The sequence below is a fragment of the Streptomyces malaysiensis subsp. samsunensis genome (assembly GCF_024519315.1).
In the GTDB taxonomy this organism is placed as follows: domain Bacteria; phylum Actinomycetota; class Actinomycetes; order Streptomycetales; family Streptomycetaceae; genus Streptomyces; species Streptomyces malaysiensis.
Genome location: NZ_JANIIC010000012.1, coordinates 1 through 114139, shown reverse-complemented (window position 1 = coordinate 114139; position 114139 = coordinate 1). Strand labels below are relative to the sequence as shown.

Below are 114139 nucleotides of genomic sequence, written 5' to 3'. Positions count from 1 at the left end.
CGGCCGCCTGCTCGGTGCCCGGGTCATCGCCTGCGCCTCCTCGGACGAACGCGCCCAGGCGGCCCGCGCCCAGGGGGCGGCGCAGGCCCTGTCCTACGGTGCGGGGGACATCAAGGAGCGGATCAAGGCCGCCACCGCGGGCCGCGGTGCCGATGTCGTCTTCGATCCGGTCGGCGGTGACGTCGCCGCCGCCGCGGTGCGGGCGGTGGCCTGGCGCGGCCGATACCTCGTCATCGGCTTCGCCGCCGGCGACATCCCGTCCGTCGGCCTGAACATCCCCCTCGTCAAGGGCGCCTCCGTGGTCGGTGTCTTCCTCGGCGAGTTCATCCGGCGCGAACGGGACGTGCACGAGAGGAACCTGGCGCAGATCTTCGCCTGGTCCCGGCGCGGCGAACTGCGCCCCCGCGTCCACGCGGTGACCCCCCTGGAGGAGGGCGCCGCCGCGCTCACCGCCCTGGCCGCCGGGCAGGCACGGGGGAAGATCCTCCTGCGGGCCGACGAACGGCCGGCGTAGCGAGATGGCCGCAGCCTTCCGGCGACGGCGCCACCGGACGACGACGGACCGGCGGGCACCGGACCTGGCCGTACTGATCACCTTGATGACGGGGACGCTGCTGGCTCCCCTGAACTCCTCGATGGTGGCCGTGGCGCTCGTCCCGGTGCGGCAGCACTTCGCCACCACACTGCCCTCCGTGACCTGGATGGTCACCGCGTTCTACCTGGCGGCCTGTGTCGCCCAGCCGATCATGGGGCGGATCGCCGACGTCTTCGGGCCGCGCCGGGTCTTCATCAGCGGCATGGCGCTGGCCGCCCTGGCGTCCGGTGCCGCTCCGTTCGCCCCAACCGTCGGCGCTCTGGTGGCCTGCCGGGCCGTGCAGGCCATCGGCGGAGCCGCCGCCTTCCCCTGCGCCATGGTGCTGCTCGCCCGGCGGGGCCGGGCGACGGGGCACGCACTGACCGGCATCGCCGCGGCGAACACGGTCAGTGGCGCCGTCGGACCCGTGCTCGGCGGGGCCCTGGTCGCGCTCGGCGGCTGGGGTGCGATCTTCTGGATCAACCTGCCGCTGACTGTCGGCGCGCTGGTCGCCGCCCTCCTCCTGTTCGAGCCGCCTCCCCGGCCCGAGCGCCTACGCGGCCGCCGATTGCTCCGTGGCCTCGACCCGCTCGGCATCGCCCTGTTCACCGCGGCGGCGGTCGGGCTGCTCGAGGTGATGCTGAACGTGTCCAGCGGCGCGTTCCTGCCGGGGCTGCTGCTCTTCGTGGCGGCGACGGCGCTGTTCACCATCTGGGAGGCCCGCACCTCCACCCCGTTCATCGACCTGTCCGCCCTTGCCGGAGCGGGCGGCCTGAGCGCGGTCTATCTCCTTTTCGTCCTGTTCAACCTCGCCTACTACGGCGCCTTCTACGGGCTGCCCCAGTGGTTCCAGGACGGCCGCCACTTCACGTCCGGCCAGGCCGGGCTGCTGATCCTGCCCATCGCGGCGACCGGCGCACTGGCGACCGTCCTGGCGCCGGCCCTGCTGCGCAGGCTCCGTCCGCCGTACGTACTCCTCGCCGGCGCACTGATGCTGATGGCCGGACTGGCCGGTGTCGCCGCGTTCGGCGCCGGCACTCCCGTGTGGCTGCTGGTCGCCGACGGTGTGCTGCTCGGCCTGCCCTACGGGCTGTGCAACCTCGGGTTGCAGCGGCTGATGTACGAACGGGCCCCGGCCCCATTCGCGGGCGTCGCGGGCGGCCTGTTCCAGTCCTGCCGCTATCTGGGCGCGATTCTGGCCGTCGGACTCGTCGGCTCGCTGCCCCCGCAGACCTCCGGCGGCCGGGGCGGCCTTACCGGCCTGGGCCTCGCGATGACCGTCGTCGCCACGGCGTTCTTCCTGGCCATGGCCGCCGACTTCGCGCGCCGCCGCGATTCCCGCCGCCGCGATTCTCGCCACCGTGGCGAGAAGATACCGTGGAACCCGGGCGCCCGGGCGAACCAGGGCTCCATGACCTCAGAGGCTGACCGTGGCTGACAACACCGAGCTCAACAAATCCGTGTCCCGCCGGGTGTTCTCGCTGCTGAACGCGTTCACGCTGCGGGAACCCGCGCTGCGCCTCGTCCAGCTCAGCCAGGCCACCGGGCTGCCCGTCTCCACGGTGCACCGGATGGCGGCCGAGCTGGTGGAGATCGGCGCCCTCGAGCGGGAGAGCGACGGCCGCTACCGCATCGGGCTGCGGCTGTGGGAGCTCGGCTCGCTGTGCCCCCAGCCCAACACGCTGCGCGAGGTGTCGCTGCCGTTCATGCACGACCTGTACGAGGCGACCTCGGAGAACGTACAGCTGGCCGTCCTCGACGGCGGGGAGGCCCTCTACATCGAGCGGGTGTGGGGCAGAAGCTCGGTGCCGGTCGCGTCCCGGGTCGGCGGCCGGCTGCCGCTGTACGCGACGGGTGTCGGCAAGGTCCTGCTCGGCTACGCTCCCGCGGATCTCCAGGAGACGGTGCTCCGTGCCGGTCTGCACCGTCACACCTCGCACACCGTCGTCATGCCCGGTGCCCTCATGCGCACACTGCGGGACGTCCGCGCCTCCGGCATCGCCCGCTGCGTCGAGGAGATGACGCTGGGCACGGTGTCCGTGGCGGCGCCGATCTTCGACAAGAACCGGCAGGTGGTCGCCGCGCTGTCGATCGTCATGCACTCCCGGGCGCGTTCCCTGGCGACCACCGAGCCGGCCCTGCGGGTGGCGGCGAGCTCCATCTCCCGGCAGCTCGCGAAGAACCACTACCAGGCCGGCGACGAGGTCCAGGTGTCACTGGCCGAGAAGCCTCCGCGCATTGGCTGAGCCCACCCGCTCCCGGTCGGCGGGAGTGATGGCCAGCCCGGCCAGGGTGGCCGCGGGTTCGGTGTCGGCCAGCTCGAAGGGGTAGTCGGTGCCCAGCAGCACCTGGCCGGCGCCGAAGTCCTCGATCAGCCGCTCCAGCAGACGCGGCGAGAATATGGCGCTGTCGACGTACAGCCGGCGCAGATACTCGCTGGGCGGCAGCGGCACCGTACGCGCGACGTCCTTGCGGCGCCAGCCCAGGTCCAGCCGGCCCTCCAGCGCCGGCAGGCAGCCGCCGCCGTGCGCGAGACACAGTGTGAGCGCGTGCCGTTCCAGCACCCCGCCGAAGACGAGCCGGCTGACCGCCAGCGCCGTCTCGGCGGGATAGCCCACCAGCTGCGGCAGCCAGTAGGAACCCAGCCGGGCGCCCCCGGACACGGCGTTGGGGTGCAGGAACACGAAGGTGCCCCGCTCGGCCAGGAACTCCCACAGCGGCTCATGAACCGGATCGTCCAGATCGCGGCCCGCACCGTACGAACCGATCGCGACACCCGCGCAGTTCAGTTCGTCCAGGCACCGCCGGGCCTCCGCCACCCCCTCGGGGATCCCCAGTGGCACCGTGCCGAGCGCGAGCAGCCGCCCCTCGCCCCGGCCGGCGAACGCGGCCAGTACCTCGTTCCCGCGGCCGACGACCTCCCGGACGAGCCCCGGGTCGGCGGCGCCGGAACAGGTGAAGAACGGCGGCAGCGACACCGCCTGGCGGTACACCCCCATCCGGTCCATGTCCGCGAGCCGGTGCGCCACGTCGTACTGCGAGCGGTGCAGGGGGATGGGCGTGCCCTCGGCCACTCCGGAGATCTCGGGCGAGAGCCGTACGACGTCACGGCCGACCTCGCTCATGTCCGCCAGCCCGTGGCCCGCCAGCCACGTCAGCAGGGGGGTGGGAGCCGCATGCGTGTGCACGTCGATCAGCCGGCCGGCGCCGGCACTCGCGGAGGTCATACGGCATCACCCGGACGGGCCGGCCTGTCCGACCACCATGCGCGCAGCGTACGGCGGTCGACCCGGCCCATGGCGTCGAGTGGCAGGGCCGCCACCGGCAGTACCTCGACCCGGGGCGCGCCCGCGGTGCGCAGGCAGTCCCCGATCCCGTCAGCGACGCCGGCCCGTACCGGCTCCGGCAGTGCGACGAGGACCCCGCCGCCCTCCGGCAGGGTCGTGACCGCGGTGGGTGCGACACCGGCTTCCGCGGCGAGCAGAGCCTCGAGATCCGCGGGGCAGACCAGCTCCCCGTCCCAGTCGAGGGTGTCCTGGATCCGGTTGAGGTAGTGGAGGTAGCCGTGCTCGTCGGTCCGGCACGCGTCGCCGGTGCGCAGCCAGCCGTCCCGGAACGGCCGCTCCGGCACCCGCACGCCCCCGTAACCCGCCATCACCGTCGGTCCCTTGACGCACACCTCGCCGGCCCGGCCCGGCGGGCACGGACGGCCGGCCCGGTCCTGCACCTGCACGGTCATCCCGGTCCAGGGCAGGCCCAGGGAGGTGCGGCGCTCCGGCAGCAGATGGTCGGCTGGTGCCAGGAACGCGATCGTCTTGGGCACTTCCACCTGACCGAAGACCCCGCACAGCACCTGCCCGAACAACGCATGCGACCGGTCGATCTCGTCCGGTGTGAGCACCGCACCGCTGTAGATCACCAGGCCGACACCGGACCAGTCGGCTCCGCCCGCCCCGGGGTGCGCGAGGATCGCGCGCAGCGCCGGCGGCATCGCCAGCAGGACGTTGGGCCGATGCGCGGCGGCGGTGTCCACAAAGCCCCCGGCGGAGAAGGTCTCCAGCATGATGAACGTGCCGCCCCGTATCAGCGTCGGCACCACCATATTGCCGAATCCGCCGGCCACTGGCTCCGCGCACAGGACCCTCGGCCGGGCCGGCCAGTCCGCCTGGGCCAGGTTCAGTAGGGCGACGCCGCACAGCGCCCCGCTGGACAGCAGCACACCCTTGGCCGTTCCGGTGGCGCCGGAGGTGTAGCCCAGCCGTACGATCGCGTCCGCCGGGGCGGCCGGACCGATCGGCCCGGCGGGCTGCTCCCGGAGCAGTGTCTGGATGCTGGTCCAGCCCTCCGCCGTACCGTCGTCGTCCGTACCGTCCGAGACGCGGACGACGTCCTTCCGCAGCGCGTCCCAGCCGGCGACCTCGGCCGTCCGCGAGGCGTCCACGACCACCAGCGCCGGACCGGCGGCGATCAGGCGTTCGCGGAGCGTGCCGGGGGGCAGGCCATTCAGGGGCAGGGTGACCGAGCGGAATCCGGCGATGTAGCAGGCCGCGGTCACCAGCCACTGCGTCGGCCGGTTCGCGGTGATCTGCGCGACGGTGTCGCCCGGCCGCAGTCCAGCCTGCTCAAGGGCCTGGCGAAGGCGGGCCACGGCGTCCCCGACCTGTGCGTAGGTCAGACGTTCCGCGCCGCATACGAGCGCTTCGCGGTCGCCGAACCGGCGCAGCGCGGTGATGATCGCGTCCCCGATCGAACCGACGCCCGTCGTGGCGCCTTGCGCGGTCACAGGCGCTCGTCCGGCATCACGGTTCCGCACTTCTCGCAGGTGCGGGCTTCGACACTGCCGAAGAAGCGCTCGTACGCGCCGGCGACCGGATCGAGCCGGTAGTCGTCTATGTGGACGCTCTCCTCGTGCAGGAAGGCGTCACAGCCCGGGCAGAACCAGCGGAAGCGGTCGAGTTCGCCGGGCCGCCGGAGCCGTTCGATCACCAGGACGAAGGCGTCCGGCGGAAAGCGTGGCGAGTGCGCCACCCCGGTCGGGGTGAAGATGGAGGAGCCCTCCGGGATGGCCGCGACGCCCTCCGAGCCGTCGGGGTTGCGGTAGTGGAGGTTCATCGCGCCGCGGATCATGAACATGACCTCGTCGCTCGGGTTGAGGTGGAACTCACTGCGGTACTCCCGCCCGCGCGCGATGAAGGCCAGCGACTCGCTGTGCTGCCACAGGACCCGCACGCGGCGTCCCGATTCGGCGAGGTCATCGGCGACCTCGCCGAGATCGGTGATCGGCATCTCGCTCGGTAGCATGATCGTCCTCTTTCTCATGTTGGTGGTCGCCTGTCCGTCAGCTCGCGGTGGCGGTCGAAGACGACGCCGCCGCCCACGACGGTCACGTCCGCGTTCAGGGCCGGCAGGGTCTCCGGGTCCGCGGCCAGCGGATCCCCGTCCAGGACCACGACGTCGGCCAGGCAGCCGACCCGCAGGGAGCCCTTGGTCCTCTCCTCACCGGTGTGGGCGGCACCCGACGCGGTGTACAGGCGCAACGCCTCTTCACGGCCGACGGCCTCACCGCCGCCGACCGTTCTGCCCCGCTCGTCCCGCCGGGTCGTCATCGTGTACAGGTTCTGGAACGGGTTCAGCTCATTGACGGGGTAGTCGGTACCGGCCGCCACCCGGTCGATGCCCAGGACATCGATCATGGACCGGAGAGGGACGGCCCCCTCGGCCCGGTGCGGGCCCATGCGCGCCGCGATGGCGTCGCGGTTCCTCCACAGGAACGGAGCCTGCGGGGCTACCACCACCCCGAGGTCCCGCGCCCGCTCCAGCTGGTCCGTCCGCATCAGGCTGGCGTGGATCAGGATGTCCGGGCCCGGCCCGGCCGCCCCGGCGGCCCGCGCCTCGGCGAAGACCTCCAGAACACGGTCGATCGCGGCGTCACCCACCACGTGCACGCCCACACGCCAGCCCCGGCGGTGGGCCCGCGACACGAGCATCGCCAGGCGGGCATGGTCGATCAGGAGGTCACCGGCGTACGCGCTGCCGGGCAGGTGCGGTTCCCGGGTGGCCGCCGTGCCCAGGGTCATGCCCCCGTCGAGCTGGAGCTTCACGCCGAGTTCGCGCACCCAGGTCCCGTCGCCGTACCGCCGCGGGCCGGACTCGATCAGGCTCTCCCACTCCGCTTCCGACACCGACGGGATCAGCTCGCCCGACGGGAGCACCATGGCGGCCACGCGCAGCGTCGACCGTCCCTCCTCGGCGAGACGCGCCAGCACGGCGACGTCCCGCGGGTGCGTCGCGCCGGCGACCACGGAGGTGATGCCCCAGCCGTTCAGCACCTTCATCGCGGCGAGCAGCTGCCCGGCCCGCTCCTGCTCGGTCCACTCCGGAACGACCCGGGCGACCAGGTTCTGGGCCTCCTCCCACAGGTATCCGGTCAGCGCTCCGGAGTCGGGATCCCGGCCCAGACGGCCACCGTCCGGGTCGGGTGTGCGCTCGTCGATCCCCGCCAGGCGCAGCGCGGCGCTGTTGACGCAGGAGCTGTGCGCCATCGGCAGATGGACTGGCCGTCCACCGCTGACGGCGTCGAGTTCCGCCAGGGTGGGGACGCGGCCCTCCGGCAGCTGGAGGACGGGGTTCCAGATCTGGCCGCGCACCCACGCGCCGGTGTCCAGCGACCGCGCCGTGTTCCGTACCCGCTCCAGGGCCTCGGCCATGGTGGTGACCCCGCGGAAGGAGACGGTGTCGCCGTCCATGCCGGCTTCCTCGAAGTGACAGTGCGCATCGACGAAGCCCGGTATGACGGTCCGACCGCCCAGCTCCAGTACACGCGTCGCCGGGCCCGCGGCGTCCAGGACCCGCCGCTCCTCCCCGACGGCCGCCACCTTGCCGCCGCGCAGCAGCAGCGCGGTGGCCGTCGAGCCCGTATGGTCCAGGGTCAGCACCCGGCCGCCGCGCAGCAGCAGGTCGTACGGGCCGGGGTCACCGGTGGTCATCCGGCTCACCCTTCTGTCACGGCGGCGACGCATTCGATCTCGACGAGCACCCCGTCACGGTGCGCGGCCGCGATCACCGTCGTACGCGCCGGGAAATGCGGCAGTCCTTCGAAGAAGCGGCGGTAGACGGCGTTGAAGGCCGGAAAGTACGCGCCGGAGCGCAGGTAGCAGTTGCACTTCAGGATGGTCTCCTTGCCGCCGCCCGCGGCCTCGACCACGGCGAGCAGGTTGCGCAGCGTCTGTTCCGCCTGCGCCTCGAAGTCCTCCGAAACGATGGTGCGGGTTTCCGGGTCGAGCGGGCCCGTGCCCGAGCAGTAGACGGTGGAGCCGTGGACGACTGCCTGCGACAGCGGAGCCTTGGTTCCGCTGGAGAAGCCGACTGTAGGGGCGCCATGGGTTGAAACGGAACGGATATTCATCGTTGTCCTCACCGGTAGATTCCTCACCCGTCGGACCGGGTCGATATTTCAGGCCGGGTCGATATTCATGACCACAGCCTTGGGTTCCGTGAAGAACTCGCGACTGTAGTTTCCGCCCTCCCGGCCGACACCGGAATTCTTGACGCCCCCGAACGGGGCACGCAGGTCACGGACGAAAAAGCAGTTCGCCCAGACGGTCCCGACGCGCAGCGCACGCGAAACCCGATGTGCCCGGGAAAGATCCGTGGTGAAAAGCATCGCATTCAGTCCGTAGGGCGTGTCATTCGCTGCCCGGACGGCGTCGTTCTCCTGGTCGAACGGGAGGATGACCACGGCCGGACCGAAGATTTCCTCCTGAGTGACACGGTCACGTTGACCCGCGCCCACTATCACCGTGGGACGCACCGTCCAGCCCGATCCCCGGCCGCCGGTGAGAATGCGGGCGCCCTCGCGGACGGCGAGGTCCAGATAACCCGTGACCTTGTCGAAGTGCTCCTCGGAGGCCAGTGGCCCGATCTGGGTGGCGTCGTCCTTCGGGTCGCCGATGACGAGTGCCTCGGCGGCGGCGCGGAAGCGGTCGATGAACTCCTGATAGATGTCCCGCTGGACGTACAGGCGACTGCCGGCGAGGCAGACCTGGCCATTGTTGGTGTAAATGGCCTTGATCGACCATGAGACGGCCTGGTCCAGATCCGCGTCCGCGAAGACGATGTTCGCGCCCTTGCCGCCCATCTCCAGGCTGAGGGGGGTCAGATTGCGGGCGGCGGCGGCCGAGATCGCGCGGCCGGTGCCCGACTCGCCGGTGAAGGTGATCCTGTCCACCGAGGACGACTCGGTGAGAGCCTGCCCCGCGGAGCCGGGCCCGTACCCGTGCACGACGTTGAGGACGCCCGGAGGCACGCCCGCCTCCAGCGCGAGGAGTGCCAGCCGCGTCGCCGACGCGGGGGTCTGCTCGGCCGGCTTCAGGACGACCGTGTTGCCCCAGGCGAGCGCGGGGGCGACCTTCCAGGTCTCCATCATGAGCGGGAAGTTCCAGGGGGCGATCGCCGCGACGACGCCGGCCGGGTCGTACTCGGTGTAGGCGTGGAACCCGGACGCCATGGGGAACTTCTCGGCGGCCGTGACGGTGGAGTAATCGGCGAAGAATCGGAAATTCTGTGCGGACCGCGGGATGTCGTGGCCGCGCGTTTCCGCGATCGGCTTTCCCATGTCGGTGGTGTCCATGAGCGCGAGGCTTTCGCCGTCGGCCTCGATGAGGTCGGCCAGGCGATGCAGGATTCCCGCTCTTTCAGCGTAACTCATCCTCGGCCACGGGCCGGTGTCGAACGCGGTCCGCGCGGCCGCTATCGCCCGGTCCGCGTCTGCGGCGGAGCCGAGAGCCACCGTCGCCCACGGCTTGCGTTCCCACGGGTCGATCGACTGAAAAGCGGCGCCGTCGACGGACGGCACCTCTTGACCGTCGATGATGTGGCCGAAAGACTCCACCTTGTCCTCCTGCGTCGGATTGCGTGAACGCACCAACCATCACCGGGCCGGGCCCGATTCTCAACGAAGCATTTCCGCTCATTGGAAACACCCACCCCGCCTTTCCGGGCCGCTGCGGAGCGATTACCGCTGGATGGAAAGGAACCCTTGCCGACTGGAGGGGAGTGGCGGAGGTTGAGCCCGACCTCGAACCCGGGAAGGCATCGTGAACGCAGAGGAACAGAGGAAGTACGCCCAGACGCTGCTCCGGGCCTACGCGGACCGCCTGGGCGTCCGGCCCGCCACGGCCGACGGGGCGGGGCTCACCGAGTCCGACGCCTACGCGGTCCAGCAACTCCAGGTGCGGCACTGGGAGCAGAGCGGGCACACGGTCCGGGGCTGGAGGATCGCCGAGTTCGCCGACGCGTCCGCCGACGGGAATCCGCCCGCCGACGGGAATCCGGCCCGGCTCGCGTACGGCCACCTGATGTCGCCGGTGTTCCACCCGGAGTCCAGGCCCATCGACGCCGGGGCCTTCGTGGAGCCCCGTGTCGCGCCCGCCATCGCGTTCGTGCTCGGGCAGCGGTTGAGTGGGCCGGGCCTGCACACCGCCGACGCGGCGTCCGCGATCGCCTACGCCCTGCCCGCCCTGGAACTCCTCGACTCCCGGCTGCGGGACGCGGCCGAGGCTCCGTTCGCCGACCTGATCGCCGACAACGCGGCCGTCGGCGGCGTCGTCCTCGGCTCGCGGCAGACCCGCCCGTACGACTTCCAGCCCCGTATGGAGGGCTGCGTTCTCCACCAGGGCGGGCGGCCGGTGGCGACCGGGGTCGGCGCGGCCGTCCACGGTTCGCCGTTCAACGCCGTCACCTGGCTGGCCAACACCCTCGGCGCCGCCGGAGTGGTCCTGCCGGCCGGCTCCGTCCTGCTGTCCGGGCCCCTCACCCCCGCCGTGCCGGTCGCCCACGGGCAGTCGGTCACCGCCGCCTTCACCCATCTCGGCAGCGTCACCGGGCACTTCGTCACCGGGCCCCTCGCCCACCCGCGGTAGACCGCCCGCGGATCCCTCACCCACCCGACCGATGGAGACGACAGACATGACGTGGACCGTGCCGATGGTGGCGCACACCCTCCTGGACGCGGAGAACCGGCGACAGGACCTCGGCCGCTTCACCGACGAGTGGGCCGAGCTGGATCTCGACGTGGCCTACCAGATCCAGGACGAGACCCTCGCCCGCCGGATCATGCGGGGCGAGCACATCATCGGTGTCAAACTCGGACTCACCTCCCGGGCGAAGCAGCAGCGCATGGGTGTCGACGCACCCCTGACCGCCTGGCTGACGGACGCCATGGCGCTGGGCAGCGGTGCCCCGGTCCCACTCGATTCCCTCATCCACCCGCGGGTGGAACCTGAGATCGTCTTTGTGCTGGGCAGGCCGCTGGCCGGGCCGGGAGTCACCGCCACCAGCGCACTGGCTGCGGTGGCGGCCGTGCACGCGGGCATCGAGGTCATCGACAGCAGATACCGGGACTTCCGGTTCCGGCTGGCCGACGTGGTGGCCGACAACGCCTCGTCCGGACGCGTCGTCGCCGGAAGCGTGGCGCTGCCGCCGCAGGGGCTGGACCTCGCGCTGGAGCCGTGCGTGCTGCACGTCAACGGAGAGGTCGTGCACACCGCCACCGGCGCGGCGGTGCAGGGACATCCGGCGGAGGCTCTCGCCCTGGCCGCCAACACACTGGCCGGACGCGGCATCACCATGGAGGAGGGCTGGTGCGTGTACACGGGCGGCCTCACCGACGCGGTGCCCCTGGCGGCCGGCGACCAGATCGTGGCGGAGTTCGGGCATTTGGGGTCGGTTACCGTCACCGGCGAATGACCCGGCCCCGGCCGACCGGAAACCGGCCGCCGGGCCGCGGCAGTATGCGGCCCGGCGTACCCGTACGCGGCGGGCGAACCGCGCCCGCCGCCGCACCGTACGCGTCTCTCATCTGCCGCGCACCGCCGACGACCATGCCGACCAGTGCTCGTGGAACGCGTCGGCGCGGACCGCGTCGAGCTGATGGGCGATCTCCGCTCGCAGCGCTGATGCGAAGTCCGTCCTCAGACCGTCCCGGACGAGCCGCTTCGTCGCGGCGGCGACCGCCGGCTCGGCGGCGGCGAACACCTCGGCCTTCGCCAGGGCGTGGGCGAGCGGATCGGCGGCGGTCTCGGTCAGCAGCCCGTGGCTCAGTGCCTCCTCGCTGTATACCTTGCGGCCGCTCAGCAGGATGTCGAGCGCGGCTGACGCCCCTACCGTACGGGCCAGCAGCCAGGAGACCCCGAAGTCGGGCACCAGGGCCATCTTGATGAACGGCGCCGCGAACACCGTATGTGCGCCGCCCACTCGGATATCGCAGGCAAGGGCCAGGGCGAGGCCCGCCCCGACGGCGGGCCCTTCGACAGCTGCCAGGGTGATCTTCGCGGAACCCACCAGCTGAGCCGTGGACTCGAACTCCCGGGCCATCCGGTCGGCCGCCTGCGACGGCGACTCGCCCCGCATGTCCCCGATGACCGCGAGGTCGCCACCCGCGCAGAAGGAACCGCCGCGGCCCGACAGCACGATGACCCGCACCTCGTCGTTGCGGTTGAGATGTCGCAGCACGCCGGGCAGGCCGTCCAGAAGGCCGCGGTCCAGGGCGTTCCGCCGGTGTGGACGGGCGAACTCCACCAGGGCGACACCGGGCCCGGGCGACGACACGACCAGGCCGGAGATCTCCGGGAGGTCACCCGCGTACGCGTCGGATGAGGAGTCTCTTTCGCTCATGTTCATGCCGGTCACCCTGGCGCACCCCGGACGGGCTGCCTACGACCGCTTCTCGCCCAGTGGAAAGCCCGTATGGCGCCGTGACGGAACGCGCCGGATGCTCTGAGCGAGAAGCACGACAGTGGAGGGCAGATGAACGATTCCGAGACCGGTCACCCGCTCGCGCAACAGCTGCTGGGCAAGACCGCCATCGTCACCGGCGCCGCGTCCGGCATCGGAAGGGAGACAGCGCTGCTGTTCTCCGCCCGTGGCGCACGGGTCCTCGCCGTCGACCTGGCCGCGGACGGCCTGGAGTCCCTGGCCGCGCAGGCCGCGGAGCAGGGCGTCCCGCTCGTCACCCACGTCCAGGACCTGCGCGTCGAACACGCCGCCCAGCAGGTGTTCGACGTCTGCCATAGCCGGTTCGGCGTGCCCGACGTACTCGCCAACATCGCGGGCAGGGGAGGGGACAAGTCGGCCGACGCCACCACCGACGAGGACTTCGACTTCTTCGTCTCGGTGAATCTGACGACGACGTTCCGCATGGCCCGGCAGGCCGTCCTGCACTTCGGCGAGGGTGGAGGGTCGGTCATCAACACCTCCTCGACGTTCGCGGTCGTCGGGGTCGGCGGATCGGCCCCGTACTCGGCGGCGAAGGGTGCTGTCAGCAGCCTGACGAGGCAGATGGCGGCCGACTACGGCCCCCGGAACATCCGCGTCAACGCCGTCGCGCCCGGCTTGATCGAGACCCCGGCCACGGCGCCGAAAATCCGGGCCGGGCAGTTCGACGACATGGTGACGAAGTCCCGTCCCCTCCCCAGGGTGGGGCGGCCACGGGACGTCGCGGGCGTCTTCGCCTTCCTGGCATCCGACGACTCGTCGTTCATCACCGGGGTGACGCTGCCGGTCTGCGGAGGCTGGAGCACCACCCGCTACCGCGCCTGATGCCGTACGGGCGCGGCGCCGCCCGCAGGCGTCACGGCTCCTGGCAGCGCCGCGCACCGACTGCCGACGGTCATCCGGCGCCCCTCGCCGTCCCGCCGGGGCCGCCGGTGTCAGCGCAGCGCCCGGGAGTGGACCGCGCGCCGGGGCGTCGTCGTGGCCACCGGCTCCCGCCCGCGCGCCCTACCGGGCCTGACGCCGGACGGACGTCGGATCCCCGGCCGGGCTCTTTCCGGCGCTGGCGGGAGCCACACCGACGAGGTCGTCGCCTATGCGAAGGGCCTGGGCAAGCCGATCGACCGGTTGAACATCACCCATCAGTGACGGAAATCGGGCGCCGCCGCGGAGGCTCCGAAGCCTATAGCCCGACCTGCCGTGGGCTATACGCTTTACAAGGGGGATCGGGCTTCTGGAGCGGAGAATGGGACGCGGGAGTCACTTCTCGGGGTCGTCCAGCTCGGTGACGTCGCTCGACGCCGAAGAGCGGATGTCCGTCGAGACGCTACAGCGAGCGGTGGGTGAGCTCGGGGCGACGATGGGATCCGTACTGTTCCCGGTCGATGACGAACAGTCGCTGGCCAACGCCGTCGTCGTGGGCGATCCGCTGTCGATCTACGCGGTGACTGATCAGCACCCTGCGAACGACGACAGATACGCTGGAGCCGTTGCTTACCGCACCGGCCGTCAGTGTGTGCGCGTTCGGGAGGAGTCGCCCAGCGGTCTCCTCCCGGCCATGCCGTTCCCGTACGCGATCGTCGCTACACCATTGATCGCCGCCGGCGGGCGGTCACTCGGAGTCATGCTTCTCGTCTGGGCCGACCCGGTCGAGTGGGGGGAGGTCCCTGCGACGGTGCGGGACCGCTGTAGGAGCCTGGCAGACGGACTGGCCCTCGGCCTGGAGCGGCAGGGCGGCGAGTCCCGGACAAAGCGCTATTCGTCGGCACCGAGATTCATTTTGCCTGCCCTGCCGAGACCGGAGCGGCCGGCGGAGTCCCTGAGTCTGTCTCTGGTGTACCAGATCGGCTGGCTCGCCACCCAGCTCACCGAGGCTTTGCAGCTCCAGGACATTCTTGATGCGGCGATCCAACGAATCATGAAGCCCTTCGGGGCTCGGTGCCTGGCCGTCTCGGTCATCGACGCAGGGCGATCGCGACTGCTTGGTTACAGCGGATGCGGCGCTGTACTCGCCGAGCGGCTTACCACGGCCTCAGCGGGCACTCTGGAAGAGGAGACGGACATGGGCGAGCCGTCGCCCGTCGACCGGCCTCTTTTCTTCCATGACGCGGCGGGGAGCGAATCAGTCTCGGCATACTGTCTGCTGCCTCTGATCATCGGCGGCCATAACACCGGTACCCTCGCCCTCGGCTTCGGCCGGCAACGCGACTTCCGGGCGGATGAGCGCGCCGCCCTCGTAAGGATGGCGCAGCTCCTCGCCCCATCCATCGGGCGAGTCCGCCAGGTCGAGGCGGAACGCCGGCTGGCCCAGGAACTTCAGCAGGGCCTCCTGCCCCCGGCTCTCCCGCAGCACGCCGAAGTGGATATCGCCACCCGATACGCCACGCGGACATTCGGAACCGCCGTTGGCGGCGACTGGTACGACGTGCTCAACCTGCCCGACGGTGCCATCGGCCTGATCATTGGCGATGTCGAAGGGCATACACCCCGCGCGGCAGCGACCATGGGGCAGGTGCGCACCGCGATCCGGGCCTACGCTGCCGAAGGGCACCGCCCCGCGGAGGTACTGACACGTATCAACCGGCTACTCGCAGAACTCGGCATCGACCTGCTGACCACCTGCTGCTGCGTTTGGCTGGACCCCGAGGCTGAGACCGCCGAGATGTCCACCGCCGGCCATCCAACGCCCATGCTCCGCCACCCTGGCCATCACTTCACGGAAACCGAACTTCCCCGGGAAATACCGCTGGGCGTCCAGCCTGACACCGTCTACAGCTCCACACGGCTCCCGCTGCCGGAGGGAACTACCCTGGTCCTCTACACCGACGGACTTCTCCAGTCCCACTCGGTGCGGCTCGAGGACGGCATCGCCGCACTGCACAAGCGCCTGGAGACACTTGACGTCGGCCTGAGCCTGGAGGCACTGGCAGACAGGCTGCTTGAAATCGTCGGCACCGACGAACAGCGGGACGACGATGCCGCACTGCTGATCGCACAGTTTCTGGGCATGCCTGCGGGCCGCCGCCAGCGAGTGGGGCGAATGTTCGTCCACCGCCATGATCTGCACGCTGTCCGAGACGTCCGCAGATTCCTGCGTGAGCAGGCCCGGCTTTGGGACTGGGAAGCCGTCTCGTCCGATCTCGAACTCGCCGTCACCGAACTGGTCACCAACGCGCTCGTGCACGCCGACAGCGCGGTCGAGGTCCGGCTGCGCGAGTACCTTGATCGGCTGCGCATAGACGTACGCGACTCCGACCCGCGACCTCCCGTGCCCGCACCCGTGCTGGCCTCGGGAGAGGCCGACACCGAATCAGAACATGGCCGGGGGCTGCTCATCGTCGATGCGCTGGCATCGTCCTGGGGCAACGCACCCAGCGGGCGGGGCAAATCCGTCTGGTTCGAGCTGAGCAAGCCCCAACTGGCGGAGCACTCGAAGCGGTGACTCCATTCCGACCCTGCCGTGGTTCTGAAGCGAGCAGTACGACCTGAAGTTGCAGATCGCGGGCGTCGTGCCGGCAGATGCCACAGCAAATCTGCGGCGTGATCGCCCGTTAGAAGGGGGCTCCGGTGGAGCTCGCCGACAGAGTGATCCCCGATCCGGGGCCGGGTGAGGGCGTGGTCGCGGTGGCCGCCTGCGGGGTGTGTCACACCGATCTGACCGACCGGGGGTGGCGGGATCGACGACGCGTTCCCCTTCCTGCTCGGGCACGAGGCCGCAGGCATCGTCGAGGCCGTGGGCGGGGGAGTGGACTCGGTGAAGCCCGGCGACTTCGTCGTCCTGAACCGGCAGGCGGTTTCTGGTCGGTGCCGTGCGTGCGTACGTGGCCGTGCGAAAGTTGATCTTGTTCGTTGATGATCACGTCTTGTGGGACGTGAGGATCTGACGAACGGCCAGTGGACCCGGCGTGAGCCGCTGCTGCCGCGGGGCATCGAGCCGGGCCGTCCGCAGGTGTGGACGCGGCGGCATGCAGCTCCAGGCCGGGGCCGACGCGAAGGGCCTGATCACCTGGGAGGTGAACGACGACTTCACGGTCTGCCGTGCCCACCAGCACGCCGCTGGGGCGGCGAAAAGGGGAACCTTCGGAAGGAACGCCGTTGCTCGCCTCGCCCGCGCCAGCGGATCCTCCGGCCCGTCCAGGCTCGCATTCCGGGACGGCACAGCGGCCCGTGCGGATCGTGATCGCGCACTCATCAGGGAGCGTCGCGAGCACGTAGCGTTGCTCTCCGCTTGACCGCTTCAAAGCACGGGGACGGGTGAAGGCGGCTTTCCGATGGCCTTGTGAACTCATCGAACGAGCCGTTACAACGTCGTCGTTTTCCCCGCCTTCGTCCAAGGGGCGGCGCCGCACGTCGGCGAGGATTGGGTGCGAATGCAGGACACAAGGACGAACTGCGGACCTTACCCAGAGCCTCCACCATTCGCGATGATGGGCGCGCTGCTGCCCGGGCGTTGGGATGTACGCATCGACCGCTTCGACACCGGCGTCTTGCCAGGACGGGCGGGAGCGGCGATTACCGACACGGACCGTTCGATCAATATGTCCTCGGGTTGGGTGCGGGCCACCGTCCACGACGCGGGACCCGTAGCGCGCCCGCCCTCCCTGGCGTGGGCCCTCGTTGACCACCTGAGTGTCCATCGCGGCCCGCACGCGCGCTTGGACGTGCTGCCGCTCCGACTCGCTGATGCCCTCGAGGACGCTGATCAGCATCTTGTGTGAAGGGTCGCGGGGATCGATCCCCGCCCAGTTCGGGCACCCATAGGTGCACCCCGTATGCGGCGAACTTCGGTGCGATCAGGGAGAACCGGTTCCCGAACCAACAGCGCGTCCCGTCGCCGACGACGGGGGCATTCCAACCATGGGCAGGGTCCTTGAGTGAAGCCAACAGCCGTGCCGCCTCCGATGCCGCCGCCGCATCGAGGGAGTTCGCGGTGATGCGCGCGCCGAGCGCTTGGTGAGGTCCAGGGGCCAATTCCTAGCGAGGTCGCTGGACCCCATCCATGACCGCCTGCGCCAGCTTGGCAGGCAAGTCCGGCTCAAGCTGTTCGTTCAATACCAAGACCCGCCAGTGAATCGGAGCGACGAGTAGCTCGATGATGAATCGAGGATCCGTGTTCCGGGTTGCTTCTCCGCGATCAATGGCCTGTTCCACAACCTTGGCCGCTGAGGCGATGCGGTCGCGCCAAATCTTGGTTTGCATCTCTGTGACCGCCGGGTCCTTGGCGGGCCATGACAGCAGTTGCGCGACGGCCAGCCGGGCGCAGGTCAGGGCCTGTTTCCGGGCGGAGGTGACTTCAGCAGCCCCTTAGATTAGTTAGACGGCGCACCAGCGTGGTGGTGGCGCTTGGGTCCAGCACGGCAGCCACTCGGGCGACCCGCAGCGCGACCGGGCCACAGCGGTAGAGCGAACTGAGGTACGCCAGCCGGAACGCGCGGCCCGCCTCGAAAGCGCTCTCTCCGTTGGCCCGGGCCTCCCGCACATCGCTGATCAGTCCACGGCTGAGACTCAGATTGCCCCCGGTCGTTTTATACAACCCCGCGAGCACATCCTCGGCGAGGCCCGGGCCGAAGGCGGCGCGAGCCAGCTCCGCCGATTGCTCCGGTCCGAATGGACGCAGCGCGATCTCGTGGTGGTACGGCAGGCTGAGCAGCTCCGCCTTGAATCGTGACTGCGTAGGGGTGAGGCTGCGCAACTCGGTGAAGATCATGGATATCCGGGCCGGACGGACCCGGCGGGCTAAATGCAGCAGACAGTTCAAAGAGGCGGTGTCGGCGTGATGCACATCGTCGACGCCGATCAGCACCGGCCGGTGCACGGCAAGCGCCAGCAGGGCACGGGTGAGATCCCTGCGCAGTCGGTTCTCGGCCCTCAGCGACAGCTGCCCGCCCTGGGCTATCCGATCAGCCAGCCCCGGCGCCCGATGCGCGAGCGCCGGGTCGTCGATGAGCTGCCCGATCATGACGTACGGCATAGCCCGCTCTTCGGGCGCGCAGACCGCGCGCAGAATGATGGCCTCAGCCTTCGCGGCAGCCGCGTCAAGCAGTTCTGTCTTGCCGCAGGCGATTGGGCCGGTGACGGTGACCACGACGCCCTGGCCGCTGCTTGCTTGTTCCAGAGACCTCTGTAGAGTGCCGAGTTCGTCCTCGCGTGCGACGAGTTCGTATCCTTCACGGCAGGTACCGCTATACACAGCACCTGCCCACCGTCATCGCCTGAGCCCCCATCGTCTCCGTGGCGCGTTGGGGCCACCGGCCCGTCGTGGAGAACGGCGGCTGAGACGTCGTTGCCGTAGAACGACTCCGCCCGCGTGCGGACGGTGTCCGGCAGAGGATGTGGGTTGCCCATTCGGGCACCCGATGCGGCCGCGGCCGGTGCCCCGCCAGCCCGTTCCCGCGGTCCCGCTCCTTGGCGTTGTCCTGCACACGCACGAGCGCTCCCCTCAACGGTGGATACATGTCGGTACGGTACTCTTTCGCCGACACGTCCGGACTGGGTAGATCACCAGTGTCCTGCGCCGGTAGTCCGTCGTTAGCTCTTGTGGCCCGATGGCGGATGACCGTCTGCCAGGGCGATCCGGGCCAGGGTGGAGCGTTGCCGCTCGGTAGGGTGGGCATAGGGTCTGGTCAGCCCTGATACCTGTTACGCGAAGGTCCGCCGAGGGCATTCCCGGTCACCGTGTGGGCGATGAGAGGGCTGGCGTGGCCGTGGTCCCAGCATTGATGTACCGGATCATCCACAGCCACCCGGTTCCCTCTGCCACGAACCGCGTGCTCATCACTCATACTGGTCGCATGTCTGCCATGCCGACTGCTGAGCCGTCACCGTCCGCTGCCGAGGTGCTGCGGCAGCGCTACGTACGAAGGCTTCCCGGCGCGCTCGGCGAGCTGGCCGGGCCGGCGCGTGGCTCCGTCCAGCTGCCGCTGCATGTGGCGTGGTCGGGCCTGACGCGGTTCGATCTGGACCGGCCGCGGTCGCGGATGAGCATGTACCGCACGGTGCTGGCCGAAGGGCAGCACGATGACCTGATCGCCCTGCTGAACCGGGACCTCCTGGTCAGCCAGTGGCCTGTCCTGCGCACGTTGATCAGCCGCGCCATCCGCGACGTGTGGGAAGAGGCTTTCCCCGAGCTGGCTTCGGCTCGTCCGGCAGCCGCGGCGTGAACCTCAGCGATCTCCACCGTCGGCTCCTCTCCGACGTCCTGGCCATCGGCAGCCCGTACCCCCTGGTCATCACCGGCGGGTACGCCGTCCAGGCCCATGGCTTGGTCGACCGGCTCAGCCAGGACCTCGACGTCGCCACGGAGAACCCCGCACCCATGGCGGAGATCATCCGGGCCCTCACCGCCGGGCTGACGGAGCGCGGCTGGCAGGTGACAGAGGTGGGCGTGGACCCGCTTTCGGGCCGCCTCATGGTCACCGATGCCGCCACTGGTGAGCAGTGCGAGGTCGACATCCTCAAGGAGGCGTTCTGGCGCCCTCCCACCGCCACCGAGTACGGCCCCGTCCTCGCACTGGACGACGTCATCGGCACGAAGGTGCGCGCGCTGGCCGACCGCGGCGCCGTGCGTGACCTCATCGACGTCCACGCCGCCTCCCGCCTCCACACCACCGCCGACCTGGAAACGCTCGGCCGCCGTCACGCCCGCGACGAGTTCTGCCTCGAGGATCTCCAGGCCCGTCTGGCGGGTGCGGACTGGTACGAGGACGAGGAATTCACCGCCTATGGTCTTACAGTCACGGAGACGGCCACCTTGCGGGCCTGGGCCGGAGATTGGGCCGATGATCTGGCCAGGCGCCTGCATGAAGAGGCCGTGGACGACTGACCAGCGGCTGTCTGCCCGAGGCGTCCGCGGAATCGTCGCGTACAGCGGGCCTGTGCCCAGGACACGCCTCACCGCCCGCGGCCCGGCGCGGGGTGAGGGCGGGAGGGCCACCTGAGGACCTCGCCTGCGTAGAGGGCGTATACGGCGGCCGCCCGGAACAGTTCCAGCTCGTTGCCGCCCGGTGCGGCGGTGACCTGGTAGGGCCAGCCGGGGATGGTCCGGCAAACCCCGTCGCGGCGGCACGGGCGGTAGCAGTGCAGCCGGTGTCGCTGCGGCCGCTGCGTCAGGAGGTCCACCACATCCCGCCCGCGGCCGCGGGCGGGGTCCGCGCGCCGAGGGCGATGTTCGCCGACGTCGACCTCGGAATCTATGCGCGTCCCGAGGTCGGGGGAGGTGTCCTCGTCGGTGGAACGGAGCCGGAGTGCGATCCGGCCGGCCCGTGTCCGCCCGGGTCACACCCCTGGATTCGGCCCTCCGGCGAACGATGTCGAACCCGGGCGAGAGGCGAGGTGCGCGGGAGTGGTGGTCTCGACGAGGTCGCGGATCGCGGCCACGCCGCGGGCGATGCGGTCTTCGGACTCGCTGCCCACGGAGACCCGGATGTAGCGATCGCAAGAGTCCCCGTACCCGATGCCGGGCACCACGCTGATCGCGCTCTCCTTCAGCAGCCGGCCGGCGAACTCGGTGGAGTCGAGGCTGGATCCGCCCAGGGAGGCGAAGAGATAGAACGTCGACGTGCCGGGCAATGTGCCGATGCCGTTGTCCGTGAACCAGGTACCGACGCGGTTGCGCAGTTGGACGGTGCGCTGGATCTGAGGTCTGGTGATGTCCAGAAGGTCGTCGAAACGTTCGGCGAGATAGGCGGCCAGAATGGTCGGCGCACAGGTGACCAGATGCTGGTTGATCTTCAGAACCTGGTCGGTGAGCCGCTGGTTGGCGATGAGGTATCCGATCCGCCAGCCCGAGACGCCGTAGTTCTTCGACATCGAGTTGACCGTGACCGTGTGCTCCTTGTCCGGGTCGAGCGCCCCGGCCGCGAGGAACTCGGTGCCCGGCGGCACGAACTCGTTGTACGCCTCGTCGACGATCAGCAAGAGCCCATGACGGTCGGCCAGTTCGTGCAGGTACTCCAGCTCGGCCCGGGTGTAGATGTGCCCGCTCGGGTTGTTCGGGTTGTTGATGATGACGGCACGTGTGCGCGCGGTGATGAACCGTTCGAAGTCGAAGACCGGCACATCGTGGGGAACCATCACCGGCTCGCCACGGCACATACGGATCTGCGCCGGATAGCTCAGCCAGTACGGCTCCGGCACGATCACCTGGTCGCCGGGGTCGAGGATGGCCATGAGCGCCATGTGGATGGCGGCCTTCGATCCGGCGGTGACGATCACCTCGGTGTCCGGGTCCACCGGGAGCGCGAACCTGGTCTCGTAGTACTTGGCCAGCAGCCGCCGCAGCTCCGGCAGTCCCCGGGAGTGCGAGTAGTGGTGCAGACCGGGCGTCGTGAGCCCGTCGAACGTCGGCAGCGGCAGGTCGAAGAAGGCCTCGCCGAGGGACAGCGTGATGATGTCCCGTCCGGCGGCCTTCATGTCGTAGACGAGGTTGTTGTACTGGACCGACAGTGCCTGGCCGATGTCCTCCATCAGCAGGGAGGTGCGCAACGGCTGCTTCGCCGCGGTGTGCAGCTGTCCCCCCATCAGATCGTCCTCGTCTGGCCACTGCCCCAGACCACGTTCTTCACGGTGGTGAGCGCGTCCAGCCCCATGGGTCCTCGCACATGCAGCTTCTGGGTGGAGACGCCGATCTCCACGCCGTAGCCGAACTCCCCACCGTCGGAGTAGCGGGTGGAGGTGTTGACGAAGACGCTGCCGGAGTCGACCTCCCGGGTGAAGCGCCGCGCCACGTCGATGTCCTTGGCCACGATGCCCTCCGCGTTGGAAGTGCCCCACCGGCGGATGTGTGCGATGGCGCCGTCGGCATCGGGAACGACCTTGACCGCGAGCACGAGCCGCAGGTACTCGGTGCCCCAGTCCTCCTCGGTCGCGGCGACCGCCTTCGGCCAGACGTGCCGCACGGTCTCGTCGCCGCGGATCTCCACGCCCGCCTCGGCCAGTAGCTCGAGGACACCGGGCAGCCAGGACTCCGCCAGGTCCTCGTGGACCAGCAGGGTCTCCATCGCATTGCACACGCTGGGCCGGGAGGTCTTCGCGTTGATGGTCACCGCGGTCGCGATGTCCAGGTCGGCGGAGCCGTCGATGTAGGTGTGGCAGTTGCCGGCGCCGTCGATCACCGTGGGTACGGTGGCGTTCTGCTCGACGGAGGCGATCAGCTCCGGGCCGCCTCGCGGAACGAGCAGATCGACGTACCCCTTGGCGCGCATGAGGTCCATGGCGGCGTCACGGGACGGGTCGGATATCAGCTGAACGGCCGCGGTGGGCACTTCGTCGTGCTCGGAGACGGCCTCCGCCAGGGCCGCCATGATCGCGGCATTGGTGGCGGCGGCCATGGACGAGCCGCGCAGCACCGCGCAGTTGCCGGTCTTCAGACACAGTGCCGCGACCTCCGCCGTGACATTGGGCCGAGCCTCGTAGATCACCGCGATGACGCCCAGTGGCTCCCGCACCTGCTCGACCAGCAGCCCGTTGGGCCGCGTCCAGCCCTTGACGACCTCACCGACCGGGTCCGCCAGCGATGCCACCGTGTGGACGGCCTTCACCAGGCCGGCCATCCTGCTCTCGGTGAGGGTCAGGCGGTCGATGAGGGTGGGGGTGACGCCGGCCGCGCGGGCGGCCCCGATGTCCTGCTCGTTCGCCTTGGTGATCGAGTCCCGGTGGCGCTCGATGGCGGCCGCCATGTCCAGGAGGACCTGGTTCTTCTGGGCCGTGGTCAGCTGCTTGACGGCGGCGGACGCCTCCGCGGCAGCACGGCAGATCTCGGTTACCGACACGACTAGCCCTCCAAAATCCGTACGTAGTCACAGTGGTTGAACAATGCCGAGGCAGGCCGGCCGCCGGCCCCGGCCTCCGCCGAGCTGAGGCGGACGCTGCCGCGGGCGATCACCCGGGAGTCCGAGCCGACGATGTCCACGACGTCGCCGCTGCTGAACGACCCCTCGATCGCGTCGACGCTCCCGCCGAGCAGGGCTCGGCCCGACTCGATGGCCTGCTGCCCCGTGGCGTCGCAGACCACGGACCCGCTCGGGGGGTTCCGGAACGCACGCCACAGGCGGCCCAGATCGGGTGCGGCGGAGTGGGAGGTGCGCGGTGGGAAGACGGTCCCCGCCACCTCGTCGCCCCGGAAGGCCGCGACCAGGGCGGTGGAGTCCATGGCGTCGGCCACCACGGTGCGGACCCCGGCGTGCGTGGCGATCCAGCAGGCGCTCAGTTTCACGAGCATGCCGCCGGTTCCGCTGTCCCCGGTGGATCCCCCGGCCACCGCCTCGACCTCGGAGATCGGCCCCGTCACCTCGGCGATGCGCACGGCGTCCTCGCCGAGCAGCGGGTTGCCGTCGTAGAGGCCGGCCACGTTGGTGAGCAGCAGAAGCAGCCGCGCTTCGATGAACCCGCTGAGCAGAGCGGCCAGTACGTCGTTGTTGCGCACGCCCAGCGCGTCGTTCTCGTTGACGATGGGCACCATGCCCAGCGACCGCATCAGGTCGAGCGTGCGGCGGACGCCCCCACCGCGTTCCGGTGCGACGAGAGCGCGCGGCGTCAGCAGGATCTGTCCTGTTTCCAGGCCGTGCGCGGCAAATCGGGCGTGGAGCGCCGAGTACAGCACTCCCTGGCCGAGCGCCGCCGCGGTCTGTGCGGCCTCCGCCGTGTCCTGTGCCAAAGTGCTGTGCATGGTCCGGCCCAGTGCGATGGCCCCCGAGGTGACGAGCACCGGCGCCAAACCGGCCTCGATTCCCTTCGACACCGTCGCGCAGAGGGTGTCGAGCTTGACGGGGTCCACCCTTCCCCGAGTGATCAGGGACGAAGTTCCGACCTTGATGACGACCCGGTTGCCAGTGCCGTCGTTGATTCCATCCCGCATGGTCCCCTCGCCTGAACCTAGGCAGTCGATATGAGAGATCGGAGGGGCGGTGGCCGCTTCCAGGAAGAGATGGTTGCCGGGGGCGGTGTTCTCTCAATGTGCTGCCGATTCGCCGTCGCTGTCGGGCGCTCGCGCACCCGCGGAATTCAGCGCTTTCCATGACCTCTGCCCTTGCGCGGGCGGCTATTCGGCGCGTTGCGCCATGTCGCCAACTGGCTAAACTCGCCCACGGGCTGATGCCTGATCAATCGGGAAGGTCACTTGTTCGGGACTCACCCGACGTCGTGCTGTGTGCCCCGGCTACGAGGCGGATCGGAATCGGGAGTTCCTATGGCAGAACCTACGGTGTCCAGCACGTCGTCGCCGGGACTGTCCCCACAGTCGCCCCCGGCGGACGCCAGCACGCGCAACACCTGGGTGCTGGTGTCGTTCACCGCCGTGACCAACCTGACCGACGGCGTGACCAAGGTGGCGCTCCCTCTCATCGCCACGTCACTGACCGACTCACCCGCGCTGGTCTCGGGTGTGCTGCTCACCCTGACCCTGCCGTGGCTGCTGGTCGCGCTGCATGTGGGCGTGCTGGTCGACCGGTCCGATCGCCGCAAGCTGCTGTGGCTGGCCAACGCCATGCGCATGACCGTGGTGCTCGGCCTCTTCGCTGCCCTGGTGGCTGACGTGGTCAGCCTTCCCATGCTCTACGGGGGCGGGCTGATCCTCGGTGTCGCGGAGGTGATAGCCCTGACATCCGCCGCGGCGCTGGTCCCGGACGCCGTGGCACCGGCCGGTCGCGAGCGTGCCAACACCTGGGTGACAGCGGCGGAGACGCTGTGCAACGAGTTCGCCGGGCCGTTCGTGGGCGGCATCCTCGTCGCCGGGAGCGCTTCGATCGCGCTCGGCGCGACCATCGGCGGATATGCGTTGGCCATCCTCGTCCTTCCCTTCCTGGTGGGCCGGTTCCGGGTCCCGCGCCGCTCCGGCCAGCCGGAGTTGACCGTCAATCAGCAGATTGGCGAAGGTCTGCGGTTCCTGTGGAACCAGCGGCTGCTGCGGATGCTCTCGCTGACGGTCACCGGGCTCATCACCTGCTGGGCCGCCTGGTTCGCCCTCATGCCGCTGATCACGACGAAGGAGCTGGGCCTGAGCGCGGACCGTTACGGCATGCTCGTGGGGGCGCTGGGCGTCGGGGGTGTCGTGGGCACGATGAGCGTCGGCCTTGCCAACCGGCTCCTCGGCCGGCGGTGGGTCATGTTCGGAAACGTCTTCTTCTCCGCTTCCATGGTCGCTGTCCCGGCGTTGACCAGCAACGTCTGGGCCATCGGTGCGGCCGCGTTCCTCGGCGGCATGGGGGGCACGCTGTGGGTGGTCAACTCCCGCAGCATCAGTCAGACACTGGTGGGTGCCGAGTTGATGGGCCGCTACAGTGCCGCCGCCCGGCTCTTCTCCTGGGGCTCCATCCCGGTCGGTGCCGCGGTGTCGGGAGCGCTCGCCCAGTGGCTGGGGTACCGGGTGACGTTCGGCCTCTTCGCCGTGGCCACGGCGGTGGTCATCGTTCCCTTCCTGCGGGTCTTCACGCCGAAGGCACTCATCGAAGTCGAAGCGCGGATCGCTGCCCGCTGACGGTCGGGAGGAGGCCGGCTCTTTCGGCAAGCGACTCAGTACGTGACGGTCGACGCACGTCACAGGGCCGGCGCATCGACAGCACATCGAGAGAACAACTCGACTCGGAAGAATCGCCGTGCAGGCGTCGTAAGCGCCCGGCGGGGCCCCTTCGCGGGCCGCGCCCGCCGTTATCCGTTGCACGAGCGGTCCCACGCTCGGCGTACGAGCCATCGGCATGAGGTGGAGACAACGTGCTGATCACACCGACAGACCTTGATTCGAGGATCGCGCAATACGCCACGGCGGATTTCGTCGACTCCACATTGATCCAGGAGGCCGGTCTGGAGTCACTGTCGCTCCTGCGCCTTGCTGTTGAGGTCGCCGACGAGGACGCGGAGATCGATGCCGCGGGCCTGGTCGACGTACGGACGGTCGGGGACCTCAAGGTCTGGCTCATCAGCCTGTTCCCGAAGGACGCGGATGAGACCGGTGCCGCATGCTGAAGAACACCACGGCCCCTGGCGCGGCGGACCCGACCCTTCTGCCGCTGACCAATGCCCAGAAGGGGCTGCTCGTCGTCGACAGCAGGGTGCCGACCCGCGAGATCTACAACCAGATCATGCAGTTCGACCTCGATCCGCGGCTGTCGGACGATGCCGTGGACCATGCCCTCGCGGTACTGGTCACGGTTCAGCCGGCGCTGCGCCAGGTCTTCGGCCACCTGCCGAGGATGCATTCCAGATTCACCCCTCCGCCGGAGACGGGACATGTGCCGGTCGAGCGGGTGGACGTACCGCCGGAGGAGTACGCCGCCGCTGCCGAGGCATTGGCGAGGCGGCTCGGGCAACGCCCGTTCGACCTCGCGACAGGGCCGGCCTATCGATTCGGATACGTACGCGCCACTGACGGCTCCGCGGCCGCCATTCTGCTGTGCGGCCATCACCTCATCGGGGACGGGGTCTCGACGGGGCCGATCATCCGTGACCTGGAATCCGCGCTGACCTCGAAGCTCACCACGGAGGACATCGAAACGCTGCGCGAGGCACGCGAATCGGCCTTCCTCAGGGAACTCGAGGCGCAGAACCGGGCCTCCGGCTCGCCGGAGACGGCCGAGCACGTCAAGGTATGGGCCGAGCGGTTGCGTGCCGCACCGCCTCTTGTGCTGAACCCCCGGCCGGGGCGGCCGGAGGAGACGGACTTCTCCGGTGCACGCCTTTCGTGGCTGCTCAGTGAGCGAGAAGCGATCGACTTCCAGGAGACCTGCAAGCGGCTCTCCGTCACGCCCTTCGTCCTGCTGAGCGCCGTCTACGGGGCCGTACTCGCCCGGCACGGCGGTGTGTCCACGGTCCTGATCGGCAGTCCCCTGTCGGCCAGGCGCACGGTCCGCTCGTACGACCTCTGCGGCTTCTTCGTCAACACTCTGCCGGTCACGGTCGACGTGGACTGGTCGCGCACGGTGGACGAGCACATCGCCGGGACCGTCCGGGAAGCCGTCGACTACTGCCGCGGCAGGGTCTCCGTCACGCTCGACCAGCTCGTGGCGGGTGTCGGGCAGGACCGCACCAGCAACCGCAACCCCTTGTTCTCCTGCATGCTCGCGATGCAGGACACCTTCGACGGGAAATCGACCGGCGCCGTCGTCGGGGTGCGGGAGCCCGGCAACGGAACGGCGAAGTTCGACCTGTGGCTCGGTGCCACGAAGGTGGAGAGCCGCTGGTTGCTGGAGCTCGAGTACGACCGGCATCTGATATCGGAGGCTGCCGCGGACGCGCTGCTCGCGTCGCTGCGCACGGCACTGCGTCGCACGCTCGAAGACGGCACCCGTCCGCTGGCCGATCTGTTCACCGACTGGATCACCGATGGCGACCTTCCGGGCACGGCGGTCGAGCCGGCGGATGCCGGCCGTCCGGCACCGGTTCCGGCAGGCGGTCTCGCGGAGTGGATCGAGCAGGCCGCTCGCCGTACGCCCGACGCGATCGCCGTCGAGGAGCCCCTGCGGAACCTGACGTACGGCGAACTCCTGGCCGCCGCCGGGCGAACCGCCGACGGACTGTCCCGGCAGGGGGTCACGCCGGGGCAGGTCGTCGGCCTGTCCCTGGACGGGCTGTGCGACACCGTGATCGCGATGCTCGCGATCCTGCGCCGCGGTGCCACCTATCTGCCGCTGGACACGAGCCTGCCGTGGGAACGCCTCGCTCATATGGTGGACCAGGCAGGTTGTCGCCTGATCGTCGGCCGCGGCCCCGGCCTCCCCGGGACGCGCACCACCGGCCTGGCCGAACTCTCCGTCCCCGGCGACGGGCCCCGTGCCGTGGGCGGCTCCGCCGACTCGGCGGTGTACCTGATGTTCACCTCGGGATCGAGTGGTGTCCCCAAGGGGGTGGTGATGGGCCACCGGCCCCTGCTGAACCTGGCGGCGTGGCAGATCTCCGCCATGGAGCACGACGCGACGACGCGTTTCCTCCAGTACGCGCCCCTCGGCTTCGACGTCTCTTTCCAGGAGATCATTCCGACACTCGCCTCGGGCGGCACCGTCGTCTCCCGCGAGCCGGCCGACCGGCGGGACTTCCCGGCGCTGATCCGGCGCATCGAGGAGACACGGGCCAGCCACGTATTCCTGCCGGTGGCGGCCCTCCGCCCGTTCGTCCAGGCCGCACGGCGTGCCTCGGCCCGCTTTCCCGGCCTGCGGCGCGTCTGCGTCTCCGGTGAGCAGCTCCTCGTCGACGACGAGATCCGCCGGTTCTTCGCCGACCACCCGGAGTGTGTGCTCGTCAACCTCTACGGTCCCACCGAGACCAACGCCGCCACGGTGCACGAGATGCGGGGCGACGACGCGCGGTGGCCCGCCCACGCACCGATCGGCCGCCCGTTGCCGGGTGTCGCGGCGTACGTGGTCGACGGGACGGGCCATCTCGCACCCGTCGGCGTACCCGGCGAACTCCACCTCGGCGGCGTCAGCCCCGCAAACGGCTATCTCGACGCGGAACGGACCGTGGCCGGCTTCCTGCCCGACCGGTTCTCCGGCGACACCGCCTCGCGCATGTACCGCACAGGTGACCAGGTGGTGCGGGACGCCGACGGGACACTGATCTTCCTCGGCCGACGGGATGGCCAGACGAAGATCCGCGGTTACCGGGTGGAGCTCGGTGAAATCGAGGCGATCGCCAACACCGCGGCCGGAGTCAGGCAGTCCGTCGCGGTGGCGAGGGGGCTCGGGGCCGACCGCGAACTGGTCCTCTTCCTCGATGCGGAGCCGGGCGCCGACCCCGATCACGCGGAGCTCCAAGCCCGGATCTCCGCGGCACTGCCGTCGTACATGTCGCCGTCCTGGATCTTCGACACCGACGGGATACCGACGTCGCGCACCGGCAAGACCGACCGGGAGGCCCTGGCCGCCCTGGCGGACCGGCTCATCACCGAGCGGAAGACGAACGCGGCCACGACCGCGGTCGAATACGCCTCCGATCTGGAGCGCGGACTGGCCGCCATCTGGTCGTCGATCCTGGGGACGGACAGCATCGCCCGCGACCGGTCCCTGATCGATTACGGAGCCCACTCCCTGAACATCTTCACGGCCTTCGCCGAGATCGAGGAGGAGTACGGCACGACGGTCCCGGTACCCGAGTTCTTCCGGTCGCCCACCATCGCGACGCTCGCCGAACTCGTACGGGCGAGCCTGGCCGAAGGCGCCCGAAACGCGCGAGACGCCGACGGCGCAGAAGGCGAGGCCCGGGCATGACGGCCGCGGCCGTTGCCGGGACGACAGCGGCGACTCGGCCTCCGGCAGCCGTCGTCAGCGGCGGAACCCGCGGTATCGGCCTCGCCTTCAGCCGTCGTCTGGTGAAGCTGGGTTTCCGGGTGAACGCGCTGTACCGGTCCGACGAGGACGGTGCGCGCGGTGCGGTGCGGGAGTTGGGCCCCAGGCTGAACACCGTGCGGGTGGACCTGTCCGACGGAGCCTCGGTGGCCGAAGCGGCGGAGGCCGTTGTGGCGGAGTACGGGCCGCCGGTGGTTCTGGTCAACAACGCCGGGATGAACGTCGACCGTCCGTTCCTGGAGATGAGCCACGACGACTGGCGGCGGGTCATCGACACCAACCTCTCCGGTGTCTTCTATCTGACCCGCGCGCTCGCCCCGGCGATGGTGGCCTCCGACACCGACGCGACGATCGTCAACGTCGGCGCCACCACGGGCATCCGCCCCCGCCGCAACGGCGCCAACTACTGTGCGAGCAAGGCGGGTCTGCTGCATCTGACCAAGTGCCTCGCTCTCGAACTGGCCCCCCGCGTCCGGGTCAACTGCCTGATCCCCGGCAACACCGAGACCGACGAACTGGTCGAGCGGTTCAACCTGAACGATCCGGACGCCCGGCGCGGAATGCTCGACGAGATACCGCAGCGGCGGATCGCCGACCCGGAGGAGATCGCGAACGCCCTCGAATTCCTCGTCAGCCCGAACAGCGCGTATATGACGGGACAGAAGCTCGTCGTGGACGGCGGACAGTTCATGTGGTGACGGGCGCATGGCGGCACGTCCGGGCGCGAGCAGTACCCCACTCCTTGGACCTCTCGATCAGCGTCTCCTCCGGAAGGGAAGCACCATGACGACCCGCACCCTCTACGACTGGTTCCGGGCCTCCGCCGAGGCGAGTCCGGAGGACCCGGCCCTTGAGGTGCTCGACGTCACCCTCACCTACGCGGAACTGCGGGCCGCCGCGGAGTGGATGTCGGCCCGCATGGTCGAAGCGATGGGTGGCCGGCCCGATCGAGTGGGCCTGCTCACCTCGCGCACCGCGGTCAGCTATGTCGCCTATCTGGCGGTGCAGCGGCTCGGTGCCACCGCGGTGCCGCTGAATCCCGCCGCCCCGGCGTCGCGCAACGTCGACATCACCAAGGAGGGCGGACTCGATCTCACGGTGTTCGACGACACCGCGGGTGACGGCGCGGCGGAGTACCGGCGCGACGCCGGAGTACGGCTGCTCGACATGACGGGCGAGAAGTGGCGTCCGCTGCTCGCCCCCGACCCCTCGGACGACATCCCGGACCAGGTCCACCAGCCCGAGACCGGCACGGCGTACATCATCTTCACCAGCGGAACCACCGGCAGGCCCAAGGGCGTGCCCACCACGTACGCCAGCGTGAACGCGTTCCTCACGGAGGTCATTCCGCGCTATGAACTCGGCCCCGGCTGCCGGGTTTCGCAGAACTTCGAGATGTCCTTCGACGGTTCGGTGTCCGAGATGTTCAGCACCTGGGGGTCCGGTTCGACCCTCTGCGTGGCGCAGCACGGTGATGTGTTCACCCCGGTGCGGATCGTCAACACCAGGCGGCTCACCCACTGGATGTCGGTGCCGTCCGTCATCTCCTTCGCCAAGCGCCTGCGGGCGCTGGCCCCCGGAAGCATGCCCACGCTGCGGCGTGGCCTGTTCGGCGGGGAGAGGCTCGGCGTCGACCAGGCCGAGGCTTGGTGCGCCGCGGCGCCGAACGCGGTCATGACCAACTGCTACGGCCCGACAGAGACCACGATCGTCATCACCGGGTACGAGGTTCCACGGGAGCGGGCCGACTGGCCGGAGACCACCAACCGGTCCATCCCCATCGGCCTCCCGCACCCGCGTATGGACTGGCTCCTGCTGGACGAGGACCTGCGGCCCGCCGACGACGGTGAGCTGTGTGTGCGTGGCCCGCAGCGCTTCCCCGGCTATCTGGACCCCGGGGAGAACGCCGGGCGGTTCGTCCTGATGGAATCGGGCTCGGACGCCGACTCGGACCGCGGCCGCGTCCACGACGGCCGGGAGCCGGTGACGCCGGAACACTACTACCGCACCGGCGACCGGTGCCGGCTCGAGGGCGGCGAACTGGTCCACCTCGGACGCGTCGACGGACAGGTCAAGATCCGCGGCAACCGGATCGAACTCGGTGAGATCGAGTCGGCGCTGCGGTGTCACCTCTCGATCGAGGAGGCCATAGTCCTCGTCGTCCCCGCCGCTGATGGCGAGAACGAACTGCGCGCCGTGTACACCGGCAAGGAGGTCCCGGCGGACGAATTCACGAAGCTGGTCTCCGCCCTGCCCCGCTATATGCATCCGCGCAGCTACCACCACCGCGAGTCGCTCCCGCTGACCACCGTCGGGAAGGTGGACCGCAAGCGGCTGACCGACGAGTTCGCGGCCTGACGAGGGTTCAGTGTCCGACCCGACCAGTTGTACAAGTCACCGAGTGACCGAGGAGACGAGTGTGACCGCCAGACCTCTGGTCATCCCGGCGACGGCCCAACAGGCCGCCCGCTGGCATGCGTTGCGGAGCGCCAGGGACCGTTCCGTGTACCACATCACCTGGCGACTGGGGTGCGCCGGACGCGTAGACTTCGACGCCCTCGCCGCCGCCTGGCAGGCGGTGACGGACCGCCACGACAGCCTGCGCGCCCGGTTCGTGGCGCACGACGGCGAGTTGGACATGGTCATCCAACCGGCCGTGGACGTTACCGCGCGGCTGATCGAACCGGACGTACCGGACGTTGGTCAGGCCGCTCAGGAGTTCCTGCGCCTCGCCGTGGAACTCCACACACAGGAGTTCCACCTGGACGCGGGCCCCTTGGCCCGGCTGGCCCTGGTCAGGATCGGGGCGCGGGAAGAACTGATCCTGACGGTCCATCACATCATTGTGGACGGCTGGGGGACGACCGTTCTGCTCAACGACCTCTCCGCCGCGTACGCGAGCTTGGTCCGAGGCGAGAAGCCGGTCTTCATCAGCGACGCCGTCACTTTCCACGGCTACGCCGAGAAGCTGCGCTCGGAGGAAGAACGGGGCCGATGGCGACGAAGCCTCGACCATTGGCGTACGGCACTCGACGGGGCCGTCCTCACCACGGTGGCCCACGATCGCGAGCCCCGCCGGCCCACGGCGGTCGGCGATCCCGGCAGGACCGTGCAATACCGGTTCACCGCGCAGGCCGACTCGGGACGTGCGGCACTGGCCCAGGAACTCGGTGCCACTCCGTTCTCCGTGATGCTGGCCGCCTGGCAGATCGTTCTGGCGCGGGGCGGGGAACGCGAGCTGACCGTCGGGGTCATCACCATGAACCGGAGCACCCGCAGCGAGCAGGCACTGGTCGGATTCGTCAGCAACTCCTGCCTGGTCCGCGCTACGGTCGACGATCAGGCATCGATCCGTGAGGTGGCCACGGCGGCACGGGACGCGACCTGGAACCTGCTGGCCCACCAGGGCGTGCCCTTCCCGGTCGTGCACGCGGCCCTCCCGGAGGAGACCCGGTCACGCCTGACCAACATCAAGCTGACCCTCAACTACCTCGGGCCGATCGGCCGGAACCTGACGCTCGGCGACATCGGCCTGACCATGCTCCAGGGTCCGAACCGCGCCGCCCGTGCCGACATGACCGTCGCCTACTGGGACGGCGACGACGGGACCCTCGCCGAGATCGAGTACAACACCGAGGTCTACGAGGAGGAGACCGTGGTGCGGATGATGCGCGACATGGATGACGTCCTGGTCATGGCCGCGGCGGACGTGGACCGCCCGGTGGGCGGAGTCCGGGTGCTGACCCGGTCCGTTCCCGCCGCACGGTAGATCCGCTCGCGCCCAACACGCAGCGCATTCTGTCAAGAGATTCGATCAAGGTCCCGGTCCTGTCGGACGTGACCAGGGCGTTGAGAGTTTCCCGCTCTCGGCGGTACCACGCTCCCAGAGTCGGCCTCGGCTGTTCCCGCGCGGCGATGGCGTAGTGGTCGACAACGCGTTGTACGGCCTCGGTGGCCTCGTGGTCCGAACCTGTGATCTCTCGCGCCAGGGCCCGGACACTCTGCGGAACGCGGTAGCGGTCGATCGCGAGCGACTCGATGAGCCCGGCATCGACAAGCCGCTCGGCGATCTTGTGCGCCTCACCCTCCGTCGTACTGAGAAGCACCGCCAGTGCCTCGACGGTGACAATGGTCAGATCCAGGAAGCCCAGTCTCCGCAGTGCCGTCACCGTTGTCACCGCCGTCCCGCCTGACTCATCGGACAGTAGGGGGAGACTCGCCAGCAGTGAGTCGCGCAGGCTGACGTTGCCGCCGGCCAGGAAGTCGAGCCGCTGGTGCGGCTCGGCCACATACCGTGCGAAATCCGCGACCGACCAGTCGGGCCGTGTCGCGAGCCGGTCGGCGGCGAGGCGGAGCGCGAAGGGCAGGTAATCGCAGGACCTGGCGAGTGCGGAAGCGGGGGCGGGTTCCGCGTCGATGCGCGCTACGCCAACGCTCCGCCGGAGCAGGTCGATCGATGCGGACACGGTCAGCCGTCCCAGACGCAGATGCATGAGGCCGTCCATGCCTCCTATGGGCGAGCGGCTCGTGATGAGAAGCGAGCAGCCGGGCGGCGCGGAGCGGAATCCCTGGATCTGGTCGGAGTCGCGGACGTTGTCGAGCACGATCAAAGCCCTGCCCCCGGCCGGACCGGCCCACGTATGCGTTGCCGCCGCGCCACCGCCGCCCTGCTCTGTTCCGAACGAACGCAGCACAAGCCGCATCGCCTGGTCGGGCCGCAGGGCGGAGTCGCCTGTCGTACCCCGCATGTCCACATAGACCTGCCCGCCGGGGAAGTCACCGGCCGCGGCATGCGCGGCCGCGATCGCCAAGGCACTCTTGCCCGATCCCGCCAGCCCGTGGATCGCGACCGCCGGGCGTCCTTCCGCCAAGTAGGCGACGGTCGTGGCCAGTTCGGATGTCCGGCCGACGAACAGCGAGGGTTGGTGCGGGAGCGGACACGGTGCCGCCACCGATGACACAGCACGCTCCCTGGGACCGGATGCCGTCGCGCCATGCGGGGCGCCCCGGTCGTTCAGACGCGGATCCTCTTCCAGGATGCGCTGCTGAAGCTCGCGCAGTGGCCGGCTCGGATCGATCCCCAGCTCGTCGGCGAGCAGGTGGTGGAGGTCCCGGTACGCCCCCAGCGCCTCGGCCTGTTGGCCGGTCCCGTACAGCGCCATCATCAGGTGCTCGTGGAGCCGTTCGCGCAACGGATGCTGGGCGACCAGGAGTTTGAGTTCGGGCAGTACGTCCTCGTGTTGCCCCAAGGCGATCCGCACGCCGAAGTTCGCCTCCATCACCGCCAGCCGGGACTCCTCCAGACGGGCGGACTCGGCCATGATCGAGGAGGTGAGGGCAACGTCGGCGAGGGGCGAGCCCCGCCAGAGTTCCAGCGCGGCGCTGAACGACTTCATGGCCTCGACCAGATTCCCCGAGGCGCGCTGCGTGCGGCCGGCGGCGACGAGTGACTCGTACTCGTGGAGGTCGAGGCTCCCGGGAGACACGGCCAGTTGGTACCCGGCGGGCCGGGTGAGAAGGGTCTGCCCGGCGGGGTCGCCGATGGCGGCGCGCAGCCGCCACACACAGCCGGCCAGCAAGCGGCCCACGTGGCTGGAGGGTCCGTCGCTCCACAGCTCCGAGTGCAGCTGCTGTGCGGGAACCAGATGGTTCGCGTTGAGGAGCAGTAGTGCCATGAGCGCGCGCTGCTTGGCGGCCTTGATGGGGACCCAGTTGTCGCCGTCGTGGTACTCGACCGGCCCCAGAATGCGGAACTTGATCGATGGTTGACTCATCGTTCGCCTCCCTGTCTCGGATCTCGCCGGCCCGGACGGCGACGATCGGTGTGTCGGGCCGACTGCGTGGGCTCAGTCCGACAGGACCAGCCGGGGGGCGTGGATCTCCAGCCAGGTCGCCAAGTCGAGCCAGCGCTCCAGGCCGGTGCGGGTCGCGCCGTCGACCTCGTCGGCGGTCCGGGCCACCGTCTGCTGCACCCACGCCTGGTCGGTGAGCGTGTGCACGGCGTGACCCCGGTCGGCGAGCACCTCCTTGGCGTGCTGCTGGAGCGCGGCCGTGTAGAACGGGTCGCGGGTGGACGGGTAGGGGGCCTTGCGGCGCTCCACCACCGACCGCGGCAGCAGATCGGCGGAGGCCGCCCGCAGCAGGCTCTTCTCGCGGCCGTCGAAGGTCTTCATCGACCACGGCGTGTTGAAGACGTACTCGACCAGCCGGTGGTCGCAGAACGGCACCCGGACCTCCAGACCCACGGCCATGCTGAGCCGGTCCTTGCGGTCCAGCAGGATGCGCAGGTACCGGGTCAGGTGCAGGTAGCACACCAGCCGCATCCGCGCCTCGAACGCGTCCTCGCCGGCCAGCCGGGGGGCTTCCGCGACCGCCTCCGCGTACCGCCGGCGGATGTAGCCGGGCAGGTCGAGGGCGGCCAGCAGGCCCTTGTCGTACACCCCGGTGCCGGTGTGCGGGCTGGTCACATGCGTGTGGTCGACCCAGGGGAAGGTGTCGGCTCGCTGGGCCTCGGGCTGGTGCAGCCACTTGTAGCCGCCGAACACCTCGTCGGCGGACTCTCCGGACAGGGCGACAGTGGAACGTTCCCGGATCGCCTTGAACAGCAGGTAGAGGGAGTTGTCGGCGTCGCCGAACCCCGTCGGCAGGTCCTTCGCGGCCACCACGGCCCGCCGTACGGCCGGATCGGCCATGCTCTGGGCGTCGAACACGAGGTTCTCGTGCGCGGTGCCGCAGTGCGCGGCGGTCTCCTTGGCGAACGGGGCGTCGGCGTCCGCCCGGAAGGGGTCGGCGGTGAAGTTCTCCTCGTGCCGGGCGAAGTCGACGGAGAAGCTGCGGATCTGCTCGCTGTCGCCGAGTTCCCGCTGGGCGAGCGCGGTGATGGCGCTGGAGTCGAGGCCGCCGGAGAGCAGGGTGCAGCGCGGCACGTCGGTGACCAGCTGGCGGCGCACGATGTCGGTGAGCAGCTCCCGCACCCGGGCGACGGAGGCGGCCCTGTCGTCGGTGTGCTCGGTGGCCTCCAGCCTCCAGTAGGTGTGGGTGCGTTCGCCGCCGCGGTCGATGGTGACCAGGGTGCCCGGCCGGATCTCCCGCATGCCGCGCCACACGGCGTGCCCGGGGGTGCGGATCCAGGCGAACGCCTCCCGCAGCCCGTCGAGGTCGACCGCCTTCTCCGCGCAGGGGTTCGCGAGGATGGCCTTGGGCTCGGAGCCGAAGAGCACTCCGTCCTGGGTCGGGTAGTAGTACAGCGGTTTGACGCCGAGGCGGTCCCGGACGAGCAGCAGCCGCTCGGTGCGGCCGTCCCAGACGACGAAGGCGTACATGCCGTTCAGCCGCTCGGCCAGCGCCTCGCCCCACTCCAGGTAGGCGTGCAGCACGACCTCGGTGTCGCTGCGGGTGCGGAAGGTGTGGCCGCGGTGGCGCAGTTCGTCGCGCAGCTCGACGAAGTTGTAGATCTCGCCCGTGTAGGCGAGGGCCACCTCGCCGCCGCCGGTGTCGTAGGACATCGGCTGGCGGCCGCCCTCGATGTCGATGACGGCGAGCCGGCGGTGGCCGAGTGCCACGTGCGGCCGGGCCCACAGGCCGGAGTCGTCCGGGCCGCGGCAGGCCATGGTCGCGGTCATGGCGGCGACCGTCTCCCGCTCCCTTCGCAGGTCCCGTCCGTAGGAGACCCAACCGCTCAGACCGCACATGGCGTTCGCCTTTCTGTGTGACGTCGTATTACGTCTCGGGCCCCGGGCGGGGTCGTCAGCCGAGGTGGTGGGGGAGTGGGATGTCCGGTGCGAGCGCGGGGTCGGGCACCGGGGCGCCGCGTACGAGGCGCACGGGGACGACGCCCGCCCACAGGCCGAGCGCGGCGTCGGGGCTGTCGCCGTCGTCCGGCGGTCCGGTGCGTAGCTTGACCGACGCCTCTTCCAGGCTCAGGGCCAGCAGCGTCGTCGCGGCCAGTTCCTTGCGGCTGGGGCGGCGGGCGTAGTCCCACTGGCCGGGTTGGGCCTGCTCGGTGATCAGGCGCAGCCCGGCCAGGGTCTCCTCCGGGTCGGTGACCGGGCGTGGGACGCCGTAGATCATGGCGCTGCGGTAGTTGACGCTGTGCTCGAAGAGCGAGCGGGCCAGCACGATCCCGTCGACGTGGGTGACGGTCACGCAGACGGTCTGGCCCGGGGCCGACGTCAGGCTGCGCGCGGCGACGGAGCCGTGGAAGTAGAGGGTGTCCTCGGCGGCGCCGTACACGGTGGGTACGACCACGGGGGCGCCGTCGACGACGACGCCGAGGTGGCAGACGAACCCGGCGGCGAGGACGGCGTCCAGGTCCGCGCGGGCGGTGCGGCCCTTCTCCTTCATACGGCGCAGACGCGTCCGGTCCGTGACCGGGAGTTCGGCGCCGAGGGGCTGGTGCGGGGAAGTGCTCAAGGTGTCACCTTCGCTGTGTGCCGGGGGCGGAGCGGTCACGGTGTGGCGCCCTCCCACCGCAGCAGACACCGCACGGCGACCGCCGCCTCTTCGGCGGCGCCCGGCGCCGTCTTGAAACCGGCTCCGGACCAGCACGCGGCCACCACGACCGGGGGCTCACCGGGAAGAAGGCCCAGGAACGGCCCGTCAGGATGGTACAGGTCGGCCCCGAACCGCCCGCCCAGGTACGGCGCTCGGGGGACCCAGGGCCAGCGGTGGACGACCCCGGCGCGGATATGGGCGACCTGCTCGTCGGTGAGGGCGTCGCCGGCGCCGGCCGACACGTCCCACTCCTCGACCGGCCGGCCGGTCAGCTGACCGCCGGCGAACGGCTCGTCCAGCTGCGGGCGGCCCCAGATGCCGCAGGTCAGGTCGCTGACCGCGGGCAGTGGCCGACCGGGTCCGCGGAAGAAGGCGTACCGGATGCGTTTGGTGCGGGGGGCCGGGCCGCCGGGGCGGGGCGGCAGCCGGTCGCCGAGCAGCGCCGGGGTCCCGCCGCCCGCCGCCACCACGGCACAGCGGGCGGTCAGCTCGCCCGCCGGGGTGCACACGCGCACCCCGCGCCGGTGCGGCTCCAGGGCGTGCACCGGTCCCGGGGACAGCAGGACGGCCCCGTGCCGCAGGGCCCGGGCGAGATACAGCGCGGCGGTGCCGCCCGGGTCGGCGTAGCCGCCGCCCGGCTCCCACACCGCGGCGGCCACGCCGTCCGCCGTCAAGTCGGGCCAGCGCACGCTCAGTTCGCGGGGCGTGAGCAGTTCCGCCTTGATCCCGGCCGCGGACAACTCGCCGATGCCGCGTTCGGCCTCGGCGACGTCGTCGGGGCCCAGCAGCACCACCGAACCGGTGCGGCGGAACCCGGCCGACCGGGGCGGGGAGGCGGCGCCCCACAGCAACTGGTGGCTGCGCACGGCCAGGGCGCGTACGACGGGCTCCGGTTCGTACGCCCGGACCAGGCCCCCGGAGGCGCGGGTGGCCGACCCGGCGTCGGGACCGAGGTCGGCGACCGCCACGCTGAAGCCCGCCGAGGCCAGTTCCGCCGCGGTGGCGGCGCCCACCGCACCGGCGCCGACGACCACGACGTCGTACCCGGTGACCGGGGCTCCGGTCGGGCGTGGTGCTGCCGGGGCCGAGAGCAGGGCGACCGGGACGACCTCCCAGCCGGCGTCGTCGTCCGCGTCGACGGGATCGCCGTCCGCGTCGAAGGAGAGGCGGGCGGCCGCGCGGACGGCCGCGAGGAGCCGGTCACCCGTGGCGGCCGGGTCCGAGCGCAGGGCCCGCACGAGCGCCGCGAAGGCCGCCTCGACCTGGAGGTGCGGGCCGCCGCGCAGCCGTACGACCCGGGCGGAAGACGCCGGGTCGCCGAGCAGATCGGCGAATTCCGCCACGGCGCAGTCGTCGGTGAAGAACAGCGGTCCGTCGTGCCCGTCCGCGCGCAGGCGCCGGGCCGTGTCCGCCGCGCCGTGGTGGGTGCCGCAGACGACGAGAGCCTGGCCCGTCGCGGCCGGGTCCGGGGACAGGGCGGCGAACCGTTCGGCGAGCCGGCGCCCGTAGGGGCTGCCATCGTCGACGGCGGCCAGGGTGCCGATGCCGAGGTCCTGGGCGGCCCGGCGGATCGCGGCGGGCTGACCCAGGTCGTGCGGGCACCAGCGCAGCGCTCCGCCGCCGCCGGAGGCGAGCAGGTCCGGGTCGGTGGCCAGCGGCAGCAGCACCGGGAGACCGGCCCGCCGGTAGTGCGGCAGGGCCCGTGCGGCGCCCAGGCTGTTGAAGTGCCCGATGACGGCTCGCACGACGGGCTCGGCCGTCAGGGCACGCGCGACGCGTTCGGCCGCGTCGGCGTCGCCCCGGTCGTCGTGGAACTCCCAGACGACGCCCGGATCGCCGTGGTCGGCGGCGGCCCGGGTGAGCAGCTCGCCCCAGGCCGCCCGCGGACCGCTGAAGGGTCCGACGACGGCCACACGGACCTCGGTGTCGTCCTGTCGTGCCATGACCTCAGTCACCGAAGACCGGGCGGTCGGGCACTGTCAGCGGCCGGCCCGGCGGGGGCGGGGTCAGCGCGTCCGCGTCGACCGCGCGGTCCGCGTCCTCGCCCAGCAGCGCGGCGAGCCGTGCCGCACCGGCCGGCATGACGGGCGCGGCCCACGCCGACAGGGCGCCGGCGACGGCCAGTTGGGCGGTCAGGGCGGCACGGTGCGCGGAGGGCGACCGGTCCCGCTCGTGCTCGTGGACGTACCAGAAGTCGTTCGCGCCGGCGACGATCTCGTCGAGGAGGGCGACGACACGGCGTGTGTCGAAGCCCTCGACGCCGTAGGCCTCGCGCAGCTCCGCCACGGTGCGCTCCAGCCAGGCCCGCAGCCGCTGCCAGGCGGGTCCCTCGGGCCTCTCCTCGGGGACCCGGCCGTCGCTGTGGCGGGCGACCGCCGCGAAGAGCCGCTCCAGCCAGCCGTTCCACTGGGCGGTCAGCAGCGCCTGGGTGCGTTCCAGGTCCGCGCGGGTGAAGCTGGTCTGGCGGCCGTTGGGCCGGTCGGCGAGCACATGGTGGCGCAGGACGTCGGAGCCGGCCTCGGCGAGCGCCTCGTGGACCCAGATGGCGTGCCGTCGGCTGGTCGAGAACTTCGCCCCGTCCAGCTGGTAGAACTCGTTGACCACGAAGGCCCGCGCCAGGGCGGCCCCGGGGTACAGGGCGGCGTACAGGGCGGGGAACAGCACCGCGTGGAAGTAGCCGTTGTCGAAGCCGAAGAACTGCACGGGGGCGGGCCAGTCGCCCTTCTCCCGCTCCTGCTCGGGCAGCTCCCACAGATAGCCAGGCGCCATCTCGAACCACACATAGGCCCGCTGGTCCTCGAAGCCGGGCACGGTCACCGGCACGCCCCACTCGCCGGGGTGGCTCACCGCGATCTCCGGCAGCCCGTGGGCAAGCATCCGGTCGCACAGGGCCCGCAGATGCGGCGGCATGTCGACCTCTGCCCAGAACGCCTCCAGCCGGTCGGCGAGCGGTGCCAGCGGGAAGTACAGCCGGGCGGCGTCGCGGATCTCGGCCGGGGTGTCGCAGATGGTGCACCGCGGCTCTCCCAGATCGGCGCAGTCGTTGGGCCGGCCGCACGGCTCGCAGGCGTTGCCGTTGGACGAGGAGCCGCAGTGCGGGCACTTGCCCGTCAGGTACGCCTCGTACAGCCAGCGCTCGCACGGGGCGCAGTACGGCAGCGGCCGGGTACGGGCGACGACGTGCCCGGCGTCGTGGAGGCGGCGCAGGAAGTCCTGGACGTAGGCGAGGTAGCCGTCCTCCTCGCGCGGACGCACCACGCGGTCGAAACCGACCTCGGCCCGCTGCCAGACCCGGGCGATGGACGCGCCGTAGCCGTCGGCGATCTCCTCGCCGGTGCGCCCGCCGTCCTTCAGACCGCGCACCGGGACATAGCTCTGGTGGTCGTCCAGGCCGGTGGTGTAGCGGACCTCGGTCCCGTCGGCGGTGAGGAAGCGGCGCAGTACGTCGCCGGCGACGTAGGGTCCGGCGATGTGACCGATGTGAAGGTCGCCGTTGGGGGTGGGCGGGGTGGCGGTGATCCAGACCGGAGCGCTCACGCGGTCCCCTCCGCACCCTCGGTCCGCTTCGGCTCGTGCAGCGGCCAGTAGACCGAGAGCCAGGTCAGGGTCCCGGACCCCGGATTGTGCACGACGTGCTCCTGGTTGCGGGGCAGGACGACCACGTCTCCGGTGGTGAACCCGGCCTTTTCGCCGGCGAGGTCGAGGCTGCCGGAACCGGAGAGGATCACCATGACCTCGTCCTGGTCGTGGCAGTCGGGGTCCGAGGAGGCGCCGGCCGGTAAGAAGCAGGCCATGCCGCCGAAAGGCGGTTCCTCCTGGCCCTCCTGTGCTTGCCAGGGAATGATCCGCTGGCACGCCATGCCGAACTCGCTGACAGCGGCGCCTTCATGTATCCGAAATTTGGTGATCATGCATTATCCATATCCCGTAAAGGAGCGCTCGGCTGGTGGGGCAGGGGCAATTGCATGCCTTTTTCCGTCCCGGTCGACTGTGCGTGCCGACCTCGGCGTTGAGCCAGCGGAGTCGGGCGACCTTACAGGAGGGTGTCACCGACCAAAGGGTGTAATAGGTGGTTATATTGAACCATTTGGCAGGGTGGGGCACGTGCCGGATGGCAGCTCACTGCCACGCTCCGCTACCTGTCGGCTACTCGGCCGGGATCCGGGATAGCTTTCTGACTCGCCTCGGGCAATGGCATATCGAACCAACGGTCCGACGGGAAGGGAAATGTCCTGATGGGGAATCCGCACGACAATTTCTCGCCGGTTCACGACGTTGTGGGAATCGGTTTCGGGCCGGCCAATCTGGCCTTGGCCATCGCCCTTGAGGAACACAATGGGAGCGCTCGACGCGACCAGGCGGTCACCGCACTCTTCCTGGAGCGGCAGCCCAGCTTCGGCTGGCACCGGGGGATGCTCATCGACGGCGCCACCATGCAGGTGTCGTTCCTGAAGGATCTGGCCACCCTGCGCAACCCGACCAGCCGCTTCGGGTTCGTCCCCTACCTGCACGCACGCGGCAGGCTGGTGGACTTCATCAACCACAAGATCCTTTACCCCACTCGCGAGGAGTTCCACGACTACCTCGAGTGGGCGGCGGCCGGGGTCGACCACCTGGTGTCCTACTCCAGCGAGGTGACCGAGGTCCGCGCGGCCGGCGACCTGCTCGAAGTGGTCGTCCCCGGCCCCGGCGGCAGCACCGTGCACCGTGCGCGCAATGTGGTCGTCGCCTGTGGCCTACAGCCCCGGATGCCCGACGGGGTGAAGGCCGGCGCGAACGTCTGGCACAGCAGCGAGCTGCTGACCCGGCTCGCCGGGCGGACCGCGGACGTCCGCCGGTTCGTGGTGGTCGGCGCCGGACAGAGCGCCGCCGAGGCGGCCGAGTACCTGCACCGCACCTATCCGCAGGCCGACGTGGAGGCGGTCTTCGCCCGCTACGGCTACAGCCCGGCCGACGACAGCCCGTACGCCAACCGGGTCTTCGACCCCGAGGCCGTCGACGTCTACTACGACGCCGACGAGGCCGCCAAGAACCGGTTGATGACCTACCACCGCAACACCAACTACGCGGTGGTGGACCTCGATCTGATCGAGGAGCTGTACCGGCGGGCGTACCAGGAGAAGGTGCGCGGCCGCTCCCGGCTGCACATACAGGGCGTCAGCGAGGTCACCGACATACGGGACGAGGGCTCCGGCGTCACGGTCCGCGTCCGCTCGCAGGCCACCGGCACGGAGCAGGAGGTCGCAGCCGACGCGGCCGTCTTCGCCACCGGCTACGACGAGCAGGACCCGCTGCCGCTGCTCGGCTCCCTGGCCCCGTACTGCGCCCGGGACGCCGCCGGACGGCTGCGCGTCGGCCGCGACTACCGGCTGACCGTGGACGGCCTGGAGAACGCCGGGATCTACATCCAGGGCGGCACCGAGCACACGCACGGCATCACGTCCTCGCTGCTGTCGATGGTCGCGGTCCGCTCCGGCGAGATCCTCCGCTCCGTGCTGGAGCACCGGGAGGCGGCGATGCACGGCGACGACGAACCGCTCGCCCTGGAAGGTGCGGCGCATGACTGACCCTGTCCACCGGACGGATGTGGCCGTGGTCGGCGCCGGAGTGGTCGGTACGGCCGTCTTCCACGAACTGGCCTCCCGCGGCGCCCGCGTGACCCTGGTCGAGCGGGACCGCGCCGGGCTGGGCACGACGGCCTGGAGCGGCGCCATCGTCCGCTGCCACCACGACGATCCGGTCCTCTCCGACCGGGCGGCGGCCGGCTGGCGGTACTTCCGGGACTTCGCCGAACACACCGGGGAACCGGCGGCCTTCCACACCAGCGGGTTCCTGTACCTGCCGGCCCCGGACCGCGCGGCGGGCGCACGCGCGGAGGCGGCCCGGCTCGGCGCTCAGTCGCCCGTGACCTGGCTGGAGGCCGAGGAGGTGACCAAGCACTTCGGCCACTTGCTGGCCGGGCCGGCCGGCCGCGGGGCGGTGTGGGAGCCGGAGTCCGGCTGGCTGGACCCGGCCGAGGTGACCCACGGCTTCCTGCGCGCCGGCCGGCGCCGGGGCGGCACGGTCCTCGAAGGGGTCGCCGTGCACAGCCTCATGCGCGCGGGCGACGGCCGGATCACCGGGGTGCGTACGAGCGCCGGAGCGGTCCGTGCCGACCGGGTGGTCCTGGCCACCGGCGCCGCCACCGCGCACCTGCTGACCTCCTGGGGACTGGCACACGACCTGTGGGCCCAGGCCGTCCAGGTCGAGCTGTTCCAGCCCGAGGCGCCGGTGTCCGGCCAACCCGCCTACACCGACGACGAGTTCGACATCAACGGCCGACCCGACCCGGACTCCGGCGGGGTCTACGTCGGACACCCCACGTACCACCGGCTGCCCCCGCCGCCCGGCCGGGAGCAGATGGACGCGGCCCAGTCCCGGCTGGCCGCCGCGGCGGGCGCCCGGCGCTGGGCATGGCTGCCCGGCAGCCGCCACCTCGGCGGGCTGCGCGCCGCGGAGTGCTGGGCCCCGGGCGGCCGCGCCCGTGTCACGGCGCATCCGGACGCCCCCGCGCTGCTGCTGGCCACCGGCTTCAACGGGGGCGGATTCAAGATGGCGCCCTGGGCGGCCGCCGAGATCGCAAGGCTGGCCGGTCTGGCATGACCGGCCGGACGGGGCCGCGGAGGCGGCGCGACATGAACGGAGAGAACCCATGAGTCTGCAACGGCCCGACGGGACCAGCGAGATCAAGGGGGTTCTGCCGGTCGTCATCATGCCGTTCACCGACGACGGCGCCCTCGACGAGGAGGACTTCCTCGCCCAGACGGAGCACATGTTCGACGTCGGCTGCGACGGGTTCGTGGTCGGCCAGGTCTCCGAGGTGCTGCGGCTGACACACACCGAGCGGCTGCGCGTCGCCGAGCTGAGCGCGAAGGCCGCCGTCGGACGCGGTGTGTCCGTGATGAGCACCGGTGCCGAGACACCCGAGGCCGCCATCGAGTACAGCCGGCACGCCGAGTCCGTCGGGGTGGACGCCCTGCTCGTCATGCACCCGGCCACGATCCCGCTGGACGAGAACGGGATGGTGGAGTACTTCACCCGGGTCGTGGAGTCGGTCCGGATCCCCGTGATCATCCATCACGCCAAGAGCCTGGCCAAGCAGCCCCTGACCATCGCCGCCCAGGTCCGGATGCTGGAGCGGTACGGCCCCGACCGGGTGCTGTTCAAGCCCGAGGCCCAGCCCTCGCCGCCCAGGGTCAGCGAGCTGCGCGACGCCAGCGGCGGACGGGCCCGCATCTTCGAGGGCGACGGCGGCATGATGCTCCTCGACTGTCACCGCCGGGGCCTGGCCGGAACGATCCCCGCCACCGAGATCGCCGAGATCGTGGTGACCCTGTGGCGGCTGCTGGAGGCCGGTGAGCGGGAGAAGGCCGAACGGATCGGCTACCCGCTGTCGTACCTCATGTGCCACATGATGAACAGCACCGACTACTACCTGTCGATCGCCAAGCGCTTCCTGAAAGAACGTGGCCTGATCAAGACCACCCATGTCCGCGGTCCGAGCCGCCACGTCCTCGACGACGAGTCCTGGACCGAGGTCCACCACACGTACCGGCACCTGCTCACCCTTGCGAAGGAGCTCGCTCGATGAAGAACCACGCCTTCACCATCCGCCTCCGGGACGAGGCCGCTGCGGAGAAGTACATCGAGCTCCACCGGGAGGTGTGGCCCGAGGTCGTCGGACCGGGTGGCGCCCTGGAGACCATCGGCGTCCGCAAGCTACAGATCTTCTACATCGACCCGCTCACGCTCTTCATGTACGTCGAGGCCGAGGACCACTTCGAGCCCGTGCACGACTTCCTCCGCGCCAACGACCTGCACCCCCGGGTCCAGGAGTGGGACGACATGATGCACGACGGCGAGGGCAGCCTCCTGGTCCGGCACCCGGGCAACGACGGCCGCCTCAACTGGGCGCCGATGCGCCGCGTCCACCACGTCGACTTCACCAACACCCTTCCGGACCTGGAGGACAAGTGAGCGCGGTGGCCCGTCAGGACGTCACCGTCCTGGACTGCACGCTGCGGGACGGCGGTTACTACACGAACTGGGAGTTCGAGGACACCCTCGTCGAGGAGTACCTCAAGGCCTGCGTGGCGACCGGCGTGGACGTGGTCGAACTCGGCTACACCCAGTTCACCCCGAGCGACCGCGGCCCGTACGGCAGGTTCCCGTCGGGTGTCACGCCCGCGCTGCGCGACGCCCTGCCCGACGGCCACCGGCTGCGCTTCGCCGTCATGGTGGACGCGCCCGCGCTGGCCGAGGTCCCGGCGGCCGAGGCCGGCCCGCGGCTGCGCAGGCTGCTGGCCGACGGGCCGCTGCCGGTCGACCTGGTCCGCGTGGCCGTCCACCACAGCGTGGCGGCCGGTGTCGCCGAAGCCGTCGACTCCCTGCGCGAGGCCGGCTTCGGGGTCTGCCTGAACCTGATGCAGGTGGACCTGGCGACCCCCGCCGAAGTGGCCGGCCTGGTCCGCCTGGTGGCCGGCCTGGGCCCGCTGGAGTCGCTGTACGTCGCCGACTCCCTGGGTTCCCTGCACGCCCCCCGGATCGCCGAACTGGTCGAGGAGTTCAGGGCCGGCCAGGCCGCCCCCGTGGGCCTGCACGGCCACGACAACCAGGGCTTCGCGCTGCACAACACCCTTGCCGCCGCCCAGGCGGGCGCCACCTGGCTGGACGCCACCGTCCTCGGCATGGGCCGGGGCGCCGGCAACACCAGGACCGAACAGCTCCTGGCGGCGCTCGGCACGGACCAGCGGGCGCTCCAGCCGATGCTGGACCTGGTGGCCCGCCGCTTCGAACCGCTCATGCACAAGTACCGCTGGGGCGCCAGCGCCCTCTACGCCATCGCGGGCATGCGCCGGATCCACCCGACCTACGTCCAGCGTCTGGAGGAGGGCCTGGAGCGGGACGTCGAGGTCAAACTGCGCGCCCTGGACTTCCTCGCCCGGAACCGCAAGACGTCGTTCTCCGCGGCGTCGCTGGAGGGCGCACTCCGCCATGCCGCTGTCTGACCGCGCCGGGGAGCGCCTCGATCGGACGCTGGCCGCTCACCGCCTTGTCGTGTTCGACCTCGACGGGGTGCTCGTGGACTCCAATGAGCTGAAGGTGGAGTGCGTGCGCGAGGCGCTGGCGGAGGTCGGACCGGAACTCGTGGACCCCTGCGTCCACGAGTTCCGCCGGACCTTCGGCCGCTCCCGCCGTGAGCACTTCCTCGCCTTCCACCAGGACCACCTGGGCGGAGAACAGGCCACGGGGGAGGGATTCGAGACGTTCTACCAGCGCTGCGCGGGCCGTTATGCCGAGCTGCTCGCCGAGCGCTACCCCAAGGCGCCGCTGTGCCCCGACGCCGACCGGCTGGTCCGCGGCCTGTCCGAGCGCGGCCTGCCACTGTACGTGGCCACCGGCACCCTGACCGCCGAGGCGGAACGGGTCCTGGACGGACACGGGCTGGCCGGCGAGTTCCGGGCCGTGCTCGGCGGCGAGGAACCCAAGGCGCGGCGGCTGTCCACGGCGCTCGCCGCCGTGGGCGCCGACCCTGGCGAGGCGGTCCTGCTCGGCGACTCGCGGCAGGACCTCCTCGCCGCCCAGGCGGTCGGCATGGGCTTCGTGCTCGTCACCGGGCACGGATTCTTCCCGCCCGCCCAGGTGCTCGACGGGGCGGACGGCCAAAGCTCCCTCGTCGCGGCCGGATTGGACCCCGGCGGCTTGCTGATCGGCACCGGAGCGTACGAGGGTCCTCCGGGGCACTGACCTGAGCCCCGCACACCCTGAGACCGCGAACACGGGAAACCCCACAGTGACACCTCAGAACGGCAACGAGGCCGCCCCCGCCCGCCGTGAGTCCCGCGGCCGACGCGTGGTCATCACCGGAGCCGGCCGGGACTTCGGCCGGACGCTCGCCCTCTTCTTCGCCCGCCGGGGCGACGAAGTCCTGCTCTCCGCCCGGGACCTGGCGGCGGCCGAGCACGTGGCCGACGAGATCCGCGGCCTCGGGTCCGACAGGGTCCACGCCCTGCGCTGCGACCTGGCGGACCCGGCGTCGGTACGCGCCTTCGCCGACGAGATCGCCACGGTGACCGACCACGTCGACGTGCTGGTCAACAACGGGGCCCGCTGGCTGTCCGGCGAGGACCTCGCCTCCGCCGCCGACGAGGACATCGCCGCCACCGTCGCCTCGACCGTGACCGGCACCGTCCTCGTCACCAAGCACCTGCTGCCGCTGCTGCTGAAGTCCGACCGGCCCGACGTGGTCAACCTGATCTCGTCGGCCGGGCTCACCGGCAACCACCGTACCCGGGCCCACGCCGCGTTCTACGCGGCCAAGCACGGGCAGGCCGGCCTCGCCGACCTGCTCTCCCCCCAACTGCGCCCGCACGGCGTGCGCGTCATCTCGCTGTACCCGCCCGACTTCAGCAACCCGGATCCGCTGGGCCCGGACTGGGACACGACGCCCCGCGGGCCGGGCTGCGAGCTCACCGCCCACTCCCTCGTGGAGTGCGTCATGTTCGCGATCGACCAGCCACGGGACTGCTTCATCAAGGCGTTCCACTTCGAACAGACCACCTGAAAGAGCACCATGGATTCCGTCAGCACCAGCACGTCCGTCGTCATCTCCGGCGTGAGCCGGGGCCTCGGCGCCGCCCTGGCCCGGCGCTTCGCCGCACTGGGCCACCGCGTCGCCGGCTGCGGCCGCGACCGCGAGGCCCTGGACAGGCTCCGCGCCGACCTCGGCGAGGGCCACCTGATCACCGTCACCGACGTCACCGACGCCGACGCCGTGGAGCGGTGGGCGGGGGAGACCGTACGGCGGCTCGGCGCGCCCGCCCTGGTCGTCGCCAACGCCGGGTACATCAGCCCCCAGGCCCCGGTGTGGGAGACCAGCCCGGCGGACTTCCGCACAACCGTCGACGTCAACGTCGTCGGCGTCTACACCCTGGCCCGCTCCTTCCTGCCGCGGATGGCGACCGGCGGTACCTTCGTCGCCGTCTCCTCGGGCTGGGGCCGCAACCCGCGCGGCAGGCTGGCCGCCTACACCGCGAGCAAGTTCGCCGTCGAGGGCTTCACCCGGGCCATCGCCAAGGAGGCCGAGGAACTGCTGCCGGGCGTCACCGCCGTCGCCGTCGACCCGGGCGGCGGCGTGGACACCGCCATGCTCGCCACCTGTCTGCCGGACGAGCACACCGAGTACCCGGGCCCCGAAGCCTGGGCACAGGTGGCGGCCGACTATCTGCTGCACCAGGTACCGAAGGAGCCCAACGGGGCTTCTCTGACGGTTCCCGGGCCGTAAGCCCGGTCGCGGGCTCGGCAGGCGATCCGCACCCACCGGACCAACCCGAACGCACCCACCGGACCAACCCGAAGGAGACGACCGTGTCCGAAGCCGGCACCGTGGTGGCCGACCCGTGGTCCAGCAAGATACGTCAGCACGAGGCCGTCGCGGCCGCCGACCCGGATCTCGCCTTCGACCTGCACGTCCTCGCCGGCCCGGCGGAGCTGACCGCCCACCTGGCGGCCCGCCGGGACCGTACGGTCGTCCTGCGGCCGGAGGTCTCCGACGACACCGGCTCCGCCGTGCTGGTCCGGCCCGGAGCCGCGCCGCCGGAACCCGAGATCCGGCGGCTGTGGGACCGGGGCGGCCGGATCGTCGCCCACGACCATGTGCCCGGCACCCCGTGCTTCGTCAACGGTGTCGTCCTCGACGGCGTGCTCCACCTCACCGACGTCTGGCGGTGCTTCTCGCTGGAGGAAGGCCCCAGGTCACTGCTCACCAGCGTGGTGAACCTCGCGCCCGGCTCGCCGCGGGAGCGCGAACTGGCGCACCGGCTGTCGCCCGTGGTGAAGGGCGTCGGCCTGGTCTCGGGACCCGTCACGTTCGAGGCGGTCACGGGCGCCGGCGGGACCGTGAAAGTGGTCAAGTTCGCGGCCCGGGCCGCGGGCCACCCCCTGCCGCACCTCTGCTCCCTGCTCGGCCTGCCCGACCAGGCGGCCGCGCTCGCCGGCGGCTCCCGGGCACTGGCCGGACGTCCGGCCGAGCCGGGCTTCGTCGCCGACTACGCCTTCGTCGCTCGCGAAGGCGGACGGCTGGTCCGCGTCGAAGGGCTGGACGAGATCCGGGCGTTGCGCTCCTACGCCGGTGACATCTTCCTGCCGACTCCGGGCGAGACGATCACCCCGACCACCGGAGAAGGCGGCGCGGGCGCCATCCTGTTGAGGAACCAGGACGAGGAAATCCTGCTCGCCGACGTCGAGTTCTGCCAACAGCGCAATCGGGAGGGCGTCTTCGCCATCACCGCCGACGCCCGGCAGCCCCTCGGCCGGTGACCTCCCACCTCCTCGGTCGACGAGCATGCCCCTCCGAGCAATCGACTGGAGAACCCAGATGCCGGCACGCCGCGGGGTCGCCATCGTCGACGCCCACTCCTTCGGGCGCCGGCCGGCCTCCCGTTCCGCGAACGCGGCTGCCGACAAGCCGGTTGGCGAGCTGGCGCAGGGCGGCGTTGTGGCTGCCGCCCCGGGCTCGTTGCCGCTGGTGGTAGGCGTGGGCGTTGGGCGAGACGCGCAGGGTGCTGAACGCCCGGGTGAGCAGGGCGTCGATGAGCCGGTCGTTGAGGACACAGCGGGTCAGGGTGGCCTTCTTCTTGCCGGAGGCGCGGGTGATCGGGGAAGTGCCGGCGTAGATCTTGCGGGCCTTGGCCGAGGCATGGCGGGCGGGGTCGTCGCCGATCGGCTCGCCCACGATCGCAGGCAACCGGGTCATGACCGGCATCCCCTCGGGCAGCCGGGCTTTGGCCGGCCGACGACCGGCGCCGTCCATCACCTCGATGTCGTGATGGTCCTCAGCCCAGTCGTCCCCCACGAACAGTCGCAACGGTCCCTCCGCTCTCGATGCCGATCACCTTCAGCGGCCTGCCGGAGAACCATCTGCGACCTGATCAAGCAGTGCTCACGCCGCCACTCAGCGGCGGGCACGACATCCCATCAGCGATCAACTCTCCGGGCCAACAGGCAGGGGCACGGTCTTTCGTCAGGACTCAACGTCCAGGAACCACGAGTGCTCACCTGCCGGACGGCTACCACCCGGAGTCTGCCGGATGGCCGACTCCCCGAACTGATGAGGCACCACTGCAATGGAGAACCTCCGCGTCGTCATCACCGGTGCCGCCCGGGACTTCGGGCGCACCCTGGCCATCGTCTTCGCCCGGCAGGGCGCCGAGGTGTTCCTCTCGGCGCGCAGCCTGGAGGGCGCCCGCCGCACCGAGCAGGAGATCCGTGACCTCGGCAGCGACCGGGTGCACGCCTTCGCCTGCGATATCACCGATCCGGAGTCCGTACCCGCCTTCGCGGACGGCGTCCGGGAGAAGGCCGGTGCCGTCGACGTGCTCCTGAACAACGGGGCCAACTGGCTGGAGAGCGAGGACCTGACCGCCGCGGACGATGCCGACATCCTCGCCACCACCGCGTCCGCCGGAGGCACCGTCCTGATGGTCAAGCACTTCCTGCCGCTACTGCGCGCCTCGCAGCGGCCCGACATCGTCACCCTGGTGTCGGCAGCCGCGACGCCGAACTACACCGGCTGCGCGGGCCACGAGGCGTTCTACGCGGCCAAGGGCGGACAGGCCGCGTTCACCGGCATCCTGTCCAAGCGGCTGCGCGCGGAGGGCATCCGCGTCATCTCCCTGTTCCCGCCGGACTTCGACAACATCGACCCGCTGTCGCCCGCCTGGGAGGGCGCCTCGCGCACCCCGAAGGACACTCTGACCGCGCAGTCCCTCGCGGAATGCGTCACCTTCGCCGTCAACCAGCCCCGGGACTGCTTCCTCAGCCAGCTGCACTTCGAGCCCGGCCACTGACCGGGCGCCGTGCCGTACGTCCGCATCCTCGAAAGGCGACTGCCATGACACTGCTCCAGGTTCTGCCCGCCACGGGCGAGGCGAAGCCGCTGCTCACCACCCAGGACCCCGACCGCATCGCGGCCGAACTCGGAGTGCACGGCGCCCGGTTCGAGCGGTGGGCCCTCAAGGACCTGGCGGCGGGCTTCGGCGACGACGACGTGCTCGGCCTGTACCGGAGGGAGGCGGACCGATTCTCCGCCGAGACCGGCCTGGGACATGTCGAGGTGGTCCGGATGGCACCGGACGACTCCGACCCGCGGTGGGCCACCGAGGCCCGCGTCTCCCGTGACCGCTACTTCAACGAGCACACCCACCGCTCGGACGAGGTCTGGTTCTTCGCCCAGGGCCGGTGCGGCTTCTATCTGCGGCTGGCCGACGACGAGACCGTCCACGTGTTGATCTCCGAGCCGGGCGACCTGGTGTGCACGCCCGCTGGCGTACGGCACTGGTTCGACATGGGAGAGACGCCCGACTTCGCCGCCCTGCACATCTACGTCGCCGAGACCGACTGGGACGAGGCCTTCACCGGCGACCCGATCGCGTCCCGGTTCCCGCACATGGAGGAGCTGCTGGCCACGGCTCGCTGACCCGCGGGCGCCGCCTCCAGCCCCCTTCCCGCCGGCGCCGGGGTGCCCGGCACCACCGTGCCGCGCACCCCGGGTCAGCCCTGCTCACCCCGAATCTGGCCGTCGCCCGTGGGAGCGGCTGTAGGCCCTGTACCGCGAACTCGGCCACACCGTCGACCTGATCGACCCGCTGGAGCTGACCGACCCGCGCTACAACACCGCGCTGGCCGTGCTGGGCGGCGACGAGATCATGTACAACCCCGAGGCGTTCGGTCCGGGCAGCCGGGAGGCGCTGCGCCGGCTGTACCCGGACGCCATGTTGGTCGGGCCCGAGGACATCGGCCTCGACCCGTCCGAGCTGCTCAAGGGCGGCGGCAGCGTCAAGTGCTGCACGCTGGGGATACGCGGTTGACGATGTCTGCCGGAACGGGCCCATCCGCCACGCGCGTCGACCGTCGTGGCAGCAGGCCCGTCTCGATCGCCCGGGCGCCGGCCTGGAACCGGGAGTTGGTGCGCAGCAGTGCCATGATGTCGGCGACGTGGCGCCGGTAGGTGCGCACGGACATGGAGAGCTTGCGGGCCGCGACGTCATCGATGAGCCCCTCCTGGAGACAGCCGAGGACACGGCGTAATTCTTCGGCCTGGGCAAGTTCCCTTAAGCGCAGACGCGGGTCCAGTACCGGTGCGGTCGGCCAGATGGTGTCGAAGAGCGCGCGCAGGTTCGTCGCCACGGACGTACTGCGTATGAGTGCCGGGTCGCCCGGGGTGTTCGACACCAGTGTCGACTCCGTGTCGGAGACGACCGCGGTGAGCCCCGGGAGCGCCGCGAGCCGCACCTCGGCCTCTTCCGGAAACACTGCGTCGAGCGCGCACCGGGTCCGGCTGGCCGGTGGGACGAGCGCCCGTACGGTGACGTCCGAGGCCAGCGTCGGGGCGATCCGGCGAAGGGCGGCAACGACGGCGGTGGTCGTCTCGGAGCGTTCGTCGATTATCAGACAGAGGGATTCCGAAGCCTGGGACATGAAGTTTTCGGCCGCTTCTCCCAGGGTTTCTCGGCTTACGGAGAGCTGGGTGACGAGTGAATCGTTCGTCGTCTGGCTACGCCATTGTGCGGCCAATGATTCCACCAGACCCCGGACCTTGAGCAGATCCTGCTCCAGAATTTTCGTGGTCGGCAACACGTTTATTCCCTTCAGAGCGTGTCAAACAGCTGTAATTCGGCTGCTCGGGTGCCACCGGAAAAACGGGAACTGACTTCCAGAGACTCCAGGATTCTGGCGACGTGTCGGCGGTACGTGCGCAGGGACAGGCCCAGTTCACGGGCCGCGACCGCGTCGGTGGAGCCGGCATACAGCCGGGCCAGAACCCCGCGTGCGGTGTCGGTGGCGAGATAGGCGTCCAGCAGCAGATAGTCCGGCCAATGCAGCGAGGCTTCCCAGGCCCCCATGAACAGCGAGGTCAGTACGCGGACCACGGCCCGGTCGCGAACGAGCAGGCCCCCCGTGCTGTCGCCCGGCGCACGGAGCAGCGCCTCCGCGACGTCCACCACCAGGGTCTCGGCGAGCGGGCGGCCGGTCACCCGCAGTTCCGCCAGGTCGGCAGCCCCCGCCCAGGCCGGCAGCTCCCGCAGTGCCGAGGCGGACCCGAGCACGCGGACGGTAATCCGGCCCGGACCGGCCTGGGTCCGGGCCCTGAGGTCGCTCAGCATGGTGCGTACGGCCGCCAGCTGCCCGCTCCGACCGGACAGCGAGATCAGCACGGTGCGCCGGGCCTGGGCCACCAGGTCCGTCAGGGTGGCACCGGGCGCCTCCTGCCGCTTGTCGGCGGACAATTTCACGAAACGCGGCGCGGGAAGAGAACGAAATTCAAGAACGGCGGAATCGATGAGATTCCTCGCTTGCAGCAGTGCGTGTTCCACGGGGTCGTGAGTAAATTGTGTACTGTCTGTTTCAGGCTGATCCCGATTGATGACTACCCCCAGGTTCTCCCTGGTTGGAAAGTTACCCAATCGAGACAGTCCTAGCAAGGGATTTCCGAGTGCGGAGCGTGTCGTTTTGTCCGACTTAAGGGGTAATGTCCATTACTCTTTGTCGTTAATTGATGGTCGAATGCCTCATTCCGGTAGGCCGGTGGCGCGCCGTGTACGTGAGGCGATCTGTTCGAATTTCACGCTTTCTATATGCAGAGCGTCGTGGAATGGGTCACCGAGTGAGGTGGGCAAATTCAAGAAAGCGAAGCCTGTGAGTGCGGCGATGGCGTTCATCCGTGGCACGGCGGGCAGTTCGTGGTACGGCGGGCAGGGTGGGCACGAGGTCCGCTCCGCCGAAGGCATCACGCCCAAGGCCGTCAGCTTCTCCAACTCCGAGGTCGAAGAAGCCATGGCTCTGATGGACGCCATCGGGGGCACCGACATCAGCCAGTACCGCGACCAGTACCGCGTGGGCTTGCCTGTCGGCACGGGAAGGCGTTCGTCGCTGTCTTCGATGAGTGTGTCGGGGGGATCCCGGCCTTGAGGGTCACCAGCGGTAGATCGTCTGCGGCATGGAGCCCAGCGAGACGTGCGACCTCGTTACGCCGACTGCCGGAGCGCGCCTGTGGGGCCGGGGGCTGGCTGCGGGCACGCCGAACACTCTATCCGCCGGCAGTCTCTGCGACATTGTATAGACGCAACGTTGCGTCTAATCTAAATCGCACCCGCCGCAGAGGAGTGAGTATGTCCGCCATCCCCCACCGCACGGCCCTCGTCATCGGAGCCTCACGAGGGTTGGGACTCGTCCTTGCCGACGAGCTCGTCCGGCGCGGCTGGCTGGTCAGCGCCACGACGCGCCAGAGCGGCGGCGAACTGCGAGCGCACGCCGACGCCTGGAACGGCCAACTGACGGTCGAATCCCTGGAGATGACGAGCCCCGCACAGCTGGCCGCACTGCGTAAGCGTCTGGAAGCCAACCACTGCCGACTCGACCTGCTCTTCGTCAACGCCGCGATCGACCGAGGAAATCTGCCGATCCACGAAGTCTCGACCGACATGTTCACCGAGGTGATGATCACCAACGCATTGAGCCCGCTACGCGCCCTGGAAACCCTCCGCGGACTCGTCGTACCGGGCGGAACCGTCGCGGTCATGTCCTCCGACCAGGGCAGCATCTCGCGGAATACCGAGGGCGGCTATGAGCTCTACAAGGCCAGCAAGGCAGCCCTCAACCAGCTGATGCGCAGTTACGCCACCCGCCATGCCGGCGACGGACAGACCAAGCTGCTCATCGACCCCGGCCACAATCAGACTCAGCTCGGCGGCCCTGGCGCACCGCTCATTCCCCAGGAGAGCATCCCAGCCGTCGTTGACGTCCTCGAAGCACAGGCCGGCGCCCCCGGCCTGCAGTTCTTGGACCTCCACGGCGAAACGGTCCCCTGGTAGAGAACCGGACCGAACCGTCGAGGTGCCTCCCTCTCTGCGCAGCCGACAGGATGAGTCGGGCGCAGCCGCAGTGCCATGGGCAAAGTGCGCAAGACTGCGTCAGCCGTCCGAATCGAGCGCTGTCCACATTCCGCCGGGGCGCAGGGGAGTCACCGCACCGGCGGGAGCGGAGCCGCCCCTCGCTCCTCATCCGGGTAGAAACACCCCGGCGCCGGACAGCGTGTCGGCAGAGGAACGGAAGCTGCGGGTACGGCGCCTCGTCTGCGAGAACGCCTCCCGCACCCATCGGACGTTCGCCGAGCAGGTACCGGGTCTGACCCGCCGCCACATCCGCCGGACACAGTTCCCTACCACCCTGCTCACCGACGTGGCGCTGTTCCTGGGCGGCCGTCCGGGAACCCGCCTGTCCGCACGCATGTCCATCACGACCTGCAAAGACACTCTGCTTCGACTGATCCGCGCATTACCCGACCCGAAGCCGGACCCCGTCCCGGCCCTCAGCGTCGACGACTGTTGATCCGGAGGTGTGGAGTGGCGCGGCCGAAGCCGTGGGAAGTCGATGACGAGTTGCGGGCTAGTGTTGCCGGTGTGACACGGGACGGTGTGGACGAGCTCGACCAGGCGGTGATCCACGCCCTACAGATCGACGGGCGTGCCCCGTTCCGGCGCATCGGCGAGGTGCTCGGGGTGTCCGATCAGACCGTGGCGCGGCGGTTCGGGCGGCTGTCGGACGTCCTCGGTCTGCGTGTGCTCGCCCTGGCCGATCCGGTGGTGCTGTGCGAGCGCCAGTGGGTTCTGCGTGTGCGGGCGGCCCCCGAGGCCGCGACGGAGGTCGCCGAAGCGCTGGCCAGGCGCGCCGACACCAGCTGGATCAGCCTGTGCTCGGGCGGGACGGAGATCGTCGCGTCGGCCGGCGGCGACGGTGTCGAGTCGCTGCTCTTCGAGGCGCTGCCGCGTACCCGTCACATCCTCGATGTGCGGGCGCACGAGGTGCTGCACGTCTTCTACGGCGGTGCCGGCCAGCCGTTCACCAAGCGGGGGCCGCTCACGGAGAGCCAGACCGCCAGCCTTGCGCGGCACGTCCCGGCCGGGGTCGGGCCGCCGCCGCGGATGGATCGGATCAGCCGCCGCATGCTGGAGGTGCTGCGGGCGGATGGGCGGGCCCCGCTCGACGAGTTGACGGCCGCCACGGGGGAGTCGGCGGGCACGGTGCGCCGCAGACTGCGCGAGCTGCGGGCCGGCGGGGTGCTGCACTTCGACGTCGATGTCGGGCTCACCGCTTTCGACGTGCCGGTGCGCACCTTGCTGTGGCTCACCGTCGGGATCGACGCGCTGCCCGCGGCGGGCGCCGCTCTCGCCGCGCGTCCTGAGGTGGCGTTCGCGGCGGGGGTCACCGGGTCCGGCAACCTGTTCGCGAGTGTCTCGACGCGGGACACGCCTGCGTTGTGGCGGTTCCTGACGTCGGTGGTGGGAGCGCTGCCCGGCGTGCGGGACGTCGAAACGGTGCCGGCCCTGCGCCCGGTGAAGGGCGCCGTGGTCCTCTTTCCCCGTCCGTCGGCGCCGCGCGCCAGGTCTCCGCGCGGCGCCCGAGAGCGGTGACGGCGACCTGGCCTCAGCCGGCCGAGCCGGTCAGCGGATGACGGGCGACGAACCCGCGGACGACGGCCGCCATCCGTACAGGGTCCTCCAGCGGCATGGCGTGGGTGAGGCCGTCGACGACCACGGTCTCGGCGTGCGGGAGGTGGGCCGCGATGGACGCCGCCCGCGCCCGGTGGGGTGTGCCGAGCCGGTCTCCTCCGCCGCCGACGACGAGCAGCACGGGCGCCCGCACGGCGCTGAACTGCGGCGCGCCGAAATCCCAGTCGGCGAAGGCGGTGGACTCCCGGGTGAAGAAGTGGCGGCTGGTGCCGACAGCCGCTGTGAGCCCTTCCTGGCCGAGCCGGTCGGCGAGCAGGCCGCGTACGCCCGGCCCGCACACCCAGGTGAGGAAGGCGTCGAACGCCGCTTCCCACGCCCCGGCCCGAGCCGCGGCGATCGCGTTCGGCATCGCCGCGCTCGCGGGCTCGCCCGCCGCCCGGGGCAGCGCGGGTTCCAGGAGGACCAGCGAGGCGACCAGTTCCGGCCGGTCATGGGCCAGGTGGAGTGCGACGTCCGCCCCGGCGGAGTGCCCCACCAGGTGGACGCGCGGTATCCCGCACCGCTCCAGCACCGCGGCGCAGTGGGCGGCCTGTGCGGGCACGCCGGCGCCACCGCTCGTGCGGTCCTCACTGCGGCCGTAGCCGGCCCGGTGGATGACGACGCATCGGAAGCCCGTCAGCTCGCGGGCCATGGGCGTCAGCCAGTCGGCGCACAGCGAACCATGCAGGAACACCAGCGGCTCGCCCCCGCCGGTGTCGCCGCAGTCCTCGTAGACAAGGGAGGCGTCGGGCAGGTCGAGTCTCATCACGCGGCCCGCCTCAGCCCTGATCCGGGCCGTTCAGCCCCTCGACGAAGGCGTTCACCTCGGCGAAGAACCGCGCGGGCCGCTCCAGCTCGATGAGTTCGCCCGCGTCCTCGAAGACGGTCAGCCCGGCGTTCGGGATGCCGTGCGCCAGCTCCCGTGACAGCGGCAGCGGCGTACAGAAGTTGTGCCGTGCCGGGGGTGCGATCCTCGCCGGGACCGCCGGGACCGTGGTCGGTGTCTGTGCCGACGCGGGGTTCATGGCGTGTCCTGGTCGGCCAGGGCGGCCAGTGCCTCGCACGCGGAACGGAGGAACGCTCGCTCGGGGCGCTGGTCGGTCATCGCGTACTGGAACGCGATGCCGGAGAGCAAGGCACGGATCGCTTCGGCCACGATTCGGGCTTCGGCCTCGCCGGTGCGCCGGTCCGGTGCGTCCTCGCGCAGGACCCGCCGCGTGAGCAGGACGGAGAGATCGGCGATCTCGCCGAGTTTGAGGTCCCCCAGCCGTGCCTTCAGCTTCGGGTCGCGGATCGCCGCCAGAGCCAGGTTGAGCTCGAATGACCAGCGTGCGGCGCTCTCACCCGCGTAGGTGGTGAGCCACGCGTCGGCGACCCCGACGAGCACGGCCCGCAGGCCCAGCTCGGGATCGGCGAGTTCGGCCAGGGCGCCCTGGTACCGGTGGAAATCCTCGGCGAGGAGTTCGACGAGCAGGTTCTGCCGGCTCCCGAAGATGGAGTACACGGCCCCCGTGGTGAGCCCGGCGGCCTGCGCGATGGCGCTCAGCGAGACCTCTGTGCCATCGGACGCGATGAGATCCCGGGCCGACGACAGCAGGGCCTGCCTGTTCCGGTCCCGGGCCTCGCTACGGGTGGGGGGCATACGCACGAACTCCTTCCATCGCGGCCAGTGCGGCTGCACGGCGGGTTGCCATTCGATAATAACGTTATTACGGTTCCTCAGGTAGAGCGGGAACCGCGCAACGGTGCCGAATGGGGCGAGAGGGACGACGAGATGGCCGAGTTCATGCATGTGCATCAGGAGAAATGGCGGGCGGCGCAGACCGTCGGGCACACCTTGGAACGCTGCGGACTCTGGGAGGGGCGGGAGGGCACCGCGGCAGAGCTCTGGCGGATTCCCGAGGACTACGACCTCGGGAAGCACCGGCACGACACCTGGGTCAGCGTGTTCATCCTGGAAGGGGCGATGCGCTACACCGACAGTGCGGGCGAACGCACGCTGGGACCCGGTGACTGCTATTTCGTGAACCCCGGGGACACCCACCGGGAGGAAACGCTCGCGAAGTCCCTGGTGCTGGTCGTGGAGGCGGACCCATGCGTGTCGTATCCGGTCGACGAGAACGGACAGCGCACGAACGGGCAGTGAAGCTGCTCCGGGGCAGTGGGGGCGCCGCCCGGAGCCACCGGCGACGGCCCTGCGGTATCCGGCGCGCCGAAAACGCCGGTCCGGCCCTGTCCCGCGGACCCGAAGTGGTCCCGGCGCGTTGCGCCGCGCGCCCCTGATCTCCCTCAATCTCTGCTGGAGCGGCCGCCGTCGGCGGGGCGGTGCCCGGCTCCAGCCCCTGTGGAGGAAACCGTGAGTGTGCTCCGTCATGTCCGGTCCCTCGATGACAAATACACGGCCACGGCCGGCCGCTCGGGACCAAGGCGGGCCAGCCCGGACTGAGTATGGAGAAGGAAGTCGCCTTCGCCGGCCCGTACCTCCTCACCGGGCAGCGCCTGCTCATGCGCAAAGGCGACACCGAGGGGACGGTATGGGTCAACGATGATAAGACGGGATCCCTCTACACCAAGGAGGTGCGTTCGTACGTGGATCTGCCCCCAAAAACGGACGTCTGTACCGCTGCGGACTCGACATCCCAGAAGAAGCTGAAGAGCCTGAAAACCGACTCGGGGGAGAAACTGTTCGACGTCACGCCGCTTACGGACTACGACCTCTGCATCTCGGGGCTGTTGGACACGACCTACGGAAAAGTCGGGGTTGAAGTGACCAGCCCCCGCCACGGACACGGTGCTGACCAGTCGCACCTGAACTGTCAGACACGGTAGCGAGCCCGTCTGTGCGTTCTCCTTATCCCGGGGGCGCACACGGAGCGCGCCGGATGAGTCGGATCGGTAGGACGGGACACATGTTGGACGCGGTCGAACGTGGACTGCTGCAGGCGCTCCAGATCGATGGGCGGGTCGCGTTCTCGCTGGTCGGTGCGGTGCTGGGGGTTTCGGACCAGACAGTGGCGCGCCGGTACGCGCGGCTGCGGAACGAGGCGGGTGTTCGGGTGGTCGGTGCGGTGTGGCCGGAGGCGGTGGGGCGGCAGTTGTGGCTGGTGCGGGTGCGGTGCGTACCGGAGGCGGTGGCGGGGCTCGCGCGAGCGCTGGCGAAGCAGGCGGAGACGTCGTGGGTGCAGATCGCCTCGGGCGGCGCGGAGGTCCTGTGCATGGTTCAGGCGGTGACGGACACGTCGGCCGCGGAGTCGACCGTGCTGTCTCGCCTGCCCCGCACGCCCCGGGTCACCGGGGTGAGTGCGCACCGCGTGCTGCACCCGTTCTTCGGTGGAAGTGAGAGTCCGCTGACGAAGAACGGGCCGCTCACGGCGGAGCAGTGCGCGCAGCTGTCGCCGCCGGCGGCGAAACGCGTGACCGGGCCCGTGGAACTGTCGGCGGAGGACAACGCGTTGCTGGAGGCGCTCGCGCTGGACGGGCGGGCGGGGTTCCGGTCGCTGGCCTGGGCGACGGGCTGGTCGCAGACGACTGTGCGGCGGCGGCTGGCGGAGCTGCGTTCGGGCGGGGTGGTGTACTTCGACGTCGATGTCGACCCGGCGTTGCTGGGGTCGTGGACATCGGCGGGGTTGTGGCTGACAGTCGCGCCGGGTGAGCTGGCGGCTGCGGGTGAGGCGCTGGCGGAGCATCCGCAGGTGAGCTTCGCGGCTGCCACCACCGGTATGTCCAACCTGTACGCGAGCGTGCAGTGCCCCACTGGCACGGCGCTGTACGAATACCTGACGGGCCCGGTGGCGGCATTGCCCGGGCTGCTGTCGGTGGAGACCGCGCCGAGTATGCGGGTGGTCAAGGGGGCGTCTCCGATCGTCGGATAGCGCCGCGTACGAGGCCCTCCGTGTCGGATAGCGCCCACTGGGACGGTGTTCCTGCCGAGGGGCTCAGCGCGAGGGGATTGTGGCGGGGCACGAAAATACTCGCTCCGAGAAAGAACTCCCGATGCCCAACGCATTCGACCCGATCACCATCGGACCGCTTTCCCTGCCCAACCGCGTCGCCATGGCCCCGCTGACCCGCCGCCGCGCCTACGGCGACGGCCTGTCAGCGACCCCTCTCATGGCCGAGTACTACCGGCAGCGCGCGACCGCCGGGTTGATCGTCGCCGAAGCCGCCCAGCCCAGTCGTGTCGGCCAGGGCTACACCGACACCCCCGGCCTGCACGACACGGCGCAGGTCGCGTCCTGGCACCCGGTCACCGACGCCGTGCACCATGCGGGCGGCCGGATCTACACACAGCTCATGCACGCCGGCCGTAACAGCCACCCCGAACTCCTCGGCGGCGGGCTGCACCCGCTCGCCCCGTCCGCGTGTGCCGCCGAAGGCGTCGTGCGCGTCCACGGCGGCGAACCGGCCGTGCGCAAGCCGTACCCGATACCGCAAGTCCTGACCATGCAGGGCATCGCGGATACCATCGCCGACTTCGCCGATGCGGCCGCGAACGCGATCGACGCCGGGTTCGACGGTGTCGAACTGCATGGAGCCTACGGTTACCTCATCCAGCAGTTCCTCTCCGGCAACGCCAATCGCCGCACCGACCGCTACGGCGGCAGCGTCGCCGGGCGCGTCCGGTTCCCGCTCGACCTCGTCGATGCCGTCGCCGCGCGCATCGGACCCGAGCGGCTCGCACTGCGGATCTCCCCCGGCTGCACCGCGTTCGGCCTCGAGGAGCCGGACCTGCACGAGCTCTACCTGACCCTGGTCGACGGTCTGCCACGCGACCTGGCCTACCTGCACGTATTCGAGTTTCCGGGCCACCGCGACCTCACGGTGAAACTGCGGGAGCACTGGGCAGGAGTGTTCATGCTCAATCCGCACGAGACCCACCACGACTGGCCCGCCGGCCGCCGGCAACTGCGCCTGGTCGACGACGGGCTGGCGGACATCCTCTCGTTCGGGACGCTGTTCATCTCCAACCCCGACCTCGTGCACCGCCTCCGCCTCGGCGCCCCGCTCGCCGAGGCCGACGAGACCACGTTCTACCGCGGCGACCACCGCGGCTACACCGACTACCCCTGCCTGGAGGAAGCCCTCTCGTGACCGTCGGCGTTTGTTCACCTCCCATGGTCTACTCGCATAGATTCTGTCGGGCCAGGATGAGGGCGCTTGTTCACCCTCACTTCGGCTCAGGAGCCGGTACGCCATGCGCAGGGCGCCTTCGTCCACGGCGGTGCGGCCGTTATCGATCGCCTTCTCGCTGCTGCGGAACAGCCTGGCGGCCATGCCGTGCGGGTGGCTCTCGCCGGTGAGGAGGCAGAGCAACCTCACGGAGACTGCGGGGTGCTGGGACTGCGGGCACCGTAACCCGCTGCGCGATCCTGGCCCGGAGTAGACGAGCGCTCGACTGTCGGTCCCGCTCCGTACTCTTGGCGCTCAGCCGCTTGGGCTACGGCCCCTGCTGGGCCTTTGATCACGGGAAGCGGGACCGCACAGTGACATCGATCTACCTTTCCTCCGAAAACCCCCGGTGGATGCCGAAGACCGAGGCCGACCTCCAGGCCGCCGTTGATGGCGGCCTGTTCGAGAAGAGCCATCACCTGGACCTGAAGAAGGCCCCCAACAGCAACGATCCCCGACCCGCCGCTGACCGTACTCACCGAGGAAACAGCGCTGCGGCCGACGACGGGACCGGCTATCTCATCGTGAACATCCCGGCCGGCCACGTCGCTCCGCATGGTCGACAACCCCTACTTCCGCCGCGGCGGCAAGACGAAGTACCAGATGGGCGACGCCGAAGTCGTCAGCACGGCGGCGCAACACCGAGGCCGACACCCTCGCCCTGCTGCGCAAGGAGATGGACGAAGACCCGCTGTGCGACGTCGGAGCCCAGTCCCACCTCTTCCCGGTCGCCCAGCCCACCGCCGGACGACGAGACATGTGCCTGTCCACCACCGGTGCGCAGGACTGGAACATGCGCCTGCACACCCTGATCCGCCGCGTCCACGAGAACCAGAGCCTGCGGACAGCGCTCAAAGGCAAGGGCTTCAGTCCCGATCTGAGCCACGCTCACCAAGGACACGGGCGCGCCAGGGGAGTGGCTCTCAGCTCCTCAAACCTCAAGTCCGACGCACGTACACCGCAGACGGCAGCTACGACGACGAAGACGTGATCGAAGTCCAGCTCTTCGAAGGCGGCGGGCTGCGCCTATTCATGCCCCGTCTCTCCGACGGCCGAGAAAGAGCAGGTCCTCTTCGACGCCGGCGCCGTCATCCTCACCCGGCACATGCTGGAGCTGGTGCGCCTGGTCTCCGACGACGTGGGTTACCACGAGAACTGGGCGGTGTCGGTCGGAGCCAACCGGCTCCGCGGCCGCCGGAGGCACACACAACAGCCGTTCTTCCCCAGCAACCATACGTACAGCGCCGACACCTACGAGGAGACGATCGAGGCATTCGGCGACCCGGCGGGCCATCGCAGCCGCCTCCGCCGGGAAGCGATCCAGCAAGCTGAGGTCGTCGCACATCCGGTCCCGCAGCCCGTACAGGCACGCCGTCGTGAACAGCACCTCCGTACACGGCGATCAGCATGGCCACGCAGTTCATGGTGTCTGCCGCGTCCGTGGCCCGGTACAGCGTCATCCGCTTCCAGTCGCGCGCGACGCGTCCGGGGACGCGTAGTCCATGACCTCCGGCAGCGCTCGACTGCCTCGTGCACGAACTGGTTGACCGTGCGGCGCATTGGCTCGGGCATCGGGGTGTGTTCCATAGCCGCACGTTGAACGGGCCGCATCCCCGGACCCCGGAGTCGTGGCCCGTCGCTCACCCGTACGCGGCAGCCATCATGGGTCTTTCTGAACCGACGTCTCGTTGCCTGGATACAGCCATGACACCACTTGCTGCCTGGTACGAGTCGGCTATGTTATGGGGAGCAGTCGCGGCGATTGCCGCAGTATGTGCCATCCCAACCACCGCCGTGGTGATAAAACCTGCCTGCTGGTGGGACCAGCACTGAGCCCTTTTCAAGCTGGCGGTGCTGACCGCGAGTTGGACTGTCCTGCGCAACGACGAAGCTCCTGGTAGACGGTTTCTCGAGCAAGATCACCCGTGTCCGCCAGGAGCTTCGCGTGCCTGTCTACCCGTCCTCGATTGATCTGTCCAGCCGCACCTTGCGGTTCCTGACCGGGCAACTGACAGCCCGGCGGCAGGAGATCGGAACGCGGTGGCGGCGCCTTCCTGCCGGACGTCAGGCCCTGCTCGCCCTGGCCCACCTGCGGTGCGGTGACTTACGCCCAGCTCGCCGCCGGGTTCGGCATCGGGATCGCGACCGTGTACCGCTACATACGTGAAGCCGTCGAGTGGGCCCTGGAAGCGATCGTCGTCCAGCACCTGACCATCGCTCGCGTTGCCGAAGCCCTCGGCGTCGCCTGGAACACAGCGAACGACGCCGTCCTCGCCGAAGGCAAGCAGGTGCTGATCGACGACGAACACCGCTTTGACGGGGTGACCGCCATCGGTGTCGATGAGCACGTGTGGAGACACACACGCCGCGGCGACAAGTACGTCACCGTGATCATCGACCTCACCGGGATCCGCGAGGGCACTGGCTCAGCGCGACTGCTCGACATGGTCGAGGGCCGATCCAAACAAGGCTTCAAGGCCTGGCTGACAGACCGGGACCAAGTGTGGCGTGACCGTGTCGAAGAGCGTCGAGAGCCGAGCCGTGGCCGTCGGTGAGGGAGTCGCCCAGGTCGCAGAGTGCTTCGGCGGTCTCGATGTCCTGGTCAACAACGCCGGCATCGGCGCGGTATCGGTGCCGGCGACACCAACGACGACGCCCAGTGGACCCGTGTCCTCGACGTGAACGTCACCGGCATCGCCCGGATCACCCGAGCCGCCCTGCCGCACCTGCGGCGCTCACCGCACGCGGTGCTGGTGAACCTCTGCCCGGCCGTCGCGTTCATCGGCGTACGCCAAAGGGCCCCAGCGCCAGTAAGGGCGCGGTTCACGTGCTGACGCTCGCCATGGCCGTCGACCATGCGACAGACGGGATCCGCGTCAACGCCGTGGCCCCGGGACCGCCGACACCCCCTGGGTCACGCGCCTGCTCGACGACGCGGAGGACCCGGACGCGGCAGCCGAAGCGCTCCGGGCACGGCAGCCGCTGGGGCGCATGGTGACCGCCGAGGAAGTGGCTCACGCCGTCATCTCGCTTGCTTCTCTGCGCGCGGGCTCCACCACCGGAACGATCCTCCGTGTTCGACGGGGGCATGACCAGCCTGCGTCCGTGACCCACCGGACCGCGCACATCGGCCTGCCGGACGGCCTGAGGTGCACCTGATGGGACACCGACGAGTCACTCGCGTTCGCCTGCGGCCTCGGCTTCGAGCACGTATGGCGGGAGAACGACGTTCCCGCCCTGCCTTTCGACGCGGTCGTGGACGCATCGAACGCCGCTCCGACGTCTTCGGTGAGGGCGTCGCATAGTGGTACGGCCACAGGCGCTGGCGCGCGGCCAAGTGTGGCGGGTGCCGCTGGCGACCAAGACCGGGCGATACTGATCGTGGAGTCCGACGCCGCGATCGAAGCCCTGCCCTCGAGCGTCGTCGCGATGATGATCGACGAGACCGGCGGGGCACCGGATACGGTCGTCACTGTGCCCATCACAGAACCCGTGCACGGCGCGGCCGCGGCGGTCGATCTCACCACGCTCACCGTGAAGCGCATCCGCTCCGGAACATTCCTGGGTCACGTGAACGAAGCGACGATGGCCGGTGTGAGCACGACACTGCGCGTAGTCCTGGACTCCACGACTGATCGCTGCTTACGAGCGTGTGCCGTTAACCCGTAGGGCGACCACCTGGGAAAACCCCAGCTCACGGCCGGTGAAGCCATGATGAAGCGGTACGGCCCCGCTAGCGCCCCTCCTCCGTCAGCCGCCCTCCGCTTAAATCAGGTTCGTGTCTCGCGATTTGGGCGACCCTTGACCGTTCCTGCCTGCGGATGCCAATCTCTCGCTCATGTCGTGGACGCCGCTGACCAGCCGCCGAGTGGTTGATTACATGCTGATCGCCACCAGCGCGTGTCGCTTCTGCTGACGGTTATTCCCATTGGCCGTTCTCATCGGTCGATCGCCGGATTCCACTAGCCCGTCCATTGCGTTCGCCTCGCCTCTCCCGTCGCCCAGCTCCTTGCGTCCCGGTGTGTGAGTGACGGTGCTTCCCTGTCGCGAACTTCCTGTAACGCGCTAGCTGTTCCTGCTGCTTTGCCCGGTGCCGTTGTGTGCTCTGACGCGCCCACCGGGCGGGCGCGAACTAGCCGTAAAGCGCCACCTATTCCTGCTGCCCTGCTGCCCGCCGCCGTTGTGCGTTCTGACGGGCCCACCGGGGGCGGCTTCGTGCGGCCCAAGAAGGAAGACCGTTCAGGCCATGACCACGTTCCGTCCGCGCCGCCCATCGCCTGCGCTTGGCGCCATTGCCACCACCTCCGCCCTGCTCCTGTCGGCGTGCGGTTCCTCGGGCAGTAGCTCGAACCCGGGTGCCGGTAATCGACCTTGTCCGGGCCCTCACGGACGCCGGCTTCGGCCGACTGCGGGTGCCGGTCGGGCTCGGCGGCTTCGGCGTGGACCTCCCGACGCTGTTCGAGCTGCTTGCGCAGGCTGGCGAAGCCGACTCCAACGTGCCGCAGATCTTGCGCGGTCACTTCATCACGGTCGAGATTCTGCGCCACGCCGAAGACCAGGAGACCGCGACCTATTGGCTGCGCAAGGTGGCCGCGGGTGCCGTCTTCGGCAACGCGCAGTCAGAACTCAACGGAGCGCCGTTCGAGACCACGACGAAGGTCGAGTCTGTCGATGGGCAGCACCTCGTCTCGGGGACGAAGTTCCATTCGACGGGGTCGCAGTACGCCGACTACATTCGCGTCGCGGTCGCGGACGACGAGGGCAACCGCTGGTTCGCCGTTGTCCCCGCCCGGCATCCCGGCGTCGCCCACCTCGACGACTGGGACGGCATCGGGCAGCGCCTGACGGGCAGCGGCACGACGGTCTTCGACCGGGTGCCGGTCGCGGACCACGGCGAGCTGGGCCACGACAAGGAAGATCTGCGTTCGCTCAACTCCTTCGTGCAGCTGGTGCACCTGGCCAACCTGACGTGCATCGCCCGCAGCCTCGTGGTCGAGACCGCTGCCATGGTGCAGGGACACAGCCGCGCCAGTCTCCACGCCCTGTCCGACAAGGCCACGCAGGATCCCGATGTACTCGGCATGGTCGGGCGCCTGTACGCGTACCGGTTCACCGCTGATGCCGTGCTGCGCAAGGTGTCCGAGGCATTGGAGAGCGCCGAGACCGCCGACACCCCGGAGCCTTCGCCCAGGCATACATCGAGACCTCGGCTGCCCAGGTCGCGCTCATCGACATCGTTCTGGAGGCAGCGAACCTGGCCTTCCACGCTGGCGGTTCCTCCACCGTACGCGAGCGGGCGCATCTGGATCGCCACTGGCGCAACGCCCGCACGCCGGCCTCGCACAACCCCGTCATCTTCAAGCCCCGCGTGATCGGCGACTACGTCATCAACGGCACCGGCCCGGTCAACGGCTACGACCGGGGCCGCGCATCCGCGGCCGCCGACAACTGAGAGGTCCGCATGGCCAACCAGCTCCACATCAACGTCAACATCCTCAACTCGGGTGTCTTCGGCGGCGCCTGGCGCCTGCCCGGCAGCGACCCGCTCGCCGCCTACTCGATCGACCACTACACCTCGATCGCCAAGAAGGCCGAGGCGGCCGCACTCGACGCCGTCTTCCTGGCCGACGGCCCGGTCATCGAGCCGATCATCCGTCACCGTCCCGGCAACAACTTCGAGCCCTCGACCGTGCTGGCGCGCATCGCCGCCCAGACCGAGCGCATTGGCCTCATCGGCACCCTCTCCTCCAGTTACAACGACCCCATCGAGCTGGCCCGCCGTATCGGTGACCTCGACCACATCAGCGGCGGGCGTGTCGGCTGGAACGTCGTGACCACGGCCGGCCCCGCTGCCGCTCGCAACTTCGGGCGTGACCAGGAGCCCGACCACGCGCTGCGCTACCGCCGCGCCGGCGACTTCACCGAGCGAGTCGTGGCCCAGTGGGCCGGCAGCGAGGCGTTCACCTCGCCGCAGGGCCGTCCCGTGGTGGTCCAGGCCGGCGGGTCGAGCGACGGTAAGCGGCTCGCCTCCCGGGTCGGCGAGGTCATCTTCTCCGCTTCCCAGGACATCGACGACGCCAGGGCCTTCCGCGACGAGATCCGCGCCGGCACGGTTCAGTTCGGGCGCCGTCCGGAGGACGTCGTGATTCTGCCGGGCCTCTCCACGGTGGTCGGCAGCACCGAGGAGGAAGCGCGCAAGCGCCGGGAGCTGCTCGACGACCTGCTGCCGCTGGCATACGGCCGTACCCGGCTCGCGGCTCAGCTCGGCTTCTCGCTCGATGACCTCGACCTCGACCAGCCGATTCCGCAGGAGCTGCTGACCGACCCGGACGAGGCCGGCGGCTCGCAGAGTTTCTACAAGATCGTGCGCGCGATCATCGAGAAGGAGCACCCGACGCTGCGCCGGCTGCTCCGTCGGCTCTCGGGCAGCAACGGCCACCGCATCGTCGCCGGCACACCTGAGCAGATCGCCGACAACATCGAGCACTGGTTCCGTCACGGTGCCGCCGACGGCTTCAACGTCATGCCCGATGTCCTGCCGTCCGGCTTCGACCACTTCGTCGACGGTGTGATCCCCGAACTCCAGCGCCGCGGCTTGTTCCGCAAGGAGTACGAGGCGGACACGCTCCGCGGTCACCTCGGCTTCACGATCCCGCCGGCCCCCATCGCGTTCGACGTGTCCGAGCAGGCGCTCGAGACCGCGCGCTGAGCATGAGAGAACACTTGATGAGCATCATCATCGTCGACCTGGCGGCCGGCACCACCATCTCACCCTCCGACGCCGCCGACATCACGAAGGCCGCCGCGGACGCCGGGGTCACAGCGATTCGCGTTCTCGACGGCGCGCCGGGCCAGACCCTGGAGGCCTCGGTCATCGCCTCGTATCTGGCCGGTACGGATGCCGCGTTGCAGTCGCATCTCGGGTGGATCCTGGAGGCTTCGACGAGCCACAACGCGCCGACGAACCTTGCGCGCCGCTCGAACTCGTTCGACCGGGCCACCGGTGGGCGTGCGGCGCTCGCCCTGCGCGCCGGCGACGGGGACGAGGTCAGTGACCCGATCGCCCCGAAGCCGGGCAGCGACCGGTCAGCTCGCTGGGACGAGTACGCCCAGATCCTCAAGGGCCTGTGGACGTCCTTCCCGCCCGCCGCGCTCGTCGGCGACCAGAACGGCGAGGTCTTCGCCGAGAACACCCGCATCAAGCCGCTCAACTTCGAGGGTGACTACTACCGGGTGGCCGGGCCGCTGGACGGCCCCACCTCGCCCCAGGGCGGCCCGCTGCTCATCGCCGATGATGTGGACACCCTCGGCTGGGACGTCATCGCCCGCAACGCCGACGTCGTCGTCGTCGACCGGAAGGCGGTGCCGACAGCCGATACCGATCTGTCCGCCGCCCTGGCACGGGCGGGCCGACCGCGCGAGAGCGTCGCGCTGGTCGTTCGCGTCGACGTGACCGAGCCGGAAGCGGTGGCAGCCACCCTGCCGGCCCTCGTGGCCGAGCACGGGCTGGACGGCGTCGAACTCGTGGCTGCGGGCGGGAAGGACGACGTGCTTGCCCTGATCGCCGAGGTCGTGCCGGCCCTCCTTCCGAGCACCGACGCGACCCTGCGCAGCGCCTTCTCGCTGACGCCGTCGGCCTGAGGCGTCGCAGCCCATGCGGCTGACCCCGACGCGTCCCATGAGAACCCACAGTTCAGGAGGTGCGGCTGATGCCGGCCCAAGCAGCCGTTGAGGAGACAACCGCCCCGGCCACGACCGCCGCAGCAGCGGTCGACGCCGCCGACGAGCGACCACTGGTAGCTCACACGAAGAAGTACGCCCTGGAGAAGCTGGCGCCCGCGGCACTCCAGACCGACCGTGAGCGCGTCTCACGGGACACCATCGAAGACCTCCGCGGCCTGGGGCTGCTCAACCACCTGGCGCCCCTGGAGTTCGGCGGTGCCGGCCTCGACCGTTACGCCGACCGCCGACTGCACGAGTTGCTCGCCTACGCCGACCTCAATGTCTGGCTGATCTGGGCCCAGCACGCGCCGACCGTCGCGCGCATCGCCGGCGCGCTGAACTCCGAGGACGGCGGATCCCACCCCCTGGTCGAGCCCGTGCTGCGCGGTGAGCTGCTGATTGGTGCGGCACTGAGCGATGTGCGCCGCTACCCGACCGGCAACCTGACCGCGCGGCGCTCCCGCGACGGATGGACGGTGAACGGCACGGTCTCGTGGTTCAGCGGCTGGGGCCTCAACGAGGCCGCCGTCCTTGCCGCGGTCGACCCGGAGTCCGAACAGGTGATCCTGGCCCTCGTCCCGATCGATGAGCACTACCGCGCGACGCCGCTGGCACTCCAGGCGCTGTCCGGGAGCCGCACCGAGCGCGTCCGTATCCTCGACGTGGTTGTCCCGGACGCCTACGCACTCGCCGTGAAGCCCCTGGCCGAGTGGCAGCACAGCGACAACTCCACCGCCGGCAACGCCGGCTCGCAGTTCTTCGGGCTGGGCAGGCGCATCCTCGATGAGATCGCCGGCGAACCGCACGGTACCGGCGTAGCCGAGGCATGGCTCCCGTATCTACAGGGCCTCCGTGCCCGGGCGTACGAGCTGGCGGATGCGGTGCTCGACGGCGGCGACCCCGATGCCTCGCTCTCGGAACGGCTCTCGCTCAAGGTCCGTGCCGGTGAGGCCCTGACGACGCTCAGCCGCGCACTCGTGGTGGCTCGCGCCGGCCGGGGACTTCCCGCGGACAACACCGCACAGCTGCATGCCCGCTCCGTCCTGTTCCTACAGGTACAGGGACAAACCAGGGCCGAGCGCACCGCGCAGCTCGACGCGATCGCCAACAGCGTTCCCCGGCTCGCCTAGGACGTCACCGGAGCCACTCCACCAGCGCCTCGTACGGAACAGGACACCGACATGAGCTACCTGTGGTACATACCCAACCAGATCGAGCCGGGCCACCGCGGCGATGACACGAGCGGGGACGAGGGCTGGGGCACACTCGACTACTCCACCGATCTGGCCCGCACCGCCGAGGACCACGGCTGGGAGGGCGCGCTGCTGGGCACCGGCTGGGGCCGCCCCGACACCTTCACGCTGGGCGCCACGTTGGCCGCCCGGACCACGACCTTCAAGCCGCTGATCGCCGTGCGGCCCGGCTACTGGCAGCCCGCGCACTTCGCGAGCTCCGCCGCCACGCTCGACCACCTGAGCGGCGGCCGCGTGCTGGTCAACATCGTCAGCGGCCTCGACAACCTCGCGGCCTACGGCGACTACACCACCGACCCGGCCAACCGCTACGAGCGCGCCCGCGAGTTCGTCCAGCTGGTCCGGCGCCTGTGGACAGAGGAGAACGTCACCTACAAGGGCGAGCACTTCGCCGTCAAGAACTCCACCGTGCTGCCGCACCCTGACGGCTACTCCGACCGGCACCCCACCCTCTACTTCGGCGGCGCTTCCGAGCCCGCCGAGCGGGTGGCCGCCGCCGAGGCGGACGTGCAGCTGTTCTGGGGCGAGCCGCTGGAGGGCCTGGCCGAACGCATCGAGCGCCTGAGGAAGCTGGAAGCCAAGGTCGAGCGCAAGCACAAGCCGCTGGAGTTCGGCCTGCGCATCACCACGCTCGTCCGTGACACCACCGAGGAGGCATGGCGCGACGCCGAGGCCAAGGTCGCCGGCATGGCCGAGAAGGCCGAGGCCGGCCCCGGCTGGGCCGCCACCGGCAACCGCAGGACCGCGGTGGGCCAGCGGCGTCTGTTGGAACTCGCCGAACGTGGCGAGGTGCTCGACACCTGCCTCTACACCACGCCGGGTACGGTGGGCGGCGGCGGAGCGGCGACCACCTGGCTGGTCGGTTCGGCCGACGATGTCACGCAGGCACTGCGGCGCTACCGCGAGCTCGGCATCTCGCACTTCGTCCTGTCGGACACGCCTTACAAACAGGAGATCATCCGCATCGGCGATGAGCTGCTGCCCAAGCTCCGCGCACTGGAGAGCGCCCGGTGAGCGCGGAGTTGATCCCGATCCCGTTCCCTCCTGAAGAGAGCCCGTGCACATGACCCTCACCGATTCCACTTCCACGACGATCAACCGGGCCGGTATCCGCTATGGCGACCCGGACTTCGTCCTCGGAGCGACCTCGCCGGTCATCGAGCACCAGCTGCGCCACCGCTCGGTGCGCGCGTTCCTGCCGACACCCGTCACCGAAGAGGAACTGCGGGCCATCGTGGCCGCGGCGTCGTCGGCGTCGACGTCCTCGAACCTTCAGGCATGGAGCGTCATCGCGGTGACCGACCCGGAGCGCAAGCGGCGGCTGTCGGACCTGGCGGCGCGGCAGAAGTTCATCATCGAGGCGCCGTTGTTCCTGGTCTGGGTGGCCGATCTCGACCGCGGCCACCGCCTGGCGGAGCGCGACAGCAAGCCGCTCGGCGCCACGGTCTACCTGGAGTCCACGCTGCTCGGTGTCATCGACGCCGCGCTGGCCGCCCAGAACGCGGTCGTGGCGCTGGAGTCACTCGGCCTGGGATCGGTCTTCGTGGGCGCGGTCCGTGACCACCCCGAGGAGTTCGCCGAGGAACTGGGCCTGCCGCCGCACAGCGTGGCCGTCTTCGGGCTCGCGGTCGGGCACCCCGACCCCACCGAGGACGCCGACGTCAAGCCCCGCCTCCCCCAGACCGCCGTCCTGCACCGCGAGACCTACGACGCCGGCCGGGCCGACGCCGACCTACCGGAGTACGACGAGCGCCTGGCCGCCTACAACCGTGCCCACGGGCTCACCGGCGCGTGGACGGAGCGCGTCCTGGCCCGGCTCGCCGGAGCTGCCAGCCTGGCCGGCCGCGACAGGCTCCGCGACATCCTCGAGCGGCGCGACCTGCCCTCTCGCTGACCACCGTCTCGGGCTGCCCTGTTCACCCGTTCCGCCGCCCAACCATCCGGAGCCTTCCATGAGCAGCGACCAGTTCCACCTCAACTTCTCCCTGATGTCGCCCGGCCACTACCGCGCCGCCTGGCGGCTGGCCGATGCCGACCCGCACGCCTACCTCGATGTCGAGCATTACGTGCGCCTGGCAAAGCTTGCCGAAGAGGCCGGCATCGACGCCGTGTTCCAGGGCGACAGCCCCGCGCTCGGGCCCGAGATCGCGGCCGGAACCTCGGGCGGCCTCGACGGATTCACCCTGCTGGCCGTGATCGCCGGCGCCACCGAACGGATCGGCCTGCTGCCGACCGTATCGACGACCTACAGCACGCCCTACAGCCTGGCCCGGCGCTTCCAGAGCCTCGACCACCTCACCAGGGGCCGTGCCGCGCTCAACGTGGTGACCACGGGCAACCCGACTGCCGCCGCGAACTTCGGGGTGTCCGCCCACCCCGACCGCGACGCCCGTTACCGCCGGGCGCACGAGTTCCTGGAGGTCATCACGCGGCTGTGGGAGGCGTGGGAGCCCGGCGCGATCATCGCCGACAAGGCAACCGGGCAGTTCGGCGACCCGAGCCGCATCCACGCCATCGACCACCACGGCGAGTTCTTCGACGTCGCCGGCCCGCTGCCGGTGCCCACCTCGCCGCAGGTTCGCCCCGTCATCTCCCAGGCGGGCGAGACGCCGGCCGGCCTCGAGCTCGCCGCCCGGTACGCCGACGTGGTGTTCGCCGCCGGCCACACCGTTGCCAAGGCCAAGGCCTCGCGTGATGACATCCGCGCACGCGCGCAGTCACACGGCCGGGACGCCGACAGCATCAAGTACTCGCTCGGCCTCATCGTGCTGGTCGGCACCGACGAGGAGGATGCCAAGCGCCGCCACGACGAACTCAACGCCACGCTGCCCCCGATCGAGTACATCGTGTCGGCGGTCCTGTCGGCGCTCGGCCTGCCGGCCGACGCCTTCTGCCCCGACGACGTCATCCGGCTGGAGGACCTGCCGACCGAGCCGAACCTCAATGCCTTCTCGATCGGTATGTACAACAACACCCGCGCCGTGCTGGCCGAGGGCGCGCGCACGCTGCGCGAGCTGGTGGCCCACACCGCGGGCATCGGCACCCACCGGTTGGTCGTCGGTTCGCCGGAGCGCATCGCCGACGACCTGGAGTCGTGGTGGCGCCAAGGAGCCGCCGACGGCTTCACGGTGATGTTCGCCGACACACGCATCGACCTCGAACGCTTCGCCACCCTGGTGGTGCCGATTCTGAAGGAGCGCGGCCTGTTCCACCGGGAGTACCCGGAGGGCACGCTACGCGACCGTCTGCGCCTGCCGGTGCCCGGACTCCAGCCGGCCGGCCGGCGGCTCGCTGTGAGTCCGGCCTGAAGGCGACCGCGATCCAAGACGGGCGTCCGCCCCTTGGACCGAAGTCAACAAGTCCATTGGACACCACTCGGAAGGCTCTTATGACTCTGGATGTGGCAGACGCTGTGCCAGGGAGTCCGCCGGTTCCCGCCGAGCCGCTGACCGTCGCCCAGCTGCGCACCGTGACGGCGCCGATCCTCGCGCGGCTGGCCGCTTCCGCCGCGGAACGCGAGGAAACGCGCGACTACCCCTTCGACGACGTGCGCGCCCTGGCACGTGCGGGCGTCGCCCTGGCCGTGGTGGCCCGCGAAGAGGGCGGTGCAGGAGGCTCCCTGCGCGATGCCGTGGAGGTCGTCATCGAGATCGCGCGTGCCGACTCGAACGTCGCCCAGGCGCTGCGCTCCACGTTCATGTCCGCGTGGGCCGTGACGTCCCGGCCGGATACCCCGAACCGTGACGAGACGCTGAGCCGGCTCCGCCGCGGGCACATCCTGGCCGGCACCGCGAACGAGCGGAGCGGCGGCGCCAGTGGGTCGGTGAACACCACCGCCGTGCGCAACGGCACCTACTGGGTGCTGAACGGCGAGAAGTACTACTCCACCGGCGGGCTGTACGCCGAATGGTTCGGTGGGACGGCGAATACTCCTCAGGGTGCCGTCCTGCGGTTCACGGTGCCGGTCGACCGCGAGGGCGTCGAGCGCCTCGACGACTTCGATGCGGTCGGCCAGCGGCTCACCGCCAGCGGCACCACCCGCCTGACCAACGTCCTTGTCGGCGACGACGAGGCGATCCTGGTCGACGCGACTCGCCCGTCGCGGACAACCCGTGGCAGGGCAGCTATCCCCAGCTGCACCTCGTGGCGATCGAGGCGGGCATTGCCGCCCGAGTCCTCGACGATGCGCTGTGGTGGGTGCGGGAGAAGGCCCGGCCCATCAAGCACAGTTCGGCCGACAAGAGCATCGACGACCCGTACATCCGGCGTCGCATCGGGCAGATATCGGCGTACGCCCGCGCGGCGCGCTCAGCCGTCGTGCTCGCCGCGGAAGAGCTCGACTCAGTGCGCGGCCTGCACGGCGAGGAAGCGCACCGCGTCGGTGCCCGCGCCGCGGCCGCCGTCGCGGAGGCCGCGGTCATCGCCATCGACGCGGCTCTCTCGGCCGCACCGCTGATCTTCGACGTGGGCGGCGGCACCATCACCAACCGCGAGTGGGGCTACGACCGCCACTGGCGAAACGCCCGCGTCATCGCCAACCACAACCCCCGCGACTGGAAGCTCGCCGTCGCCGGCGCCTACCGGCTCGGCGTCGCCGAGCCCCCGACCACTGGCCTCTTCTGACCGCCCTCGAAAGGAATCACCACACGCATGACCATCGGCCTGACCCGTTACCTCGGCCGCACCGGCGTCCGCGTCTCACCGCTCGCCCTCGGCACCATGAACTTCGGCCGCTGGACTCAGGAGAAGGAGAGCCTGGAGATCATCGGGGCCGCGCTCGACGCGGGGATCAATGTCGTCGACACCGCCGACGTCTACGGCAACGGCGGCAGCGAGGAGATCGTCGGCAAGGCCATCAGGCACCGCCGCGACGACCTCTTCCTGGCCACCAAGTTCCACGGCCAGGTCGGCGACAACCCCCAGCATGCCGGCAACAGCCGCCGCTGGATCGTCAAGGCCGTCGAGAACAGTCTGCGCCGCCTCGGCACCGACCACCTCGACCTCTACCAGGCGCACCGGCCCGACGAGCACACCGATCTGCTGGAGACCATCCAGACGCTCAACGACCTGATCCGGCAAGGCAAGATCCGCTACTACGGCACCTCGGTCTTCCCTGCCCACCAGAAGGTCGAAGCGCACTGGCTGGCCGAGAAGCACGGCCTCATCGCCCCGCACACCGAACAGGCGCCGTACTCGCTCCTCGTCCGCGGGGTCGAGCGCGAAGTCTTCCCGACCGTCCAGAAGTACGGCGAGGGTGTCCTCTCCTACGGCCCGCTGGCCGCCGGCTGGCTGTCGGGCAAGTACCGCATCGGCGGCGAGCAGCCTCAGTCGGCCCGCGCCGAGCTGATCCCGGGCCGCTTCGACCTATCGCTCGAGCGCAACCAACGCAAGCTTGCCGCCGCCGACGCGCTCGCCAACCTGGCCGAGGACAACGGCCTGACGCTGCCCGAGCTGGCGGTCGCCTTCGCACTCAACCACCCGGTGGTCAGCAGCGTGATCACCGGGCCACGCACCCACGCCCACCTGGAGACCTACCTGAAGTCCGCCAGAGTCGAGTTGAGCTCCGAGACCCTGGACGCCATCGACGAGATCGTCGACCCCGGCACCCAGTTCCTGGAGCGCGACACCGGTCGCGACACCCCCTCGCTGAAGCCGGCCGCGCTGCGCCGCTGAGTTCCGTCCCATCCCATACGCAAGCCCCGAAAAGCATGATAAGCCCGATAAGCGATAAGGGAGAGCACCGATGAGCGAGCAGTACCCGAACTACGAGGACGTCTTCAAGGCGGCCGACAACCGCTACGACTCCTTGCCCTACCGCCGCACCGGGCGGTCCGGGCTCGACCTGCCGGCCTTCTCCCTGGGCCTGTGGCAGAAGTTCGGCGCCGACTACGCCTACGACACCCAGCGCGACATCATCCTGCACGCGTTCGATCTGGGCATCTCCGCCATCGACAACGCCAACCGCTACGGCCCGCCGCACCGCGCCGCCGAGCAGACCTTCGGTCGTGTGCTGCGCCGGGAGCTGGCGCCTTACCGCCATGAGCTGATCCTGTCCAGCAAGGCCGGTGGCATCTTCGGGCCCAACCCGAACCTCCGCGGCGGCAGCCGCAAGGCGCTGCTGACCTCGCTGGAGCTGAGCCTGCGCGACCTCGGCACCGACTACATCGACATCTTCTACCACCACACCCCGGACGAGACGACGCCGCTGGAGGAGACCGCCGGCGCGCTCGCCACGGCCGTCAAGTCGGGCAAGGCTCTGTACGTCGGCATCTCCAACTACAAGCCCGACCGCGCCGAGGCCATCGCCCAGCTGCTCAAGGCCGAGGGCGTGCCGCTGCTCATCCACCAGCCGCGCTACTCCCTGTACGACCGCAGCATCGACCGGAACGGCCTCGCCGACCTGGCCGTCAAGGAGGGTTTCGGTCTCATCGTCTACTCGCCGCTGGCTCAGGGCCTGCTCACCAACAAGTACCTGGAGACCATCCCGGACGGTGCCCGCGCCCGGAACAGTGACTTCCTCAAGCCCGACCAGATCGACGAGACCTACCGGCAGCGCACGGCGCAGCTGAACAAGCTCGCCGAGGACCGTGGCCAGTCGCTGGCCCAGCTCGCCCTGCAGTGGGTGCTGCGCAACCCCGCCGTGACCTCGGCGCTGGTAGGCGCCAGCTCCAAGGAGCAACTCGACCACAACCTGCGGGCGCTGAACGGCCCGGAGTTCACCGACGAGGAGCTCGCCGTCATCGACGAGTACGGCGTGCACGGCACGGGCCGGCGCGGCTGACACCGCCAGGGAGACCGTCGCCGGGGGAGGGCAGTCGGCCGTTTCGGCCGGCCACCCTCCCCGGGGCGGCTGTGTCACCGAGCTTGAGGACCGGTGAAACCACGTGGTCGCGTCCCTGTTCGCCATGGCCGGAGGAGCTGCTCAGATGCTGATGCCCGGATGAACGTGCGCACGGCCCGCGAGGCCCAGCGGCACGCTCTCCGTCCCGACACCTCAGACGGCCGGCGGCTGGTGGTCATCTTCGCGATCACTCAGACCCTGGGCTACGGGTGTCTGACGCAGGGCTTCTCGGTGCTCTTGATTCCGATCTCCCACGACCTGCACAGCTCGCGCACCGCGGTCACGGTGGCCTCGACCATCTCCACGCTCATCGGCGCCTTCGCGGCCTACCCGGTGGGGCGAGTCCTGGACCGGTACGGCGGACGGGCTCTGATGACTGCCGGCTCCGCGAGCGGCCTGCTGGGCGTCTTCCTGTGGTCGTGGTCAACCGGGTTGCCCGAACTGTACGCGGCGTTTGTGCTCATCGGCCTGGCTCTCGCCATGTCGACGTACGATGCCGCGTTCGCCGTCGTGGTGGTCGCCACAGCGAAGGACCACCGCGACGGCGCCATCGTGACCATCACCATGATCACGGGTTTCCTGACGAGCTTCTTCTATCCGCTCATCGGGTGGCTACAGGGCGGGCTCGGGTGGCGCACCACACTCCAGGTGCTGGCGGCCGCCATGATGCTCATCGTCATCCCCGCGCACCTGTGGGCCGTACCGGGGCGCGCCACCCATCACAGCCGGATCACCAAGCGCACCGGGTTCCGGCTGGGCGACGCGATCAGGACAGCGGGATTCTGGCTGCTGCTGGTCTCATTCGTGGCTCAGGCCGGCACCACATCCGGCTTCCTGGTCATGATGGTGACCTACTTCCAGAACGTCGGCTTCAGTGCGCATACGGCCTCGACACTGCCGCTTGCCGTCGGTGTCCTACAGCTCACCTCGCGCCTGGCACTGGCACCCCTGTCGGCGCGATTCGGCATGCTGCCCGTCACGACGTTCTCCTTCGCCGCGCAAGCCCTCGGGCTGCTCCTGCTGCCACTTGCCGACGCTTCCATCCTGCCCACGGTGCTGTGCATCATGGCCTTCGGGCTCGGCTATGGGATCAGCGTGGTCGCTCGGCCGTCGGTCGTGGCCGGCACCTTCGGGGTCACGCGGTTCGCGAGCATCATGGCCATCACCGCGGTGCCCATGGCATGCGCCCGTGCGGGGACGCCGCTGGTTGCCGCGTGGCTGGAGAACTGGCGGTTCCTGATCCTGCTGGGCTCGGTCACCGCTGTCGCGGCCGTCGCCCTGGTGCCGCTCGTGCGCTATCAGCACCGAGCGGACGGGTGAGCCGCGTGGTGCCGCCGAACGCGTTTTCCTGGCCCAACACCCCAGCCAGGCCCGGGTGTTCGCAATCCAAGACAATGCTTGACAAGGAATACCGGTCCACTACAGACTCAGTCTCCATGAGCCTCCTGGACCCTCTGCTGACCAGCGAGCGCTGTGTCGACCTGCTCAGGGTTTCCAGCGCGCGGTGTTGACGACCCGCGTGGCGTGATCCACACCCCGGACTGTCGGTCTTCGATCGTCCGCCCCGTCTTGAGTACCAACGCGGCCATGGTTCTGGCGGACCGGCCGGCGGTACTTCTCCCCTTGACGACAGCGTCGAAGCGGACGGTGTGCTGACCACCGGCCCACGCGGACGCACCTGTCGTGATCCGTTCCGCCGCAACCGGCGGAAGACCCACGCCATCCCACATCCCACCACACCCACGGTTGACCCCGGCCGCGGGCGCGTCGACGCGCCGCACCCACCTGCCCGGTGGCGGGCGCCGACGTCCCGAAGAAGCACTGCTCGTCAGTTTCGTCCCCGGCGTCCCCGAGTACCCGTCCATTCGTCACGAGGAAAAATGGTGTCCGACCTTCGCAGTTCCATCGAACGCGCCGCGCCCAGACGCAAGAAGTGGCCATGGGGCGCCGGCATCGTCGCCGTCCTCCTCATCGCCGTGAGCGGGTTCGCCCTCACCCGCGGTGGCGGCCCCGGTGCCCAGGCCGCCGGCGACGGCAAGCCCGTCCACGGGGGCACACTGCAGTTCGCGCTGATCGACTACCAGCGCAGCCCGGACCCGCAATGGGGCACCAACTACGCCGAGTCGCTCATCGGCAACAACATCACCGACAAGCTGACCTGGCAGGACCCGGACACCGGCGAGATCACGCCATGGCTGGCGAAGTCGTGGGAGTACAACAAGGACCTGACCGAGTTCACGTTCCACCTGCGTACGGATGTCACCTTCAGCGACGGCACGCCGTTCGACTCCGCGGTGGTCAAGGCCAACTTCGATCAGTACGTGCACGGCGACCAGAAGCTCGGCATCCTGCCCAACGGCGCCACCCTGCTGCCCGGTTACATCGAGACGCGCACCCCCGACAAGCACACCGCCATCATCCGCTTCAAGAAGCCCCTCGCGAGCTTCCTCCAGGCCTCGTCCTTCACCGCGAACGCCCAGCCCGGCTTCCTGTCGCTCTCGACGCTGAAGCTGAGCGCCGAGCAGCGGACGGATCCGAAGAAGGTGATCGGCACCGGCCCGTTCGTGTACCAGTCGTGGAAGGCGCAGGTCAGTACCGTCCTGGTCAAGCGCAAGGGCTACAACTGGTCCCCACCGGCACTCAAGCACCAGGGCGAGGCGTACCTGAACAAGATCGTGTTCAGCACGATCCCGGAGGCCAGCGTCCGGACTGGCTCGCTGGGGTCCGGCGCGATCGACGCCACGCTCGACGTGGGCACCACGGATGAGAAGTCACTGGCCGACCAGGGCTTCGAGATCATCCACCGGGCGGTGTCGGGCACCTCCATCTTCTTCAACTTCAACTCCCGGTTGTTTCCAACCAATGACATCGCGGTGCGCAAGGCGATCCAGCTCGGCTGGAACCGGGAGGCGCTCAAGAAGACGGTGCTCACCGGCTCCTACTCGGTGGCGACCTCGGTCCTCGGGCCGTCGGTCTCCGGATACGCGGACTACAGCGGCTCGGTCCTGACGTACGACCCGAAGAAGGCCGAGCAGCTCCTCGAGAAGGCCGGCTGGAAGCGGGGCCCGGACGGGATCCGGGTGAAGGACGGCAAGAAGCTCGTGGTCAAGCTGCTGGGCATCAACAACCTGGTGGTGAACAAGCCGGCCTACGAGTCCATCCAGCAGGACCTGAAGAAGATCGGCATCGACCTGCAACTCACCGTCGTCCCGATCCCGGACTACTCGGCCAACGTGGCCAAGGCGAAGACCGACTGGAACATCACCGCGGCCAATCGCTCGCGCAACGACCCGGCGGTCCTCAACCTCCAGTACAGCCCGCTGCTCGGCAACGGCTCCTACCTGGGCGAGGATTCGACTGGCGTCGACGTCGACGAGGTCACGAAGACCCTGGGCAGGCTGGAGCTCACCCTGGACCCGGTCGAGCGCAAGCAGTACGCCAAGGCGGCGCAGGACCTCCTGCTGGACAAGTACGCGCTGGTGAACCCGGTCTACAACCCCTCGCAGGTGATCGCCCAGGCGAAGTACGTCCACGGGATCATCTTCGACGCCCAGTCCCGCAACCACTTCGTGAACGCCTGGAAGGGCAACGGGAAGTGACGTCCCGTGGTCGCCGTGACTCGAGGGGTGCGGCGACCACTCGCACTCCCTGATGGAAGGATCTTCGTGCTGCGCTACCTCGCGCTGAAGGTCGGACGGGCCCTGTTCGTGGTCTGGGCCGCGTTCACCCTGACCTTCGTGCTGCTGTTCGTCCTGCCGGCCAACCCGGTGGATCTGCTCTTCGACCCCGCCGAGCTCAACACCGTCACATCGGAGGTCCGCGAGCAGGCGGCGGAGAGCTACGGCTTCAACAAACCGGTGCTCCTGCAGTACCTCGGCCGACTGGGACACGCGCTGACCGGCGACTTCGGCAACTCCGTACAGTCGGGCCGCTCGGTCACCGCAACGATCCTCGACGTGCTGCCGAGCACCTTCGTCCTCGCGTCCGGCGCTCTCCTGCTGGCCCTGCTCATCGCCTTCGCGATCGCGCTCATCGCGACCTCGACCCGCCGGGCTTGGGTGCGCAACCTGGTCGAGGCGCTGCCGTCGGGCGCGGTCTCGGTGCCGGTCTTCCTCTCCGGCATTCTCATGCTCCAGGTCTTCTCGTTCCAGCTGGGCTGGTTCCCGGCCTTCGGCGACCGCGGCGCGAAGAGCCTCGTGCTGCCCGTGATCACACTGGCCATCCCGGTGTCGGGGCCGATCGCGCAGCTCCTCGTCCGCAGCTTCGCCACCGAGTTCCGCTCCGGCTACGTCACGACGAGCTGGGCGAAGGGGGCCACCCGCGGCGTCATCGTCGTCCGCGACGTCTTCCGCAACGCCAGCCTGCCGGCGCTCACCATCGCCGGCATCACCTTCGGCAACCTGATCGCCGGGTCGGTCATCACCGAGACCGTCTTCGCCCGTCAGGGCATCGGCCGGATGACCCAGGCCGCGATCAACACGCTGGACGTCCCGCTGGTGCAGGGGGTCGTCGTGCTCGCGGCGGCCAGCTTCGCGGTGATCAACCTGATCGTCGACCTGATCTACCCGCTGCTGGATCCGCGACTGCGGGCCACGCTCACCGTCGGCTCACCCCGGGCGGCCTGAGGAGGAATGTGATGACCGTCGAACCGGACACCCTCGCCGCGCCCGCCCTGTCCGGCTCCGCCCGGCCCGGCTCCGGCCGCGCGTCGCTCAGACGCCTCGGTGAACTCGCGCAGCAGCCGGTCCTGGTGGCCTCGTGGATCACTGTGCTGGTCGTGATCGGCTGGGCCGTCGCCCCCCGGCTGTTCACCTCCTACAGCCCCTATAACGGCGACAGCGCCGCGAGCTTCGCACCACCGAGCGCGGAGCACTGGTTCGGCACCGACCGGTTGGGCCGGGACCTGTTCGCCCGCACCGTGTACGGCGCGCACACCACCCTCACCGCGACCCTGCTGGCCGTCCTCATCGCCTTCGGCATCGGCACGGTCGTCGGGCTGATCGCCGGCTTCAGCGGAGGGATCGTCGACATCGCCGTCATGCGACTGGTCGATGTGTTCCTGGCGATCCCCAGCCTGCTGCTCGCGATGGTGGTGGTCTCGGTCCTGGGCTACTCCACGCAGAACATCGCCCTGGCGGTCGGCATCTCCTCCATCGCGTCGTTCGCGCGGGTGATGAGAGCCGAGGTGCTCACCGTCGTGAACCAGGACTACGTCAAGGCGGCATACGGCCTCGGGGGCGGCCGGCCGGCCGTGCTGCTCCGGCACGTCGTGCCCAACTCGCTCAACTCGGTGATCGCGCTGGCCGCGCTCGAGGTCGGAACGGCTGTGCTCGCGGTCGCCTCGCTCGGCTTCCTCGGCTACGGCGCACCGCCGCCGCAGCCGGAGTGGGGCCTGCTGGTGGCCGAGGGCCGCGACTACGTCGCGACCCACCCATGGCCCTCGATCATGCCCGGCCTGCTGCTCGCGCTCGTCGTTGTCGCCACCCACCGCATCAGCACCTCGTACCGGAAGGAACACCGCCGATGACGGACGTGCCCGAGGGGAAGCCAGATCCGCTGCTGCGAATCGCCGACCTCGCGATCGACTACCGGACGGGGCGCCGCCGGTGGACACCGGCCGTCCGCGGCGCGGGTCTCCAGGTGGACCCGGGCGAGTTCGTCTCGCTCGTGGGGGAGTCCGGATCGGGCAAGACCACCCTGGTCCAGGGCGCGCTCGGCCTGCTTCCGCCCGTCGCGCGAATCCGGGCCGGCTCGATCGCGTACTCCGGTGTCGACGTCACCGACTGGAACGACCAGCGCATGGCACGGGTGCGGGGCAACTACGTGGGCTTCATCCCCCAGGACCCCAATACCTCGCTCAACCCGGTCAAGAAGATCGGGCAGCAGGTGATCGAGGCGGTCCGGTTCAACGCGCCGGAGGCCCGCACCGCGGCACAGCACAGGGAAGCCGCGCTGGAGAGCCTGCGCACCGCGGGCCTGGGGGACGCCGAGCGGGTCTTCCACCAGTACGCCCACGAGCTCAGCGGCGGCATGAAGCAGCGCGCGCTCATCGCGATCGCGCTGGCGGGCGAGCCGAAGATCATCGTGGCCGACGAACCGACCAGCGCGCTCGACGTCACCGTCCAGAAAGTGATCCTCGACCACCTGGTGCGGCTGCGCGTGGAACTCGGCATCGGCATCCTCCTGATCACCCACGACCTCGGCGTCGCACTGGATCGCTCCGACCGGATCCTGGTCATGCAGGACGGCCGGATCGTGGAGGAGGGCCCGGTGCGCCAGGTGCTGGAGAACACCACCCACGACTACACCCGCCGACTGCTCGACGCGGCCCCCGCGCGGCAGGCAGGCCGGCTCGAGCCGGCGTCAGGCCCGCGGACGGTCCCCACCGGCAGTCCGCCGGTCCTGCGGGCGCGCGCACTCACCAAGAGCTATCACCTGCGCGGCGGCCGGGGCCGGCAGCGGCAATTGCGGGCACTGGACGGCGCCGACCTGGTCGTGCGCAGGGGCACCACGCACGCGATCGTCGGTGAGTCCGGCGCGGGCAAGTCGACGCTGGCGAGCATCCTGGTCCAGTTCACCGCCGCCGACAGCGGCACGGTGCACATCGGCGACCGGAAACTGACCGGCCTCGGCCGCGGACAACTGCGGGAGAGCCGCCGGGACCTTCAGTTCGTCTTCCAGAACCCGTTCACCTCGCTCGATCCGCGGTTCACGGTCGGCAAGCTCGTCGCCGAGCCGCTGCGGGCCTTCAAACTGGCGACTGGCAAACAGGAACGGGCGGCCCGAGTAGTCGAGTTGCTCAGGGCGGTGGCACTGGACGAGAGCCATCTGCACCGGCTCCCCAGCGAGCTCTCCGGCGGTCAGCGGCAGCGGGTCGCGATCGCGCGGGCGCTCGCGCTCAACCCCGGGATCCTCGTGCTCGACGAGGCCGTGAGCGCGCTCGACGTGTCGGTCCAGGCACAGATCCTCCAGCTGCTGGTCGATCTACAGGCCGAGTTCGGGCTCAGCTACGTGTTCGTGACCCACGACCTCGGTGTCGTACGCCTGATCGCCGACGACGTCACGGTGATGCGGGGCGGCGTCGTGGTCGAGACGGGCCCGGTCGAGGAGGTGCTCCGCTCGCCTCGGCACGAGTACACCCGGGAACTGCTGGAGGCCGTTCCAGGAGCCGGGTTCACCGGCTCCGGCGCGAGCGAAGGAGAGCGAGTCGGCACATTGATCGCACGCCAGGCGTGACACCGTGCGCCGGCGGTGCGGGGCGGTAATCGGCTGCCGAGCACCCGGCGCCACCTGGAGGCGGTCGGCCTGACCGCCTCCAGGTGGCGCCGGGTGCTGGTTCCCGCAAGCTCCTAGCCCTCGGTCGCGGCTGCTTGCCGGACATGGCCGACGTAGAACCGCAGGAACGGATCCTCGGTGCTCTGTCCCGGCGTCCCTCCGGGAACGGACGCCGGCGGCAGCGTCGCGTCTTCGGCGAACAAAGCCGCGCCGACCGCGTCGACGAGCCGCGGGATGCCCGTGGGCAGCGACTGCGTATCGCCGACGGGTATGCCGAAGCTCATGGCGGCGCCGGCCGAGAACACGTGGATGCGGGTCACCCACGGAGCCTTGCCCGGCTCACGCTCCTGGAACTCGTAGCCGTCGCCCAGGTACGGCCAGCGGCCCAGGCCGGCGTTCGCCAGGTCGTCCGGCGGCTGGTAACGGTGCTCCCAGAGGGCGATCTGGTCGGCTATCAGCGCCAGTTCGGCCTGGGTGTCCGGGTCGTACTGGTAGCCCGTACCGGCGATCAGGAAGTCGAACCGATGCGTGCCGTCATCGGCCTCGACCTGCACGCCGTCCGCGGTGGCGACGGCCGTGTTCCAGCCGGCCGAGAGGTGCACGGCGAAGCCGTCGAAAGCGGCCGCCCGCTTGACTGACGCCAAGGTGCAACTGCGTCCCGCACGGGCGATGGTGACCTTGAGCTTCCATCGCTCGGCGTCGGGGCGCCGGTGGAAGTTCTCGCGGGCGCCGATGTTCGCGGGGCCCTGGGGAGCGTCGCCCTGGATGAGGAGCTTCTCGCGCCGAGTGAACACATGCGCCTCGGCGGCGCCGGCCTCCAGCGCGGTGGCTGCGGCGTCCAGCGCGGATGCGCCGGCGCCGAGGACACCGATCTTCTTGCCGGTGAGGTTGTCGAAGTCGATGGGCTCACCGGTGTGCGCGTACAGCTCGCGCGGCAGACCGTCGAAGGCCTCGGGGAAGGAGAAACCACCGGTGCCCTCGACGCCGTTGGCGAAGACCAGTCGGCGGGTGACCTCGGTGCGGCGCTCCTCGTTGCCGTTCTCATCGGTGACGACGAGTTCCAGGGCGAGTCCGTGCTCGTGCGGCGCGACGCTCACCAGGCGGGTGCGGTGCCGTACGGGTACCCGCAGGGTGTCCTCGATCCAGTCGATGTAGGCCGCCCACGGGAGGCGCGGGATGCGGTGGAGCGCCTCGTAGGCAGCCTGCCCGTGGCGTTCCTCGTACCAGGCGCGGAAGCTCAGCTCCGGGTGTCCGAACTCGGGCTCGGGCCAGATCTTCGGTGTCCGCAGCGTGTGCATCCGTGCGATGGTCTTCCAGACGCCGGTCGTGCCAGGGGCCGCCGCGTCGATCACGGACAGGCGGCCGATACCGGCGCGCCGCAGGGCAAAGCCGATGCCCAGTCCGGCCTGCCCGCCGCCCACGACGACGACGTCATGATCGGTCTCGGTCTCGCGCACCCAATTCACCGGGTCAGGGCCGAAGTGTCGTAGAAAGCGGTCGCCGCGCGACTCGGGCGCGGCGTCGAAGCTCCTGCCGACAAGATGATCCGCCTGGTGTGCTGCCTTGGGTTCCTCAATGCCCCAGCGGCCGCGCAGGGTCTTCTCCTCGTACTCGTGCCGGAACAGTCCGCGCTTGCGCAGCACCGGCACGACCTGATCCACGAAGTCGTCGAGGCCGGACGGGAAGGCGTCGGGCATCAGGTTGAAGCCGTCGGCCGCTCCGGCCTCGAACCATTCCTGGATCGTGTCGGCTATCTCCTCCGGCGACCCGACGATGCGCCGGTGGCCGCCGTTGCCGAACTCGTCGAGCACATCTCGGAAGGTGTAGGGCCGCTTGCTCAGTGCCCGCACCAGCGACTCGCGGAATCCGAGCGAAGCGGTGAAGGCCTGCGGGTCGGCCAGCTCACCGAGTGCGTCCTGGGGGAAGGGGTCGTCCAGGCCCACGCCGCGGAGGTCGTAGCCGAGCATGTCACCGAGCCTGACGGTCTCGTGGTCGCGGGGAAGCAGCTCGCGCGTACGGGTCAGCCGCTCCTCTGCCTCGGCGTGAGTGGAGCCGACGACCGTGATCAGACCGGGCAGGACGGCCAGGTCGCCGCGGCTACGGCCATGGCGGACGGCTGCCTGCTTGACCAGCTCATAGTGCTCGATGCCCGCATCCAGCGTCAGCTCGGCCGTGAACACCCCGTTGGCGGCGCGGCCCGCCAGCTCGCGTCCCTGCGGCGACCCGCCGGCCTGAAGCAGCAGCGGGTGGCCCTGTGGCGAGGCCCCCAGCGGCAACCGCCCGTGGATGTGGAAGAACTCACCGTCGTGGTGCGGATCGACGCCGTCCAACGCGGCCTGCCACAGCCCCAGCACCACATCGACGAACTCGTCGGCGCGGCGGTAGCGGGTCGCACGGTCGGGCCGGCCCGGCAGACCGAAGTTTTCCGCGGCAGGCGGGCTGTAGGTCGTCACGGCGTTCCACGCGGCGCGCCCGCCGCTGACGTGGTCGAGTGCGAGCAGCCGATCGGCGAGCTCCACGGGGTCGTTGTAGGTGGTCGACAGCGTGCCGATGACGCCCAGGTGGTCGGTTGCCTCCGCGATGGCCGTCAGGATGAGCGACGGCTCCAGCGCCCGCCCGCCGCGGCCGCGCGGGTCGCCCTGCAAGGCCGGGCCATCGGCGAGAAACAAGGCATCGAGCGTGCCGCGCTCGGCTGCCTTGGCCTGCTCGACGTAATAGTCGACATCAGCGACGCGCGCCGCGGGGAGTCCTGAGAAGTCCCGGGCGGAGATGGTCTGCCCGAAGTCGAGGACGTTGACATTGAGGATCAACCGGCGGGTCACGCGGACTCCTTGGCGAGGGACGGGAAGGCGATCTCGTTGTCGCTCAGGTCGGGCTCGACCCGCGCCGGTACCCCGAGCCGGTCGCGCAGCGTGCCGTTCCGGCTGGCCACGGCGGCCGGCGAGGGGAGATTCGTCAGGACGTCGCGAAGCTCTTCGGCGGATGGCCGCACCAGAACACCGGCGATACCCGGGGCGGCGATGAGCGCCTCGGCCTCGGCGAGGGTGCGCGCCCGAGCGTGAAGCTGGAGGGGCCTCCCTGCCGCGGCGAGGTCGGCCACCGCGTCGGCCAGAGCCATGGTGACGTCGTCGGCGTCCGTGAACACCACGTCAGCGATGGACGCGGCCGAGAGCTGATCGGCAAGTTGCCCGGAAGGCGCCGACCAGAAGACCAGCGGTTCGCCCTGGGGCGTCGTCGGTACGTTGAGCGGCCCCTTGGTGCTGAAGATGCCCACGTGATCCGCGTACGGCAGACGGGTCGCCTCGGCGATCCCCGGGTCGGGATCGAGTGAGGCGAACGGCCAGGTGCGCCACAGTGCCCGCGCGGCGAGCAGCGCGTCGGTAAGCTCCTCCGTGCCGATCGTCCGGTCGGTCCAGGTGCTGCCGTCGCCGATGCCGAGATCGACGGAACTGTCACGGAACAACCCCAGCAGGCCGACGCGGCCGTGGCTGATGTGGTCGACGGACGCCACTCGGCGGGCGACGTTGTAGGGGTGGTCACGCTGGGGAGAGGCGGCGACGACCAGCCCGATGCACGTCGTGCGCCGTGCGAGCAGGGTGGCGGCCACCGTGGGGTTGAGGGAGGGCGCTCCCTGCGCGCGGTCCGCTCCCTGCGCGCGGTCCGCTCCCAGCACGGCGTAGCCGGTGCCGGAGGCATCCAGCAGGCCGGCCAGGTCGCTGCCTTGGGCGAGTAGTCCGTTCACCGCGGCCGCGGGCAGTTCGACCCCGATCCTGGGTTGTGACGTCATCACCATTGTCCTTGCTTGCTCACACTGCGTGGCCGGCGGGTTCTTCGGTCCACCCGTAGTGCCCGCGAAGCGTCCGTGCTTCGTACTCCCTGCGGAACAGGCCCCGCCGCTGGAGGATCGGAACGACATGGTCGACGAAGAGCTCGAGGCCCTCGGGATACGTGTCGCACAGGAGGTTGAACCCGTCGGCCGCGCCCTGGGTGAACCACTGTCCGAGTGCGTCGGCGATCTGTTCCGGGCTGCCGACGAGTTTCCAGTGGCTGGTCGGCCCGTCCGCGATGAGTTTGCGGACGGTCCTGCTCCGGTTCGCTTCCAGATAGGCGCGGGTGGAGAGGTCGAAGCCGACCGAGCCGTTGGCTTGGCCGACCTCGGGCAGCGCGTGAGGTCCGGCCCCAGGAATCAGGCGGCCGCAAGAGCGTGGTGACGGACCGTGAGCGCGGCGGAGAAGGCGTCGGCGACCCGGTAGACCTCGCGGGCGGTGTCCGCCGGGAGGGTGACCGTGCCGTCCGGGGCGACCGTGATGTGCTTGTCCACCACGAACCAGCCGGGCAGCACATGGTCGGCGCCCATGGAGGTGAGCACCGGCCGCAGCGCGTAGTCCACGGCGAGGACATGGGCCGGGCTGCCGCCGGTGGCCAGCGGGAGAACCGCCTTGCCGGCGAGTGCGTACTGGGGCAGCAGGTCCAGGAGTGTCTTGAGCAGACCGGAGTAGGCGGCCTTGTAGACGGGCGTCCCTATCACCACGCCGTCGGCCTTCTCCACCAGCCGGGCCGCGTCCTGGATCGCGGGGTGCCCGGGGTCGGCCCCCAGGAGTATCTCGGGGGGCAGCGTGCGCACGTCGAGCGGGATCACATGGTGTCCCTGCCCGGCCAGGCGCGCGTCGAGGTGGCGCAGCAGGCGGCCGGTGCGCGAGGTCGCGGACGGGCTTCCCGAGACGGAGAGCACGGTGGGCATGAGGACTCCTTCACAAAAGAACGGGCCCGGCGGCCCGCACCGGAACGCCGGCCACGGGCTGCCGTCCCGTCCGGACCAAGGCGGCGGGAACGGGGAAGCGACGGTTGCCTGGGGGAGGGGGAGGGAGGGACGCCGCACCGACGGGACGGCAGGAAGAACGCCATCCGGCTGCGGGCACGCCGAACCGGAGGCTCACGGCGGGAAAACGCGCGAAGAGAGCCCGCTCAGCGGGCGGCGCGAGGCGAACAGAGCCCGCTGGACACGCGCACGAGGTCGACATGGCGTCGTCGCGTGAGGTCCTTGCGCTGGTTCATGAGCTGGATTTAATCAGGTGATGGGTACATCGGTCGAGGGCATCCCTGTCAAGGAGCGCCGATTCCGCACTTGCCGGAAACCTCATCCGTGCAGGTCACGGTGCATGTCGGTATTCGTGGAGGATGCCTCCGAGACGGTCGTGCCGACGTATGTTGAGGCGGGCTGATGTGTCCGGGGCGCCGATCGGCGGGGGCAAGGGGTGTAGCGGTCTGGCGTTGGCGATGCCTTGGTGTGGTCGGTGTGGTCGGTGTCCGTTGTAGAACTGCTCGAACTCGTGCAGGGCGTGGAGGAGGTGCTGCTGGTTCCAGCTCAACGTCCGGTCCAGGAGCTCGCGGCGACAGGTCTGTATCCACCTTTCCGCGATCGAGTTCATCCTCGGTATCTGGATGCCGCTGCGGACGACTTCGATCCCCGCGTCCTTGAGGACGGCATCGAAGAGGTCGGGGAACTTCCCGTCCCTGTCCCGGATCATGAACCGTGCCCGGCAGCCGAGGTCTTCGAGGTCCATGACCAGGTTCTTCGCCGCTTGCGCCACCCAGGTTGCGGTCGGATGTGCGGTGGTGCCCAGGACGCGGATCCGGCGGCTGCCGTTTTCTTGCCAAGTTGACGTTCCAACACGGTGTTCTGGTGGCGCAGGGCGAGGATCTCCACGTCCTTGTCCCGGTCTGTAATCGGCAGTAGACGAAGCATCGCGAACGCGTTCGTCACGCCGAGGTAGGCCACTCGCAGCAACACGGTCGATCATCTTGCCGCAGGGAGCGCCAGCCTCGTGAGAGCGCCTGTGCCGGCGACTTCGCCGGCCGACCTCCGGCACACCGTGCGCACCCCGTCCCACCAGGGCGGATGACATCATCGGCAAGCGCACCGACTGATTCCCCAAAGCCCTGCGCGAACGCCGGATCGTCTCCCCGCGCACCCTGCTGGCCAGGCACCGGCAGAAGTGGACGCAGCCGCCGTCTACCGGGCGACCGCCCCTGCGGGAGGAAACCCGCAACCTGATCACCCGCCTCGGCACCGAGAATCCCCGATGGGGCTGCCGACGCGTACACGGCGAACAGCGCCGCCTTGGGCACAATGCGCGCCCCCGGTCTCGGTCCCGCGCCGCGCCGCGCCGCCAGCTGGCGCGCGGTGAGTGGGCGGCGTTCCTCAAAGCCCAGGCCAGCGGCCTGCCCGCCACCGATCTCTTCCGTCTCGACACCATCGGCCTGCCGGCGGCTCTACGCGCTGTTCATCATGGAGGTGCGTACCCGCACCGTCCATATGCTCGGCGTCACCGCCCACCCCACCGCCGCATGGGCCATTCAGCAGGCCCGGCAGTTTCTGTGGCAACTCGGCGATCGGGCCGCCGAATTCACTCACATCATCCGCGACCGGGACGCGAAATTGACCGCCACGTTCGACGCCGTGTTCGCCAGCGAGGACATCACCGCGGCCAAGGCCCTTCCACGCAGCCCCAACTGCAACCCACACGCAGAACGCTTCATCCGCTCAGCACGGGAAGAGTGCACCGACCGTGTCCTGCTCTTCAACCGTGGCCACGCCGAGAAGATCCTCCACGACTACGCACACCACTTCAACAGCCACCGACCACACCATGGCCTGACCAACTCGCGCCCAGCGACAATCCGAACGTCATCCCCCTGCCTGTAGCCCGGATCAAACGCCGACAAGCCGTCGCGGGCCTCAACAACGAGTACCCCCGAGCCAGCTGACTACAAGGAAAATCCCAGCTCACAACCAGTGAAGCCGTTCTGAAGCGCTACGGACCCAGTTCACCGTCATCACCGACAGCGCCACGGACGAGAAGGTGCTCTGCACGGGCCCGGCATTCCTGCCGCTCGCCGCCGTAGTCGACGCCGAACTGACCATGTCGATGCCGCCCCGGCTGACCGCCGACACCGGCCCCGACGCCCTCACTCACGCCGTCGAGGCGTATGTGAGCCGCAAGGCCAACCCCTTCTACGACAGCCTCGCCCTCACCGCGATCGGCTCCATCAGCCGCCACCTCCGCCGCGCCTATGCCGACGGGCGGTGACGCCCAGGTCCGCGAGGCCATGATGCTCGCCGCTACCCAGGCCGACATCGCCTTCTCGAACTCCAGCGTCGCTCTCGTGCACGGCGTGAGCCGCCCTATCGGCGCCCATTTCCACATCGCGCACGGCCTGTCGAACGCCATGCTCTTCCCCGCGGTGACCGCCTTCTCCGTGCACGCGGCGCCCGGCCGGTACGCTGACTGCGCCCGCGCCCTGGGAGCCGCGGCCATCACGGACGGCGACACCGCGGCCGCCGACAAGCTGGTCGACGCGCTCGGCAGCCTGTGCCGCGACTTGGCCGTACCCACGCCCCACGACTACGGCATCGACCAGGACGAGTGGAACTGCCTGACGCCCATCATGGCCGAGCAGGCTCTCGCTTCCGGATCACCTGCCAACAACCCTGTCGTACCCACCGCCGACGAGATCCTGGAACTCTACTCCCGGATCTACGCCTGATTCCCAGGAGACGCCGCGCGAGGCAGTCTGGGCCCTCTTTAGGACGGGCGAATGATCTGCGCGTCGATCACCCCGAGATCGAGACGTTCGGCGAAAACGTCGGAGTGATCACCCGGGAGATCTTCGGTTTGGAGGTGCGCCACACAGGGTTCAACCGGTTGATCCAGTCGCTCGCCGATGACGGCATGTCGTTCGAGGAAATTCTCGACGAATTCGATGACCAACTGGGGGCCGAAGGACGAACACTGGCCCGCTCCGCGACTCGCCGCCGCGAAGGCGAGCGCTGATGCGCCGACTCAATCCTCCCCAGATCGGAACGCGAGAAGCGCTCCGCATGTGCATCAGCGCGAAGATCAGCCCGCCGATGCGGGATCTGCTCAGCAGTTATGAGGGAAGGGTTGTGGTCGCCGCCGATATGTATGAACAGGCGTGCCGCACTTCCACGCTTCACCACATGCATCCTGCCGCGTTCGCTCCCCTTCCGATCAATAAGCATCACACTGCTCAATCAAATTCAGTAGCACCGGCAAGGGCGTCGATCCTGTCACACATTCGAGATCTTTGCTGATCTGCAAAGTCTCAGCGAGTGGACTGGCGCCCGAGAGCGGAGCGGCGCAACTCCCTACAGCACCACGCGGGCGTCCCGGCCGGCGGTTGTCTCGGCTGGACTGCGGGGGTCGCTCCGCCGGGCCCGATGCCCATCCCGTGGGAAGGGTAGCTAGTTCGAACCGGGCCTGTTACCCTCCCCGCTGATCATACATTCAGCCATAGCGTGTATGAATGGAGGGCGGATGCGGAGAAGGACGGCCGTGGTGCTCGGCGGCAGCGTGGCGGGACTATGCGCCGCGGGAGTGCTCGCGAGGCATTTCGACGAGGTGATCGTCCTGGAGCGGGACCGGCTCCCGCCGGACGCGCAGCATCGGCGGGGCGTGCCGCAGAGCAAGCACCCGCATTTCCTCCTCAACTCCGGGCGTCGAGCGATCGGTGAGATTTTCCCCGGGTTCGAGGAGGCGCTGATCGCCGCGGGCGGGATGCACCTGATGCCGTCGATGGACGCGGCGTACTGCGAGAACGACGGCTGGGCCCCGCGTAAGTCCGGGTCGATGACGATGGTCTACAGCTCGCGCGTGCTCGTCGAGCGGGTCTTGCGCGACAAGGTCCGCCAGCTCCCGGCCGTCGAGATCCGCGAGGGCGTGACCGTCACCGGGCTTCGTTCCACCGGGGGCGGCACCTCGCTCGGGCGTGTCGAGGGAGTCGAGTACCGCACGGGCGACGACTCGGGCCACCTGTCCGCCGACCTGGTCGTCGACGCGCTGGGGCGCGGCTCCTCCGTCGCCGACTGGCTGAGGACGGCGGGATGGCCGGTGCCGCCGGAGAAGACCCTCGACGCCAAGGTCACATACAGCTCGCGGTGGTACGACCTGCCGCCCGTCGACCAGCGTCCGGAGTCGTGGTGGTGGAAGCATCTGGTCATCACTCCGACCCAGGACACCGGCGACCATCCCGTAGAGCACGAGTTCCTCAGCAACTTCTTCCCGATCGAGGGCGACCGCGCCATCGTGTGCATGGGCGCCTGGGGCATCCGGATGCCGCGCGAGGTCGACACCTTCGAGGCCGCGGTGGACCGCGTGCGGGCCAAGCCCTTCGGGCAGGCGACGCGTGCCTGCACTCCGACCTCCGAGGTGCACCTCACCCGTTCGACCGGCAACAAGTGGCGCCGCTTCGACCTGCTCGACCGGCCCCCGCTCGGGCTGGTCTGCGTCGGTGACTCGATCTGCGCGTTCAACCCGTTCTACGCCCAGGGGATGAGCTCGGCGGCCCGCTCCGCGCTCATCCTCGCCGAGATGCTGCGCGGCCGCGACGTCCTCGACCTCGCCTTCTTCCGCGAGTTCCTCACCCGGCAGAAGAAGTCACTCGACGTGCCCTGGATGCTCGCGATGGCTCGTGACCGGGCCTATGACTTCGCGACCGGGAGCGAGGTCGTCGCTCCCTGGCGCCGCCGGCTGACCGCGCGCCTCAGCTGGCCGGTCTTCAACGCCATCAACGCCGCGAGCCGGGAGGACGCCTACGTCGAGCGGACGTTCGCCCAGGTCTTCAACCTCGACATGTCACTCAGGGAGATGGCCACCGATCTGCGGTTCTGGTTCGGCATCATGCGCTACAAGGTGCGTCAGCGGCTCGGACGCACGGTCGTGCCCGGCGGATTCGACGACCAGCAGGACCCGCCCGGCACCGACTTCACCGGCCATACCTGCGCCGGCAGAGCGCCATCCGCCGAGACCGACCTCGTCAACGACTGACCCGAGGAACAAGGCATGGGCTATACATGCGACTCAGCGGCTGAGCGCCTCGCTGAAAAGCTCGACCACTCCTGCCATGACGCAAAACCGGTCGTGGACTTCCGCAACCCGTTCGGTCTTGAGAACGGCACCATGCCGTTCCTCGAACTGCTCATCATCGGCGGCGCGGTGTTCGCCCTCGTCCATGCGTGGCGGCGGTGGCGGCGCGACGGCGACCCGATCAACATTTCCCTGTGGTTCGCCTCGATCGCCTATCTGGCGGTGATCGAGCCGCCGCTCTACTTCCCGGGCTGGTTCGGACTGAAGGAACACGTTGGGCTCATTTTTTCCCACAACGTGTTCACCGTGCAGTTCATGTACGACCGGCTGCCGCTCTACATCGTGGCCTTCTATCCGACGCTGTCGCAGCTCGCCTACGAACTGGTCCGCGTCCTCGGCGTCTTCACTCGGCGCGGCCTCCTGGCCGGTTCGCTGGCGGTCGCGTTCGCCTGCCAGGCATTCTACGAGATCTTCGATCAGCTCGGACCCCAGCTGAAGTGGTGGGCCTGGAACCCCGACAACAAGATGATCAACGAGCCGGCGCTCGCCTCGGTCCCGATGAACAGCATGCTCCTGTTCGCCTCGGTGTCCTTCGGCGCGATGACCTACCTCGTCATCCGTCTGGTCGGCGCGACGGACAGCCGGGGCACGCTCACCGGCCAGCAGATCAGCCTGCGCACCGTCGCCGCCGGCGCCCTGACACCGTTGGCGATGACGGTCGCCGGCGTGCCCAGCAACGCCTTCCGCGGTGAGGACCAGCTCGGGATCCAGCGGGCCATCCTAGGTGCCGAGCTCGCCCTGGTCTGGGTCGTCGGCCTCTGCCTTCTCGCGGACGCCTGGCGCGCGCGGCGAACGCATCTGGTCCCGGTGGCGTTGCCGCTGTTCGCACGGATCTATCCGGCGCTGTATCTCGGCGTCCACATCGTCCTCTGGCTGGTCGCGTTGCCGGCCTACTTCACGGCGACCGACGGCATCACCGAGCAGGGCGCACCGATCGGCAGCCTCTGGTACACCGTGCTGTGCACCGTCGCCGCGACCGGGCTCGTCGCCACCGCATTCCGCGCGACCAGGTTCCGGCACACCGCAGGGGTTGTGCGATCCTAAACCCATGGGGCACCACGGCTGGGGAGGCATGCCTCCCGCATCGGACGCCGAGGCACGGCAGCGCATCATCGACGCGACCGTCCGCTGCGTCGACAGGCACGGCGTCACGAAGACGACCCTGTCCGACGTCGCTGCCGAGCTCAGCGTCACCCGCCAGACCGTCTACCGCCATTTCGGCCGCATCAGCGACATTATCCGCGAGGTGGCGGCCCAGGGCGCCGAGTCGTTCGTCGACCTGCTGATCGCGCACCTGCAAGGGATCACCGACCCGGCCGAAGCCGTGGTCGAAGGCATGGTCTTCTGCGTAGGGACCATACCCACCGACCCACGCCTGAGCCTTCTGCTCCAGCTCGGAGACACCACCGCCTTCGGCCGCGGCGCCACCACCAGAGACACCATCGCCTACGGCGCCAAGATGCTGCAGCGCTTCCCCGTCGACTGGGCCGCCGTCGGCATCGGTGAGGACGACCTCAGCGGCCTCGCCGAGATCATCATGCGACTCCTGACGTCGCTGCTGCAGCACCCGAGCGAGCCACCGCAGGACGAAGCCCGGCTCCGCATCCTCCTCAACCGCTGGCTGGCCCCGGCCCTGTCCCGGACTTCAGCATCCGCGCACCCGCATTTTTGAACGCTCACCCGGTGACCGGCCGGACTGTCGACCGCGCAACCCAGTGCCGGAAGTGGGGGAGGACGGTTTCTGTCGCTTCGGTGTGACCTGGTCGGTGTCGGGTTCGGCCTGCGAGGCGAAGCGTGCGCTGATGGTGCCGTCCGGGGCGATGAGGCAGTTATCGAAGTTCCAGCGCACGTCTGTGCGGCATCCCATGAGTTCCCCACGAGCCGCGTGAGACTTCGGGACTTTCGAAGCGGTCTCACCTCGTCCGACCAATCAGCAGTCGGGCTGAAGGTGAGGAGGCTCGGGTTGGCACTGGATGCCGTACGCGACCTGCGCGAGTTCCGCGATCCGGTCTCGGCGGAGGCACTGGAGCAGTTCGGGACCGACGTGCTTTCCGGGTTCGTCCTCGCGCGGGCCTCGGCGGGGCTGGCATGCTCGCCCCGCTGCTCGCGGTCCTGTCCGCCCGCGCCGCTTCGTCGGCCACGACGCCGGGCACGCACAGATCGCCACCGACCGCCGGGTGAACCGGGCCATCGGGCTTTTCCACGGCAATCTGCTTCTGGGCATGAGCTACGCATGGTGGAACGACAAGTACAACCGGCACTACGCCAACCCCAACGACATCGCGCACGCGTGTGGACCGCCGATCAGGCCGCCGTGCGTCAGGAGGTTCGCCCGCTGGGTGACCCACCACCAGGCGTGGCTGTTCTTCCCGATGCTGCTGCTCGAAGGCACCGCCTTGAGGTGAGCAGGGTCCGGGACCCGAGGAGGCAGCCGGTGCGGATGGTCGAAGGCACGCTGCTGGTGCTGCGCGCGGCCGGTTAAGTCCAGAAGCAGTGCCGGGCCCTCGGGCTGCCGTGCGCGGAGACCGGGCTGCTCGACTCGTACCGGCAGGGGCTGCGGCACATGCACACGGTCGGCGGTGCGGCGGGGGACTGACCCGTCGGCGCCGTGCGCGCGGATGCGCGACGACGCGGCCCGGTGGTGTGCCGGGCCGCGTCGAGGCGGGTGGTTCAGGCGGTGGGCTGCCGCTCGCTGGTCGTGGTGGGTTCTTCCTTGGTGGCCTGTCGGCGGGTGGTGAGGGCGCTGCCGGCGAAGACGGCGGCCAGCGCGCAGACGATCAGGCCGATGACGGCGGCGTGGCCGATGCGGACGGCTCCGCCGAGCAGAAGCCCGGAGACTCCGAAGTCGGCGTCCGAGAAGGTGGAGTTCTGCAGTCCGATGTCACCGAGGAAGGGCAGGACGAGCAGCGGAAGGAACGTGATCAGAAGGCCGTTGACCATGGCGCCGAGTACCGCGCCGCGTCGGCCGCCGGTCGCGTTGCCGAGGACACCGGAGGCCGCGCCGGTCATGAAGTGGGCGACGATGCCGGGGATAATGATCGTGCCCCCGACGGCGACGAGGACGCCCATCCCGATGAGTCCCCCCACGAAGCTGGACAGGAAGCCGATCAGCACGGCGTTCGGGGCGAAGGTGAAGACGATCGGGACGTCGAGGGCGGGCCGGGCGTTGGGGACCAGCTTCTCGGAGATGCCCTTGAAGGCGGGGATGATCTCGGCCAGGACCACCCGGACACCGGCCAGGATGATGAACACGCCGGCGGCGAACTTACCGGCCTGCATCACGGCCCACAGCAAATACCACTGGCCGTTGCTCAGCTTGTCCTCGACATAGCCCTGCCCGGCCACCAGCGTGACGAGCAGATAGATGAGGCCCATGGAACTGGCGATGACGACGGTGGTGTCCCGCAGAAAGCCGAGCCCCTTGGGGATCTTCAGGTCTTCCGTGGACTTCTCGGGGTTGCCGAAGAGCTTGCCCACCAGACCGCTGGTGGCGATGCCGAAGTTGCCGGTGTGGCCGAGCGCCACATTGTCGTTCTTGGTGGCCTTGCGCATCCAGGGCTGGACGAGGGCGGGCGAGAGGGTAGTGATCAGGCCCTGGGCGAGAGCGCCCCAGAGGACGGCCTGCCAAGAGCTGAAGCCGTTGGCGATGAGAATCACGGCGATCATCGCCGCCAGGTACAGGGCGACATGCCCGGACATGTAGATGAACTTGAACCGGGTGAACCGCGCCAGGAGCACGTTCACCACCATGCCGAAGAAGAAGATCAGCGCGGCCTGGGATCCGTAGTCGGTGAGGACCTTGCCGACGATGGCCTCGTTGTTGGGCACGACGCCCTGGACACCGAAGGCGTGCTGGAACATGTCACCGAAGGGAGTCAGGGCATCGGAGACCACTCCGGCGCCCGCCGCCAGGACGAGGAAGCCGACGAACGCCTTGGTCGTCCCCTTGATGGTGTCGGAGAGGGACTTGCGTTGCAGCACAAGGCCCAGGAGGGCGATCAAGCCGACGATGACGGAGGGTTCGCGGAAGACATCGAGAAGGTTCTGCAGAACGCTGTTCACTGACAACGCCTCTCTTCGGGCACGACGAGGCCGTGACGGCCGGGAACGGTGGATGCCGGGCGGGGCGGCGGGAGCGCGCACGGCCGGACTGGCAGCCCGTGATCGACGGTGAGAGGGGCCTCGAGTGCTGCGGGCCAGGGACGCACAGGGGCGCACGGGGGAGTTTGAATGACAGTGGTGCACGCAGTTTGCGCCGGGGCGCACGGGGCGGTGGTCGCCCGATGTGCGGTGTGGCGGGCGCCGCCGCCACACCGGGCTGCGCCGCGCCGGGACGAACGGGTGGGAGCGCGGGTCAGAGCAGCCCGTGCCGGACGGCGGCGGACTTCACCGCTTCGCGTAGTTCGTCCATGTCGATGATGCTGTTGAGGACGACCACCTCGCCCAGTCCCTGAGCGGCGTCCTCCAGGTCCTTCGCCACGAAGAACACATCGGCGCTGCCCGGTCCGGCGGAGCTGATGTCGGAGTGCTCGACCGTGACGTCCGAGAGCCCCAGCTCACCGACGATGGTCTCGATGTTCATGCGCACCATGAAACTGCTGCCGAGCCCGGTGCTGCACATGGCCAGGAACTTCATTCGGACTCCTCGAACTGAGTGATCAACTTGATGACATCGGGCGCGGAGGAGGCGTCGCGCAGCGCTTGACGGGTCCGGGCGTCCGAGAGGATGCGGGCGAGGGACGCCATGGCGCTCATATGCGCCTCCGCGTCGACGGCCGCGAAGCAGAAGTAGAGGTCGACCGCGTGCTCCGGCTGGTCGAGCAGCGGGGCGGGCTGCGCGAGCCGGAGCATCGAGACGGCGGTGCGCACGGCCCCCTTCTCGGGCCGCGCGTGGGCCAGGGCGATGCCGTGGCCCAGATCGATGTACGTTCCACCGGCCGCGATCGACTCCAGCATGGCCTGGACGTAGCCGGGGGTGATGTCACCCGCGTCGAGGAGTGGCCGGGCGACCTGGGTCACGGCTTCCCGCCAGCTCAGCTTGTCTGGGGAGAAACGTATCTTCTTTTCGGTCAGGAGATCACTCAGCATGTGCACCTACAGGGTTGTTCCAAGGCCGGTGGGAGCCCTACTCGACGTCGGCGACGATGTCGAAGGAGAGTTCCGCGGTCTCGGGGAGGAATTTCGATGTGCCGTGGATGACCGGTTTCCCACCCGGTTCGAAGACACATGAGGTGGCCAGCAGCAGCGGCGACCCCTCGGCCACGCCCAGCAGCGCCGCCTCGCGCTCGTCGCAGATGTGCAGGCCGACCACGATCTCGTTACGGGCGAGCAGCAGATCGTGGTGGGCCCGTAGATAGGCGTAGAGCGAGGTGGAGGTGAAGTCGGTGGTCAGGACACCCGGGAACCGCTCCTCCGCCACGAATGACTCGGCCAGATGGTGCACCACTCCGTTGACCCGGCGCAGCCGCTCCAGCCGGATGACCGATGTGGCCCGGCTGATGTCGAGTGTGGCCGCAAGCCGCGCACCGGCCCGTATCCGCTCCTGGGCGACCACTTCGGAGGTGACGGTGTGACCCTGGCGGGCCATCTGGGTGTAGAAGCCGGTCACCTCGTTGACGAACCGCTCACGGTGCTTCAGGTGGTAGCGCGGGCGGGTCACGAAGGTGCCACGGCCGTGCTCGCGCACGAGGTATCCGTCCTGGACCAGCTCGTCCACGGCACGACGCAGTGTGATGCGACTCACTTCGTACTCCGCGCACAGCACGCTCTCGGCGGGCATCTGTCCGCCCACGGGAACGTCACGGATGCGGCGCAGGAGGTGGTCACGCACTTGCTCGTACTTGTGACCCGCCATCCCTGATCTCCTCATCGAGTTCATGTGTCGTCGAGACGTCATGATGACTACAGGTTGCTGAACGCGTCAATAGCCGCAACCGAAGCGAAATACGAGGACCCGCCGGCGCCTCTGTGCTGGATCTTCTGCCCGCACCCTCAGCTGAGCTGTGAGGTTTCGCTCCCGGGACATCCCTGGTGCATGCATGGATCTATCGGTTACGTTTCCGAAGTCATCATGACGTTATGATCTCTCCAAGGAGTCTCCGTGACCTTCGCAACAGAGCAGCCGGCCACGCCCTCCCCCGGCAGGGCCGGGCGTGTGCTCGACGAGGCGGACGAGCGGGCCATCGCCGTGGCACGAGCCCTGACCGTGGACGCGGTCGAGGCGGCCGGCTCCGGCCATCCGGGCACGGCGCTGGCGCTGGCTCCCGTGGCCCACCTGCTGTTCCAGCGCCACATACGGCACGACCCCGCGGACGTCTCATGGGAGGGGCGCGACCGGTTCGTGCTCTCCTGCGGCCACGCGAGCATCCTCCAATACACGCAACTCCACCTCACCGGCTGCGGCCTCGAACTGGATGATCTGCGGCGCTTCCGGCAGCTCGGATCCCTGACCCCGGGCCACCCCGAGTACCGGCACACCGCCGGTGTGGAAACCACAACCGGGCCGCTGGGCCAAGGCGTTGCCACCGCCGTCGGCATGGCCATGGCCCTGAAGCGGGACCAGGGCCGGCTGGCCGGGGCCGATACGGCCGGCATTCCCGACCGCACCGTATGGGTGCTGTGCTCCGACGGCGACCTCCAGGAGGGCATCTCCTACGAGGCCGGAGCCCTGGCCGGGCGCCACCGCCTGGACAACCTGGTGGTGATCTGGGACGACAACACCATCCAGATCGAGGGCTCCACGGACCTGACGACCCGTGAGGACACCGCCACCCGCTTCGCCGGCCAGGGCTGGTTCGTCCAGACCGTGGGCCTCGCCGCCGACGGTGACATCGACATCGACGCACTCGACACCGCGCTGAGCACCGCCCGCGCCCACACCGGCCGGCCCAGCCTCATCGCCCTGAGGTCGCAGATCGCCTTTCCCGCCCCCAACGCGGTCAACACCGCCGCCTCGCACGGCGCTCCCCTGGGGGCGGCCGAAGCCGCCGCGGTCAAGGCCCGGTTGGGAGTCACCGACGAGCCGTTCACCGTTCCGGAGGCGGTGTTGCGGCACACCAGGCGCGCCGTCGCCCGGGGCGCCGAACTGCACCGCGCCTGGGACACGGCATTCGCCGCATGGACGACGGCCCACCCCGAGCGTGCGCGGGCCCGCGCACAGGCCATCCGGCCCGTCGACCCCGCCGCTGCCGCCGAGGCGCTCCCGGTGTTCGAGCCGGGAACCCTGGTCGCACCGCGGGACGCCTCGGGTAAGGTCATCCAGTCCCTGGCCGAGGCGCTGCCGCGGCTGTGGGGCGGCTCCGCCGACCTCGGCGACAGCAACCGTACGACCATCGCGTCCGGTGGTTCGTTCCTCCCGGCCGACGAGGCGGGCGGGCAGGGCCTGAGCGGCCGCAACATCCACTGGGGCGTACGCGAACACGCGATGGCCGCCGCGCTGAACGGCATCTCTCTCATCGGCTACGACACCCCGTTCGCTGGCACCTTCCTGGTATTCAGCGACTACCAGCGGCCGTCCCTGAGGCTCGCCGCCCTCATGAAGCTCCGGGTGGTCCACGTCTGGTCCCACGACTCCGTGGCCCTCGGCGCGGACGGCCCCACCCACCAACCGGTGGAACATCTCGCCGCACTGCGGGCCATGCCGGGGCTGTCGGTGGTCCGCCCGGCCGATGCCACCGAGACCGCGGCCGCATGGCTGAGCGCACTCGACCGCCCAGGGCCGGTCGGACTGGCACTGGCCCGTCAGGCGCTGCCCGTGTTGCCGACCCCGGCCGACGAGGTCCGTGCCGGAGTGGCCCGCGGTGCCTATGTGGTGGCCGGCGCCGTGGACGCCGTGGACGTGGCCCTCATGGCCAGCGGCAGTGAGGTGTCACTCGCCCTGGCGGCCGCGGACACGCTCGCCCGGCGGGGCGTGGCGGCCCGGGTTGTGTCCGTTCCGTGCAAGGAATGGTTCACCGAACAGGACGCCGCCTACCGGGATGCGGTGCTCCCGCCCTCCGTCCGCGCCCGTGTCGTCGTCGAGGCCGGGTGCGCCTTCGGCTGGCACGACCTGCTCGGCGAGCACGGCCGGACCGTGACCGTCGAGGGCTTCGGCACCTCCGCCCCCGCGCAGCAGGCGATGGCGTCGGTCGGGATGACCGAAGACGCCGTCGTGGCGGCCGCGTTGGCTTCCCTCGCGACCGCGCGGCCGTGACCCGCAGCCGCCCCCTCCATCCGTCGTTCCCCCAGCCAAAGGAGCATCCGTCATGCCTCAGCGCGTCGTCGCCATCGGTTCCCGCAGCGGGCTGCACGCCCGGCCTGCGGCGGTGTTCGTCCAGACCGCCGCCAAGCAGCCGGTCAAGGTAACCATCGCCCGCGACGGCCGGGCCCCCGTCGACGCACGGAGCCTGCTGTCCGTGCTGGCACTGGGCGCCGCCCACGGCGACTCGGTGGTGCTGGCCGCCGAAGGGGAAGGTGCCGAGACCGCCCTGGAGGAGCTGGCAGTGCTGCTCAACCGCGATCACGACGCCCGGGAGGAGAGCTGACACCCGGAACCGGCCACAGCCGCGTTCGATTCCCGCCGACCGCCGGCCCGCCATCACCCCTCGTATCCGCCCGCGTCCGTGCCCGCTGCCGTCAAGCCACCCGTCAAGGAGCCCTGCGTTCGAAAGCGTTCTGTTCCTCCGCATCACCCCCTTCACCGCCACCGGCGAGCCCGACCATGAGGCGCTGAAGAAGCACATCGGCACCGGTCTCGACGCTGGCCCCAGTGCCGTCTTCGTCGCCTGTGGCACCGGTGAGTTCCACCCGTTGGACACCGAGCTGGCGGCTATCGTCGCCGACGGCCGCCGCGCGCTGGCCGCGGCTGGCTGAGCGTTCCGGCCCGACGCTCCTGCCCTGGTCCCCGCTCGCGGGTCGGCCGATGCGGGGCAGGGGCGGTTCGTTGGAGCTCATTCGCTCGTCTCCTTGCTTCGTGGTCAGCGGTTCGGTCGTGCGGTGGCGGTTTTGGACAGGCGGCGTTCGATCAGGTGCCGTACCTCCGGGCTGCACCACTCGCGGGCGGGCACGAAGACGATGCAGGGGCAGCCGCGCCGTACGCGGCACGCCTGGGGCGGCGAGCGCCCGATGCCCCGGTTCGGGTCCGGCGTTTGGTGGGAGCTGCCGGTGTGTCCGCACCGGCCGCACACCCGGGTCAGGAGGTCGCTGCCGGTCTTCATTCGGTGTCTCCGTTCCGGGCCTGCGCCAGCAGGTCGGCGACAATGTCGGAGCCGTCCTGGCTCTGCCTGACCAATTCGTCCAGTACTTGGTCGCCGTCGAGGACCTGTCGGGTGAGCCGTTCCATCAGCTCCGGGTCGGTGCCGCTGCCTGGTCCGGTGAGCTGGGCCCGGGTGGGGCGGCGCGGGCCGACGACCTGTGCGTCGGTCTGTACGTCCTGCTCCTCGGCCTCGGCGAAAGGCGGAGATCCCGTTCGAGATCGCTTCGAGCCCGGTGAGGGACGAGCCGCCGTTGGCGAAGGAACGCAGCACCATGAAGAGCGACACACCGTAGAGCCAGCTATCGCCGGGAGTTCCCAGAGGCACGACACCCGGAGCATTCAGGTCGGCATGGGGCAGCTCGCCACTCAGTCCGCGCACCGCGGCGACGTGGAAGGCCAGGCCCATCGCGGCGATGAAGAGATAGGCAGGCAGCGCGAACATCCGGCCCGCCTCGCGCACTCCGCGCAGGTTCCCGTAACCCAGCAGCACGATCACCACCACGGAGACCTGCAACTGGAGATGATCCAGCCCCGCCCAGCCATTGCCGACCAGATGGGCGAGTGAGATCAGCGCGCTCGTGCCCGCTGACACCTGGACGGCAACAGTGACGACGTAGCCGACCAGCAGGGCCACGGCGGCGACCTGCGCGACGTTCGGCCCGAAGTTCCCCCGGGCCACCACGTACGAGCCACCGGCCCAGGTGTAGATCGTGACGGAAAGCTGTAGCAGAGCGTCAGAAGCAGCAACACCAACAGGATCGCACCGGTCACCGGCATGACCATCGTGAAGGCGGCTGCTCCGACAACCGGCACGAGGACCCGGAGCATCTCCTCGGAGCCATAGTGACGGCCCGAGGGTGAAGCGCCCTGACACGGTGACGACGGCAGGGGCGACGACGGCACGGCGGAGGCCCCGACCCGGTGTGTCGCACGCCCGGTCGGGGCCTCCGCCATGTGCGGGGCGGCCCGCTCAGCGGGTGGGCAGGACATCCGCGCCGGGATCGTCCGTGACAGCGGCGTCGACGGGGGCCGGCGGTCGGTTGCCACGGGCTCTGCGCACTGCGTAGGCGAGCAGGACCACGGCCAGGCTGCCGATGCTGGTGAGCAGTTGGGTGCGCTGGTCGCCGATGACGGCCATAGCCACCAGGACGGCGGCGAAGCCGGCCATCACCACCCAGGTCAGGTAGGGGAAGAGCCACATGCGCAGTGACAGCCGTTCCGGGGCCTCGCGTTCCAGCCGGCGGCGCATCCGCAGCTGGGATGCCCCGATCATGAGGTACATGAAGATGGCGATAGCGCCGGAGGAGTTCACCAGGTAGCTGAACACGGTGTCCGGGGAGAGATAGGCGAAGAGCACCGAGACCCAGCCGACCACGGTTCCGGCGAGGATCGCGCGGGCCGGGACGTTGCGCTTGTTCGTCGCCACGAGCCAGGCCGGCGCGTCGCCGTGCGTGGCGAGGGCCCGCAGCATGCGCGAGGAGACGTAGACCGAGGAGTTGAGCACGCTCAGCACCGCGGTGAGGATCACGATGTCCATCACGACGCCCGCGCCGGGCAGACCGATGATGTTCCAGGCCGCCACGTAGGGGCTGGCGAGGACCTTGGCGCTGTCCCACGGCACGATGGTGACGACCAGGACGATCGAGCCGACGTAAAAGAGGATGATCCGCCAGATGATGCCGGTGGTGGCGCGGGCGACGGAGCGTTCCGGTTCCTTGCTCTCGGCCGCGGCGATGGTGACGATCTCCGCTCCGCCGAAGGCGAAGATGACCACGACGATCGCGGAGAAGATCGCGGTGAAGCCGTTCGGGGCGAAGCCGCCGTTGGCGGTCAGGTTCGAGAAGTCGAACGACGTACCCGGCCAGGCGCCGAAGACGTACAGTCCACCGACGACGAGGAAGGCGACGATCGCGGCGACCTTGACCGAGGAGAACCAGAACTCGAATTCGCCGAACGACTTCACCGACAGAAGATTGGTCGCGGTCATCACGACCATCAGCCCCATCGCCAGGGCCCAGAGCGGCAGTCCGATCCACGCGTGCAGGATCGCCGCCCCGGCGACGGCCTCCACGGCCACGATGATGACGTAGTAGTACCAGTACAGCCAGCCGATGGTGAAGCCCGCCCACGGTCCGATAGCAGTGCGCGCGTAGTCGGCGAACGAGCCCGAGGACGGCTTCGCCACGACCATCTCACCGAGCATCCGCATCGTGCACAGGACGAGGGCGCCGGCCAGGCAGTACGACACGATCGCGGCGGGGCCGGCGGTCTTGATCACCGAACCGCTGCCGACGAAAAGGCCGGCGCCGATCGCGCCGCCGATCGCGATCATCGACATGTGGCGGTTGCGCAGCGAGCGGCTGAGTTCCAGTTGCGGGCTCTGCGGTTCTCTGTGCGATGCGGGGGAAGTCATGGCAGCTCCAGTCCTGGGCAACGGTGAGGCGGGCGAGGAGGGTTCCCTGCCGTAGAGGGGGTCCGGCGGGCAGGCTGTCCGTCGGGGCGCGGTCGCCGTTCGGGCGTGCTCTCCCCGGGGAATGGGGTGACCACTCCGGGGAACGAGCGTCCCGTGCTGCACGGTGGCTTCTGAGCCGCCGGGCGGAGGTGGGTGCGGCGGTGGCCCGGTCGGGGCCGCCGCGCCGTGTCATCAAGTCCAGTCGCCCTCGCGACCTGTGCCGATCACCCAGGTCAGTGCGCGGAAGCGGCGCAGCGCCTCCTGGGCGTCGGGTGTCTCCATGCGGACGGTCCGGGGGCCCGCCTCTTCGACTCCGGCCAGTGCGCACGCGCGTTGGGCGAGGTGCCGGCTGTCAACGTCGACCTCCACCACGTGCGTCGTCGGCCGTGCGGCGGAGCGGGGCGGGGCAGTGGAGAGGGCAGCGGCCGCCTCCCTGCGGATGTCGGCGGTCGTGGCGGTCGGCGTGCGGCAGATCGCCGCGTGACGTGAGATGGCCGTCTTCACCGTGACGGTCCGGCAGCCGGGCGCGTACCGGGCGGCGTCGCGGCAGGTCATGTCGTCGCCGGTGACCAGGACCACGGGAGCTCCGGACTCGGCGGACACCAGGGCGTTGAACTCCCCCTCGCCGACGGGTTCGCCGTCGATGCGCACACCGAGGATGCTGTGCGACAGGTAGGTGTGGGCGAGGACACCATCCTCCCCCGCACCGGTGTGGTAGCCGACGAACGCCACAGCGTCGACGCCGGTCTCCAGGCCCTGCATCATGCCCAGCGGCTTGTGCCGGCCCACGACCAGGACCGCCCGGGGATCGAGCTCCTCTATGAGCACGTTGTCCATGCCGCAGTGCGCGTCGTTCACGATCACTTCGTCCGCACCGGTGTCGGCGAACCCCGCGACGGCGGCGTTGACGTCCTGGGTGAGCAGTCGGCGGAACCGTTCGTAGCGTGGCGTTCCCGTCTCGACGTCCGCCGGGAGGACCGTGCCGGTCGCCCCTTCCATGTCGGCGGAGATCAGGACACGTGTCATTCCGCCATCTCCTTCGGCTGTTCCACGGCGTTGCCGGAGCGCAGCGCCACCAGGGCGTCCACTTGGGAGAGTCCGCTCTCCTCGACCACGCCGCGCACGCTCTGGGCCTCGCGCACGAGTGCGAAGGCGACCTGCCCGCCGGAATCCGTCTGATAGCCGTACACAGCGGATCGTGGCAGGGAATTGTAGGAGAAGTGCGAAGAGAAGTAATACGCCCCGGTGTCGTACAGCGCCACCACGTCGCCCGGCTCGACGGCCGGCAGCTCGCGCCCGGTCGCGGTCAGGTCGCCGGCGAAACAGCACGGACCAGCGATGTCGACGACCTCGGTCGGGCCCTGCTTGGGCCGCCCCGCGGCGTCGAACACCCCAACGCGCAGCGGCCAGGCGTCCGGCATGAAAACCGTGCGGGTGGCCACCTGGGCACCGGCGTGCGTGACCGCGATCCGCCGGCCGCCGGCCGACTTGGTGTATTCGACGATCGAGCCTATGGTGCCGCTCTTGGCGAGCAGAGAACGACCGAATTCGGTGATCAAGGCGTAGCGGCCGTCGAAGAGCCCGGGGGCGGCGGCGCGGAGCTCGGCGACGTAGTCGGCGTACGTCGGACGGTCGTCCTCGCTGTCGAAGTTGACGGGCAGGCCACCGCCGATGTCGAGCCCGGTGATCTGGGCGCGGCCCAGTTCCGTGTTGATGCGCTCGGCCAGTTCGTACGCCGCCCTCACCCCGTGGGCGATGAGCGGCAGCGGGCAGCCCTGGGAGCCGACATGGGCGTGCAGCCGGTTGAGCCACGGTCGGCGCGCGAAGGCCTCGATCACCGCCTCCACGGCTCCCGCATCGCGCAGCGCGACGCCGAACTTCGAGGTCGCGGTCGCAGTGCTCATCGCACCGATGGCACCCGCCCCGACCTGTGGGTTCACCCGCAGCCCGATGGGCCCGGATGCCTCCCGGCCGGCCAGCAGGCCGTCGACGCGGGCCATCTCCTGGAAGTTGTCCAGGTTGATCGCGATTCCGTGGGCCAGCGCAAATTCCAGCTCCTCGACCGTCTTGGCGGGACTGTCGAAAACCAGCCGGTCATAGGTGAATCCGGCCGCCAGCGCCTGCTCCAACTCACCGGGCGAGGCCACTTCGCAGCCCATGCCCGCCTCCGCGAGCAGCCGCAGCACCGGCACCAGCCCGCACGCCTTCACCGCGAACGTGTGCTGCACCACGGCCGGTCCCTCGAACGCCTCGTTCAGCGCCTCGACAGCAGCAAGCACGCCGTCGACGTCGAGGAGACCGACCAGGGGCACTTGCGGGCCCAGCAGGCCGTCCTTGACGGCCCGTGCGAGCGCGGCCTCACGGGCGCTGCTGCGCTGATGGGGGGAACCGGAAGTCACTGCAACACACTCCAGACGCGTCGGTCGTGCACGGCGCTCGTCGAGCGGCCGGCCGTTTTGCCTTGCCCAGCTTCGCCCTGCGCAGCCCATCACGTCTTCGTTCCATGCGACCATGGACGGCTTGGCTTCCTGTGCAACGCGACAGCTGAATGATCAAGGTCGTGTGCCGCCCCGCCCCGAGAGGCCGTGGTGCTCACGTCGTGCGCCGCGCCAGCCGCAGTCCGATGTCCGCCAGGAGCCGTAGGGTGGGGTCGGCTAGGTCGACGCCGAACAGTTCCCGAGTCCTCCGCAGCCGGTACCGCAGGGTGTTCGGATGCACGTTCAGGCGCTGAGCGGCTGTGCCCGTGTCACCGAACGCGTCGATGTAGGCGGCGACCGACGCGCCATACTCCGATCCGTGCGCCCGGTCGTGCTCCACCATCGCGTGCACAGGACCCGACAGGCTCTCCCACAACGGCGCGATCCGGTCAAGCACCCGCAGCGCCGACACTTCGGGAACCAGTTCACCGAACGCCGCCACGGCGGAGACCACGTCCGCCGCCGGAAGCAGCGCGGCCCGCTCCCGCAGCACCCGCACCACCAGTTCCGCGGCCTCGCGCGACGCAGGAAGCCCCGACAGGTCCGCCGCCACCGGGCCGACGCCCGCGAACACTACCCCGCGCGGCACCGAGCGGGCCGTCGCCAGCAAGGCACGCGCCGGGTCCGTCTCGCCGTCCCCCGCCGGAAGCAGGATGTACAGCCGCCGCCCCGACCGCGCCGTCACACAGCCCGGTCGGTACGCCGCGGCCTGCAGCGCGAGCACGTCCAGCACCCGCTGCTCGGCGGCGCCCCCCGCTGCCGGTGCGGGCACGACTTTCAGATCCAGGCTGTCGTACGCCTCCGCGACCATCACAGTGTGCGGCCGGTCCGGCGCTACCCCGGCATCATGCGCGACGCGTGCCGCCTGCCCGCTCCCGTCGAGGAGTGCGTGCACCGCGCCCTCCCGCGCCCTGGCCGCGGCCCGGCCCCACGTCTGGTGGTGAGACAGATGCGGCACGGCCGCCCGCGCCGCCGTGTGCAGCGCCGCCGCCGCGTCCTCGGCCAGCGGCCGGCCGTCGGCGGCGGCCCAGAGCGACCCGAGGATCTCCGACCCGTGGCGCACCGCGACGGCCAGTCGTTCCGCGTACCGGTCGTCGGCGGGCAGACGTACGACGCCGTCGGTGCTCCACAGGGCCTGGAAGAAGCCGCTCTCACGCAGTTCGTCCACCCGCCAGCGGGGGACCTCCTGCCCAAGGATCGTCAGCCTGCGCATCGGATCGGGCTCATGGTCCATCCGCGAGTAGGCGAGTACCCGCGACTGCGGATCCTCGATCGTGATTGCGCCGCCGACCAGGGCGGCCACCGTGTTGGCGAGCCCCGGCAGGTCACCGAGCCGCAGCCCCTTCACCCCGGTCGTTCCGGTTGGGGCGCTGTGCGCCAGAGCGGTGCGCAGCTGACCGAGCACCTCCGTCCACCCCTGCCCCGGCCGCCGGGTGAGCAGCGCCGTACGCCCCGAAGCGGCCGCCTCCAGCAACGCCGCCCCCGGTCCGCGAGCACCCCGTCTCAGCACCACGGCCACGGCTCCGGCCCGGTCGGCACCGCGCAGCACGTCGATCGCCTCCGGGGAGGCGACGTCCACACCGACCGCGAGGAGGATCAGTCCGGACGCCGCCCAGGTGCCGTCGTCCTTCTCCTCACCCGGGTCGTGCAGCACCACGTCGGCCACCGGCACATTATGGCCGCGCTGCGCCACGACGACATCGAGCATCCCGGGGGCGATCAGACCGAGAATCTGCTCCAGCGACGGCCCGCTGTCGTGCCGGTTTGTTTCCTTTGTTGCCATGCATCCATCATGGCGGGCTGCTGCGACCGCACGCCCCGCGGCCACGGGGCCCGGAGCGCTCAGACCCTCGAGCCGAACGTTTTGCAGTCCCCTTCGACGGTGCTCCGACTTCTGCGGCAGCACCGCGGGCAGCGTGATCGAGCGAACTTTTGGCTGGTTGATGCAGCAGCACCGCCGCCGGGAACGGGACTACGAAGCTCTGCCGCAGCGTCCCCAGGCAATGATCCACTGGGCGACGGCTAACAAGATGTCCCGTGAACTGACCGAAGAATCTGGCGCGGCGCGACAGCCCACCGAAGAAGAACAGCGCTGTCACCGGCGCAGCCATGATCTGAAACAGAACACAGCTCACGTGGCGATGCGAGACCTCAAGACCGGCTCACCAGATCATCGATTCAAAGGGATCGGCCGCGCGCATGAGGCGGGGGAGCCCAAAGGGCGGTTGTGACGCCAGACTGGGCCCCCTCGCGACCGCACCCTACGTGAAGACGACGAACCCGAGGGAGCAGAACCCGCGCACTCAACCGCGGAGATCCCCTACACCACACAGCGGGACGCCGTCCTCTCACCACGCTGGACCGGTCCGACGATGTCGGGGAGCTCCTTTCGGAATACGAGGCGTCCCTTTCCGCGCAGCGGCGTGTGCCACTGTGGACCGTTGCCCCCGGCGCTCTTCCGCCGGAAAAGCTCCACATCGGCGGCCGACGCCGCAAGCCTCAGCCCCGGACGATTATCGACGACCACCGACCACCGACCACCGACCACCGACCACCGACCACCGACCACCGACCACCGACCACCGACCACCGACCACCGACCGGCGGTCGCGTTGCAAGTGCGCGTTCATCTGCTTCGAGGACGAAGCGGGCGTGATCGGCCGGCCGCCCAGGGCTGCACCTGGAGCCGACGCGGGATCACCCCCACGGTGCGCGTTTCGGGGCGCAGTCGCGGCCGCCTGTCAGTGGCCGGGCTGCTGTGCTACCGGCCCGGCCTTCCCACCCTGTGGGTGCCGGGAATTATGTCACCTGGGCTGACCTGTTGCGTCGGATCTGCCCAGATCTCAGGAATGGCGAGCCGTTCTGAGGCTGCATGCCGGTCGTGGTGATACGGCTGATCTACCTGTTCGCCTGCCAGACCTTCCGATGGCTTGCCCTGCTCGTCCGCTCGAGCGCGACGAAAGACGCAGAGATCTTGATGCTCCGGCATCAACTCGCCATCGCACGACGCGCCCAGCCACGGCCGCGCTTCTCCTGGAGTGACCGGGCCGTCATGGCGGCACTGCTCCGGATGATCGTCAGCAAGCAGCGGCGTTCACAAGTGGCCTTGCTGATCTCTCCGCGGTCGGTCCTCCGCTGGCACGCACGACTCATCGCCTGGAAGTGGACCTACCCATCCCGTCGTCCGGGCCGACCACCGAAACCAGAGGCCCTGCGCCAACTGGTCCTGCGCCTGGCGAAGGAGAACCCGGGCTGGGGATACCGCCGCGTCCACGGAGAGCTCCTCGGCCTTGGACGTGACGTCGCGGCCTCCACTGTCTGGACCATTCTGAAGCAAGCAGGGATCGACCCGTCGCCGCAGCGTGTGGACTGCTCCTGGGCCGCTTTCCTCAAAGCCCAGGCCTCCGCGATCGTAGCCACCGACCTGTTCCACATCGATACGGTCTTCCTGCGGCGCTGGTTCGTGCTGTTCTTCATCAACCACGGCACCCGGCGGGTGCACATCGCCGGCATCACCCGACACCCGACCGGCCCCTGGGTCACCCAGCAGGCACGCAATTACCTCATGGACCTCGGCGACCACGCGGAGTCGATCAGGTGCCTCATCCGGGACCGCGGCGCCTACTTCACCGACAGCTTCGACGCCGTCTTCCAGGCCATCGGCGTGCACGTCATTCCGACACTGCCCCAGGTGCCTCGAATGAACGCCATAGCAGAAGGCTGGATCGGATCATGCCGCCGCGAAGCCACCGACCGCATCCTGATCACGGGAGAGCGCCACCTCCACCTCATCGTCAACGAGTACGCGGAGCACTACAACAGACACAGGCCGCACCGATCCCTCGAACAGCGGGCACCGGACCGACCCACCGAGCCCGGATCACTCATCGCCGCCGACAACACTCGTATCCATCGACGCGATCGGCTCTGCGGCCTCATCCACGAATACACGCAGGTCGCATAGGGGTGACACAGTTTCCGGCACCCACAGAGCCCGCCGGAGAATAACCTGGTGGTTTTGCGACTTGACCTCGCGGGTCAGCAGGTTGCTCATCCGCATGTTGTTCTTCGGCAGGCCC

104 protein-coding genes and 12 pseudogenes (1 of these 116 cut by a window edge) are annotated in these 114139 nt (G+C 69.8%); 75 read left to right on the top strand and 41 right to left on the bottom strand.

The window, feature by feature from the left end:
• The 3 genes in view from NQU54_RS13295 to NQU54_RS13285 are tightly spaced (at most 4 nt apart) and all read left to right on the top strand, a layout consistent with a single transcriptional unit that may run on beyond the window.
• Positions 1-514, top strand: partial view of an NADPH:quinone oxidoreductase family protein gene (locus tag NQU54_RS13295; RefSeq protein ID WP_257631239.1) — the 3' portion only. It extends 476 nt beyond the left edge of the window; the window shows 514 of its 990 coding nt (coding positions 477-990); its start codon lies off the left edge, out of view; it ends in the stop codon at positions 512-514.
• A gap of 4 nt (positions 515-518) precedes the next feature.
• Positions 519-2012, top strand: coding sequence for an MFS transporter (locus NQU54_RS13290; protein WP_257631238.1), 1494 nt, complete (start codon positions 519-521; stop codon positions 2010-2012).
• Positions 2005-2820, top strand: coding sequence for an IclR family transcriptional regulator (locus tag NQU54_RS13285; protein ID WP_257631237.1), 816 nt, complete (start codon positions 2005-2007; stop codon positions 2818-2820). Before NQU54_RS13290 ends, NQU54_RS13285 begins: the two co-directional genes overlap by 8 nt.
• Here the strand turns inward: NQU54_RS13285 and NQU54_RS13280 are convergent.
• Genes NQU54_RS13280 through NQU54_RS13255 form a run of 6 tightly spaced genes read right to left on the bottom strand, consistent with a single transcriptional unit; the run spans position 2788 to position 9464 of the window.
• Entirely contained in the window at positions 2788-3801 is a 1014-nt protein-coding gene (locus NQU54_RS13280) for an amidohydrolase family protein (protein ID WP_257631236.1), read from the bottom strand. The two genes, NQU54_RS13285 and NQU54_RS13280, sit on opposite strands and share 33 nt — an antisense overlap.
• On the bottom strand, positions 3798-5357 hold the full coding sequence (locus NQU54_RS13275; protein WP_257631235.1) for an AMP-binding protein: 1560 nt from the start codon (positions 5355-5357) through the stop codon (positions 3798-3800). Before NQU54_RS13275 ends, NQU54_RS13280 begins: the two co-directional genes overlap by 4 nt.
• On the bottom strand, positions 5354-5875 hold the full coding sequence (locus NQU54_RS13270; RefSeq protein WP_257631234.1) for a 3-hydroxyanthranilate 3,4-dioxygenase: 522 nt from the start codon (positions 5873-5875) through the stop codon (positions 5354-5356). Before NQU54_RS13270 ends, NQU54_RS13275 begins: the two co-directional genes overlap by 4 nt.
• A 14-nt stretch (positions 5876-5889) precedes the next feature.
• Positions 5890-7560 (bottom strand): amidohydrolase, encoded by a 1671-nt coding sequence (locus tag NQU54_RS13265; protein WP_257631233.1) that lies wholly within the window; start codon positions 7558-7560, stop codon positions 5890-5892.
• A gap of 5 nt (positions 7561-7565) precedes the next feature.
• Positions 7566-7979, bottom strand: coding sequence for a RidA family protein (locus tag NQU54_RS13260; RefSeq protein WP_257631232.1), 414 nt, complete (start codon positions 7977-7979; stop codon positions 7566-7568).
• Between the two features lie 48 nt (positions 7980-8027).
• A complete protein-coding gene (locus tag NQU54_RS13255) occupies positions 8028-9464 on the bottom strand; it encodes an aldehyde dehydrogenase (protein ID WP_257631231.1) in 1437 nt (478 codons plus the stop codon).
• A 205-nt stretch (positions 9465-9669) separates the two neighbouring features.
• Between NQU54_RS13255 and NQU54_RS13250 the strand changes: the two genes are divergently transcribed.
• Together NQU54_RS13250 and NQU54_RS13245 are read left to right on the top strand one after the other, a co-directional pair.
• A complete protein-coding gene (locus tag NQU54_RS13250; protein WP_257631230.1) occupies positions 9670-10494 on the top strand; it encodes a 2-keto-4-pentenoate hydratase in 825 nt (274 codons plus the stop codon).
• 46 nt (positions 10495-10540) lie between these two features.
• Positions 10541-11320 (top strand): 2-keto-4-pentenoate hydratase, encoded by a 780-nt coding sequence (locus NQU54_RS13245; protein WP_257631229.1) that lies wholly within the window; start codon positions 10541-10543, stop codon positions 11318-11320.
• 108 nt (positions 11321-11428) lie between these two features.
• On the opposite strand, the gene NQU54_RS13240 is transcribed toward NQU54_RS13245, so the two are convergent.
• Entirely contained in the window at positions 11429-12247 is an 819-nt protein-coding gene (locus tag NQU54_RS13240) for an enoyl-CoA hydratase/isomerase family protein (RefSeq protein WP_257631228.1), read from the bottom strand.
• A gap of 132 nt (positions 12248-12379) precedes the next feature.
• On the opposite strand from NQU54_RS13240, the gene NQU54_RS13235 reads away from it, so the two are divergent.
• From NQU54_RS13235 to NQU54_RS13215, 5 genes and pseudogenes are all read left to right on the top strand, one after another.
• On the top strand, positions 12380-13171 hold the full coding sequence (locus tag NQU54_RS13235) for an SDR family NAD(P)-dependent oxidoreductase (protein WP_257631227.1): 792 nt from the start codon (positions 12380-12382) through the stop codon (positions 13169-13171).
• A gap of 153 nt (positions 13172-13324) precedes the next feature.
• The gene (locus NQU54_RS13230) at positions 13325-13492 is read left to right on the top strand and encodes a hypothetical protein (RefSeq protein ID WP_257631226.1); all 168 of its coding nucleotides are present in this window, start codon (positions 13325-13327) and stop codon (positions 13490-13492) included.
• Between the two features lie 136 nt (positions 13493-13628).
• Complete coding sequence (locus NQU54_RS13225) at positions 13629-15785, top strand: ATP-binding SpoIIE family protein phosphatase (protein ID WP_257631225.1); 2157 nt, start codon at positions 13629-13631, stop codon at positions 15783-15785.
• Positions 15786-15910: 125 nt separating this feature from the next.
• Positions 15911-16172 (top strand): annotated as a pseudogene (locus tag NQU54_RS13220) (alcohol dehydrogenase catalytic domain-containing protein); the annotation flags it as partial.
• A 148-nt stretch (positions 16173-16320) separates the two neighbouring features.
• Positions 16321-16419: pseudogene (locus NQU54_RS13215) on the top strand (IS5 family transposase); the annotation flags it as partial.
• Between the two features lie 898 nt (positions 16420-17317).
• On the opposite strand, the gene NQU54_RS13210 reads toward NQU54_RS13215, so the two are convergent.
• The gene (locus NQU54_RS13210; RefSeq protein WP_257631291.1) at positions 17318-17596 is read right to left on the bottom strand and encodes a TetR-like C-terminal domain-containing protein; all 279 of its coding nucleotides are present in this window, start codon (positions 17594-17596) and stop codon (positions 17318-17320) included.
• Between the two features lie 40 nt (positions 17597-17636).
• A complete protein-coding gene (locus NQU54_RS13205; RefSeq protein WP_257631224.1) occupies positions 17637-18533 on the bottom strand; it encodes an AAA family ATPase in 897 nt (298 codons plus the stop codon).
• Between the two features lie 610 nt (positions 18534-19143).
• Here NQU54_RS13205 and NQU54_RS13200 point away from each other — a divergent pair.
• Together NQU54_RS13200 and NQU54_RS13195 are read left to right on the top strand one after the other, a co-directional pair.
• Positions 19144-19503: a hypothetical protein gene (locus NQU54_RS13200; protein WP_441005741.1), complete on the top strand. Its 360-nt coding sequence runs from the start codon at positions 19144-19146 to the stop codon at positions 19501-19503.
• A complete protein-coding gene (locus tag NQU54_RS13195) occupies positions 19500-20165 on the top strand; it encodes a nucleotidyl transferase AbiEii/AbiGii toxin family protein (RefSeq protein WP_257631222.1) in 666 nt (221 codons plus the stop codon). The genes NQU54_RS13200 and NQU54_RS13195 overlap by 4 nt, the downstream gene beginning before the upstream one ends.
• Before the next feature lie 452 nt (positions 20166-20617).
• On the opposite strand, the gene NQU54_RS13190 is transcribed toward NQU54_RS13195, so the two are convergent.
• From NQU54_RS13190 to proB, 3 genes are read right to left on the bottom strand one after another with little or no spacing between them, the layout of a single operon-like run.
• On the bottom strand, positions 20618-21862 hold the full coding sequence (locus tag NQU54_RS13190; RefSeq protein WP_257631221.1) for a pyridoxal phosphate-dependent aminotransferase: 1245 nt from the start codon (positions 21860-21862) through the stop codon (positions 20618-20620).
• Positions 21862-23112: a glutamate-5-semialdehyde dehydrogenase gene (locus NQU54_RS13185; protein ID WP_257631220.1), complete on the bottom strand. Its 1251-nt coding sequence runs from the start codon at positions 23110-23112 to the stop codon at positions 21862-21864. Before NQU54_RS13185 ends, NQU54_RS13190 begins: the two co-directional genes overlap by 1 nt.
• Before the next feature lie 2 nt (positions 23113-23114).
• A complete protein-coding gene (gene proB, locus NQU54_RS13180; RefSeq protein ID WP_257631219.1) occupies positions 23115-24197 on the bottom strand; it encodes a glutamate 5-kinase in 1083 nt (360 codons plus the stop codon).
• Between the two features lie 330 nt (positions 24198-24527).
• On the opposite strand from proB, the gene NQU54_RS13175 reads away from it, so the two are divergent.
• The 6 genes from NQU54_RS13175 (at position 24528) to NQU54_RS13150 (ending at position 33382) form a co-directional block, all read left to right on the top strand.
• Positions 24528-25814, top strand: a complete 1287-nt coding sequence (locus tag NQU54_RS13175; protein WP_257631218.1) for an MFS transporter — start codon at positions 24528-24530, stop codon at positions 25812-25814.
• Between the two features lie 233 nt (positions 25815-26047).
• A complete protein-coding gene (locus NQU54_RS13170; protein ID WP_197710358.1) occupies positions 26048-26299 on the top strand; it encodes a hypothetical protein in 252 nt (83 codons plus the stop codon).
• On the top strand, positions 26293-29535 hold the full coding sequence (locus NQU54_RS13165) for a non-ribosomal peptide synthetase (RefSeq protein ID WP_257631217.1): 3243 nt from the start codon (positions 26293-26295) through the stop codon (positions 29533-29535). Before NQU54_RS13170 ends, NQU54_RS13165 begins: the two co-directional genes overlap by 7 nt.
• Positions 29532-30311, top strand: coding sequence for an SDR family NAD(P)-dependent oxidoreductase (locus tag NQU54_RS13160; protein ID WP_257631216.1), 780 nt, complete (start codon positions 29532-29534; stop codon positions 30309-30311). The genes NQU54_RS13165 and NQU54_RS13160 overlap by 4 nt, the downstream gene beginning before the upstream one ends.
• 85 nt (positions 30312-30396) lie before the next feature.
• Positions 30397-31971 (top strand): AMP-binding protein, encoded by a 1575-nt coding sequence (locus tag NQU54_RS13155; protein WP_257631215.1) that lies wholly within the window; start codon positions 30397-30399, stop codon positions 31969-31971.
• Between the two features lie 61 nt (positions 31972-32032).
• Positions 32033-33382 (top strand): condensation domain-containing protein, encoded by a 1350-nt coding sequence (locus NQU54_RS13150; protein ID WP_257631214.1) that lies wholly within the window; start codon positions 32033-32035, stop codon positions 33380-33382.
• On the opposite strand, the gene NQU54_RS13145 is transcribed toward NQU54_RS13150, so the two are convergent.
• The 6 genes from NQU54_RS13145 to NQU54_RS13120 form a co-directional block, all read right to left on the bottom strand.
• Positions 33306-35387 carry an AfsR/SARP family transcriptional regulator gene (locus NQU54_RS13145; RefSeq protein ID WP_257631213.1) on the bottom strand — a complete coding sequence of 694 codons (2082 nt, stop codon included), beginning with the start codon at positions 35385-35387 and terminating at the stop codon, positions 33306-33308. The genes NQU54_RS13150 and NQU54_RS13145 overlap by 77 nt on opposite strands.
• 72 nt (positions 35388-35459) lie before the next feature.
• Positions 35460-37304, bottom strand: coding sequence for an asparagine synthase (glutamine-hydrolyzing) (gene asnB / locus NQU54_RS13140; protein ID WP_257631212.1), 1845 nt, complete (start codon positions 37302-37304; stop codon positions 35460-35462).
• Between the two features lie 55 nt (positions 37305-37359).
• Positions 37360-37956 carry a pyridoxamine 5'-phosphate oxidase family protein gene (locus tag NQU54_RS13135; protein ID WP_257631290.1) on the bottom strand — a complete coding sequence of 199 codons (597 nt, stop codon included), beginning with the start codon at positions 37954-37956 and terminating at the stop codon, positions 37360-37362.
• A 104-nt stretch (positions 37957-38060) separates the two neighbouring features.
• A complete protein-coding gene (locus tag NQU54_RS13130; protein WP_257631211.1) occupies positions 38061-40049 on the bottom strand; it encodes an FAD-dependent oxidoreductase in 1989 nt (662 codons plus the stop codon).
• Positions 40050-40053: 4 nt separating this feature from the next.
• Positions 40054-41643 carry a methionine--tRNA ligase gene (locus NQU54_RS13125; RefSeq protein ID WP_257631210.1) on the bottom strand — a complete coding sequence of 530 codons (1590 nt, stop codon included), beginning with the start codon at positions 41641-41643 and terminating at the stop codon, positions 40054-40056.
• Positions 41640-42017: a cupin domain-containing protein gene (locus NQU54_RS13120; protein ID WP_069871866.1), complete on the bottom strand. Its 378-nt coding sequence runs from the start codon at positions 42015-42017 to the stop codon at positions 41640-41642. The genes NQU54_RS13125 and NQU54_RS13120 overlap by 4 nt, the downstream gene beginning before the upstream one ends.
• A gap of 324 nt (positions 42018-42341) precedes the next feature.
• Between NQU54_RS13120 and NQU54_RS13115 the strand changes: the two genes are divergently transcribed.
• The 9 genes from NQU54_RS13115 (at position 42342) to NQU54_RS13075 (ending at position 50463) form a co-directional block, all read left to right on the top strand.
• Positions 42342-43673: a lysine N(6)-hydroxylase/L-ornithine N(5)-oxygenase family protein gene (locus tag NQU54_RS13115; RefSeq protein ID WP_257631209.1), complete on the top strand. Its 1332-nt coding sequence runs from the start codon at positions 42342-42344 to the stop codon at positions 43671-43673.
• Positions 43666-44748, top strand: coding sequence for an NAD(P)/FAD-dependent oxidoreductase (locus NQU54_RS13110; RefSeq protein WP_257631208.1), 1083 nt, complete (start codon positions 43666-43668; stop codon positions 44746-44748). The genes NQU54_RS13115 and NQU54_RS13110 overlap by 8 nt, the downstream gene beginning before the upstream one ends.
• A 49-nt stretch (positions 44749-44797) precedes the next feature.
• On the top strand, positions 44798-45736 hold the full coding sequence (locus tag NQU54_RS13105; RefSeq protein ID WP_069871871.1) for a dihydrodipicolinate synthase family protein: 939 nt from the start codon (positions 44798-44800) through the stop codon (positions 45734-45736).
• Complete coding sequence (locus tag NQU54_RS13100) at positions 45733-46122, top strand: L-rhamnose mutarotase (protein WP_046089762.1); 390 nt, start codon at positions 45733-45735, stop codon at positions 46120-46122. The genes NQU54_RS13105 and NQU54_RS13100 overlap by 4 nt, the downstream gene beginning before the upstream one ends.
• Complete coding sequence (locus tag NQU54_RS13095) at positions 46119-47153, top strand: hydroxymethylglutaryl-CoA lyase-like TIM-barrel protein (protein ID WP_257631207.1); 1035 nt, start codon at positions 46119-46121, stop codon at positions 47151-47153. The genes NQU54_RS13100 and NQU54_RS13095 overlap by 4 nt, the downstream gene beginning before the upstream one ends.
• Positions 47140-47892: an HAD family hydrolase gene (locus NQU54_RS13090; RefSeq protein WP_257631206.1), complete on the top strand. Its 753-nt coding sequence runs from the start codon at positions 47140-47142 to the stop codon at positions 47890-47892. The genes NQU54_RS13095 and NQU54_RS13090 overlap by 14 nt, the downstream gene beginning before the upstream one ends.
• Before the next feature lie 46 nt (positions 47893-47938).
• On the top strand, positions 47939-48709 hold the full coding sequence (locus tag NQU54_RS13085; RefSeq protein ID WP_257631205.1) for an SDR family oxidoreductase: 771 nt from the start codon (positions 47939-47941) through the stop codon (positions 48707-48709).
• Positions 48710-48718: 9 nt separating this feature from the next.
• Complete coding sequence (locus NQU54_RS13080; protein WP_257631204.1) at positions 48719-49429, top strand: SDR family oxidoreductase; 711 nt, start codon at positions 48719-48721, stop codon at positions 49427-49429.
• An 83-nt stretch (positions 49430-49512) separates the two neighbouring features.
• On the top strand, positions 49513-50463 hold the full coding sequence (locus NQU54_RS13075; RefSeq protein ID WP_257631203.1) for a hypothetical protein: 951 nt from the start codon (positions 49513-49515) through the stop codon (positions 50461-50463).
• Here NQU54_RS13075 and NQU54_RS13070 read toward each other — a convergent pair.
• Positions 50429-50899: a transposase gene (locus tag NQU54_RS13070; protein WP_372505871.1), complete on the bottom strand. Its 471-nt coding sequence runs from the start codon at positions 50897-50899 to the stop codon at positions 50429-50431. The two genes, NQU54_RS13075 and NQU54_RS13070, sit on opposite strands and share 35 nt — an antisense overlap.
• 370 nt (positions 50900-51269) lie before the next feature.
• On the opposite strand from NQU54_RS13070, the gene NQU54_RS13065 reads away from it, so the two are divergent.
• The 3 genes and pseudogenes from NQU54_RS13065 to NQU54_RS13055 form a co-directional block, all read left to right on the top strand.
• Positions 51270-51992, top strand: a complete 723-nt coding sequence (locus NQU54_RS13065) for an SDR family oxidoreductase (RefSeq protein WP_257631201.1) — start codon at positions 51270-51272, stop codon at positions 51990-51992.
• A gap of 44 nt (positions 51993-52036) precedes the next feature.
• Positions 52037-52621, top strand: a complete 585-nt coding sequence (locus NQU54_RS13060) for a cupin (RefSeq protein WP_257631200.1) — start codon at positions 52037-52039, stop codon at positions 52619-52621.
• A 169-nt stretch (positions 52622-52790) separates the two neighbouring features.
• Positions 52791-53012, top strand: a pseudogene (locus NQU54_RS13055) (amidinotransferase); the annotation flags it as partial.
• Here NQU54_RS13055 and NQU54_RS13050 read toward each other — a convergent pair.
• Both NQU54_RS13050 and NQU54_RS13045 read right to left on the bottom strand, forming a co-directional pair.
• Positions 52981-53781 carry a helix-turn-helix domain-containing protein gene (locus tag NQU54_RS13050; protein WP_257631199.1) on the bottom strand — a complete coding sequence of 267 codons (801 nt, stop codon included), beginning with the start codon at positions 53779-53781 and terminating at the stop codon, positions 52981-52983. The pseudogene NQU54_RS13055 and the gene NQU54_RS13050 sit on opposite strands and share 32 nt — an antisense overlap.
• 11 nt (positions 53782-53792) lie before the next feature.
• Positions 53793-54518 (bottom strand): helix-turn-helix domain-containing protein, encoded by a 726-nt coding sequence (locus NQU54_RS13045; protein ID WP_257631198.1) that lies wholly within the window; start codon positions 54516-54518, stop codon positions 53793-53795.
• Between the two features lie 295 nt (positions 54519-54813).
• On the opposite strand from NQU54_RS13045, the gene NQU54_RS13040 reads away from it, so the two are divergent.
• From NQU54_RS13040 to NQU54_RS13025, 4 genes are all read left to right on the top strand, one after another.
• Positions 54814-55113, top strand: a complete 300-nt coding sequence (locus NQU54_RS13040) for a hypothetical protein (protein ID WP_257631197.1) — start codon at positions 54814-54816, stop codon at positions 55111-55113.
• Between the two features lie 200 nt (positions 55114-55313).
• A complete protein-coding gene (locus NQU54_RS13035; protein ID WP_257631196.1) occupies positions 55314-56015 on the top strand; it encodes an SDR family NAD(P)-dependent oxidoreductase in 702 nt (233 codons plus the stop codon).
• A 220-nt stretch (positions 56016-56235) separates the two neighbouring features.
• The gene (locus NQU54_RS13030; RefSeq protein WP_257631195.1) at positions 56236-56532 is read left to right on the top strand and encodes a hypothetical protein; all 297 of its coding nucleotides are present in this window, start codon (positions 56236-56238) and stop codon (positions 56530-56532) included.
• Between the two features lie 71 nt (positions 56533-56603).
• Positions 56604-57614 carry an Lrp/AsnC family transcriptional regulator gene (locus NQU54_RS13025; protein ID WP_257631194.1) on the top strand — a complete coding sequence of 337 codons (1011 nt, stop codon included), beginning with the start codon at positions 56604-56606 and terminating at the stop codon, positions 57612-57614.
• A 13-nt stretch (positions 57615-57627) separates the two neighbouring features.
• Here the strand turns inward: NQU54_RS13025 and NQU54_RS13020 are convergent, their stop codons facing one another.
• Genes NQU54_RS13020 through NQU54_RS13010 form a run of 3 tightly spaced genes read right to left on the bottom strand, consistent with a single transcriptional unit; the run spans position 57628 to position 59334 of the window.
• Positions 57628-58458 (bottom strand): alpha/beta fold hydrolase, encoded by an 831-nt coding sequence (locus tag NQU54_RS13020; RefSeq protein WP_257631193.1) that lies wholly within the window; start codon positions 58456-58458, stop codon positions 57628-57630.
• A 13-nt stretch (positions 58459-58471) separates the two neighbouring features.
• Positions 58472-58717, bottom strand: a complete 246-nt coding sequence (locus NQU54_RS13015) for an alpha/beta fold hydrolase (protein ID WP_257631192.1) — start codon at positions 58715-58717, stop codon at positions 58472-58474.
• Positions 58714-59334 carry a TetR family transcriptional regulator gene (locus tag NQU54_RS13010; protein WP_257631191.1) on the bottom strand — a complete coding sequence of 207 codons (621 nt, stop codon included), beginning with the start codon at positions 59332-59334 and terminating at the stop codon, positions 58714-58716. The genes NQU54_RS13015 and NQU54_RS13010 overlap by 4 nt, the downstream gene beginning before the upstream one ends.
• A 27-nt stretch (positions 59335-59361) precedes the next feature.
• On the opposite strand from NQU54_RS13010, the gene NQU54_RS13005 reads away from it, so the two are divergent.
• From NQU54_RS13005 to NQU54_RS12985, 5 genes are all read left to right on the top strand, one after another.
• Complete coding sequence (locus tag NQU54_RS13005; protein WP_257631190.1) at positions 59362-59838, top strand: cupin domain-containing protein; 477 nt, start codon at positions 59362-59364, stop codon at positions 59836-59838.
• A 302-nt stretch (positions 59839-60140) separates the two neighbouring features.
• Entirely contained in the window at positions 60141-60521 is a 381-nt protein-coding gene (locus tag NQU54_RS13000; RefSeq protein ID WP_257631189.1) for a type 2 periplasmic-binding domain-containing protein, read from the top strand.
• An 80-nt stretch (positions 60522-60601) separates the two neighbouring features.
• Entirely contained in the window at positions 60602-61564 is a 963-nt protein-coding gene (locus NQU54_RS12995; protein WP_257631188.1) for an Lrp/AsnC family transcriptional regulator, read from the top strand.
• A 121-nt stretch (positions 61565-61685) separates the two neighbouring features.
• Positions 61686-62783: an alkene reductase gene (locus NQU54_RS12990; RefSeq protein ID WP_257631187.1), complete on the top strand. Its 1098-nt coding sequence runs from the start codon at positions 61686-61688 to the stop codon at positions 62781-62783.
• A 754-nt stretch (positions 62784-63537) separates the two neighbouring features.
• A complete protein-coding gene (locus tag NQU54_RS12985; RefSeq protein ID WP_257631186.1) occupies positions 63538-63852 on the top strand; it encodes a hypothetical protein in 315 nt (104 codons plus the stop codon).
• Between the two features lie 39 nt (positions 63853-63891).
• Here NQU54_RS12985 and NQU54_RS12980 read toward each other — a convergent pair whose 3' ends face one another.
• Positions 63892-64248 (bottom strand): hypothetical protein, encoded by a 357-nt coding sequence (locus NQU54_RS12980; RefSeq protein WP_257631185.1) that lies wholly within the window; start codon positions 64246-64248, stop codon positions 63892-63894.
• A 558-nt stretch (positions 64249-64806) separates the two neighbouring features.
• On the opposite strand from NQU54_RS12980, the pseudogene NQU54_RS12975 reads away from it, so the two are divergent.
• From NQU54_RS12975 to NQU54_RS12880, 21 genes and pseudogenes are all read left to right on the top strand, one after another.
• Positions 64807-65038: pseudogene (locus NQU54_RS12975) on the top strand (helix-turn-helix domain-containing protein); the annotation flags it as partial.
• Positions 65024-65383: pseudogene (locus NQU54_RS12970) on the top strand (transposase); the annotation flags it as partial. The pseudogenes NQU54_RS12975 and NQU54_RS12970, both read left to right, overlap by 15 nt.
• Positions 65384-65405: 22 nt before the next feature.
• Positions 65406-65970, top strand: a pseudogene (locus NQU54_RS12965) (SDR family NAD(P)-dependent oxidoreductase); the annotation flags it as partial.
• A 25-nt stretch (positions 65971-65995) separates the two neighbouring features.
• A pseudogene (locus NQU54_RS12960) lies at positions 65996-66138 on the top strand (alcohol dehydrogenase); the annotation flags it as partial.
• A gap of 104 nt (positions 66139-66242) precedes the next feature.
• A complete protein-coding gene (locus tag NQU54_RS12955; protein ID WP_257631296.1) occupies positions 66243-66530 on the top strand; it encodes a hypothetical protein in 288 nt (95 codons plus the stop codon).
• Positions 66531-68007: 1477 nt separating this feature from the next.
• Positions 68008-68313 (top strand): acyl-CoA dehydrogenase family protein, encoded by a 306-nt coding sequence (locus tag NQU54_RS50055; RefSeq protein ID WP_372505869.1) that lies wholly within the window; start codon positions 68008-68010, stop codon positions 68311-68313.
• Between the two features lie 9 nt (positions 68314-68322).
• Positions 68323-69570 carry an LLM class flavin-dependent oxidoreductase gene (locus tag NQU54_RS12945; RefSeq protein WP_099016685.1) on the top strand — a complete coding sequence of 416 codons (1248 nt, stop codon included), beginning with the start codon at positions 68323-68325 and terminating at the stop codon, positions 69568-69570.
• A 17-nt stretch (positions 69571-69587) separates the two neighbouring features.
• Positions 69588-70502: an LLM class oxidoreductase gene (locus NQU54_RS12940; protein ID WP_257631183.1), complete on the top strand. Its 915-nt coding sequence runs from the start codon at positions 69588-69590 to the stop codon at positions 70500-70502.
• A 68-nt stretch (positions 70503-70570) separates the two neighbouring features.
• Positions 70571-71713 (top strand): acyl-CoA dehydrogenase family protein, encoded by a 1143-nt coding sequence (locus NQU54_RS12935; protein ID WP_257631182.1) that lies wholly within the window; start codon positions 70571-70573, stop codon positions 71711-71713.
• Between the two features lie 51 nt (positions 71714-71764).
• The gene (locus NQU54_RS12930) at positions 71765-72850 is read left to right on the top strand and encodes an LLM class flavin-dependent oxidoreductase (RefSeq protein WP_257631181.1); all 1086 of its coding nucleotides are present in this window, start codon (positions 71765-71767) and stop codon (positions 72848-72850) included.
• Between the two features lie 49 nt (positions 72851-72899).
• Positions 72900-73730, top strand: a complete 831-nt coding sequence (locus tag NQU54_RS12925; RefSeq protein WP_257631180.1) for an NADPH-dependent oxidoreductase — start codon at positions 72900-72902, stop codon at positions 73728-73730.
• Between the two features lie 94 nt (positions 73731-73824).
• Positions 73825-75144, top strand: a complete 1320-nt coding sequence (locus NQU54_RS12920) for an NtaA/DmoA family FMN-dependent monooxygenase (protein ID WP_257631179.1) — start codon at positions 73825-73827, stop codon at positions 75142-75144.
• 80 nt (positions 75145-75224) lie between these two features.
• A pseudogene (locus tag NQU54_RS50050) lies at positions 75225-75515 on the top strand (acyl-CoA dehydrogenase family protein); the annotation flags it as partial.
• A 464-nt stretch (positions 75516-75979) separates the two neighbouring features.
• Positions 75980-76459, top strand: a complete 480-nt coding sequence (locus NQU54_RS12915) for an acyl-CoA dehydrogenase family protein (protein ID WP_257631178.1) — start codon at positions 75980-75982, stop codon at positions 76457-76459.
• A 27-nt stretch (positions 76460-76486) separates the two neighbouring features.
• The gene (locus NQU54_RS12910) at positions 76487-77509 is read left to right on the top strand and encodes an aldo/keto reductase (protein WP_257631177.1); all 1023 of its coding nucleotides are present in this window, start codon (positions 76487-76489) and stop codon (positions 77507-77509) included.
• Positions 77510-77579: 70 nt separating this feature from the next.
• Positions 77580-78617, top strand: a complete 1038-nt coding sequence (locus tag NQU54_RS12905; RefSeq protein ID WP_257631176.1) for an aldo/keto reductase — start codon at positions 77580-77582, stop codon at positions 78615-78617.
• 159 nt (positions 78618-78776) lie between these two features.
• The gene (locus NQU54_RS12900) at positions 78777-79997 is read left to right on the top strand and encodes an MFS transporter (protein WP_257631175.1); all 1221 of its coding nucleotides are present in this window, start codon (positions 78777-78779) and stop codon (positions 79995-79997) included.
• 563 nt (positions 79998-80560) lie between these two features.
• The gene (locus tag NQU54_RS12895) at positions 80561-82276 is read left to right on the top strand and encodes an ABC transporter substrate-binding protein (RefSeq protein ID WP_257631174.1); all 1716 of its coding nucleotides are present in this window, start codon (positions 80561-80563) and stop codon (positions 82274-82276) included.
• Positions 82277-82342: 66 nt separating this feature from the next.
• A complete protein-coding gene (locus tag NQU54_RS12890; RefSeq protein WP_257631173.1) occupies positions 82343-83302 on the top strand; it encodes an ABC transporter permease in 960 nt (319 codons plus the stop codon).
• An 11-nt stretch (positions 83303-83313) separates the two neighbouring features.
• Positions 83314-84204, top strand: coding sequence for an ABC transporter permease (locus tag NQU54_RS12885; protein ID WP_257631172.1), 891 nt, complete (start codon positions 83314-83316; stop codon positions 84202-84204).
• Positions 84201-85913, top strand: coding sequence for a dipeptide ABC transporter ATP-binding protein (locus tag NQU54_RS12880; RefSeq protein WP_257631171.1), 1713 nt, complete (start codon positions 84201-84203; stop codon positions 85911-85913). The genes NQU54_RS12885 and NQU54_RS12880 overlap by 4 nt, the downstream gene beginning before the upstream one ends.
• Before the next feature lie 113 nt (positions 85914-86026).
• Here the strand turns inward: NQU54_RS12880 and NQU54_RS12875 are convergent, their stop codons facing one another.
• Both NQU54_RS12875 and NQU54_RS12870 read right to left on the bottom strand, forming a co-directional pair.
• Complete coding sequence (locus NQU54_RS12875) at positions 86027-88774, bottom strand: NtaA/DmoA family FMN-dependent monooxygenase (RefSeq protein ID WP_257631170.1); 2748 nt, start codon at positions 88772-88774, stop codon at positions 86027-86029.
• Positions 88771-89739 carry an LLM class flavin-dependent oxidoreductase gene (locus NQU54_RS12870; RefSeq protein ID WP_257631169.1) on the bottom strand — a complete coding sequence of 323 codons (969 nt, stop codon included), beginning with the start codon at positions 89737-89739 and terminating at the stop codon, positions 88771-88773. Before NQU54_RS12870 ends, NQU54_RS12875 begins: the two co-directional genes overlap by 4 nt.
• 127 nt (positions 89740-89866) lie before the next feature.
• On the opposite strand from NQU54_RS12870, the gene NQU54_RS50045 reads away from it, so the two are divergent.
• On the top strand, positions 89867-90163 hold the full coding sequence (locus tag NQU54_RS50045; RefSeq protein ID WP_372505862.1) for a hypothetical protein: 297 nt from the start codon (positions 89867-89869) through the stop codon (positions 90161-90163).
• Here the strand turns inward: NQU54_RS50045 and ssuE are convergent.
• From ssuE to NQU54_RS50035, 3 genes are all read right to left on the bottom strand, one after another.
• Entirely contained in the window at positions 90139-90693 is a 555-nt protein-coding gene (gene ssuE / locus NQU54_RS12860; protein ID WP_257631168.1) for an NADPH-dependent FMN reductase, read from the bottom strand. The two genes, NQU54_RS50045 and ssuE, sit on opposite strands and share 25 nt — an antisense overlap.
• A gap of 224 nt (positions 90694-90917) precedes the next feature.
• The gene (locus tag NQU54_RS50040) at positions 90918-91007 is read right to left on the bottom strand and encodes a putative leader peptide (RefSeq protein ID WP_351891410.1); all 90 of its coding nucleotides are present in this window, start codon (positions 91005-91007) and stop codon (positions 90918-90920) included.
• 95 nt (positions 91008-91102) lie between these two features.
• Complete coding sequence (locus tag NQU54_RS50035; RefSeq protein ID WP_372505861.1) at positions 91103-91516, bottom strand: integrase core domain-containing protein; 414 nt, start codon at positions 91514-91516, stop codon at positions 91103-91105.
• Between the two features lie 725 nt (positions 91517-92241).
• On the opposite strand from NQU54_RS50035, the gene NQU54_RS12850 reads away from it, so the two are divergent.
• From NQU54_RS12850 to NQU54_RS50030, 8 genes and pseudogenes are all read left to right on the top strand, one after another.
• Entirely contained in the window at positions 92242-92658 is a 417-nt protein-coding gene (locus NQU54_RS12850) for an integrase core domain-containing protein (RefSeq protein ID WP_257631167.1), read from the top strand.
• 157 nt (positions 92659-92815) lie between these two features.
• Positions 92816-93043, top strand: coding sequence for an iron-containing alcohol dehydrogenase (locus NQU54_RS12845; RefSeq protein ID WP_257631166.1), 228 nt, complete (start codon positions 92816-92818; stop codon positions 93041-93043).
• Positions 93027-93500, top strand: coding sequence for a dehydroquinate synthase/iron-containing alcohol dehydrogenase family protein (locus tag NQU54_RS12840; RefSeq protein ID WP_257631165.1), 474 nt, complete (start codon positions 93027-93029; stop codon positions 93498-93500). The genes NQU54_RS12845 and NQU54_RS12840 overlap by 17 nt, the downstream gene beginning before the upstream one ends.
• Before the next feature lie 104 nt (positions 93501-93604).
• The gene (locus NQU54_RS12835; protein ID WP_257631164.1) at positions 93605-93787 is read left to right on the top strand and encodes a hypothetical protein; all 183 of its coding nucleotides are present in this window, start codon (positions 93605-93607) and stop codon (positions 93785-93787) included.
• Between the two features lie 504 nt (positions 93788-94291).
• Positions 94292-95800: an FAD-dependent oxidoreductase gene (locus NQU54_RS12830; protein ID WP_257631163.1), complete on the top strand. Its 1509-nt coding sequence runs from the start codon at positions 94292-94294 to the stop codon at positions 95798-95800.
• Between the two features lie 15 nt (positions 95801-95815).
• Positions 95816-96943, top strand: a complete 1128-nt coding sequence (locus NQU54_RS12825; protein WP_257631162.1) for a hypothetical protein — start codon at positions 95816-95818, stop codon at positions 96941-96943.
• A 4-nt stretch (positions 96944-96947) separates the two neighbouring features.
• A complete protein-coding gene (locus NQU54_RS12820; RefSeq protein WP_257631161.1) occupies positions 96948-97571 on the top strand; it encodes a TetR/AcrR family transcriptional regulator in 624 nt (207 codons plus the stop codon).
• Positions 97572-97990: 419 nt separating this feature from the next.
• A pseudogene (locus tag NQU54_RS50030) lies at positions 97991-98301 on the top strand (fatty acid desaturase); the annotation flags it as partial.
• Positions 98302-98569: 268 nt separating this feature from the next.
• On the opposite strand, the gene ulaA reads toward NQU54_RS50030, so the two are convergent.
• From ulaA to NQU54_RS12795, 4 genes are all read right to left on the bottom strand, one after another.
• Positions 98570-99961 carry a PTS ascorbate transporter subunit IIC gene (gene ulaA / locus NQU54_RS12810; protein WP_257631160.1) on the bottom strand — a complete coding sequence of 464 codons (1392 nt, stop codon included), beginning with the start codon at positions 99959-99961 and terminating at the stop codon, positions 98570-98572.
• Between the two features lie 292 nt (positions 99962-100253).
• Positions 100254-100535: a PTS sugar transporter subunit IIB gene (locus NQU54_RS12805; RefSeq protein WP_257631159.1), complete on the bottom strand. Its 282-nt coding sequence runs from the start codon at positions 100533-100535 to the stop codon at positions 100254-100256.
• Entirely contained in the window at positions 100532-100987 is a 456-nt protein-coding gene (locus tag NQU54_RS12800) for a PTS sugar transporter subunit IIA (RefSeq protein ID WP_257631158.1), read from the bottom strand. Before NQU54_RS12800 ends, NQU54_RS12805 begins: the two co-directional genes overlap by 4 nt.
• A 37-nt stretch (positions 100988-101024) precedes the next feature.
• The gene (locus NQU54_RS12795; RefSeq protein ID WP_257631157.1) at positions 101025-101753 is read right to left on the bottom strand and encodes a GntR family transcriptional regulator; all 729 of its coding nucleotides are present in this window, start codon (positions 101751-101753) and stop codon (positions 101025-101027) included.
• A gap of 300 nt (positions 101754-102053) precedes the next feature.
• On the opposite strand from NQU54_RS12795, the gene NQU54_RS12790 reads away from it, so the two are divergent.
• Genes NQU54_RS12790 through NQU54_RS49750 form a run of 3 tightly spaced genes read left to right on the top strand, consistent with a single transcriptional unit; the run spans position 102054 to position 104749 of the window.
• Positions 102054-104090, top strand: coding sequence for a transketolase family protein (locus NQU54_RS12790; protein WP_257631289.1), 2037 nt, complete (start codon positions 102054-102056; stop codon positions 104088-104090).
• Positions 104091-104142: 52 nt separating this feature from the next.
• Complete coding sequence (locus tag NQU54_RS12785; protein ID WP_257631156.1) at positions 104143-104421, top strand: HPr family phosphocarrier protein; 279 nt, start codon at positions 104143-104145, stop codon at positions 104419-104421.
• On the top strand, positions 104351-104749 hold the full coding sequence (locus NQU54_RS49750) for a dihydrodipicolinate synthase family protein (protein WP_257631155.1): 399 nt from the start codon (positions 104351-104353) through the stop codon (positions 104747-104749). Before NQU54_RS12785 ends, NQU54_RS49750 begins: the two co-directional genes overlap by 71 nt.
• A gap of 104 nt (positions 104750-104853) precedes the next feature.
• Here the strand turns inward: NQU54_RS49750 and NQU54_RS12775 are convergent, their stop codons facing one another.
• The 7 genes and pseudogenes from NQU54_RS12775 to NQU54_RS12745 form a co-directional block, all read right to left on the bottom strand.
• A complete protein-coding gene (locus NQU54_RS12775) occupies positions 104854-105093 on the bottom strand; it encodes a hypothetical protein (RefSeq protein WP_257631295.1) in 240 nt (79 codons plus the stop codon).
• On the bottom strand, positions 105090-105218 hold the full coding sequence (locus tag NQU54_RS12770) for a hypothetical protein (RefSeq protein ID WP_257631294.1): 129 nt from the start codon (positions 105216-105218) through the stop codon (positions 105090-105092). The genes NQU54_RS12775 and NQU54_RS12770 overlap by 4 nt, the downstream gene beginning before the upstream one ends.
• Before the next feature lie 82 nt (positions 105219-105300).
• Positions 105301-105986: pseudogene (locus NQU54_RS12765) on the bottom strand (amino acid permease); the annotation flags it as partial.
• Between the two features lie 115 nt (positions 105987-106101).
• Positions 106102-107544, bottom strand: coding sequence for an amino acid permease (locus NQU54_RS12760; protein WP_257631154.1), 1443 nt, complete (start codon positions 107542-107544; stop codon positions 106102-106104).
• Between the two features lie 231 nt (positions 107545-107775).
• Positions 107776-108609: a M55 family metallopeptidase gene (locus NQU54_RS12755; RefSeq protein ID WP_257631153.1), complete on the bottom strand. Its 834-nt coding sequence runs from the start codon at positions 108607-108609 to the stop codon at positions 107776-107778.
• The gene (locus NQU54_RS12750) at positions 108606-109982 is read right to left on the bottom strand and encodes a type III PLP-dependent enzyme domain-containing protein (protein WP_257631288.1); all 1377 of its coding nucleotides are present in this window, start codon (positions 109980-109982) and stop codon (positions 108606-108608) included. The genes NQU54_RS12755 and NQU54_RS12750 overlap by 4 nt, the downstream gene beginning before the upstream one ends.
• A gap of 193 nt (positions 109983-110175) precedes the next feature.
• Complete coding sequence (locus NQU54_RS12745; protein ID WP_257631152.1) at positions 110176-111843, bottom strand: PucR family transcriptional regulator; 1668 nt, start codon at positions 111841-111843, stop codon at positions 110176-110178.
• A 133-nt stretch (positions 111844-111976) separates the two neighbouring features.
• Between NQU54_RS12745 and NQU54_RS49745 the strand changes: the two are divergent.
• The 3 genes and pseudogenes from NQU54_RS49745 to NQU54_RS12735 form a co-directional block, all read left to right on the top strand.
• Positions 111977-112117, top strand: a pseudogene (locus tag NQU54_RS49745) (IS5 family transposase); the annotation flags it as partial.
• Between the two features lie 565 nt (positions 112118-112682).
• Positions 112683-112840, top strand: a pseudogene (locus NQU54_RS50525) (IS630 family transposase); the annotation flags it as partial.
• A gap of 92 nt (positions 112841-112932) precedes the next feature.
• Entirely contained in the window at positions 112933-114024 is a 1092-nt protein-coding gene (locus tag NQU54_RS12735; RefSeq protein ID WP_257631151.1) for an integrase core domain-containing protein, read from the top strand.
• The last annotated feature ends 115 nt before the right edge of the window (positions 114025-114139 follow it).

Excerpts from the sequence above, each read along its gene's own strand:
- NQU54_RS12825 (WP_257631162.1), top strand. The coding sequence starts at position 95,816 with ATGGGCTATACATGCGACTCAGCGGCTGAGCGCCTCGCTGAAAAGCTC.
- NQU54_RS13115 (WP_257631209.1), top strand. The coding sequence starts at position 42,342 with ATGGGGAATCCGCACGACAATTTCTCGCCGGTTCACGACGTTGTGGGA.
- NQU54_RS12800 (WP_257631158.1), bottom strand. The coding sequence starts at position 100,987 with ATGCTGAGTGATCTCCTGACCGAAAAGAAGATACGTTTCTCCCCAGAC.
- NQU54_RS12990 (WP_257631187.1), top strand. The coding sequence starts at position 61,686 with ATGCCCAACGCATTCGACCCGATCACCATCGGACCGCTTTCCCTGCCC.
- NQU54_RS13270 (WP_257631234.1), bottom strand. The coding sequence starts at position 5,875 with ATGCTACCGAGCGAGATGCCGATCACCGATCTCGGCGAGGTCGCCGAT.
- NQU54_RS13090 (WP_257631206.1), top strand. The coding sequence starts at position 47,140 with ATGCCGCTGTCTGACCGCGCCGGGGAGCGCCTCGATCGGACGCTGGCC.
- NQU54_RS13000 (WP_257631189.1), top strand. The coding sequence starts at position 60,141 with ATGGAGAAGGAAGTCGCCTTCGCCGGCCCGTACCTCCTCACCGGGCAG.
- NQU54_RS12985 (WP_257631186.1), top strand. The coding sequence starts at position 63,538 with ATGGACGAAGACCCGCTGTGCGACGTCGGAGCCCAGTCCCACCTCTTC.
- NQU54_RS13120 (WP_069871866.1), bottom strand. The coding sequence starts at position 42,017 with ATGATCACCAAATTTCGGATACATGAAGGCGCCGCTGTCAGCGAGTTC.
- ssuE (WP_257631168.1), bottom strand. The coding sequence starts at position 90,693 with ATGCCCACCGTGCTCTCCGTCTCGGGAAGCCCGTCCGCGACCTCGCGC.
- NQU54_RS13175 (WP_257631218.1), top strand. The coding sequence starts at position 24,528 with ATGGCAGAACCTACGGTGTCCAGCACGTCGTCGCCGGGACTGTCCCCA.
- NQU54_RS12850 (WP_257631167.1), top strand. The coding sequence starts at position 92,242 with ATGGAGGTGCGTACCCGCACCGTCCATATGCTCGGCGTCACCGCCCAC.
- NQU54_RS13080 (WP_257631204.1), top strand. The coding sequence starts at position 48,719 with ATGGATTCCGTCAGCACCAGCACGTCCGTCGTCATCTCCGGCGTGAGC.
- NQU54_RS12820 (WP_257631161.1), top strand. The coding sequence starts at position 96,948 with ATGGGGCACCACGGCTGGGGAGGCATGCCTCCCGCATCGGACGCCGAG.
- NQU54_RS13200 (WP_441005741.1), top strand. The coding sequence starts at position 19,144 with ATGCCGACTGCTGAGCCGTCACCGTCCGCTGCCGAGGTGCTGCGGCAG.
- NQU54_RS13010 (WP_257631191.1), bottom strand. The coding sequence starts at position 59,334 with ATGCCCCCCACCCGTAGCGAGGCCCGGGACCGGAACAGGCAGGCCCTG.
- NQU54_RS12755 (WP_257631153.1), bottom strand. The coding sequence starts at position 108,609 with ATGACACGTGTCCTGATCTCCGCCGACATGGAAGGGGCGACCGGCACG.
- NQU54_RS13100 (WP_046089762.1), top strand. The coding sequence starts at position 45,733 with ATGAAGAACCACGCCTTCACCATCCGCCTCCGGGACGAGGCCGCTGCG.
- NQU54_RS12910 (WP_257631177.1), top strand. The coding sequence starts at position 76,487 with ATGACCATCGGCCTGACCCGTTACCTCGGCCGCACCGGCGTCCGCGTC.
- NQU54_RS12840 (WP_257631165.1), top strand. The coding sequence starts at position 93,027 with ATGCCGACGGGCGGTGACGCCCAGGTCCGCGAGGCCATGATGCTCGCC.
- NQU54_RS13105 (WP_069871871.1), top strand. The coding sequence starts at position 44,798 with ATGAGTCTGCAACGGCCCGACGGGACCAGCGAGATCAAGGGGGTTCTG.
- NQU54_RS12925 (WP_257631180.1), top strand. The coding sequence starts at position 72,900 with ATGACCCTCACCGATTCCACTTCCACGACGATCAACCGGGCCGGTATC.
- NQU54_RS13165 (WP_257631217.1), top strand. The coding sequence starts at position 26,293 with ATGCTGAAGAACACCACGGCCCCTGGCGCGGCGGACCCGACCCTTCTG.
- NQU54_RS13060 (WP_257631200.1), top strand. The coding sequence starts at position 52,037 with ATGACACTGCTCCAGGTTCTGCCCGCCACGGGCGAGGCGAAGCCGCTG.
- NQU54_RS13015 (WP_257631192.1), bottom strand. The coding sequence starts at position 58,717 with ATGAACCCCGCGTCGGCACAGACACCGACCACGGTCCCGGCGGTCCCG.
- NQU54_RS13290 (WP_257631238.1), top strand. The coding sequence starts at position 519 with ATGGCCGCAGCCTTCCGGCGACGGCGCCACCGGACGACGACGGACCGG.
- NQU54_RS12885 (WP_257631172.1), top strand. The coding sequence starts at position 83,314 with ATGACCGTCGAACCGGACACCCTCGCCGCGCCCGCCCTGTCCGGCTCC.
- NQU54_RS12760 (WP_257631154.1), bottom strand. The coding sequence starts at position 107,544 with ATGACTTCCCCCGCATCGCACAGAGAACCGCAGAGCCCGCAACTGGAA.
- NQU54_RS50035 (WP_372505861.1), bottom strand. The coding sequence starts at position 91,516 with ATGGACCTCGAAGACCTCGGCTGCCGGGCACGGTTCATGATCCGGGAC.
- NQU54_RS50045 (WP_372505862.1), top strand. The coding sequence starts at position 89,867 with ATGGTCGACGAAGAGCTCGAGGCCCTCGGGATACGTGTCGCACAGGAG.
- NQU54_RS12880 (WP_257631171.1), top strand. The coding sequence starts at position 84,201 with ATGACGGACGTGCCCGAGGGGAAGCCAGATCCGCTGCTGCGAATCGCC.
- NQU54_RS13190 (WP_257631221.1), bottom strand. The coding sequence starts at position 21,862 with ATGGGGGGACAGCTGCACACCGCGGCGAAGCAGCCGTTGCGCACCTCC.
- NQU54_RS13135 (WP_257631290.1), bottom strand. The coding sequence starts at position 37,956 with ATGAAGGAGAAGGGCCGCACCGCCCGCGCGGACCTGGACGCCGTCCTC.
- NQU54_RS12870 (WP_257631169.1), bottom strand. The coding sequence starts at position 89,739 with ATGACGTCACAACCCAGGATCGGGGTCGAACTGCCCGCGGCCGCGGTG.
- NQU54_RS12935 (WP_257631182.1), top strand. The coding sequence starts at position 70,571 with ATGCCGGCCCAAGCAGCCGTTGAGGAGACAACCGCCCCGGCCACGACC.
- NQU54_RS13240 (WP_257631228.1), bottom strand. The coding sequence starts at position 12,247 with ATGAGCGAAAGAGACTCCTCATCCGACGCGTACGCGGGTGACCTCCCG.
- NQU54_RS12805 (WP_257631159.1), bottom strand. The coding sequence starts at position 100,535 with ATGAAGTTCCTGGCCATGTGCAGCACCGGGCTCGGCAGCAGTTTCATG.
- NQU54_RS12775 (WP_257631295.1), bottom strand. The coding sequence starts at position 105,093 with ATGAAGACCGGCAGCGACCTCCTGACCCGGGTGTGCGGCCGGTGCGGA.
- NQU54_RS13160 (WP_257631216.1), top strand. The coding sequence starts at position 29,532 with ATGACGGCCGCGGCCGTTGCCGGGACGACAGCGGCGACTCGGCCTCCG.
- NQU54_RS13145 (WP_257631213.1), bottom strand. The coding sequence starts at position 35,387 with ATGAGTCAACCATCGATCAAGTTCCGCATTCTGGGGCCGGTCGAGTAC.
- NQU54_RS13130 (WP_257631211.1), bottom strand. The coding sequence starts at position 40,049 with ATGGCACGACAGGACGACACCGAGGTCCGTGTGGCCGTCGTCGGACCC.
- NQU54_RS12795 (WP_257631157.1), bottom strand. The coding sequence starts at position 101,753 with ATGGCGGGTCACAAGTACGAGCAAGTGCGTGACCACCTCCTGCGCCGC.
- NQU54_RS12945 (WP_099016685.1), top strand. The coding sequence starts at position 68,323 with ATGGCCAACCAGCTCCACATCAACGTCAACATCCTCAACTCGGGTGTC.
- NQU54_RS12905 (WP_257631176.1), top strand. The coding sequence starts at position 77,580 with ATGAGCGAGCAGTACCCGAACTACGAGGACGTCTTCAAGGCGGCCGAC.
- proB (WP_257631219.1), bottom strand. The coding sequence starts at position 24,197 with ATGCGGGATGGAATCAACGACGGCACTGGCAACCGGGTCGTCATCAAG.
- NQU54_RS13020 (WP_257631193.1), bottom strand. The coding sequence starts at position 58,458 with ATGAGACTCGACCTGCCCGACGCCTCCCTTGTCTACGAGGACTGCGGC.
- NQU54_RS12940 (WP_257631183.1), top strand. The coding sequence starts at position 69,588 with ATGAGCATCATCATCGTCGACCTGGCGGCCGGCACCACCATCTCACCC.
- NQU54_RS50040 (WP_351891410.1), bottom strand. The coding sequence starts at position 91,007 with ATGAACCAGCGCAAGGACCTCACGCGACGACGCCATGTCGACCTCGTG.
- NQU54_RS12785 (WP_257631156.1), top strand. The coding sequence starts at position 104,143 with ATGCCTCAGCGCGTCGTCGCCATCGGTTCCCGCAGCGGGCTGCACGCC.
- NQU54_RS12745 (WP_257631152.1), bottom strand. The coding sequence starts at position 111,843 with ATGGCAACAAAGGAAACAAACCGGCACGACAGCGGGCCGTCGCTGGAG.
- NQU54_RS12900 (WP_257631175.1), top strand. The coding sequence starts at position 78,777 with ATGAACGTGCGCACGGCCCGCGAGGCCCAGCGGCACGCTCTCCGTCCC.
- NQU54_RS13110 (WP_257631208.1), top strand. The coding sequence starts at position 43,666 with ATGACTGACCCTGTCCACCGGACGGATGTGGCCGTGGTCGGCGCCGGA.
- NQU54_RS13245 (WP_257631229.1), top strand. The coding sequence starts at position 10,541 with ATGACGTGGACCGTGCCGATGGTGGCGCACACCCTCCTGGACGCGGAG.
- NQU54_RS12930 (WP_257631181.1), top strand. The coding sequence starts at position 71,765 with ATGAGCTACCTGTGGTACATACCCAACCAGATCGAGCCGGGCCACCGC.
- NQU54_RS13260 (WP_257631232.1), bottom strand. The coding sequence starts at position 7,979 with ATGAATATCCGTTCCGTTTCAACCCATGGCGCCCCTACAGTCGGCTTC.
- NQU54_RS13280 (WP_257631236.1), bottom strand. The coding sequence starts at position 3,801 with ATGACCTCCGCGAGTGCCGGCGCCGGCCGGCTGATCGACGTGCACACG.
- NQU54_RS12770 (WP_257631294.1), bottom strand. The coding sequence starts at position 105,218 with ATGGAACGGCTCACCCGACAGGTCCTCGACGGCGACCAAGTACTGGAC.
- NQU54_RS13035 (WP_257631196.1), top strand. The coding sequence starts at position 55,314 with ATGTCCGCCATCCCCCACCGCACGGCCCTCGTCATCGGAGCCTCACGA.
- NQU54_RS12735 (WP_257631151.1), top strand. The coding sequence starts at position 112,933 with ATGCCGGTCGTGGTGATACGGCTGATCTACCTGTTCGCCTGCCAGACC.
- NQU54_RS13070 (WP_372505871.1), bottom strand. The coding sequence starts at position 50,899 with ATGACCCGGTTGCCTGCGATCGTGGGCGAGCCGATCGGCGACGACCCC.
- NQU54_RS12920 (WP_257631179.1), top strand. The coding sequence starts at position 73,825 with ATGTCGCCCGGCCACTACCGCGCCGCCTGGCGGCTGGCCGATGCCGAC.
- NQU54_RS12995 (WP_257631188.1), top strand. The coding sequence starts at position 60,602 with ATGTTGGACGCGGTCGAACGTGGACTGCTGCAGGCGCTCCAGATCGAT.
- NQU54_RS13065 (WP_257631201.1), top strand. The coding sequence starts at position 51,270 with ATGGAGAACCTCCGCGTCGTCATCACCGGTGCCGCCCGGGACTTCGGG.
- NQU54_RS12830 (WP_257631163.1), top strand. The coding sequence starts at position 94,292 with ATGCGGAGAAGGACGGCCGTGGTGCTCGGCGGCAGCGTGGCGGGACTA.
- asnB (WP_257631212.1), bottom strand. The coding sequence starts at position 37,304 with ATGTGCGGTCTGAGCGGTTGGGTCTCCTACGGACGGGACCTGCGAAGG.
- NQU54_RS13235 (WP_257631227.1), top strand. The coding sequence starts at position 12,380 with ATGAACGATTCCGAGACCGGTCACCCGCTCGCGCAACAGCTGCTGGGC.
- NQU54_RS13155 (WP_257631215.1), top strand. The coding sequence starts at position 30,397 with ATGACGACCCGCACCCTCTACGACTGGTTCCGGGCCTCCGCCGAGGCG.
- NQU54_RS13265 (WP_257631233.1), bottom strand. The coding sequence starts at position 7,560 with ATGACCACCGGTGACCCCGGCCCGTACGACCTGCTGCTGCGCGGCGGC.